At 61.7% G+C, this 113,868-nt stretch carries 104 protein-coding genes and 1 riboswitch (2 of these 105 running past the window's edge); of the genes, 59 read left to right on the top strand and 45 right to left on the bottom strand.

The window, feature by feature from the left end:
• The 11 genes from ACJ8QI_RS22160 to ACJ8QI_RS22110 all read left to right on the top strand — a co-directional run.
• Nucleotides 1-188, top strand: the final stretch of a protein-coding gene (locus ACJ8QI_RS22160) for an NAD+ synthase (protein WP_197757956.1). Its footprint begins 1,435 nt before the window's first position; 188 of the gene's 1,623 nt are visible here — the last part of the coding sequence; its start codon lies beyond the left edge, outside the window; the stop codon is at nt 186-188.
• 11 nt (nt 189-199) lie between these two features.
• Nucleotides 200-538, top strand: a complete 339-nt coding sequence (gene glnB / locus ACJ8QI_RS22155; RefSeq protein ID WP_004847623.1) for a nitrogen regulatory protein P-II — start codon at nt 200-202, stop codon at nt 536-538.
• Nucleotides 539-875: 337 nt separating this feature from the next.
• On the top strand, nt 876-1,799 hold the full coding sequence (locus ACJ8QI_RS22150) for a LysR substrate-binding domain-containing protein (protein WP_038874511.1): 924 nt from the start codon (nt 876-878) through the stop codon (nt 1,797-1,799).
• Between the two features lie 115 nt (nt 1,800-1,914).
• Nucleotides 1,915-3,378: a gamma-aminobutyraldehyde dehydrogenase gene (locus tag ACJ8QI_RS22145; RefSeq protein WP_047730064.1), complete on the top strand. Its 1,464-nt coding sequence runs from the start codon at nt 1,915-1,917 to the stop codon at nt 3,376-3,378.
• A 73-nt stretch (nt 3,379-3,451) separates the two neighbouring features.
• Nucleotides 3,452-4,606 (top strand): putative ABC transporter substrate-binding protein YdcS, encoded by a 1,155-nt coding sequence (gene ydcS, locus ACJ8QI_RS22140; protein ID WP_033635611.1) that lies wholly within the window; start codon nt 3,452-3,454, stop codon nt 4,604-4,606.
• Nucleotides 4,607-4,659: 53 nt separating this feature from the next.
• Complete coding sequence (locus ACJ8QI_RS22135) at nt 4,660-5,688, top strand: ABC transporter ATP-binding protein (protein ID WP_033651579.1); 1,029 nt, start codon at nt 4,660-4,662, stop codon at nt 5,686-5,688.
• Nucleotide 5,689: 1 nt separating this feature from the next.
• Complete coding sequence (locus ACJ8QI_RS22130; RefSeq protein ID WP_442533099.1) at nt 5,690-6,634, top strand: ABC transporter permease; 945 nt, start codon at nt 5,690-5,692, stop codon at nt 6,632-6,634.
• Nucleotides 6,624-7,430, top strand: a complete 807-nt coding sequence (locus ACJ8QI_RS22125; protein ID WP_038874514.1) for an ABC transporter permease — start codon at nt 6,624-6,626, stop codon at nt 7,428-7,430. Before ACJ8QI_RS22130 ends, ACJ8QI_RS22125 begins: the two co-directional genes overlap by 11 nt.
• A 35-nt stretch (nt 7,431-7,465) precedes the next feature.
• Nucleotides 7,466-8,890 (top strand): aminobutyraldehyde dehydrogenase, encoded by a 1,425-nt coding sequence (gene patD / locus ACJ8QI_RS22120; protein WP_442533098.1) that lies wholly within the window; start codon nt 7,466-7,468, stop codon nt 8,888-8,890.
• An 85-nt stretch (nt 8,891-8,975) separates the two neighbouring features.
• Entirely contained in the window at nt 8,976-10,886 is a 1,911-nt protein-coding gene (locus ACJ8QI_RS22115) for an NAD(P)-binding protein (RefSeq protein ID WP_442533097.1), read from the top strand.
• A complete protein-coding gene (locus ACJ8QI_RS22110; protein ID WP_442533095.1) occupies nt 10,883-12,067 on the top strand; it encodes a c-type cytochrome in 1,185 nt (394 codons plus the stop codon). The genes ACJ8QI_RS22115 and ACJ8QI_RS22110 overlap by 4 nt, the downstream gene beginning before the upstream one ends.
• Before the next feature lie 37 nt (nt 12,068-12,104).
• On the opposite strand, the gene hmpA is transcribed toward ACJ8QI_RS22110, so the two are convergent.
• Entirely contained in the window at nt 12,105-13,295 is a 1,191-nt protein-coding gene (gene hmpA, locus ACJ8QI_RS22105; RefSeq protein ID WP_149571717.1) for an NO-inducible flavohemoprotein, read from the bottom strand.
• A gap of 357 nt (nt 13,296-13,652) precedes the next feature.
• Here hmpA and glyA point away from each other — a divergent pair, with 357 nt between their 5' ends.
• Both glyA and ACJ8QI_RS22095 read left to right on the top strand, forming a co-directional pair.
• Nucleotides 13,653-14,906: a serine hydroxymethyltransferase gene (gene glyA, locus ACJ8QI_RS22100; protein WP_025303922.1), complete on the top strand. Its 1,254-nt coding sequence runs from the start codon at nt 13,653-13,655 to the stop codon at nt 14,904-14,906.
• 156 nt (nt 14,907-15,062) lie between these two features.
• Nucleotides 15,063-16,208, top strand: coding sequence for a 3-phenylpropionate MFS transporter (locus ACJ8QI_RS22095; RefSeq protein WP_038874523.1), 1,146 nt, complete (start codon nt 15,063-15,065; stop codon nt 16,206-16,208).
• Here ACJ8QI_RS22095 and csiE read toward each other — a convergent pair whose 3' ends face one another.
• Entirely contained in the window at nt 16,209-17,474 is a 1,266-nt protein-coding gene (gene csiE / locus ACJ8QI_RS22090) for a stationary phase inducible protein CsiE (protein ID WP_442533093.1), read from the bottom strand. It abuts the gene before it with no gap.
• 182 nt (nt 17,475-17,656) lie between these two features.
• Between csiE and ACJ8QI_RS22085 the strand changes: the two genes are divergently transcribed.
• Nucleotides 17,657-18,292, top strand: coding sequence for a DUF1007 family protein (locus ACJ8QI_RS22085; protein ID WP_033651572.1), 636 nt, complete (start codon nt 17,657-17,659; stop codon nt 18,290-18,292).
• Nucleotides 18,283-19,305 carry a nickel/cobalt transporter gene (locus tag ACJ8QI_RS22080; RefSeq protein WP_060441124.1) on the top strand — a complete coding sequence of 341 codons (1,023 nt, stop codon included), beginning with the start codon at nt 18,283-18,285 and terminating at the stop codon, nt 19,303-19,305. The genes ACJ8QI_RS22085 and ACJ8QI_RS22080 overlap by 10 nt, the downstream gene beginning before the upstream one ends.
• Nucleotides 19,306-19,362: 57 nt before the next feature.
• On the opposite strand, the gene suhB is transcribed toward ACJ8QI_RS22080, so the two are convergent.
• Nucleotides 19,363-20,166: an inositol-1-monophosphatase gene (suhB, locus tag ACJ8QI_RS22075; RefSeq protein WP_004941400.1), complete on the bottom strand. Its 804-nt coding sequence runs from the start codon at nt 20,164-20,166 to the stop codon at nt 19,363-19,365.
• Between the two features lie 119 nt (nt 20,167-20,285).
• On the opposite strand from suhB, the gene trmJ reads away from it, so the two are divergent.
• The 22 genes from trmJ to ACJ8QI_RS21965 all read left to right on the top strand — a co-directional run bounded on the left by trmJ (nt 20,286) and on the right by ACJ8QI_RS21965 (nt 40,259).
• Nucleotides 20,286-21,020 (top strand): tRNA (cytosine(32)/uridine(32)-2'-O)-methyltransferase TrmJ, encoded by a 735-nt coding sequence (trmJ, locus tag ACJ8QI_RS22070; protein WP_025303916.1) that lies wholly within the window; start codon nt 20,286-20,288, stop codon nt 21,018-21,020.
• Between the two features lie 193 nt (nt 21,021-21,213).
• Nucleotides 21,214-21,708: a Fe-S cluster assembly transcriptional regulator IscR gene (gene iscR / locus ACJ8QI_RS22065; protein ID WP_004941404.1), complete on the top strand. Its 495-nt coding sequence runs from the start codon at nt 21,214-21,216 to the stop codon at nt 21,706-21,708.
• Nucleotides 21,709-21,762: 54 nt separating this feature from the next.
• Nucleotides 21,763-22,977, top strand: a complete 1,215-nt coding sequence (gene iscS / locus ACJ8QI_RS22060; RefSeq protein ID WP_015378780.1) for a cysteine desulfurase — start codon at nt 21,763-21,765, stop codon at nt 22,975-22,977.
• Nucleotides 22,978-23,001: 24 nt separating this feature from the next.
• Entirely contained in the window at nt 23,002-23,388 is a 387-nt protein-coding gene (gene iscU / locus ACJ8QI_RS22055) for a Fe-S cluster assembly scaffold IscU (protein WP_004941408.1), read from the top strand.
• 54 nt (nt 23,389-23,442) lie between these two features.
• Nucleotides 23,443-23,766, top strand: a complete 324-nt coding sequence (gene iscA / locus ACJ8QI_RS22050; protein ID WP_004941410.1) for an iron-sulfur cluster assembly protein IscA — start codon at nt 23,443-23,445, stop codon at nt 23,764-23,766.
• Nucleotides 23,767-23,828: 62 nt separating this feature from the next.
• A complete protein-coding gene (gene hscB, locus ACJ8QI_RS22045) occupies nt 23,829-24,350 on the top strand; it encodes a co-chaperone HscB (RefSeq protein WP_442533091.1) in 522 nt (173 codons plus the stop codon).
• Between the two features lie 32 nt (nt 24,351-24,382).
• On the top strand, nt 24,383-26,233 hold the full coding sequence (gene hscA / locus ACJ8QI_RS22040) for a Fe-S protein assembly chaperone HscA (RefSeq protein WP_149571713.1): 1,851 nt from the start codon (nt 24,383-24,385) through the stop codon (nt 26,231-26,233).
• A 2-nt stretch (nt 26,234-26,235) separates the two neighbouring features.
• Nucleotides 26,236-26,571, top strand: a complete 336-nt coding sequence (gene fdx, locus ACJ8QI_RS22035) for an ISC system 2Fe-2S type ferredoxin (RefSeq protein ID WP_004941417.1) — start codon at nt 26,236-26,238, stop codon at nt 26,569-26,571.
• Between the two features lie 32 nt (nt 26,572-26,603).
• Nucleotides 26,604-26,804 carry a Fe-S cluster assembly protein IscX gene (gene iscX / locus ACJ8QI_RS22030; protein ID WP_006327336.1) on the top strand — a complete coding sequence of 67 codons (201 nt, stop codon included), beginning with the start codon at nt 26,604-26,606 and terminating at the stop codon, nt 26,802-26,804.
• An 83-nt stretch (nt 26,805-26,887) separates the two neighbouring features.
• On the top strand, nt 26,888-28,183 hold the full coding sequence (gene pepB, locus ACJ8QI_RS22025) for an aminopeptidase PepB (protein WP_442533090.1): 1,296 nt from the start codon (nt 26,888-26,890) through the stop codon (nt 28,181-28,183).
• 89 nt (nt 28,184-28,272) lie between these two features.
• Nucleotides 28,273-29,103, top strand: coding sequence for an enhanced serine sensitivity protein SseB (gene sseB / locus ACJ8QI_RS22020; RefSeq protein WP_089186303.1), 831 nt, complete (start codon nt 28,273-28,275; stop codon nt 29,101-29,103).
• A gap of 162 nt (nt 29,104-29,265) precedes the next feature.
• Nucleotides 29,266-29,691, top strand: coding sequence for a nucleoside-diphosphate kinase (gene ndk / locus ACJ8QI_RS22015; RefSeq protein ID WP_004941424.1), 426 nt, complete (start codon nt 29,266-29,268; stop codon nt 29,689-29,691).
• A gap of 237 nt (nt 29,692-29,928) precedes the next feature.
• A complete protein-coding gene (locus tag ACJ8QI_RS22010; RefSeq protein WP_004941426.1) occupies nt 29,929-31,125 on the top strand; it encodes a bifunctional tRNA (adenosine(37)-C2)-methyltransferase TrmG/ribosomal RNA large subunit methyltransferase RlmN in 1,197 nt (398 codons plus the stop codon).
• Between the two features lie 98 nt (nt 31,126-31,223).
• Complete coding sequence (gene pilW, locus ACJ8QI_RS22005; RefSeq protein WP_060424943.1) at nt 31,224-31,973, top strand: type IV pilus biogenesis/stability protein PilW; 750 nt, start codon at nt 31,224-31,226, stop codon at nt 31,971-31,973.
• Nucleotides 31,963-32,937: a cytoskeleton protein RodZ gene (gene rodZ, locus ACJ8QI_RS22000; RefSeq protein WP_038874539.1), complete on the top strand. Its 975-nt coding sequence runs from the start codon at nt 31,963-31,965 to the stop codon at nt 32,935-32,937. The genes pilW and rodZ overlap by 11 nt, the downstream gene beginning before the upstream one ends.
• Nucleotides 32,938-32,984: 47 nt before the next feature.
• Nucleotides 32,985-34,106, top strand: a complete 1,122-nt coding sequence (gene ispG, locus ACJ8QI_RS21995) for a flavodoxin-dependent (E)-4-hydroxy-3-methylbut-2-enyl-diphosphate synthase (RefSeq protein ID WP_016929756.1) — start codon at nt 32,985-32,987, stop codon at nt 34,104-34,106.
• 139 nt (nt 34,107-34,245) lie between these two features.
• Nucleotides 34,246-35,520, top strand: a complete 1,275-nt coding sequence (gene hisS / locus ACJ8QI_RS21990; RefSeq protein ID WP_025159556.1) for a histidine--tRNA ligase — start codon at nt 34,246-34,248, stop codon at nt 35,518-35,520.
• A gap of 13 nt (nt 35,521-35,533) precedes the next feature.
• On the top strand, nt 35,534-36,154 hold the full coding sequence (locus tag ACJ8QI_RS21985; protein WP_033635592.1) for a YfgM family protein: 621 nt from the start codon (nt 35,534-35,536) through the stop codon (nt 36,152-36,154).
• 11 nt (nt 36,155-36,165) lie between these two features.
• The gene (gene bamB / locus ACJ8QI_RS21980) at nt 36,166-37,347 is read left to right on the top strand and encodes an outer membrane protein assembly factor BamB (RefSeq protein WP_336843928.1); all 1,182 of its coding nucleotides are present in this window, start codon (nt 36,166-36,168) and stop codon (nt 37,345-37,347) included.
• 131 nt (nt 37,348-37,478) lie between these two features.
• On the top strand, nt 37,479-38,969 hold the full coding sequence (gene der / locus ACJ8QI_RS21975; protein ID WP_019452357.1) for a ribosome biogenesis GTPase Der: 1,491 nt from the start codon (nt 37,479-37,481) through the stop codon (nt 38,967-38,969).
• Nucleotides 38,970-39,068: 99 nt separating this feature from the next.
• Nucleotides 39,069-40,025: an AEC family transporter gene (locus ACJ8QI_RS21970; protein WP_047570928.1), complete on the top strand. Its 957-nt coding sequence runs from the start codon at nt 39,069-39,071 to the stop codon at nt 40,023-40,025.
• A 12-nt stretch (nt 40,026-40,037) separates the two neighbouring features.
• Complete coding sequence (locus ACJ8QI_RS21965) at nt 40,038-40,259, top strand: zinc ribbon domain-containing protein (RefSeq protein WP_060424924.1); 222 nt, start codon at nt 40,038-40,040, stop codon at nt 40,257-40,259.
• 4 nt (nt 40,260-40,263) lie between these two features.
• On the opposite strand, the gene ACJ8QI_RS21960 is transcribed toward ACJ8QI_RS21965, so the two are convergent.
• The 3 genes from ACJ8QI_RS21960 to ACJ8QI_RS21950 form a co-directional block, all read right to left on the bottom strand.
• Entirely contained in the window at nt 40,264-40,605 is a 342-nt protein-coding gene (locus tag ACJ8QI_RS21960) for a protealysin inhibitor emfourin (protein ID WP_033635587.1), read from the bottom strand.
• Complete coding sequence (locus ACJ8QI_RS21955; protein WP_187322685.1) at nt 40,605-41,630, bottom strand: M4 family metallopeptidase; 1,026 nt, start codon at nt 41,628-41,630, stop codon at nt 40,605-40,607. Before ACJ8QI_RS21955 ends, ACJ8QI_RS21960 begins: the two co-directional genes overlap by 1 nt.
• 62 nt (nt 41,631-41,692) lie before the next feature.
• Entirely contained in the window at nt 41,693-42,775 is a 1,083-nt protein-coding gene (locus tag ACJ8QI_RS21950; RefSeq protein WP_060424920.1) for a LacI family DNA-binding transcriptional regulator, read from the bottom strand.
• Between the two features lie 359 nt (nt 42,776-43,134).
• Here ACJ8QI_RS21950 and ACJ8QI_RS21945 point away from each other — a divergent pair, with 359 nt between their 5' ends.
• Nucleotides 43,135-44,445, top strand: coding sequence for an MFS transporter (locus tag ACJ8QI_RS21945; RefSeq protein ID WP_033635583.1), 1,311 nt, complete (start codon nt 43,135-43,137; stop codon nt 44,443-44,445).
• 11 nt (nt 44,446-44,456) lie between these two features.
• The gene (locus ACJ8QI_RS21940; RefSeq protein ID WP_442533089.1) at nt 44,457-46,823 is read left to right on the top strand and encodes a TIM-barrel domain-containing protein; all 2,367 of its coding nucleotides are present in this window, start codon (nt 44,457-44,459) and stop codon (nt 46,821-46,823) included.
• Nucleotides 46,824-46,826: 3 nt separating this feature from the next.
• Here ACJ8QI_RS21940 and xseA read toward each other — a convergent pair whose 3' ends face one another.
• Entirely contained in the window at nt 46,827-48,203 is a 1,377-nt protein-coding gene (gene xseA, locus ACJ8QI_RS21935; RefSeq protein ID WP_055312720.1) for an exodeoxyribonuclease VII large subunit, read from the bottom strand.
• Between the two features lie 170 nt (nt 48,204-48,373).
• On the opposite strand from xseA, the gene guaB reads away from it, so the two are divergent.
• The 4 genes from guaB (at nt 48,374) to ACJ8QI_RS21915 (ending at nt 52,314) form a co-directional block, all read left to right on the top strand.
• Complete coding sequence (guaB, locus tag ACJ8QI_RS21930; protein WP_033635581.1) at nt 48,374-49,837, top strand: IMP dehydrogenase; 1,464 nt, start codon at nt 48,374-48,376, stop codon at nt 49,835-49,837.
• 102 nt (nt 49,838-49,939) lie between these two features.
• A complete protein-coding gene (gene guaA / locus ACJ8QI_RS21925; protein ID WP_019452367.1) occupies nt 49,940-51,517 on the top strand; it encodes a glutamine-hydrolyzing GMP synthase in 1,578 nt (525 codons plus the stop codon).
• A gap of 205 nt (nt 51,518-51,722) precedes the next feature.
• A complete protein-coding gene (locus ACJ8QI_RS21920) occupies nt 51,723-51,950 on the top strand; it encodes a type II toxin-antitoxin system Phd/YefM family antitoxin (protein WP_141959940.1) in 228 nt (75 codons plus the stop codon).
• Nucleotides 51,951-51,981: 31 nt separating this feature from the next.
• On the top strand, nt 51,982-52,314 hold the full coding sequence (locus ACJ8QI_RS21915) for a type II toxin-antitoxin system RelE/ParE family toxin (RefSeq protein WP_141959938.1): 333 nt from the start codon (nt 51,982-51,984) through the stop codon (nt 52,312-52,314).
• 58 nt (nt 52,315-52,372) lie between these two features.
• On the opposite strand, the gene ACJ8QI_RS21910 is transcribed toward ACJ8QI_RS21915, so the two are convergent.
• The gene (locus tag ACJ8QI_RS21910) at nt 52,373-52,735 is read right to left on the bottom strand and encodes a winged helix-turn-helix transcriptional regulator (RefSeq protein WP_442533087.1); all 363 of its coding nucleotides are present in this window, start codon (nt 52,733-52,735) and stop codon (nt 52,373-52,375) included.
• Nucleotides 52,736-52,857: 122 nt separating this feature from the next.
• Between ACJ8QI_RS21910 and ACJ8QI_RS21905 the strand changes: the two genes are divergently transcribed.
• Complete coding sequence (locus ACJ8QI_RS21905) at nt 52,858-53,691, top strand: enoyl-CoA hydratase-related protein (RefSeq protein WP_197779181.1); 834 nt, start codon at nt 52,858-52,860, stop codon at nt 53,689-53,691.
• Nucleotides 53,692-53,705: 14 nt separating this feature from the next.
• Here ACJ8QI_RS21905 and ACJ8QI_RS21900 read toward each other — a convergent pair whose 3' ends face one another.
• Complete coding sequence (locus ACJ8QI_RS21900; RefSeq protein WP_442533086.1) at nt 53,706-55,487, bottom strand: ATP-binding protein; 1,782 nt, start codon at nt 55,485-55,487, stop codon at nt 53,706-53,708.
• Complete coding sequence (locus tag ACJ8QI_RS21895; protein ID WP_442533085.1) at nt 55,484-56,116, bottom strand: LuxR C-terminal-related transcriptional regulator; 633 nt, start codon at nt 56,114-56,116, stop codon at nt 55,484-55,486. The genes ACJ8QI_RS21900 and ACJ8QI_RS21895 overlap by 4 nt, the downstream gene beginning before the upstream one ends.
• A gap of 175 nt (nt 56,117-56,291) precedes the next feature.
• Here ACJ8QI_RS21895 and ACJ8QI_RS21890 point away from each other — a divergent pair, with 175 nt between their 5' ends.
• The gene (locus tag ACJ8QI_RS21890) at nt 56,292-56,606 is read left to right on the top strand and encodes a hypothetical protein (RefSeq protein ID WP_442533084.1); all 315 of its coding nucleotides are present in this window, start codon (nt 56,292-56,294) and stop codon (nt 56,604-56,606) included.
• Nucleotides 56,607-56,801: 195 nt separating this feature from the next.
• Complete coding sequence (locus ACJ8QI_RS21885) at nt 56,802-59,864, top strand: autotransporter outer membrane beta-barrel domain-containing protein (RefSeq protein ID WP_442533083.1); 3,063 nt, start codon at nt 56,802-56,804, stop codon at nt 59,862-59,864.
• 141 nt (nt 59,865-60,005) lie between these two features.
• On the opposite strand, the gene rluF is transcribed toward ACJ8QI_RS21885, so the two are convergent.
• Nucleotides 60,006-60,875: a 23S rRNA pseudouridine(2604) synthase RluF gene (gene rluF / locus ACJ8QI_RS21880; protein ID WP_021504493.1), complete on the bottom strand. Its 870-nt coding sequence runs from the start codon at nt 60,873-60,875 to the stop codon at nt 60,006-60,008.
• Between the two features lie 274 nt (nt 60,876-61,149).
• Between rluF and ACJ8QI_RS21875 the strand changes: the two genes are divergently transcribed.
• The 3 genes from ACJ8QI_RS21875 to ACJ8QI_RS21865 are packed head-to-tail and all read left to right on the top strand — an operon-like array spanning nt 61,150 to nt 62,388.
• Complete coding sequence (locus tag ACJ8QI_RS21875) at nt 61,150-61,683, top strand: type IV secretion protein Rhs (RefSeq protein WP_442533082.1); 534 nt, start codon at nt 61,150-61,152, stop codon at nt 61,681-61,683.
• 8 nt (nt 61,684-61,691) lie between these two features.
• Complete coding sequence (locus ACJ8QI_RS21870; RefSeq protein WP_049204878.1) at nt 61,692-62,072, top strand: putative T6SS immunity periplasmic lipoprotein; 381 nt, start codon at nt 61,692-61,694, stop codon at nt 62,070-62,072.
• A gap of 55 nt (nt 62,073-62,127) precedes the next feature.
• Nucleotides 62,128-62,388 carry a DUF1158 family protein gene (locus tag ACJ8QI_RS21865; protein WP_442533081.1) on the top strand — a complete coding sequence of 87 codons (261 nt, stop codon included), beginning with the start codon at nt 62,128-62,130 and terminating at the stop codon, nt 62,386-62,388.
• Nucleotides 62,389-62,394: 6 nt separating this feature from the next.
• Here ACJ8QI_RS21865 and ACJ8QI_RS21860 read toward each other — a convergent pair whose 3' ends face one another.
• On the bottom strand, nt 62,395-62,844 hold the full coding sequence (locus tag ACJ8QI_RS21860) for a winged helix-turn-helix transcriptional regulator (RefSeq protein WP_072627200.1): 450 nt from the start codon (nt 62,842-62,844) through the stop codon (nt 62,395-62,397).
• Nucleotides 62,845-62,939: 95 nt separating this feature from the next.
• On the opposite strand from ACJ8QI_RS21860, the gene ACJ8QI_RS21855 reads away from it, so the two are divergent.
• A complete protein-coding gene (locus ACJ8QI_RS21855; protein ID WP_442533080.1) occupies nt 62,940-64,169 on the top strand; it encodes an MFS transporter in 1,230 nt (409 codons plus the stop codon).
• Here ACJ8QI_RS21855 and ACJ8QI_RS21850 read toward each other — a convergent pair.
• Together ACJ8QI_RS21850 and ACJ8QI_RS21845 are read right to left on the bottom strand one after the other, a co-directional pair.
• On the bottom strand, nt 64,146-64,826 hold the full coding sequence (locus ACJ8QI_RS21850; RefSeq protein WP_070913875.1) for a methyltransferase: 681 nt from the start codon (nt 64,824-64,826) through the stop codon (nt 64,146-64,148). The two genes, ACJ8QI_RS21855 and ACJ8QI_RS21850, sit on opposite strands and share 24 nt — an antisense overlap.
• 101 nt (nt 64,827-64,927) lie before the next feature.
• Nucleotides 64,928-65,353, bottom strand: a complete 426-nt coding sequence (locus ACJ8QI_RS21845) for a GNAT family N-acetyltransferase (protein ID WP_442533078.1) — start codon at nt 65,351-65,353, stop codon at nt 64,928-64,930.
• Nucleotides 65,354-65,495: 142 nt separating this feature from the next.
• Nucleotides 65,496-65,592: riboswitch (TPP riboswitch) on the top strand.
• A gap of 35 nt (nt 65,593-65,627) precedes the next feature.
• On the opposite strand from ACJ8QI_RS21845, the gene thiM reads away from it, so the two are divergent.
• The 3 genes from thiM (at nt 65,628) to ACJ8QI_RS21830 (ending at nt 67,762) form a co-directional block, all read left to right on the top strand.
• Complete coding sequence (thiM, locus tag ACJ8QI_RS21840) at nt 65,628-66,419, top strand: hydroxyethylthiazole kinase (RefSeq protein WP_442533077.1); 792 nt, start codon at nt 65,628-65,630, stop codon at nt 66,417-66,419.
• Nucleotides 66,419-67,219, top strand: coding sequence for a bifunctional hydroxymethylpyrimidine kinase/phosphomethylpyrimidine kinase (gene thiD, locus ACJ8QI_RS21835; protein WP_033648851.1), 801 nt, complete (start codon nt 66,419-66,421; stop codon nt 67,217-67,219). The genes thiM and thiD overlap by 1 nt, the downstream gene beginning before the upstream one ends.
• 84 nt (nt 67,220-67,303) lie before the next feature.
• Nucleotides 67,304-67,762 (top strand): inhibitor of vertebrate lysozyme family protein, encoded by a 459-nt coding sequence (locus ACJ8QI_RS21830; protein WP_060434395.1) that lies wholly within the window; start codon nt 67,304-67,306, stop codon nt 67,760-67,762.
• A gap of 39 nt (nt 67,763-67,801) precedes the next feature.
• Here ACJ8QI_RS21830 and gutQ read toward each other — a convergent pair whose 3' ends face one another.
• From gutQ to ACJ8QI_RS21745, 17 genes are all read right to left on the bottom strand, one after another.
• Nucleotides 67,802-68,773 (bottom strand): arabinose-5-phosphate isomerase GutQ, encoded by a 972-nt coding sequence (gene gutQ, locus ACJ8QI_RS21825; RefSeq protein ID WP_080491409.1) that lies wholly within the window; start codon nt 68,771-68,773, stop codon nt 67,802-67,804.
• Nucleotides 68,766-69,539, bottom strand: coding sequence for a glucitol operon DNA-binding transcriptional repressor SrlR (srlR, locus tag ACJ8QI_RS21820; protein ID WP_015378752.1), 774 nt, complete (start codon nt 69,537-69,539; stop codon nt 68,766-68,768). The genes gutQ and srlR overlap by 8 nt, the downstream gene beginning before the upstream one ends.
• 83 nt (nt 69,540-69,622) lie before the next feature.
• Complete coding sequence (gene gutM, locus ACJ8QI_RS21815; RefSeq protein ID WP_442533075.1) at nt 69,623-69,979, bottom strand: transcriptional regulator GutM; 357 nt, start codon at nt 69,977-69,979, stop codon at nt 69,623-69,625.
• Nucleotides 69,980-70,025: 46 nt separating this feature from the next.
• Nucleotides 70,026-70,805 (bottom strand): sorbitol-6-phosphate dehydrogenase, encoded by a 780-nt coding sequence (srlD, locus tag ACJ8QI_RS21810; RefSeq protein WP_197757167.1) that lies wholly within the window; start codon nt 70,803-70,805, stop codon nt 70,026-70,028.
• Nucleotides 70,806-70,815: 10 nt separating this feature from the next.
• Entirely contained in the window at nt 70,816-71,178 is a 363-nt protein-coding gene (gene srlB, locus ACJ8QI_RS21805) for a PTS glucitol/sorbitol transporter subunit IIA (protein ID WP_004941520.1), read from the bottom strand.
• Between the two features lie 22 nt (nt 71,179-71,200).
• Nucleotides 71,201-72,181, bottom strand: coding sequence for a PTS glucitol/sorbitol transporter subunit IIB (srlE, locus tag ACJ8QI_RS21800; protein WP_025303875.1), 981 nt, complete (start codon nt 72,179-72,181; stop codon nt 71,201-71,203).
• A gap of 15 nt (nt 72,182-72,196) precedes the next feature.
• A complete protein-coding gene (srlA, locus tag ACJ8QI_RS21795; protein WP_004941528.1) occupies nt 72,197-72,745 on the bottom strand; it encodes a PTS glucitol/sorbitol transporter subunit IIC in 549 nt (182 codons plus the stop codon).
• A gap of 235 nt (nt 72,746-72,980) precedes the next feature.
• Nucleotides 72,981-74,030 (bottom strand): class I fructose-bisphosphate aldolase, encoded by a 1,050-nt coding sequence (gene fbaB, locus ACJ8QI_RS21790; protein WP_442533074.1) that lies wholly within the window; start codon nt 74,028-74,030, stop codon nt 72,981-72,983.
• Between the two features lie 206 nt (nt 74,031-74,236).
• A complete protein-coding gene (locus ACJ8QI_RS21785) occupies nt 74,237-74,923 on the bottom strand; it encodes a GntR family transcriptional regulator (protein ID WP_060441145.1) in 687 nt (228 codons plus the stop codon).
• Between the two features lie 98 nt (nt 74,924-75,021).
• Nucleotides 75,022-76,353, bottom strand: a complete 1,332-nt coding sequence (locus ACJ8QI_RS21780; RefSeq protein ID WP_442533073.1) for an MFS transporter — start codon at nt 76,351-76,353, stop codon at nt 75,022-75,024.
• Complete coding sequence (locus ACJ8QI_RS21775) at nt 76,334-77,839, bottom strand: mannitol dehydrogenase family protein (protein WP_442533072.1); 1,506 nt, start codon at nt 77,837-77,839, stop codon at nt 76,334-76,336. The genes ACJ8QI_RS21780 and ACJ8QI_RS21775 overlap by 20 nt, the downstream gene beginning before the upstream one ends.
• A gap of 52 nt (nt 77,840-77,891) precedes the next feature.
• Nucleotides 77,892-79,181 carry an MFS transporter gene (locus tag ACJ8QI_RS21770; protein ID WP_197757161.1) on the bottom strand — a complete coding sequence of 430 codons (1,290 nt, stop codon included), beginning with the start codon at nt 79,179-79,181 and terminating at the stop codon, nt 77,892-77,894.
• Between the two features lie 91 nt (nt 79,182-79,272).
• Nucleotides 79,273-80,289, bottom strand: a complete 1,017-nt coding sequence (locus tag ACJ8QI_RS21765; RefSeq protein ID WP_442533118.1) for a Zn-dependent oxidoreductase — start codon at nt 80,287-80,289, stop codon at nt 79,273-79,275.
• Between the two features lie 5 nt (nt 80,290-80,294).
• Nucleotides 80,295-81,509: a D-mannonate dehydratase ManD gene (gene manD, locus ACJ8QI_RS21760; RefSeq protein WP_049213350.1), complete on the bottom strand. Its 1,215-nt coding sequence runs from the start codon at nt 81,507-81,509 to the stop codon at nt 80,295-80,297.
• Nucleotides 81,510-81,678: 169 nt separating this feature from the next.
• Complete coding sequence (yegS, locus tag ACJ8QI_RS21755; protein WP_442533071.1) at nt 81,679-82,584, bottom strand: lipid kinase YegS; 906 nt, start codon at nt 82,582-82,584, stop codon at nt 81,679-81,681.
• A gap of 466 nt (nt 82,585-83,050) precedes the next feature.
• On the bottom strand, nt 83,051-84,403 hold the full coding sequence (gene trhP, locus ACJ8QI_RS21750; protein ID WP_063990505.1) for a prephenate-dependent tRNA uridine(34) hydroxylase TrhP: 1,353 nt from the start codon (nt 84,401-84,403) through the stop codon (nt 83,051-83,053).
• Nucleotides 84,404-84,704: 301 nt separating this feature from the next.
• Nucleotides 84,705-85,043: a YegP family protein gene (locus ACJ8QI_RS21745; protein WP_038873760.1), complete on the bottom strand. Its 339-nt coding sequence runs from the start codon at nt 85,041-85,043 to the stop codon at nt 84,705-84,707.
• 338 nt (nt 85,044-85,381) lie between these two features.
• On the opposite strand from ACJ8QI_RS21745, the gene ACJ8QI_RS21740 reads away from it, so the two are divergent.
• Both ACJ8QI_RS21740 and ACJ8QI_RS21735 read left to right on the top strand, forming a co-directional pair.
• Nucleotides 85,382-85,645 carry an antitoxin gene (locus ACJ8QI_RS21740; protein ID WP_049204860.1) on the top strand — a complete coding sequence of 88 codons (264 nt, stop codon included), beginning with the start codon at nt 85,382-85,384 and terminating at the stop codon, nt 85,643-85,645.
• A gap of 3 nt (nt 85,646-85,648) precedes the next feature.
• Nucleotides 85,649-86,038, top strand: a complete 390-nt coding sequence (locus ACJ8QI_RS21735; RefSeq protein ID WP_060424876.1) for a type II toxin-antitoxin system VapC family toxin — start codon at nt 85,649-85,651, stop codon at nt 86,036-86,038.
• 4 nt (nt 86,039-86,042) lie between these two features.
• Here ACJ8QI_RS21735 and baeR read toward each other — a convergent pair whose 3' ends face one another.
• From baeR to ACJ8QI_RS21705, 6 genes are read right to left on the bottom strand one after another with little or no spacing between them, the layout of a single operon-like run.
• Nucleotides 86,043-86,759, bottom strand: coding sequence for a two-component system response regulator BaeR (gene baeR, locus ACJ8QI_RS21730; protein ID WP_060441150.1), 717 nt, complete (start codon nt 86,757-86,759; stop codon nt 86,043-86,045).
• The gene (gene baeS, locus ACJ8QI_RS21725; RefSeq protein ID WP_049202687.1) at nt 86,759-88,141 is read right to left on the bottom strand and encodes a two-component system sensor histidine kinase BaeS; all 1,383 of its coding nucleotides are present in this window, start codon (nt 88,139-88,141) and stop codon (nt 86,759-86,761) included. The genes baeR and baeS overlap by 1 nt, the downstream gene beginning before the upstream one ends.
• Nucleotides 88,138-89,568, bottom strand: coding sequence for an MFS transporter (locus ACJ8QI_RS21720; protein ID WP_060424869.1), 1,431 nt, complete (start codon nt 89,566-89,568; stop codon nt 88,138-88,140). Before ACJ8QI_RS21720 ends, baeS begins: the two co-directional genes overlap by 4 nt.
• 10 nt (nt 89,569-89,578) lie before the next feature.
• Nucleotides 89,579-92,659, bottom strand: a complete 3,081-nt coding sequence (gene mdtC / locus ACJ8QI_RS21715) for a multidrug efflux RND transporter permease subunit MdtC (protein ID WP_442533070.1) — start codon at nt 92,657-92,659, stop codon at nt 89,579-89,581.
• Nucleotides 92,656-95,775, bottom strand: coding sequence for an MdtB/MuxB family multidrug efflux RND transporter permease subunit (locus ACJ8QI_RS21710; RefSeq protein WP_100396700.1), 3,120 nt, complete (start codon nt 95,773-95,775; stop codon nt 92,656-92,658). Before ACJ8QI_RS21710 ends, mdtC begins: the two co-directional genes overlap by 4 nt.
• On the bottom strand, nt 95,775-97,016 hold the full coding sequence (locus ACJ8QI_RS21705; protein WP_442533069.1) for an MdtA/MuxA family multidrug efflux RND transporter periplasmic adaptor subunit: 1,242 nt from the start codon (nt 97,014-97,016) through the stop codon (nt 95,775-95,777). The genes ACJ8QI_RS21710 and ACJ8QI_RS21705 overlap by 1 nt, the downstream gene beginning before the upstream one ends.
• Before the next feature lie 273 nt (nt 97,017-97,289).
• On the opposite strand from ACJ8QI_RS21705, the gene ACJ8QI_RS21700 reads away from it, so the two are divergent.
• Together ACJ8QI_RS21700 and ACJ8QI_RS21695 are read left to right on the top strand one after the other, a co-directional pair.
• Nucleotides 97,290-98,243, top strand: a complete 954-nt coding sequence (locus ACJ8QI_RS21700; RefSeq protein ID WP_060441154.1) for an aldo/keto reductase — start codon at nt 97,290-97,292, stop codon at nt 98,241-98,243.
• 68 nt (nt 98,244-98,311) lie between these two features.
• Entirely contained in the window at nt 98,312-98,929 is a 618-nt protein-coding gene (locus ACJ8QI_RS21695) for a pyridoxamine 5'-phosphate oxidase family protein (RefSeq protein ID WP_060424858.1), read from the top strand.
• On the opposite strand, the gene ACJ8QI_RS21690 is transcribed toward ACJ8QI_RS21695, so the two are convergent.
• Nucleotides 98,926-99,492: a GNAT family N-acetyltransferase gene (locus ACJ8QI_RS21690; RefSeq protein ID WP_442533067.1), complete on the bottom strand. Its 567-nt coding sequence runs from the start codon at nt 99,490-99,492 to the stop codon at nt 98,926-98,928. The genes ACJ8QI_RS21695 and ACJ8QI_RS21690 overlap by 4 nt on opposite strands.
• Nucleotides 99,493-99,543: 51 nt before the next feature.
• Entirely contained in the window at nt 99,544-100,896 is a 1,353-nt protein-coding gene (gene yegD, locus ACJ8QI_RS21685) for a molecular chaperone (RefSeq protein WP_442533066.1), read from the bottom strand.
• Nucleotides 100,897-101,060: 164 nt separating this feature from the next.
• Between yegD and alkA the strand changes: the two genes are divergently transcribed.
• Nucleotides 101,061-102,551 (top strand): DNA-3-methyladenine glycosylase 2, encoded by a 1,491-nt coding sequence (gene alkA, locus ACJ8QI_RS21680; RefSeq protein WP_100396705.1) that lies wholly within the window; start codon nt 101,061-101,063, stop codon nt 102,549-102,551.
• A 12-nt stretch (nt 102,552-102,563) separates the two neighbouring features.
• On the opposite strand, the gene ACJ8QI_RS21675 is transcribed toward alkA, so the two are convergent.
• From ACJ8QI_RS21675 to ppk1, 6 genes are all read right to left on the bottom strand, one after another.
• Nucleotides 102,564-102,917 (bottom strand): DNA-binding protein, encoded by a 354-nt coding sequence (locus ACJ8QI_RS21675; RefSeq protein WP_049200678.1) that lies wholly within the window; start codon nt 102,915-102,917, stop codon nt 102,564-102,566.
• Between the two features lie 192 nt (nt 102,918-103,109).
• Nucleotides 103,110-106,436 (bottom strand): diguanylate cyclase, encoded by a 3,327-nt coding sequence (locus tag ACJ8QI_RS21670; protein WP_442533064.1) that lies wholly within the window; start codon nt 106,434-106,436, stop codon nt 103,110-103,112.
• A 185-nt stretch (nt 106,437-106,621) separates the two neighbouring features.
• Entirely contained in the window at nt 106,622-108,055 is a 1,434-nt protein-coding gene (gene mgtE, locus ACJ8QI_RS21665) for a magnesium transporter (protein ID WP_442533063.1), read from the bottom strand.
• 103 nt (nt 108,056-108,158) lie between these two features.
• On the bottom strand, nt 108,159-108,341 hold the full coding sequence (locus ACJ8QI_RS21660) for a YfgG family protein (RefSeq protein ID WP_004941600.1): 183 nt from the start codon (nt 108,339-108,341) through the stop codon (nt 108,159-108,161).
• A 183-nt stretch (nt 108,342-108,524) separates the two neighbouring features.
• Entirely contained in the window at nt 108,525-110,075 is a 1,551-nt protein-coding gene (gene ppx / locus ACJ8QI_RS21655; RefSeq protein ID WP_049200673.1) for an exopolyphosphatase, read from the bottom strand.
• 10 nt (nt 110,076-110,085) lie between these two features.
• Nucleotides 110,086-112,149, bottom strand: coding sequence for a polyphosphate kinase 1 (gene ppk1 / locus ACJ8QI_RS21650; RefSeq protein ID WP_033648827.1), 2,064 nt, complete (start codon nt 112,147-112,149; stop codon nt 110,086-110,088).
• Nucleotides 112,150-112,545: 396 nt separating this feature from the next.
• On the opposite strand from ppk1, the gene ACJ8QI_RS21645 reads away from it, so the two are divergent.
• Nucleotides 112,546-113,868: the 5' portion of an ABC transporter permease subunit gene (locus tag ACJ8QI_RS21645; protein WP_442533062.1), read on the top strand. 849 nt of this gene lie beyond the right edge of the window; the window shows 1,323 of its 2,172 coding nt (coding positions 1-1,323); the start codon lies at nt 112,546-112,548; its stop codon lies off the right edge, out of view.

The raw sequence follows: 113,868 nt of genomic DNA, 5'->3' as shown, positions 1-113,868 counted from the left end.
ACAAGTCGGTTGCCGATCTGGTGGCCGAAGGGTTCGACGAAGCGATCGTGCGCAAGGTGATCCGCCTGGTGGATATCAACGAATACAAGCGGCGTCAGGCCGCCGTCGGGCCGCGCATCACCGCCCGTAACTTCGGCAAAGACCGCCGCTACCCCATCACATCCGGTTTTGGCCGCAAAAATTGGTAAAAGGAAAGAAGATGAAAAAGATCGACGCGATTATCAAGCCGTTCAAACTGGATGACGTCCGCGAAGCGCTGGCCGAAGTGGGCATCACCGGTATGACGGTCACCGAAGTGAAAGGCTTCGGCCGCCAGAAGGGCCACACCGAGCTGTACCGCGGTGCCGAGTACATGGTCGACTTTCTGCCTAAGGTGAAGATCGAGATCGTGGTTGCCGACGACATCGTCGACACCTGCGTGGAAACCATCATGCAGACCGCGCAGACCGGCAAGATCGGCGACGGCAAAATCTTCGTCTTCGACGTGGCGCGCGTGGTGCGTATCCGTACCGGCGAGCAGGACGAAGAAGCGATCTGATCCTCCGCAGGATCATCGGCCATCAGGGCGCAGCGTGCTGCGCCCTTGTCATTTCTGCCCCCCCCCCCCCGCGCATCATGCTTCTTCGCCTCGCCGTTCCCCTCTTTTTGCTCGTCGGCATTCTAAAAAAGCGAACGCTATCGCGTTTTTGATACTTTTTCCGATCGCTTTTCTCGCGGGATCTACAATCAATCTAACTATCTTGATTGAGGTGATCCCCAATGAATTTCAAGTTGCGGCTAGGCGGCAAGGGCGTGCATCCCCAGGAGCTTACTCAAGTAAGTGACTGGGGTAAGCGCACGCAGACAACAACGCAGCGGCTTGAAAGGCGATGGGGATGATGACGTTACGCCAAATCCGCCACTTCATCGCGGTGGCGGAAACCGGGTCGATCTCCGCCGGCGCCCAGGCGGTGTTTGTCTCCCAGTCTTCGCTGACGCTGGCGATCCAGCAGTTGGAAACCGAGATTGGCGTGCGGCTGTTCGATCGCCACGCCAAGGGCATGACGCTGACCCATCAGGGGCATCAGTTCCTGCGCCAGTCGTATCTGATCCTGGCGACGGTGGACAACGCCAAGCGCAGCCTGCAGATCGGCACCGAAAGCCTGACCGGCAAGCTGACCGTCGGCGTCACCAGCCTGGTGGCCGGCTACTTCCTGGTGGAGCTGCTCACGCGCTTTAAATCGGCCTATCCCAACGTCACCGTGCAGGTGGTTGAAGACGAGCGCCCGTATATCGAGCATCTGCTGGTCAGCGGCGAGATCGACATCGGCGTGCTGATCCTGTCGAACATCGAAGACCGCGACGCGCTGCAGACCGAGGTGCTGATGCACTCGCCGTATCGCCTGTGGCTGCCGCCGCTGCACCCGCTGCTGGAGCACGAGAGCATCAGCCTGGCGGACGTGGCCAAACAGCCGCTGATCCAGCTCAACGCCGATGAAATGGACGTGCATGCGCGGCGCATCTGGTCGCGCGCCGGGCTGAAGCCGGAGATCGCCATGAAGACCGCCTCTACCGAGGCGGTGCGCAGCCTGGTGGCGGCGGGGATGGGGGTCTCCATCCAGCCGGATATGGCGTACCGCGCCTGGTCGCTCGAGGGCAACATGATCGAAGCGCGCAAGCTGGACGATCTGCTGGAGCCGCTGGATATCGGGCTGGCGTGGCGGCGCGGCAGCGCGCGGCCGGAGCTGGTGACGCCGTTCCTTACCATCGCGCGCGAGAACGGCAGCAAACATGCCGCCGGGCTTAAGCATTCGATTTAATCGAACGCGTCGTTCAGTATTTAGAATTTGTTGCCCGCCAGAGGCTCGCTTAGGCTGATTAAAACTAACTTATTCACATTTGGTTAACGTTTTTGTCACTTAGGGGCGTCAGGCGATGGCAGATGTGCAGGTTCTCTCAGGTTTGTCCTGTCAGCAGTTCATTAACGGTCAGTTGGTCGACGGCGAAGGCCAGCAGGAGTGCATCGTCAATCCGGCCAACGGCGAGACGCTAATCGCCCTGACCGAAGCCTCTTCGGCGCAGGTCGGCGGCGCGGTGAAAGCCGCGCAGCAGGCGTTTGGCCACTGGTCGCGCACCACGCCGGCCCAGCGCGCCGCTCTGTTGCTGCGCATCGCCGACGCCATCGAGCGGCAGGCGCCGCAGCTGGCGCAGCTGGAAGCCCTCAACTGCGGTAAACCGCTGCATCAGGCGCTCAATGACGATCTGCCGGCGGCGGTCGACGTGTTCCGCTTCTTCGCCGGCGCGGTGCGCACGCAGCAAGGGCAGCTGGCCGGCGAGTATGTGCCGGGCCACACCTCGATGATCCGCCGCGATCCGATCGGCGTGGTGGCCTCGATCGCCCCCTGGAACTATCCGCTGATGATGGCGGCGTGGAAGATTGCGCCAGCGTTGGCGGCGGGCAATACCGTGGTGTTTAAACCCTCCGAACATACGCCGCTGACCATTCTGGCGCTGGTGCCGGCGCTGCAGGAGATCCTGCCGCCGGGCGTGCTGAATATCGTCTACGGCGGCGGGGAAGGGGTCGGCAGCCAGCTGGTGGGGCACCCGCAGGTGCGGCTGGTGTCGGTCACCGGCGATATCGTCACCGGGCAAAAAATTCTTCAGGCGGCGGCCAAAAGCGTCAAGCGCACCCACCTGGAACTGGGGGGCAAGGCGCCGGTGATCGTCTGCGACGATGCCGATCTCGACGAGGTGGTCAACGGCATCCGCACCTACGGCTATTACAACGCCGGCCAGGACTGCACCGCCGCCTGCCGCATCTACGCGCAGGCGGGCATCTATCCCAAGCTGGTGGACGCGCTGGGCGAGGCGGTTGCCAGCCTGCGCTTTGCCCGCAAGCGCGATCAGGACAACGAGATCGGCCCGTTGATAAGTAGCCGCCAGCGCGATCGCGTCGCCAGCTTCGTCGAGCGAGCGCTCAGCCAACCGCATATCGAATTGATCACCGGCGCCGCGGCCCACTCCGGGCCGGGGTTCTACTACCAGCCGACCCTGCTGGCGGGCTGCCTGCAAAGCGACGAAATCGTGCAGCGCGAGGTATTTGGCCCGGTGGTCAGCATCACGCGCTTCGAACACCTGGAGCAGGCGGTCGAGTGGGCCAACGACTCGGAATACGGGCTGGCTTCGTCGGTGTGGACGCAAAATATCGATCGGGCGCTGCACATCGCCGCCCATCTGCAGTACGGCAGCACCTGGATCAACACCCATTTCACCTTGGCGAGCGAGATGCCGCACGGCGGCCTGAAACGCTCCGGGTACGGCAAGGATCTGTCCAGCGATTCACTGCAGGATTACAGCGTTGTCAGGCACGTAATGGCGAAGTTCAAAGCCAGCTTCTAGCGGTTCTATAAAGCAAAATCAGGCGGCAGCCGTTCCCTGCCGCACACAGATACGCAACACAGGGGTAATTACGATGAGAAAAACTACCGCAGTCACCACCACCGTCTCCGCGCTCTGTCTCACCGTGCTGTGCGGCCTGGCCCAGGCGGCCGATCTGCCGCAGTCGCTGGGCAAAGGCGAAGGCCGGCTGGATATCATCGCCTGGCCCGGCTACATCGAACGCGGCCAGTCCGACAAAAACTACGACTGGGTCACCCAGTTTGAAAAGCAAACCGGCTGCGCGGTGAACGTGAAGACTGCCGCCACCTCCGATGAAATGGTCAGCCTGATGGCCAAGGGCGGCTACGATCTGGTGACCGCCTCCGGCGACGCCTCGCTGCGCCTGATCTTCGGCAAGCGGGTGCAGCCGATCAACACCGCGCTGATCCCTAACTGGAAGAACATCGATCCGCGCCTGCTGAACGGCGCCTGGTACACCGTGGACGGAAAAACCTACGGCACGCCGTACCAGTGGGGGCCGAACCTGCTGATGTACAACACCAAAACCTTCCCGACGCCGCCGGACAGCTGGGCGGTGATCTTCCAGCAGCAGAACCTGCCGGACGGCAAGAGCAACCAAGGGCGGGTGCAGGCTTACGACGGCCCGATCTACATCGCCGACGCGGCGCTGTTCCTGAAGGCCACCCAGCCGCAGCTCGGCATCAGCGATCCTTATCAGCTCAACGAAGAGCAGTATCAGGCGGCGCTGAAGCTGCTGCGCAGCCAGCACGCGCTGATCCACCGCTACTGGCACGACACCTCGGTGCAGATGAGCGACTTTAAAAACGAAGGTGTGGTGGCCTCCAGCGCCTGGCCGTATCAGGCCAACGCCCTGAAGGGCGAGGGGCAGCCGATCGCCACCGTGTTCCCGAAAGAGGGCGTGACCGGCTGGGCGGACACCACCATGCTGCATGCCGATGCCAAGCACCCGAGCTGCGCCTACCAGTGGATGAACTGGTCGCTGGAGCCGAAGGTGCAGGGCGACGTGGCGGCCTGGTTCGGATCGGTGCCGGCTTCACCGGCGGGCTGCAAGGCCAGCGCGCTGTTGGGTGAGAAGGGCTGCGAAACCAACGGCTTCAACCAGTTCGACAAAATCGCCTTCTGGAAAACGCCGCAGGCGCAGGGCGGCAAGTTCGTGCCGTACAGCCGCTGGACCCAGGATTACATCGCCATCATGGGCGGCCGCTAAGCCGCGGGGCGCAGCCCGCTGCGCCCGAACTACATCAGTATGGAGCACAGAAAATGACCATTGCCGTGCAATTCATCGATGTTTCGCGGACTTTCGGCGATGTTCGCGCCGTGGATCGGGTATCCATCGACATTCAGGACGGAGAATTCTTCTCCATGCTCGGGCCGTCCGGCTCGGGCAAAACCACCTGCCTGCGCCTGATCGCCGGCTTTGAACAGCTCACTTCCGGCTCGATTCGCATTCACGGCCAGGAAGCCGCCAACCTGCCGCCGTATCAGCGCGACGTGAATACGGTGTTTCAGGATTACGCGCTGTTCCCGCACATGTCGGTGCTGGAAAATGTCGCCTACGGCCTGATGGTGAAGGGCGTCGCCAAACGTGAGCGGCTGGCGCGGGCGCAAGAGGCGCTGGAGAGCGTGGCGCTCGGTTTCGTTGCCGAACGCAAGCCTGCGCACCTGTCGGGCGGCCAGCGGCAGCGCGTGGCGTTGGCGCGCGCGCTGGTCAATCGGCCGCGGGTGCTGCTGCTGGACGAACCGCTCGGCGCGCTGGATCTCAAGCTGCGCGAGCAGATGCAGGGCGAGCTGAAGAAGCTGCAGCGCCAGCTGGGCATCACCTTTATCTTCGTCACCCACGATCAAAGCGAAGCGCTGTCGATGTCCGATCGGGTGGCGGTGTTCAATAACGGCCGCATCGAACAGGTGGATACGCCGCGCGAGCTTTACATGCGGCCGAAGACGCCGTTCGTCGCCGAGTTCGTCGGCACCTCCAACGTGGTGCGCAGCGAGCTGGCGCAGCGCCTGCTCGGCGAAAGCCGGACGTTCTCGATCCGGCCGGAACACATCCGCCTGCTGGAGCACGGCGGCGCGGCGCAGGACGAGATCCAGGTGCAGGGCACGCTGCAGGAAATCCATTACCAGGGTGCGGCCACGCGGTATGAAATCGCGCTGAACGGCGGCGAAAAGCTGCTGGTCAGCCAGGCCAATCCGCAGTGGATCGCCGAAGGGCAACAGCGGCAGATCGGCCAGCCGATCGTCGCCTGCTGGCCGCGCGCGGCGATGGTACCGCTGCTGGAGGAGAGGTGAGATGGACATGAGCATCGATTCCCCCTCGGCGCGCGGCGGTACCGTGCGCGCGCTGTCGACCTGGCTTTATCGCCGGCCGACGCTGTATCTGCTTTTGCTGCTGGTGCCGCCGCTGCTGTGGTTCGGCGCGGTGTACCTCGGTTCGCTGCTGACGCTGCTGTGGCAAGGGTTTTACACCTTCGACGATTTCACCATGGCGGTGACGCCGGATCTGACCTTCGCCAACCTGGCGGCGCTGTTCAACCCGGCCAACTACGACATCATTCTGCGGACGCTGACCATGGCGGTGCTGGTGTCGCTGGCCAGCGCGGCGCTGGCGTTCCCGATCGCCTATTACATGGCGCGTTACACCAGCGGCCGCGTCAAGGCGTTCTTTTACATCGCGGTGATGATGCCGATGTGGGCCAGCTATATCGTTAAAGCCTATGCCTGGACCCTGCTGCTGGCGAAGGACGGCGTGGCGCAGTGGTTCCTGCAGCACCTGGGGCTGGAGCCGCTGTTGGCTTCGCTGCTGACGGTGCCCGGCGTCGGCGGCAACACGCTGTCGACCTCGGGGCTGGGGCGTTTTTTGGTATTCGTCTATATCTGGCTGCCGTTCATGATCCTGCCGATCCAGGCGGCGCTGGAGCGCCTGCCGCCTTCGCTGCTGCACGCCTCGGCGGATCTGGGCGCGCGACCGGCGCAGACCCTCCGCCACGTCATTTTGCCGCTGGCGGTGCCGGGCATCGCCGCCGGGTCGATTTTCACCTTCTCGCTGACGCTGGGCGACTTTATCGTGCCGCAGCTGGTGGGGCCGCCGGGCTATTTCATCGGCAGCATGGTGTACGCCCAGCAGGGTGCGATCGGCAATATGCCGATGGCCGCGGCCTTTACGCTGGTGCCGATCGTCCTGATCGCCATTTACCTTTCCATCGTCAAACGTCTGGGGGCTTTCGATGCACTCTGAACGCGCGCCCTTAGGGCTGAAGCTGGCCGCCTGGGGCGGACTGATCTTCCTGCATTTCCCGTTGGCGATCATCGCCATCTACGCCTTCAACACCGAGGATGCCGCCTTCAGCTTCCCGCCGAAGGGCTTCACGCTGCACTGGTTCAACGTTGCCGCCGGGCGGCAGGACATCATCGATGCGGTGCTGCTGTCGGCGCAGATCGCCTGCCTGGCGACCGCCATCGCGCTGGTGCTCGGCACGCTGGCGGCGGCGGCGCTGTATCGGCGCGATTTCTTCGGCAAGGACAGCATTTCGCTGCTGTTGCTGCTGCCGATCGCGCTGCCGGGGATCGTCACCGGTCTGGCGCTGCTGGCGGCGTTCAAGGCGCTGAATATCGAGCCGGGTATCCTGACTATCGTCGTCGGCCATGCGACGTTCTGCGTGGTGATCGTGTTCAACAACGTCATCGCCCGGTTCCGCCGCACCTCGTACAGCCTGATCGAAGCGTCGATGGATCTCGGCGCCGACGGCTGGCAAACCTTCCGTTACGTGATCTTGCCAAACCTCGGCTCGGCGCTGCTGGCCGGGGGCATGCTGGCGTTCGCGCTGTCGTTCGATGAAATCATCGTGACCACCTTTACCGCCGGCCACGAGCGCACGCTGCCGCTGTGGCTGCTGAACCAGCTCGGTCGCCCGCGCGACGTGCCGATCACCAACGTGGTGGCACTGTCGGTAATGCTGTTGACCATGCTGCCGATCCTCGGCGCTTACTACCTGACCAAAGGTGGGGAAAGCGTCGCCGGCAGCGGCAAATAATTTCCTTACCCGACCTCTGATAAAAGGATAACCCTATGCAAAGCCAACTGTTGATTGACGGCCACCTGGTGAATGGCCAGGGCGCGACCCAGCCGGTGTATAACCCGGCGACCGGCGAAGTGATTGCGCAGGTGGCGGAGGCCAGCCCGGAGCAGGTCGATCGCGCGGTGCTGGCGGCGGACGCCGCGTTCGCCGCCTGGGGGCAAACCACGCCGAAGGCGCGCGCCGAGCATCTGCTCAAGCTGGCGGATCTGATCGACGAGCATGCCGAGACTTTCGCCAGGCTGGAGTCGCTCAACTGTGGCAAACCTTATCACTGCGTGTTGAACGACGAGCTGCCGGCGGTGGCCGACGTGTTTCGCTTCTTCGCCGGGGCCAGCCGCTGCCTGACCGGCATGGCGGCCGGCGAGTATCTGGCCGGGCATACCTCGATGATCCGCCGCGATCCGCTCGGCGTGGTGGCCTCGATCGCGCCGTGGAACTACCCGCTGATGATGGCGGCCTGGAAACTGGCGCCGGCGTTGGCGGCGGGCAACTGCGTGGTGATCAAGCCGTCGGAGCAGACGCCGCTGACCACTTTCAAACTGGCCGAACTGGCCGCCGGGCTGTTCCCGCCGGGCGTGCTCAACGTGCTGTTCGGCCGCGGCGCAAGCGTCGGCGATCGGCTGACCGGGCATGACAACGTGCGCATGGTGTCGCTGACCGGCTCGATCGCCACCGGCGAGCACATCATCGCCCACACCGCCGCCGGCATTAAGCGCACCCATATGGAGCTGGGCGGCAAGGCGCCGGTGCTGGTGTTTGCCGACGCCGATCTGCAGCAGGTGGTGGACGGCATTCGCGGCTTCGGTTTCTACAACGCCGGGCAGGATTGCACCGCCGCCTGCCGCATCTACGCGCAGAAAAGCATTTATCCCGAGCTGGTGAAGCGGCTGGGCGAGGCGGTGGCCAGCCTGAAGATCGGCGCGCCGGACGACGAGAGCACCGAGCTGGGGCCATTGATCACCGCCCAGCATCTGGAGCGGGTCGCCGGTTTTGTCGAGCGCGCCAAAGCGTTGCCGCACGTGCAGGTGGTGACCGGCGGCGAGAAGGTGAAAGGGCCGGGTTACTACTTCCAGCCGACGCTGCTGGCCGGCGCGCGCCAGGAGGATGAGATCGTGCAGCGCGAGGTGTTCGGCCCGGTGGTGACGGTGACGCCGTTCGACGACGAAGAGCAGGTGCTGGCCTGGGCGAACGAATCCAACTACGGGCTGGCGTCTTCCGTGTGGACCCGCGACGTGGGCCGCGCGCATCGCTTAAGCGCCCGCCTGCAATACGGCTGCACCTGGGTGAACACCCACTTCATGTTGGTGAGCGAAATGCCGCACGGTGGCCAGAAACTGTCCGGCTACGGCAAGGACATGTCGATGTACGGGTTGGAGGATTACACCGCCATTCGTCATGTGATGTTCAAACATTGATTTTACAATAATTATCCGCACAATAGCGCGGCCTTCGGGCCGGCCCCGGCCGGCCGATGATAATAAAAATTGAAAGGAAGCCTATATGGGTATCACCCGACGCGATTTTCTCAACGGGGTGGCGATCACCATCGCCGCCGGGTTGACGCCGCTGCAAATCTTGCGCGCGTCGCCGCAAACCGCCAATCAAACCCTGTACTACCCGCCGGCGCTGACCGGGCTGCGGGGTAACCATCCGGGCTCGTTCGAGCATGCGCACCAGCTGGGGCGCGACGGTAAAACCTTTGATTTCGGCAGCGTACCCGCCGTTGAAGAGTTCGATCTGGTGGTGGTCGGCGCCGGCATCAGCGGGCTGGCGGCCGCCTGCTTCTGGCAGCAGCTGAAAGGCGAGCAGCAACGCATTTTGCTGATCGACAACCATGACGACTTCGGCGGCCACGCCAAGCGCAACGAATTCAACAGCGACGACGGCATGCTGCTCGGCTACGGCGGCAGCGAATCGCTGCAGTCGCCGCGCTCCAACTTCAGCCCGGTGGCGATGGGGCTGCTGCGCAAGCTCGGCGTCGATATCGACCAACTGGAGCAGGCGTTTGACACCACCTTCTACCCGGATCTGAACCTGAGCCGCGGGGTTTACTTCGATCGCAAGAACTTCGGCGTCGACAAGGTGGTGAGCGGCGATCCGGGCCGCACGGTGGCGGACGACATTCCGCGCGCTCGCCTCAACGGCCGCTCTTATGAAGCGTTCATCGGTGATTTCCCGCTGCCGGAAAGCGATCGCCAGGCGCTGATCGCACTGCATACGGTGGAGAAAGATTATCTGCCGGAGATGGCGCTGGAGCAGAAGGTCGAGTGGCTCGATACCCACAGCTACACCCAGTTCCTGCGTGAAAAAGTGGGCCTGAGCGAGCTGGCGATCCGTTATTTCCAGCAGACCACCAACGACTTCCAGGCGGTGGGCATCGACGGCACGTCGTGCAGCGATGCGCGCATCTGCGATCTGCCGGGCCTCGGCGGCATGAATTTGCCGCCGCTGGACGAAGAGTCGCAGGCGGATCTCGACGATCCTTACGTGTTCCACTTCCCGGACGGCAACGCCACGCTGACGCGCCTGATGGTGCGCAAGCTGATCCCGGCGGTGGCGCCGGCCGGCAAAGACATGAACGACGTGGTGCTGGCCAAATTTGACTACAGCCAGCTCGATCGGCCGGAGTCGCCGGTGAAGCTGCGTTTGAACAGCACCGGGCTGCACGCGGCCAACGTCGGCGACAAGGTGGAAGTCACCTACATGACCGGCGAGAAGATGACCAAGGTGCGCGCCGGGCAGGTGGTGATGGCCGGCTACAACATGATGATTCCGTACCTGGTGCCGGAGATGTCGCACGAGCAGCAGGAGGCGCTCAAGCAGAACGTCAAGGCGCCGTTGGTGTACAGCAAAGTGGTGATCCGCAACTGGCAGCCGTTCATCAAGCTGGGCGTGCACGAAATTTATTCGCCGGCCGCGCCGTACAGCCGCGTGAAGCTGGACTACCCGGTGAGCATGGGCGGGTATCAGCACCCGCGCGATCCGGATCGGCCAATCGGTCTGCATATGGTGTACGTGCCGACGCTGCCGGGCAGCGGCCTCAGTCCGCGCGAGCAGTCGCGCAAAGGGCGCGCGCTGCTGCTGGGCACGCCGTTCGAGGTGCATGAGCAGATGATCCGCGAACAGCTGCAGGGCATGCTGGGCGAGGCGGGTTTCGACCACCAGCGCGATATTCAGGCGATCACCGTCAACCGCTGGTCGCACGGTTATTCCTACTTCCTCAACGGGCTGTTTGACGATGAAGAAGAAGCCAAGAAAATCATCGAAACGGCGCGGCAGCCGATCGGCAAGATCGTTATCGCCAACTCCGATTCCGACTGGAGCCCGTACGCCAACTCGGCGATCGATCAGGCGTGGCGCGCGGTGAACGAACTGGCCTACGGCAAGGTTGCCGCCAAGGAGGGAGCATGAGTCTGCGTTCGCTGTACCTGTTGGGCCTGCTGGCGGCCGGCGGCTCGGCCCAGGCGATGTCGGCCGGGGAATATGTGGCCAAGGCCGGCGACTGCACCGCCTGCCACACCGCGCCGGGCGGCGCTGAACTGGCGGGAGGCATGAAGTTCCCGACGCCGCTCGGGGCTATCTACGCCACCAACATCACGCCGGACAAGCTGCACGGCATCGGTGCCTATTCGTTCGAAGAGTTCGATCGCGCCATGCGCCAGGGGGTGGCCAAAGACGGTCACCGGCTTTACCCGGCGATGCCGTATACCTCGTACGCCAAAATGAGCGCGGAAGACATGCGCGCGCTGTATGACTATCTGATGAATGAAGTGCCGCCGCAGAACGTCGCCAACCGGGATAGCGACATCAGCTGGCCGCTGTCGATGCGTTGGCCGCTGGCGGTGTGGAACCAGCTGTTCCACGACGACCAGCCGTATCAGGCAGATCCGCAGCAAAGCGCCGAGTGGAACCGCGGCGCCTACCTGGTGCAGGGCGCGGGCCATTGCGGCAGCTGCCACACGCCGCGCGGCTGGGCGATGCAAGAGAAGGGGCTGGACGGTAAGGAGCCGGTGTTCCTGAGCGGCGCCGAGCTGGACGGCTGGTACGCCTCCAATCTGCGCGGTCTGCCGCCGGAAGAGGTGACGGCGCTGCTGAAAACCGGCCGCAGCCGCCATGCGGCGGTCGCCGGGCCGATGAGCGAGGTGGTGACCCACAGTACGCAGTATCTCAGCGACGGCGATTTGAACGCCATCGCGGTGTACCTGCGCAGCCTGGCGCCGGAAACCGCCACCAAAGCCGCTGCGCCTGCCGTGCAGGCGAATAATTCGGGCGGCAAGGCGACCTACGCGATGTACTGCTCGACCTGCCACGGCAACAAGGGCGAGGGCACCGATTTTGCCATTCCGGCGCTGGCGGGCAATGCCACTGTAACGGCGGACAATCCGCTGACCGCGCTGCGGGTGGTGCTGGAGGGGGCGCATACGCCGATCACGCAGCAGGCGATGGCGTTTGACATGCCGGCTTATGGCTGGGCGTTGAACGATCGGCAGGCGGCGGATCTGATGAGCTATCTGCGGGGAAGCTGGGGCAACCAGGCGGCGCCAGTGACGGTGCAGCAGGTGCAGGACGCGCGCCAGCTGCAGGCGAAATGAGGGGGGAGCGCGGTCTGACGGCCGCGCTCCGCACGCATTACAGCACCTTATGCGGGCCGAAACATTCGTAGTGGATGCGTTCGGCCTCTACGCCCATCTCCAGCAGTTGTTTGCCCACGAACTGCATGAAGGCCACCGGGCCGCAGAAGTAATAGTGCATCTGCGGATCGGCCAGGCTGCCTTGCAGCGCGCTCAAATCCATCAATCCGCGGCTGTGGTAGTCGCGGCCTTCCACGTCATCGGCAGCCGGCTCGCGGTACCACACATGGCGGCTCAGATTCGGCATACGCCCGGCAATATCCGCTACCTCATCGGCAAAGGCGTGCACGCTGCCGTTTTCCGCCGCGTGCAGCCAGTGGACCTGCGCCTGATGCTGGTTGTCGTGCAGGGTGTTGAGCATGCCGAGCATCGGGGTTTGGCCGACGCCGGCGGAGATCAGCGCCACCGGCGTGGTCGGCGCCACGTCGAGGAAGAAGTCGCCGTGCGGCGGGGCGATGTAGATCACGTCGCCTTCCTGCGCCTGCTGGTGCAGGTAGTTGGACACTTTCCCCTGATCTTCGCGCTTCACCGCGATGCGGTAGAACTCGCCGTTCGGCGAGGTGGTCAGCGAGTACTGGCGAATTTCCTGATGCTCCAGGCTGTCGTGCTTGATGTAGACCGCCAGGTATTGCCCCGGTTTGAAGTCCGCCACCCGGCCGCCGTCCACCGGCGCCAGCACGAAGCTGCAGATCACGTCGCTCTGCGGCTGTTTCTTCAGGATGCGGAATGCGCGCAGATCGCGCCAGCCGCCGTTGTCGGTTTCGCTCTGCTGATAAATCTGCTCTTCACGCTGGATAAATACGTTGGCCAGCACGCCGTAGGCTTTGCCCCAGGCGTCCAGGACTTCCTGACCCGGGCTGAACATTTCGTCCAGCGTCGCCAGCAGGTGACCGCCGACGATGTTGTACTGCTCCGGCTGGATATTGAAGCTGGTGTGCTTCTGCGCGATGCGCTCCACCGCCGGCAGCAGCGCCGCCAGGTTCTCGATGTTGGCGGCATAGGCGCAGATGGCGTCGAACAGCGCCTGACGCTGATCGCCGTTGCGCTGGTTGCTCATGTTGAAAATGTCTTTCAATTCCGGGTTGTGCGCGAACATGCGATCGTAAAAGTGGGCGGTCAGCTTCGGCCCGGTCGCAGCCAGCAGGGGAATGGTGGATTTCACGGTGGCGATGGTTTGGCTATCCAGCATGGAAGCGCTCCTTGGGTTGGGATCTTGACGGGAATTTTAATGATGTATTTTAAATGCATCTTATTGGGTTCCGCGTCGCTTGTAAATACCCTTGTTTTCGTTGCGGTGTTCTTCGGGCGTCGATCGCGCTCACAGAACATGAAAAAAGCGCATCGTTCGCATGAGGAAATGTCCGTTGATAAACGGCGGCATTTAGCGGATCAAAGCCTTGCGCCACCTTATGCCAATCGTTTGCGTAAAAACCTCTGTCAAGACCTATCTTCGGTAGGGCGAAACGGTTTACACTGTGGCCCAGAACCCAAACGGGTAGTTATTTGGTGATTTTTTAGTTAGCTGATTTAAGTCAGGAGATGCCGGATGTTAAAGCGTGAAATGAACATTGCCGATTACGATGCGGAACTGTGGCGTGCCATGGAGCAGGAAGTGGTGCGTCAGGAAGAGCACATCGAGCTGATCGCGTCTGAGAACTACACCAGCCCGCGCGTGATGCAGGCTCAGGGTTCCCAGCTGACCAACAAATACGCTGAAGGCTATCCGGGCAAGCGTTACTACGGCGGCTGCGAATACGTGGATATCGTTGAGCAGCTGGCTATCGATCGCGCCAAAGAATTGTTCGGCGCCGATTACGCCAACGTGCAGCCGCACTCCGGCTCCCAGGCTAACTTCGCCGTGTACACCGCGCTGCTGCAGCCGGGCGACACCATTCTGGGCATGAACCTGGCGCACGGCGGCCACCTGACCCACGGTTCCCCGGTCAACCTGTCCGGCAAACTGTATAACGTGGTGCCTTACGGCATCGACGACAAAGGTCAAATCGACTATGACGATCTGGCCAAGCAGGCGCAAACCCACAAGCCGAAAATGATCATCGGCGGCTTCTCCGCTTACTCCGGCGTGGTTGACTGGGCCAAAATGCGCGAAATCGCCGACAGCATCGGCGCTTACCTGTTCGTCGACATGGCGCACGTAGCGGGCCTGATCGCCGCCGGCGTGTACCCGAACCCGGTACCGCACGCGCACATCGTCACCACCACCACCCACAAAACCCTTGCGGGCCCGCGCGGCGGCCTGATCCTGGCGAAGGGCGGCGACGAAGAGCTGTACAAGAAGCTGAACTCCGCCGTGTTCCCTGGCGGCCAGGGCGGCCCGCTGATGCACGTGATCGCCGGCAAGGCGGTGGCGCTGAAAGAAGCGATGGAGCCTGAGTTCAAGGTTTACCAGCAGCAAGTGGCGGTCAACGCCAAGGCGATGGTGGACGTGTTCCTACAGCGCGGCTACAAAGTGGTCTCCGGCGGCACCCATAACCACCTGTTCCTGCTGGATCTGGTCGACAAAAACCTGACCGGTAAAGAAGCGGACGCTGCCCTGGGCCGCGCCAACATCACCGTCAACAAAAACAGCGTGCCGAACGATCCGAAGAGCCCGTTCGTTACCTCCGGCGTGCGTATCGGCACCCCGGCCGTGACCCGTCGCGGCTTCAAAGAGGCCGACGTGCGCGAACTGGCCGGTTGGATCTGCGATGTGCTGGACAACATCAACGATGAAGCCACCATCGAACGCACCAAGAAGAAAGTGCTGGATATCTGCGCCCGCCTGCCGGTTTACGCATAATCCCGCTTTTGCCCGACAAAACCCGCTGCGGCGGGTTTTTTTGTGGCCGCTCGAGGTAAACTGTGAGCTGTCTGGCACTCTAACGCATTGAAGTGGAATGACGATTGCGGGGCAGTGTGAGCTCTGTCAAAGTATTGCCCTCACTCCGGAGGGATCATGGTTCTGCAATCAACGCGTTGGCTCGCTCTCAGTTATTTCACCTACTTCTTTTCCTATGGCATTTTCTTACCGTTCTGGGGCGTGTGGCTGAAAGGCGAGGGCATCGCACCCGAAACCATCGGCATGTTGCTCGGCGCCGGCTTGGTGGCCCGCTTCCTCGGCAGTTTACTGATTGCACCCCGCGTTAAAGATCCCTCTCATTTAGTCTCCGCCCTGCGCCTGCTGGCGCTGCTGACCCTGGCTTTCGCGGTTGGCTTCTGTTTCGGCAACGGTTGGGGCTGGCTGATGCTGGTGATAGCGGGGTTCAACCTGTTCTTCTCGCCGCTGGTGCCGCTGACCGATGCGCTGGCCGGCACCTGGCAAAAGCAGATCCGTATGGACTACGGCCGGGTAAGGCTGTGGGGCTCGCTGGCGTTCGTCATCGGCTCGGCTCTGACTGGGCAGCTGGTGGCGGTGTGGGGCCATAACGCTATTCTCTACAGCCTGATCTTCAGCGTGCTGGCGATGCTGCTGGGCATGTTGCTGAAGCCGAGTGTCATGCCGCAGGGCGAAGCGCGCACGCACAGCGGAGCCGAGCGCTCGCTGTGGGCACTGCTGAAAGAAGGGCCGGTCTGGCGCTTCCTGCTGTGCGTCACGCTGCTGCAGGGGGCGCATGCCGGCTACTACAGCTTCGGTTCCATTTACTGGCAGGAGGCCGGCTATTCGGCCTCGACCATCGGTTATCTGTGGTCGCTCGGCGTGGTGGCGGAGGTGATTATCTTCGCCAGCAGCAACGTGCTGTTCCGCCGCTGGAATGCGCGCAACCTGCTGTTGCTCTCTGCCTGCTGCGGCGTGCTGCGCTGGAGCCTGATGGCCTACAGCACCGAGCTGGGCTGGCTGCTGCTGATCCAGATCCTGCACTGCGGCACCTTCACCGTCTGCCATCTGGCGGCGATGCGCTTTATCGCCGCGCGCCAGGGGCAAGAGGTGATCCGGCTGCAGGCGGTGTATTCGGCGCTGGCGATGGGCGGCGGCATCGCCGTCATGACGGTCATTGCCGGGTTCCTGTTCGAACATTGGCAGGGCGGGGTATTCTGGGTGATGGCGGCGGTCGCGGTGCCGGCCTTGTTCATCCGGCCGCCGGCGGTCAGCGTCAGCCGCTGATTAAGGGGCTTCCAGCAGCGCGCGGATCGCCTGGCGCTGTCGGGTTTCCAGCGGCAGTTCGGTATAGATCAGCGGCGGGTGCGGATCGCTGTGCACCGCCGCATAAGGGGTGATCACCAGCATGACGCCCTGTGGCGCACCGCCGCGCAGATAGTCGCTCAGCGGCAGATACTTGATGTTCAGCGGCAGCAGCGTGAGCTCGCGGATCTGGTATTCCACTTCTTCTTCCAACTGCGGGTTGTCCAGCGTCAGCAGCAGCACCTGTTTTTCCTGCAGCGCGTTGTCCTGCATCAGCCAGGCGCCGAAGCTGATGGCCACCAGGCCCGCCTCCTCGTTGGAAAAATGCACGCCGTACTCCTGCTCCAGCGGTTTCAGCGCTTCCTGCGTGGTGCGCATCAGCCGCGGGTATTTGCGCACCACTTCTTCCAGCAGCATATTGTCGATGCCGATGGCGAAACGGCAGCGCTCCAGCGCCGGCGCCAGGTGGGCGAACAGCTGGCTGACCAACTCCGCCTTGCTGCTGAAGGCCATGCCGGAAAGCTGCTGGAAGCGCTCGACCATGCTGTCGATGGCCGTCATCAGCCGCTGTTCCTGCGCGGAGTCGTTGCTGTGGTAGCTGTGATTTTTCAACATGGTAAACGTCAGCGCCAAAAAATCGCGCTCGTCTGCCTGCGGCGGCTGGTTAAACAGCCGGTTGCAGGCCTGATGCAGCCAGGCGGCGGCCTGCTGCTCCGGTTTTTGCCGCAGCCAGTCGCGCTGAACGGCATCGAAACGCGGATGCTGCCGCAGGCGATTTTGCCAGGCGCAGTAGAGCAGATAATGCTGCAGGAATTGGCGGTCGCGTGCATCGAAGCGGCGGTTGAGCAGCGGCTCGCAGGCATCGATCGCCTCTGCCAGCGCAGACGCCGGGGCGGCATCGGCCGCCAGCGCGTGCCGCAGGCGCGGGGCGAAATCGCCTTCAACGAATTGCGGGCTGCAGCGCAGGGCCCGCCGCAGCCAATGGATCAGGCACAGGCGCTGGTCGAGCGTGCTGCCCCGCAGTTGGTAACCACGATCGTGATCGACGGCGATCTCCAGGTGGTGGAAACGCTGGATTTCACTGGCCACCTCGGCTATATCTTGCCGGGTTATCGGGGGGGCGACGCCGTTGATTCGGCTCAGGGTCTCCAGCTGTAACTCGGGCTCCGGCGTGTACAGCATCAGCAGCAGATGGCAGCGCCGTTGTTGTCTGGAGAGCTCGGGCACGGGAGAGGTGTCCAGGCTCATTATCACCTTCCGGCATAAAAGGTTGCGATTATGCCTAAGCATAGCAAAAGGCTTTGTAATGGCAGGGTTACCGCGCGGCTTTTACTTCGGCTTACAACTTTCGTCACAAATATTGCCGGGAGAGGCGGGCCGTTCGGTATTTATTTGTGTTACGTTATAACAAATGCAGGTAAGACAGGATAATGATGAAGTTACGTCGTCTTTTGGCTGCCTTCGGCGCCGTGTTCAGCGCCGGTGCGATCGCGCATCCGCACAGCTTTATCGACATGAATACCACCTTCGTCGCCAAAGACCAGCGGCTGGTCGGCCTGAAAATGGTGTGGGTGATGGATGAAATCACCTCGGCGGATCTGCTCTACGATGCGAAAAACGCCAAGAGCGATTCTGAAGTGTGGAAAAAGCTGGCGGCGGAAGTGATGGCCAACGTGCTGGGGCAGCACTATTTCACCGATCTTTACCGCGACGGCAAGCCGGTGAAATATCTGAACTTGCCCAGCGAATATCACCTGTCGCGCCAGGGCAATCAGGCGGTGCTGGAGTTCGTGCTGCCGTTGGCCGAGCCACAGCCGCTGGCGGGCAAGCCGTTCGAACTTTCTACTTACGATCCGACTTATTTCGTGGATATGACCTATAAAGACCAAAATGCGCTGCATCTGCCGCCGGAGATGGCGCAGCTGTGTAGCTATAAGCTGATGACGCCGAAGCCGAATGCGTCGCTGCAGGCCTATGCGCTGTCGCTCGACAAGAACGACTCGCCCGGTGAAGACCTGGCGCTGGGGCAGCAGTTCGCCCAGCGGGTGACGCTGCAATGTCGTTAAATTTCTCACCTCCGACGACGAGCCGACGCCACTGGGCCTTTGGCCTGTGGCCGCTGCTGCCGTTCACGCTGGTGCTGGCGGCCGCCGCGCTGCTGGCGTGGCACTATTGGCCGCAGCTGCTGATGCAGAGCGTGGTATGGCAAAAAGCGCTGCACCAGCAGATGGCGGGGCTGTTGCAGCAGGTGAAGGCCGCGCCGCAGCAGGCCGGGCTGGCGCTGATGCTGTTCAGCCTCGGCTATGGCGTCTTGCATGCGCTCGGCCCCGGCCACGGCAAAGTGGTGATCGCCACCTACCTGGCTACCCATCCGGCGCGGCTGAAAAGCAGCCTGAAGCTGACCTTCGCCGCCTCGCTGGTGCAGGGTGGGGTAGCGATCGCGCTGGTCACGCTGATGCTGGTGGTATTGCAGCTCTCTTCGCGCCAGCTGCACCAAAGCAGCTTCTGGCTGGAAAAGGGCAGTTTTATTCTGGTGATGCTGCTTGGCGTGCTGCTGAGTTGGCGCGCGCTGAAACGCCTGTTTGCGGCGATCAAGGCGATGCGCCCGGCGCCGGCGCTGCGAATCAACAGCCTGGCGCCGCTGGCGGCGGATCATGTGCACAGCGCCCACTGCGGCTGCGGCCACCGGCATCTGCCGAGCGACAGCGAGCTGCAGGCGGGAAGCGACTGGCGCACTCAGGCCGCCATCGTGCTGGCGATGGGCATGCGCCCCTGTTCAGGGGCGATTTTGGTGCTGCTGTTCTCCAAGGTGATCGGCGTGTTCGGCTGGGGAGTGATCTCCGCGCTGGCGATGGCGTTCGGCACCTCGTTGACCATCTCGATGCTGGCGCTGCTGGTGCATTACAGCCGCCGGCTGGCGGTGCGTCTCAGCCGTTCGCGCGCGCCCGCCGCCTGGAGCGCGGTGGCCTGGGGGGCATTGGCGCTGGCCGGCGGCCTGATCCTGTTGGCTGCGGGGCTGTTGCTGTACGTCAGCGCGCAGCCGGAATTCGGCGGCGGCATCCGGCCCTTCTCCCGCTAACGGGCATAAAAAAAGCGCTGCATCGGCAGCGCTTTTTTTTCGATTCGCTTCTGGCGATTAACGCTTCAGCGCTTCGCTCAGTTCTTCACGCATGGTGGCCAGCATGGCTTTCACTACGCGCGGGTTGCCTGCAACCACGTTGCCGGAGCTGAAGTGGTTGTGGCCACCGACGAAGTCGGTCACCAGGCCGCCGGCTTCACGCACCAGCAGTTCGCCCGCGGCGAAATCCCACGGCTTCAGGCCGATTTCGAAGAACCCGTCTACGCGGCCGGCGGCCACATAGGCCAGATCCAGCGCGGCGGAACCGGTGCGGCGGAAGTCTGCGCACTGGGTGAACAGTTTGCCGACGATGTTGATGTAAGGCGTTGCGTGCTGCTTGACCTTGAACGGGAAGCCGGTCGCCAGGATGGTGCCATCCAGATCTTTGGCGTTGGTGCCGCGCAGGCGGTAACCGTTGAGCTGTGCGCCCTGGCCGCGAGTGGCGGTGAACAGTTCGTTGCGCATCGGATCGTAGACCACGGCCACTTCAGTACGGCCTTTGATGCGTACGGCGATGGAAACGGAGAAATGAGGGAAACGTTTGATGAAGTTTGCAGTGCCATCCAGTGGATCGATCACCCATTGCACATCGCGATCTTCGCCGATCAGCTCACCGCGTTCTTCGCTCACGATACTGTGTTGCGGATAAGACTTGCGGATGACGTCGATGATCAGATGCTCTGCATCGCGATCGACGTTGGTGACGAAGTCATTGGTCCCTTTCTGGCTCGCTTCTACAGCGTCCGGGGTTTCGTAGTTTTTGGCAATCAGGTTACCGGCCTTGCGCGCAGCGCGCACGGCGATAGTCAGCATCGGATGCATGGGTATCTTCCAACTAGGATGTTAAAGAACAGGAAACGGCGCGAAGTATAGCAGCTGTTCGGCAAATTGCCTATGGCTGTGTTAAGATGCTGCGATTTTCCGCCACGCTCAGAGTTTGTATGCTGCACAATATCCGCATTGTTCTGGTAGAGACTTCACATACCGGCAACATGGGCTCGACCGCCAGAGCCATGAAAACCATGGGTTTAACCAACCTTTATCTGGTTAATCCGCTGATCAAACCCGATTCTCAGGCCATCGCCCTGGCCGCCGGTGCCAGCGATGTGATCGGCAACGCCACTATCGTCGATACCCTCGATGACGCCATCGCCGGCTGTAGCCTGGTGGTGGGCACCAGCGCACGTTCTCGCACCTTGCCGTGGCCGATGCTGGAGCCGCGTGAATGCGGCGTGCGCGCGGTGCACGAGGGCGAACACGCGCCGGTGGCGCTGGTGTTCGGCCGCGAACGCGTCGGGTTGACCAACGATGAACTGCAGAAGTGCCACTACCACGTCGCCATTCCGGCCAACCCGGACTACAGCTCGCTGAACCTGGCGATGGCGGTGCAGATACTGGCGTATGAAGTGCGCGTGGCTTACCTCGATCGCCAACAGGCGGGCGCGCCGCAGCTGGAAGAGACGCCGTATCCGCTGGTGGATGACCTCGAGCGTTTCTATCAGCATCTGGAGCAGACGCTGCAGCGCACCGGCTTTATTCGCCCGTCCCATCCGGGGCAGGTGATGAGCCGCCTGCGTCGGCTGTTCACCCGCGCGCGCCCGGAAGGGCAGGAGCTGAATATCCTGCGCGGCATGCTGACGTCGATCGAGAAACAGGATAAACATCAAGGTAATTAATTGATGTGGCATAACGGTGGGCGACAATAGTATTAGTTATCCAAAGGTTATAACATGTATTTTATATACCTTTGTTCTTGCTAAGTTCAAAACGTGCTAATACTTGAGTCAATTACTAGGTTAAATAGTTGACTGTTTTACTCAGGAATGTCAGACTTTCGGCCATATTTGACCAACAGGTAACCATTGAGCTATGAGACTGACATCCAAAGGCCGTTATGCCGTAACCGCTATGCTTGACGTAGCGCTGCATTCCCAGGAAGGGCCGGTACCACTGGCGGACATTTCCGAACGCCAGGGTATTTCGCTCTCTTATCTGGAACAATTATTCTCCCGTCTGCGCAAGAACGGCCTGGTGGCCAGCGTGCGTGGTCCGGGCGGTGGTTATCTGCTGGGTAAAGACGCGGGTGAGATCGCCGTTGGCGCTGTCATCACTGCCGTCGATGAATCGGTAGATGCAACCCGTTGCCAGGGCAAAGAAGGCTGTCAGGGCGGCGATCGCTGCTTGACCCACGCCCTGTGGCGCGATCTGAGCGAGCGCATCAGCGGGTTCCTGAACAACATTACGCTGGCAGAACTGGTCAATAACCAGGAAGTGCTGGTGGTGGCGGATCGTCAAAACAACGATACGCGCCGCACGGCCAACGGTCGTCCGCAAGAAACTATCAACGTTAATCTGCGCGCATAAGCAGCTGGCGAAATTATTTTAGTTTTTGGAAGTGATGTACGGAGCACAAGAGCAATGAAATTACCGATTTATCTGGATTACTCAGCAACGACGCCGGTTGACCCGCGCGTTGCTGAGAAGATGATGCAGTTTTTGACCCTGGACGGCACTTTTGGCAACCCGGCTTCCCGTTCCCACCGTTTCGGTTGGCAGGCGGAAGAGGCGGTAGACATCGCCCGTAACCAAATCGCCGAACTGGTGGGCGCCGACCCACGCGAAATCGTCTTCACCTCCGGGGCGACCGAATCCGACAACCTGGCGATCAAAGGCGCTGCCAATTTCTACCAGAAAAAAGGCAAGCACATCATCACCAGCAAAACCGAACACAAAGCCGTGCTGGACACCTGCCGTCAGTTGGAGCGCGAAGGGTTTGAAGTGACCTACCTGGCGCCGCAGAGCAACGGCATCATCAGCCTGCAGGATCTCGAAGCGGCGATGCGCGATGACACCATTCTGGTCTCCATCATGCACGTCAATAACGAAATCGGCGTGGTGCAGGATATCGAAGCGATCGGCGAAATGTGCCGCGCGCGCGGTATCATCTACCACGTTGACGCCACCCAGAGCGTGGGCAAACTGCCTATCGATCTGAGCAAGCTGAAAGTCGACCTGATGTCGTTCTCTGGCCACAAAATCTATGGCCCGAAAGGCATCGGCGCGCTGTACGTGCGCCGCAAGCCGCGCATCCGCATCGAAGCGCAGGTACACGGCGGCGGTCACGAGCGCGGCATGCGTTCCGGCACCCTGCCTGTTCACCAGATCGTCGGCATGGGCGAAGCTTACCGCATCGCCAAAGAAGAGATGACCGAAGAGATGGCGCGTCTGCGCACCCTGCGCGATCGTCTGTGGAACGGCGTGAAAGATATGGAAGAAGTGTATCTGAACGGCGATCTGGAGCACGGCGCACCGAACATCCTGAACGTCAGCTTCAACTACGTTGAAGGCGAGTCGCTGATCATGGCGCTGAAAGACCTGGCCGTTTCTTCCGGTTCAGCCTGTACCTCCGCCAGCCTCGAGCCGTCCTACGTGCTGCGCGCGCTGGGCATGAGCGATGAATTGGCGCACAGCTCGATCCGTTTCTCCCTGGGGCGTTTCACCACGGAAGAAGAGATCGACTACACCATTCAACTGGTGCGTAAATCCATCGGCCGTCTGCGCGATCTGTCCCCACTGTGGGAGATGTTCAAGCAGGGCGTGGACATCAACAGCATCGAATGGGCGCATCATTAATTCTCAGGTTTCAGGAGCAAGGTCATGGCTTACAGCGAAAAAGTAATCGATCATTATGAAAACCCGCGCAACGTGGGTTCTTTCGACAACGAAGATCCTACCGTCGGCAGCGGCATGGTAGGGGCGCCGGCTTGCGGCGACGTGATGAAGCTGCAGATCAAGGTTAACGATGAAGGCATCATCGAAGACGCGCGCTTTAAAACTTACGGCTGCGGTTCCGCCATCGCCTCCAGCTCGCTGGTGACCGAATGGATGAAAGGCAAGTCGCTCGATCAGGCTGAAGCGATCAAAAACACCCAGATCGCCGAAGAGCTGGAATTGCCGCCGGTCAAAATTCACTGCTCGATCCTGGCTGAAGACGCCATCAAAGCAGCGATTGCCGACTATAAGAGCAAGCACAGCGCCAAGTAATTTGTCTGAGTCGGCCCGGCCGCGCCGGGCTTTGATGTGAAGTGTGAGGTTGTGATGTCTATTACCATGAGCGACAGCGCTGCGCAGCGTGTTCAGGCGTTTTTGACGAACCGCGGCAAAGGTCTCGGCCTGCGTCTGGGAGTGCGAACTTCCGGCTGCTCCGGGATGGCGTACGTGCTGGAATTTGTTGACGAAGCCAACGATGACGACATCGTGTTTGAAGACAAAGGCATCAAGGTGATCATCGACGGCAAGAGCCTGGTCTACCTTGACGGCACCGAGCTTGATTTCGTTAAGGAAGGCCTGAACGAAGGCTTCAAGTTCAACAACCCGAACGTCTCAAGCGAATGCGGCTGCGGCGAGAGTTTCAACGTCTGACAGTCCATCGTGCTCCCCCGTTTCGGCGGGGGAACTTCATCCGCTAACGCCCAGAGCACGCTATGGATTACTTTACTTTATTCGGGCTGCCAGTTCGCTACACCGTGGACGGCAGCCTGCTTGCGTCCCGCTTCCAGGATCTGCAGCGCCAATTCCACCCCGATCGTTTCGCCAATCAGCCGGAGCGCGAACGCCTGATGGCGTTGCAGCAGGCGGCGACCATCAACGAAGCCTACCAGGCGCTGAAGCACCCGTTAAAACGCGCGGAGTATATGCTATCTTTGCACGGCTTCGATCTGGGCAACGAACAGCATACGATGCGCGACACCGCGTTCCTGATGGAACAGCTGGAGCTGCGCGAAGAGCTCGACGCCATTGAGTGCAAGCCGGAGGCGGAAAGCCTGCTGGCCGATTTCGGCGCGCGGCTGGCCGTCTCCATCAAGCAGCGCAGCGCGCTGATGCTGCAGCAGTTGGACAGTGAACAGTGGGCGGATGCCGCCGACACCGTGCGCAAGCTGCGCTTTTTGGACAAACTCCAGCAACAGGTTGAACAACTCGAAGAAAAACTGCTGGGTTTTGAGTAACACCTTCTGATTCTGATTGTGGAAGCTTCAACATGGCCTTATTACAAATTAGTGAGCCTGGCCTCAGCGCCGCGCCGCACCAGCGACGTCTGGCCGCCGGCATCGACTTAGGCACCACCAACTCGCTGGTCGCCACGGTGCGCAGTGGGCAAGCGGAAACGCTGGCCGACGAACAGGGCCGCCATTTGCTGCCTTCGGTGGTGCATTATCAGGCGGACGCGCAGCGCGTCGGCTGGGAGGCGCGCCAACAGGCGGCGCAGGATCCGGCCAATACCGTCAGCTCCATCAAACGCATGATGGGCCGCTCGTTGGCGGACGTGCAGCAACGTTACCCGAACCTGCCTTATCAATTCCAGGCCAGCGACAACGGCCTGCCGCTGATCGTCACCGCCGCCGGCCCGGTTAACCCGGTCGGCGTCTCCGCCGATATCCTGCGGGCTCTGTCCGCGCGCGCGCAAGCGGCGCTGGAAGGCGAGCTGGATGGCGTGGTGATCACCGTTCCCGCCTACTTCGACGACGCGCAGCGCCAGGGCACCAAAGACGCGGCGCGTCTGGCCGGCCTGCACGTCCTGCGCCTGCTGAATGAACCGACCGCGGCGGCGATCGCCTACGGGCTGGATTCCGGCCAGGAAGGGGTGATCGCGGTTTACGATCTGGGCGGCGGCACCTTTGATATCTCCATTCTGCGCCTCAGCCGCGGCGTGTTCGAAGTGCTGGCCACCGGCGGCGATTCCGCGCTGGGCGGCGACGACTTCGATCACCTGCTGGCCGACTGGCTGCGCGAGCAGGCCGGCGTGGCCGATCGCAGCGACCACGGCGTGCAGCGCCAGCTGCTGGATGCCGCTATCGCCGCCAAAATCGCGTTGAGCGATGCCGACAGCGTGCGCGTTGAGGTAGCCGGCTGGCAGGGCGAGGTGACCCGCGCCCAGTTCGAAGCGCTGATCGCTCCGCTGGTGAAACGTACGCTGATGGCTTGCCGCCGCGCGCTGAAAGACGCCGGCGTCGCCGCCGACGAGGTGCTGGAAGCGGTGATGGTCGGCGGTTCCACCCGCGTGCCGCTGGTGCGTGAGCAGGTGGGGGCCTTCTTCGGCCGCACGCCGCTGACGTCGATCGATCCGGATAAAGTGGTCGCCATCGGCGCCGCGATCCAGGCCGACATCCTGGTGGGCAACAAGCCGGACAGCGACATGCTGCTGCTGGACGTGATCCCGCTGTCGCTGGGCCTCGAAACCATGGGCGGCCTGGTGGAGAAAGTGATCCCGCGCAACACCACCATTCCGGTGGCGCGCGCGCAGGAGTTCACCACCTTTAAAGATGGCCAGAGCGCGATGATGATCCACGTGCTGCAGGGCGAGCGCGAGCTGGTGCAGGATTGCCGTTCGCTGGCGCGCTTCACGCTGCGCGGCCTGCCGCCGCTGCCTGCCGGGGGGGCGCACATTCGCGTTACCTTCCAGGTGGATGCCGACGGTCTGCTGAGCGTCACCGCGATGGAGAAATCCACCGGCGTTGAGGCCTCGATCCAGGTCAAGCCGTCGTACGGCCTGTCGGACGGCGAAATCGCCGGCATGATCAAAGATTCGATGGCCAACGCGCAAAGCGACGTGGGCGCGCGCAAGCTGGCGGAGCAACGCGTGGAAGCCGCACGGGTGCTGGAAAGCCTGCAGGGCGCGCTGGCCACCGACGCCGCGCTGTTGAGCGAGGCGGAAAGCCAGGCGATCGCCGCCGCGACCCAGGCGTTGCAGCAGGCGGCGCAGGGGGAAGATCCCGCCGCTATCGAAGACGCCATCAAAACATTAGATGCACAAACGCAAGATTTTGCCGCGCGCCGCATGGACGCTTCCATTCGCCGCGCGCTGGCTGGCCATTCTGTGGATGAGGTTTAACCATGCCTAAAATTGTTTTCCTGCCCCATCAAGATCTTTGCCCGGAAGGGGCGGTTCTGGAAGCCGAAAAAGGGGAGTCGATCCTCAACGTTGCGCTGCGCAACGGCATTGAAATCGAGCACGCCTGCGAGAAATCCTGCGCCTGCACCACCTGCCACTGCATCGTGCGTGAAGGCTTCGATTCGCTGGAAGAGAGCAGCGAGCTGGAAGATGACATGCTGGACAAAGCGTGGGGGCTGGAGCCGGAAAGCCGTCTGAGCTGCCAGGCGCTGGTCGCCGACGAAGATCTGGTGGTCGAAATGCCGCGCTACACCGTCAACCACGCGCGTGAGCATTAATTGTTAGCCGCAGCGCCAACCCGGAGATCATAATGGGACTGAAGTGGACCGACAGCCGAGAAATCGGCGAAGCCCTGTACGACCAATACCCGGACACCGATCCGAAAACCGTGCGTTTTACCGACATGCATCAGTGGATCTGCGATCTGGAAGAGTTCGACGACGATCCGCAGGCTTCCAACGAAAAAATACTGGAAGCGATCCTGCTGGTCTGGTTAGATGAAGCGGAGTAAATAGCGTAACGGGCTGCCATGGGCGGCCCGTTTATTTTGTATCCGACAAGATTAATAAAAGAATAATCCGGAGTAAGAAGGCTATGACAACAGAATTCATGCAGGTCACGCTGTCGCAACAACCTGCCGACGCCCGTTGGGGCGAAAAAGCGCTGCTCAGCACCAACGGCGAAGGGATGACCATCCACCTGACCGGCGCCGACAAACTGGGTGCGATCCAGCGTGCGGGCCGCAAAGTTGACGGTCAGGGCATCAAAAACGTCAAGCTGGCCGGCGACGGTTGGGACTTGGAAAACAGCTGGGCGTTTTGGCAGGGCTACCGCGGGCCGAAAGGGCAGCGCAACGTCGAATGGGCCGAGCTGCCGGAAGCCGCGCGTCAGGAGCTGGATAAGCGCCTGAAGATCGTAGACTGGGTGCGCGACACCATCAATATGCCGGCGGAAGAGCTGGGGCCGGAGCAGCTGGCGACCCGCGCCGTCGATCTGATGTGCGACGTCGGCTGCGATGCCGTCAGCTACCGCATCACCAAGGGCGAAGATCTGCGCGAGCAGAACTATGCCGGCATCCACACCGTCGGCCGCGGCTCCGAGCGCCCACCGGTGCTGCTGGCGCTAGACTTCAACCCGACCGGTAACCCGGACGCGCCGGTGTTCGCCTGCCTGGTCGGCAAGGGCATCACCTTCGATACCGGCGGTTATAGCCTGAAACAGAGCGCCTTTATGGACTCGATGAAGGCTGACATGGGCGGCGCGGCCACCATCACCGGCGCCCTGGCGCTGGCGGCGGCGCGCGGCCTGAAGCAGCGCGTGAAGCTGTACCTGTGCTGCGCCGACAACATGGTCAGCGGCAACGCTTTCAAACTGGGTGACATCATTCGCTACCGCAACGGCAAAACCGTCGAGGTGATGAACACCGATGCGGAAGGGCGCCTGGTGCTGGCCGATGGCCTGATCGACGCTTCTGAGCAGAACCCGCAGCTGATTATCGACTGCGCCACCCTGACCGGCGCGGCCAAAACCGCGGTCGGCAACGATTACCATGCGCTGTTCAGCTTCGACGACGCGCTGGCGCAGGAGCTGCTGAGCAGCGCCGCCGCCGAGCAAGAGCCGTTCTGGCGTCTGCCGCTGGCCGAGTTCCACCGCAGCCAGCTGCCGTCCAACTTCGCCGAGCTGAACAACGTGGCCGGCCCGGCCTACACCGCCGGCGCCAGCACCGCGGCGGCCTTCCTGTCGCACTTCGTCAAGAATTACCAGCAAGGCTGGCTGCACATCGACTGTTCCGCCACCTACCGCAAAGGCGCGGTGGAGCAGTGGTCGGCCGGCGCGACCGGTTTGGGTGTGCGTACCCTGGCCAATCTGCTGCTGAGCAAAGCCAAATAATTGAACGCCCGCCGTGTCGGGCGCTAGAATGCGCATTATCTTCGGGGCCCAGCATGCTGGGCCTCGCTATTTGATCCCTGGAGTTTGCCATGAGTGCCCATCATCACGATGCCGCCCCGAGCGAGAACGAACTTGAACGCCTGCTGAAGCTGGCGGTGACGGAGCCGGCCCACCGCCCGGCGTTCTTCCGTGAATTGCTCGACGCCACGGTGCTGATCCTCGGCGACAGCGAGCAGGTGCAGCAGGGCGGCGACATCGCGCTGAACGCGGATACGCCGGTCAATATCCAGCATTGGGAGAAGCAGGACGGCGGCAGCATCATTCCGTTCTTCACCTCGCTGGAAGCGCTGCAGAAGGCCGTTGAGGACGAACAGCCATTTATCGCCATGCCGGCGCGGGTGCTGTTCGAAATCACCCAGGGTGCGGATCTGTTCCTCAACCCGAAGGCGGAGTACGGCAAGGAGTTCTATCCGGAAGAGGTGGCGATGCTGCTGGCGACCGGCGGCGTCGTCAAACCGGTGGAGCATTACGTCGACAAAGAGACCCAAATCCTGCTGGGGCAGCCCGAAGAGTACCCGTCGGCGATGGTGGACGCGTTGACCACGCTGTTCAGCCAGCGCAAGCCGGTGCGCCGCGCGTTTCTGGCGCTGATGCACGACCAGGCGGCGGACGAGAAGCCGAATTTGCTGATCGGGCTGGAAGTGGACGCCGAGCCGGCGGAGATCGAGGCGTTGATCAACGAGGCCGGCAGCGTCGCCAGCGAAACGGCGCCGAACGACGAACCGGTGGATTTCTGCCTGGTGTCGGAGAAAGAGCGCGGCATCAGCCACTATCTGATCTCCCATACGCAGCCGTTTTATCAGCGCCGCTGGGGCAGCTGGCTGCGCAATTTGATCCCGTCTACCGACAAGACCCAGTAGCGCCGCCGCGTGGTCGAAAATGGCCCATGAAGATCATATTTTTTTAATGAAATGTTGATTTTCCCGTAGGCAAGCGTTAACGGCGCACATATAATCTGCGCCACTTGAGAAGGCCGGCAACATTGCAGACCGGCCTGTTTTGGAAGTCATACAGAGGCCATCATGACCGTAGAACGTACCTTTTCCATCGTTAAACCAAACGCTGTAGCCAACAACGACATCGGCGCTATCTATGCGCGTTTCGAGCGCGCCGGTTTCAAAATCATCGCCGCTAAAATGCTGCGTCTGACTCGCGAGCAAGCTGAAGGCTTCTACGCTGAGCACAAAGGCCGCCCATTCTTCGACGGTCTGGTTGAGTTCATGACCTCCGGCCCAATCATGGTGCAGGTTCTGGAATCTGAAAACGCCGTGCAGCGCAACCGCGACATCATGGGCGCAACCAACCCGGACAACGCGCTGGCCGGTACCCTGCGTGCCGACTACGCGGACAGCTTCACCGCTAACGCCGTGCACGGTTCCGACTCCGTTGAATCTGCACAGCGCGAAATCGCTTACTTCTTCAACGAAAGCGAAATCTGCGCACGTTAATCGTGCCGTTTCTTGGCTGATAACCAGGCATTCACCGGCTGAAACAATAAAAATGCCCTGAATGCCTTTCAGCCGTAGCCACCCGCTACTAAAATTTGTACAATGCCGCGCCCCTGATAAGACGACTTGTCAGGGGCGTGTTTTTAGTGCCGCCACCCGAATCATGCGGGCTGAAATGCACAACTTACTGTCCATTCTTTAGCGCCATAACGTGTAATAACGAGGCCAGAGATCATTATGTTAGAACCCATCACGTCCGAGCACACCGTGTCTGAAAATAATTCGCTGACTACCCCCTCCGTTAACGTGGAGCAACCGGCTGCGGCCAAAATCAACCTGCTGGACCTGAACCGCCAGCAAATGCGCGAGTTCTTCGCCGAAATGGGCGAGAAACCGTTCCGCGCCGATCAGGTGATGAAGTGGATTTACCACTACTGCTGCGACGATTTCGAGCAGATGACCGATATCAACAAAGTCCTGCGTGGCAAGCTGCAGCGCGTGGCGGAGATCCGCGCGCCGGAAGTGGCGGAAGAACAGCGTTCGGCCGACGGCACCATCAAGTGGGCGATTAAAGTCGGCGATCAGCAGGTCGAAACCGTGTATATCCCGGAAGCCGACCGCGCGACGCTGTGCGTCTCCTCGCAGGTAGGCTGCGCGTTGGAGTGTAAATTCTGTTCAACGGCGCAGCAGGGCTTCAACCGCAACCTGCGCGTGTCGGAAATCATTGGCCAGGTGTGGCGCGCGGCGAAGATCATCGGCGCGCTGAAGGTGACCGGCCAACGCCCGATCACCAACGTGGTGATGATGGGGATGGGCGAGCCGCTGCTCAACCTGAACAACGTGGTGCCGGCGATGGAAATCATGCTGGACGACTTCGGCTTTGGCCTGTCCAAACGCCGCGTGACCCTGTCTACCTCCGGCGTGGTGCCGGCGCTGGACAAGCTGGGCGACATGATCGACGTGGCGCTGGCGATCTCGCTGCATGCGCCGAACGACACCATCCGCGATGAGATCGTGCCGATCAACCGCAAGTACAACATCGAGACCTTCCTGTCCGCGGTGCGTCGCTATCTGGAAAAATCCAACGCCAATCAGGGCCGCGTGACCGTCGAGTACGTGATGCTGGATCATATTAACGACAGCACCGACGATGCGCATCAACTGGCGGAAGTGCTGAAAGACACGCCGTGCAAGATCAACCTGATCCCGTGGAACCCGTTCCCGGGCGCCCCCTACGGCCGCAGCTCCAACAGCCGAGTGGATCGTTTCTCCAAGGTGTTGATGGAATACGGCTTTACGACTATTGTTCGTAAAACCCGTGGTGACGATATCGACGCCGCCTGCGGGCAACTGGCGGGTGAAGTGATCGACCGTACCAAGCGTACCCTGAAGAAGAAAATGGCCGGGGAACCTATCAACGTACGGGCGGTCTGAATCCTATAGCACCATTTTTTGTTATCTAACAGCCTGTTATGCGCAAGCGTGTCGCTGGCGGGCGTTAGCTGACGGCCGATAAGGAAATGAATGCGGGCATGAAGCTGAAACTGTGGGGTGTGTGGCTGGCGGCCGGGTTGTTGGCCGGGTGTTCCGGTTCAGCGCCGGAAAAGGATGCACAAGTCTCTGAGGCGGGCCAGACGCGGCTGCAGCTGGGCCTGGAGTACCTGCAGCAAGGCGACATGGACGCCGCGCGCCAGAACCTGGAAAAGGCGCTGGACGCGGCCCCACAGGATTACCGCACGCAGTTGGGCATGGCGCTCTATGAGCAGCGGATCGGTGAAAATGCCGCGGCCGAACAGCGTTATCGGCAAGCGCTCAAACTTGCGCCAGGCAATGGCACCGTATTGAATAATTACGGTGCGTTTCTTTGCGGTTTAGGGCAGTATGTACCGGCGCAACAGCAGTTTAGCGCTGCGGCGCTGGCGCCCGATTATGGCCAGGTCGCCGACAGCCTGGAAAACGCAGGTTACTGTTTTCTCAAGGCCGGACAAAACGATGAGGCGCGCACGCTGTTGAGCCGCGCGCTGAAGGTCGATCCGGACAAAGGCACTCCGCTGTTGGCGGAGGCCGAAAAGCAATTTGGAGAAGGGAAGCGCGCCCAGTCGCAACTTTTATTGGATGTTTATCAGCATGTTCTGCCGGCCAGCGCCAGCAGCTTATGGTTACAGATTCGTTTCGCCGCGTTAGCCGGCCGTCAGGATAGCGTTCAACGCTATGGCAAGCAGCTAGCGCGAAGTTTTCCACAATCCAAACAGTACCAGCAGTTCTTAGCTAATGAATACTGAAGCCTCCCAAGATAAAACCGTATCCATGACGACGGGCCAGCGCCTGCGTCAGGCCCGTGAGCAACTCGGGCTGAGCCAACAGACCGTTGCAGAACGCCTGTGTCTCAAAATGTCCACCGTGCGCGATATTGAGGAAGACAGCGTGTCTGCTGACCTCGCGTCCACCTTCGTGCGCGGTTACATCCGTTCCTACGCCAAGCTGGTGCATTTGCCGGAAGACGAACTGCTGCCGATGCTGGCCAAGCAGGCGCCGTTGAAGATGGCGAAAGTGGCGCCGATGCAAAGCTTCTCGCTGGGCAAGCGCCGCAAGAAACGCGACGGCTGGCTGATGAGCTTCACCTGGCTTATCGTGTTTGTGGTGATCGGCCTGACCGGCGCCTGGTGGTGGCAAAACCACAAGGCCCAGCAGGAAGAGATCGCCACCATGGCCGATCAGTCCTCCGCGCAGCTTTCACAGAATAACGAAGGGCAGTCCGTGCCGCTGACCGACGGCAACGCCGACGCCGGCACCAACGTGCCGTTGACCGACAACAGCGCTGCGCCGGCCGATGCCGGCGCAGCGGCTCAGGCACCGGCGGCTACCGCTCAGGTGCCGGGCACGGCTCAGCAGCAGCCTGCCGTGGTGTCGCCAAGCCAGACTACCCTGCCGGAAACCACCCCGGCGGCACAAGCGCCGCTGCCGACCGCCGATGCGGGCGTGGCTGCGCCGGCAGCCGATCCGAACGCGCTGGTAATGGACTTCTCCGCCGACTGCTGGCTGCAGGTGAGCGACGCGAGCGGTAAAACGCTTTTCAGCGGCACCCAGAAGAAGGGCGGCAAGCTGAACCTGGCCGGCACTGCGCCGTATAAGTTGACCATCGGCGCGCCGGCGGCAGTACAGATCCAGTATCAGGGTAAACCGGTTGATTTAAGCCGGTTCGTTAAGTCAAACCGTGTTGCTCGCCTGACCGTCGCCGCGCAGTAATCGCGCGGCCCCGGTCGTGATGTCAGAGCAGCAATGGAGAGTAAGTAATGCATAACCAAGCGCCCATCAACCGTCGAAAATCTACACGCATTTACGTCGGCAAGGTGCCTATTGGTGATGGCGCGCCGATTGCCGTGCAGTCGATGACCAACACCCGTACCACCGATGTTGAAGCAACGGTTAATCAGATCAAAGCGCTGGAGCGCGTGGGCGTCGACATCGTCCGCGTTTCGGTTCCTACCATGGACGCCGCCGAGGCGTTCAAGCTGATCAAGCAGCAGGTCAACGTGCCGCTGGTCGCCGATATCCATTTCGATTATCGCATCGCGCTGCAGGTTGCCGAATACGGCGTAGACTGCCTGCGCATCAACCCGGGCAACATCGGTAACGAATCGCGCATTCGCTCGGTGGTGGACTGCGCCCGCGACAAGAACATCCCGATTCGCATCGGCGTCAACGGCGGCTCGCTGGAGAAAGATCTGCAGGAAAAGTACGGTGAACCGACGCCGGAAGCGCTGCTGGAATCTGCCATGCGCCACGTGGACATCCTCGATCGCCTCAACTTCGACCAGTTCAAGGTCAGCGTCAAGGCGTCGGACGTGTTCCTGGCGGTGCAATCTTACCGCCTGCTGGCCTCGCGCATCGATCAGCCGCTGCATCTGGGCATCACCGAAGCCGGCGGCGCACGCAGCGGGTCGGTCAAATCGGCCATCGGCCTGGGCATGCTGCTGTCTGAAGGCATCGGCGACACCCTGCGCATCTCGCTGGCGGCGGATCCGGTCGAAGAAGTGAAGGTCGGTTTCGATATCCTGAAGTCGCTGCGCATCCGCGCGCGCGGCATCAACTTCATCGCCTGCCCGACCTGTTCGCGTCAGGAGTTCGACGTGATCGGCACGGTGAACGCGCTGGAACAGCGCCTGGAAGACATCATCACGCCGATGGACGTTTCGATCATCGGCTGCGTGGTGAACGGCCCGGGCGAAGCGCTGGTGTCCACCATGGGCGTGACCGGCGGCCACAAGAAGAGCGGCTTCTATGAAGACGGCGTGCGCCAGAAAGAGCGTTTCGACAACGAACAGATGATCGACCAGCTGGAAGCGAAAATTCGCGCCAAGGCCGCGATGATGGACGAAAGCAACCGCATCACGGTCAACCTGCTGGAAAAATAAGCGTTATCGCTACACGGCGGGCCTGTTGGCCCGCTTGTTTATGAACCTGAAGGGCAGAAAACCGCATCCGCGTTGAATACCGGGCGGCAAAGTCCCTATAATCGGGTTCATTTTTACAGACAACGGACAGAGAACTCACGTGGCAAAGAACATTCAAGCCATTCGCGGCATGAACGACTACCTGCCGGAAGAAACGGCATTATGGCAGCGTATTGAAGGCACCCTCAAGCAGGTGCTGGGCAGCTACGGTTACAGCGAAATCCGGTTGCCGATTGTAGAGCAGACCCCGTTATTCAAACGCGCGATCGGCGAAGTGACCGACGTCGTGGAAAAAGAGATGTATACCTTCGAAGACCGCAACGGCGAAAGCCTGACGCTGCGTCCGGAAGGGACGGCTGGCTGCGTGCGCGCCGGCATCGAACATGGTCTGCTGTACAATCAGGAACAGCGTCTGTGGTACATCGGCCCGATGTTCCGCTACGAGCGCCCGCAGAAGGGCCGCTACCGTCAGTTCCATCAGCTGGGCGCGGAAGTGTTCGGCCTGCAAGGCCCGGACATCGACGCCGAGCTGATCCTGCTGACGGCCCGCTGGTGGAAAGCGCTGGGCATCGCCGAGCACGTCAAGCTGGAGCTGAACTCCATCGGTTCTCTGGAGGCGCGCGCCAACTACCGCGACGCGCTGGTGGCGTTCCTGGAGCAGCACGTCGAGGTGCTGGACGAAGACTGCAAACGCCGCATGTACAGCAACCCGCTGCGCGTGCTGGATTCCAAAAATCCTGAGGTGCAGGCGCTGTTGAACGACGCGCCGCGCCTGTCCGAGTACCTGGACGAAGAATCCCGTGCTCACTTCGCCGGTCTGTGTGAACTTTTGGCGCAGGCAGGTATCCCATATACCGTTAACGAGCGCCTGGTGCGCGGTCTGGATTACTACAACCGCACAGTGTTTGAGTGGGTAACCACCAGCCTGGGCGCGCAGGGCACCGTCTGCGCGGGCGGCCGTTACGACGGCCTGGTCGAGCAATTGGGCGGCCGTGCCACCCCGGCGGTCGGTTTCGCCATGGGCCTCGAGCGCCTGGTGTTGCTGGTGCAGGCGGTTAACCCGGAATTCAAGGCGCCGTCGGCTATCGACGTGTACGTCATCTCTTCCGGCGCGGGCACCCAAAGCGCGGCGATGCAGCTGGCTGAACAGGTGCGCGACGCGGCGCCGCAGCTGAAGCTGATGACCAATTACGGCGGCGGCAACTTCAAGAAGCAGATCACCCGTGCGGACAAATGGGGCGCGCGCATCGCGCTGATCCTGGGTGAGAGCGAAGTGGCGGCGCAGCAGGTGGTGGTGAAAGACCTGCGCAGTGGTGAACAAGAAACGCTGGCGCAAAGCGAAGTCGCTGCGCGTCTGGCTTTGATGTTAGGTTAAGGAGAAGGACACCGTGGAAGTCTATACCACTGAAAACGAACAAGTCGACGCACTGCGTCGGTTCTTTGCCGAGAACGGCAAAGCGCTGGCGGTGGGCGTGGTGCTCGGAATTGGTGCCCTGGTTGGCTGGCGTTACTGGCAGAGCCATGAAAACTCCAACATGATGGCTGCGTCGCAATCCTATCAGGAAGCCAGCGATCGTCTGGCGGCCGGCAAGCCGGATGACGTGGCTGCCGCGGAGAAATTTGTCCAGGCTAATGGCAACAGCTACGGCGTATTGGCCGCGCTGCAGTTGGCCAAGCACTTTGTCGAACAGAATGATTTCGCCAAGGCGGAACAACAACTGGCGCTGGCGCAGGGCCAGACCAAAGACGACAACCTGTTGGCGATGATCGATCTGCGTCTGGCGCGCGTCCAGCTGCAGGAGAAAAAGCTGGATGAAGCGCTGAAAACGCTAGATGGCGTGAAAGGCGAAGGCTGGGCGGCGATGATGCAGGATGTGCGCGGCGATGTGCTGCTGGCCAAGGGCGACGCCAAGGGCGCACGCGAAGCTTACAGCAAAGGCATTGAGTCCAACGCTTCTCAGGCGCTGCAGGTTCTGCTGCGCATGAAATTGAATAACTTGTCCAGCTAAGGGGAATTCCCATGCAATTGCGTAAAACACTCTTGGTCGGACTGGTTTCCGCTGCCTTGCTGAGTGGTTGCTCGCTGTTTAACAGCGAAGAAGACGTGGTTACCATGTCGCCGTTGCCGAAAGTTGAAAATCAGTTTACGCCGAACAAGGCGTGGAGCACCTCTGTGGGCGACGGTATCGGTGAGTATTACTCCCACCTGCGTCCGGCCTATCAGGACAGCACCATTTACGCCGCCGATCGCTTCGGCATCGTGAAAGCGTTGGACGCCGACAGCGGCAACGAGAAGTGGAAGGTTAATCTCTCCGAGAAGACCGGTTTCTTCTCCAGCAACCTGTCTGCGCTGCTGTCGGGCGGCCTGACGGTCGCGGGTGACAAGGTTTACGTCGGCAGCGAAAAAGCGGTGGTTTACGCATTGAACACCGCCGACGGCGCCATCGCCTGGCAGACCAAAGTGGCCGGCGAAGCGATCTCCCGTCCGGTTGTCAGCGACGGCATGGTGTTGGTACACACCTCCAACGGCATGCTGCAGGCGCTGAACGAAGCCGACGGCGCGGTGAAATGGACGGTTAACCTGGACATGCCTTCGCTGTCGCTGCGCGGTGAATCCGCGCCGGCCGTCGCTTTTGGCGCCGCCATCGTCGGCGGTGACAACGGCCGCGTCAGCGCCGTGCTGATGCAGCAGGGTCAACTGATCTGGCAACAGCGCATTTCTCAGCCGAGCGGCGCGACCGAAATCGATCGCCTGAACGACGTGGACACCACGCCGGTGATCGTTGACGGCGTGGTCTACGCGCTGGGCTACAACGGCAACCTGACGGCGCTGGATCTGCGTTCCGGTCAGATCATCTGGAAACGCGAGCTGGGTTCGGTGAACGATTTCATCGTCGACGCGGGCCGCATCTACCTGATCGACCAGAACGATCGCGTCGTCGCGCTCAGCACTGAAGGCGGCGTGACCGTGTGGACGCAGAGCGATCTGCTGCACCGCAACCTGACGCCGCCGGTGATGTATAATGGTTATCTGGTGACCGGTGACGCCGAAGGCTATCTGCACTGGATCAACACCACCGATGGCCGTTTTGTCGCCCAGCAGGAAGTGGACAGCTCCGGCTTCCTGTCTGCGCCGATGGTGGCCGGCGACAAGCTGGTCATCCAGGCTCGCGGCGGGAAAGTTTACGCTTTCACCCGCTAACGCCGCTCGTCGCAAGGCTTGAAAACGGCTCCTGAATGTTCAGGGGCCGTTTCGTATTTTTATAAGCTGCACCGCTGGTGTCTATCCACAGTGCAGTAACGCATTGATTATTAAGTAATGAGGCTTCAACAATGATACCTGTCGTCGCGCTGGTCGGGCGCCCGAATGTGGGTAAATCCACCTTGTTCAACCGTTTAACCCATACGCGCGATGCGCTGGTGGCGGATTTCCCGGGGCTGACGCGTGACCGCAAGTATGGTCGTGCTGAAATCGAAGGCAATGAATTCATCATCGTCGATACCGGCGGTATCGACGGCACCGAAGACGGCGTCGAAACGCGCATGGCCGGTCAGTCGCTGCTGGCGATCGAAGAGGCGGACATCGTGCTGTTCATGGTCGACGCCCGCGCCGGCCTGATGCCGGCGGATCAGGGCATCGCTCAGCACCTGCGCAGCCGCCAGAAGGCGACCTTCTTGGTGGCCAACAAGACCGACGGCCTGGATCCGGACACCGCTACCGCCGATTTCTACTCGCTCGGCCTGGGTGAAGTGTTCGCTATCGCCGCTTCCCACGGCCGTGGCGTGACCCAGCTGATCGAACACGTGCTGGTGCCGTTCGTGCCGGAAAAACCGGAAGACGTCGAGCTGACCGAGGAAGAGGCCAACGCCGCTTACTGGGCCGAGCAAAACGGCGAAACGCTGGAAGGCGAAGAAGACGAAGAGCCGGAAGAAGAGTTCAACCCGCAGGATCTGCCGATCAAACTGGCGATCGTCGGTCGTCCGAACGTTGGTAAGTCTACGCTCACTAACCGCATCCTCGGCGAGGAGCGCGTGGTGGTGTATGACATGCCGGGCACCACCCGCGACAGCATCTACATTCCGATGGTGCGCGACGAACGCGAATATGTGCTGATCGACACCGCCGGGGTGCGTAAACGCGGCAAGGTGACCGAAACCGTCGAGAAGTTCTCGGTGATCAAAACCCTGCAGGCGATTGAAGACGCCAACGTCGTGCTGCTGGTGATCGACGCGCGTGAAGGCATCTCCGATCAGGATCTCTCGCTGCTCGGCTTTATCCTCAATAGTGGGCGCTCACTGGTGATTGCGGTCAACAAGTGGGACGGCATGAGCGAAGAAGATCGCGAGCACGTGAAAGAGATGCTCGACCTGCGTCTGGGCTTCGTCGACTTCGCGCGCGTGCACTTCATTTCCGCGCTGCACGGCAGCGGCGTCGGCAACCTGTTCGAATCGGTACAGGAAGCCTACGAGTGCGCAACCCGCCGCGTAAACACCTCGATGCTGACCAAAATCATGCAGATGGCGGTTGACGATCACCAGCCGCCGTTGGTGCGCGGCCGCCGCGTGAAGCTGAAATATGCCCACGCCGGCGGTTACAACCCGCCGATCGTGGTGATCCACGGCAACCAGGTCAGCGATCTGGCCGATTCGTACAAGCGCTACCTGATGAACTACTTCCGCCGTTCGCTGAACGTGATGGGGACGCCGATCCGCATCCAGTTCAAAGAGGGGGACAACCCGTTCGCCGGCAAACGCAACCTGCTGACGCCGACCCAGATGCGCAAGCGCAAGCGCCTGATGAGCCACCTGAAAAAGAGCAAGTAATCGCTCATGAGGGGCGCGGCAGTGATGCCGCGCCCCTTTTTTATTGGCCCGAAATCGTTTTATTATCTGAAGATTACCTCGCCTGCCTGAAGGAACACCATGTCCTGGGAAACCTGGAGTTTTGCGTTCAACGTCACCGTGCCGAATCTGTTGATGATGCTGCTGGGGATCCTGCTGCGCCATTGGCGCCTGATGGATGACCGCTTTGTCGACGGCGCGACCCGCCTGGTGTTCAATCTGGCGCTGCCGTGCCTGCTGTTTTTCAGCATCGCCACCAACCACCCGCAGCTGCTCGGCAACCTGCCGCTGGTGCTGTTTGGCGCGGTCGGCACGCTGGCGACCTTCCTGCTCTTGGAGCTGGCCGCCAAGTGGCTGGTGAAAGAGCCGCGTGAGCGTGGGGTGTTCGTGCAGGGCGGTTTCCGCGCCAATACCGCCATCGTCGGCCTGGCCTACGCCATGACCGCCTACGGCAGCGAAGGGATTGCGCTCGCCTCGCTGTATCTGACGGTGACGGTGATCCTGTTCAACGTGCTGTCGGTGATTACTCTGACGCGCAGCCTGCAGGGCGGGCAGGGCAAGAAAATCAGCCACCTGTCTTTGCTGCGCAGCATCGTTACCAATCCGCTGATCATTGGCCTGGTGTGCGGGCTGCTGTATGCGCAAACCGGGCTGGGCATCCCGGCCGTGATCCGCCAGACCGGCAGCTATATTTCCGCGCTGTCGCTGCCGCTGGCGCTGCTGTGCACCGGCGCCAGCCTGGATTTTCGCGCCATGTTCCGCTCGTCCAACGTGGCGGCGCTGTCGTCGGCGGCCAAGCTGTTTCTGGTGCCGTGCCTGATGACGCTGGCCGGCTGGCTGTGCGGGTTTCAGGGGGCGGCGCTGGGCATTATCTTCCTGTTTTCCGCCACGCCGACCGCTTCGGGCAGCTATGTGATGACGCGCGCCATGGGCGGCAACGCCACGCTGGCGGCCAACATTATCGCCATCACCACCGTCGGTTCGTTCTTCACCACCGCGTTGGGGATCTATTTCTTGCGCTCATGGGGCGCGATTTAACCTGGAGTCGTTATGGAAGCGCACTGTCCGCACTGCCGTCAGACCATGAAGTGGGTAGCGGGTCACTACCATTGTGAAACCTGCCAGAGCGATTATCGGCAGCTGGCGAGCTGCCCGGAGTGCGGGCAGCCGCTGCAAGAATTGAAAGCCTGCGGGGCGGTGGATTACCTGTGCCAGAACGGGCACGGGCTGATCTCCAAAAAACGGGTGAATTTCAGCTATCAGCCGCTGTAAGCCCTCACTCATCCACCTGGCCGGTTTTCCACAGATCCACCAGCGCCTGCGGCGCGCTGCTTTCCGGGATTAACAGCACGATCTCAGTGCTCAGGGTGGGGCTGGTGTAGTTGATTTGCACGCGGTAGTAGCGCTGGTCGCCGCAGCCGGGGGAGGTGGGCTGGCCTTCTTCCTGCGCATAGGGCAGCGTCTGGTTCAGCAACTGATTCAGGCGCTGCCGCTGCTCCGGCGTGATATCGGCCAGCGCGATGCGGCGCTGGCCCGCCAGTTTGGGAATGTAGGCGAAGCCCCCCTCGCGCGCCAGCTCAATGACCGTATCCTGATTGAGCGTCGGCAGCGGTTTCATTATTCCACCCCCACCTGATGCCAGGCTTGCTGCACCTTGTCCGCCACGCTCTGGTCGAAACGCGCTAGCGCATGTTTCACCGTGGCGCGGGCGAAGGTGGCGAAGTCGGCGTTTTGCGGCAGCGCTTTGTCGCACACCGTGTCATACCAGACGTAGCCGGCTTTCTCCCAGGCGAAGCCGCCCAGCGCCGTCGCCGCCAGGTAGAAGGCGCGGTTGGGGATACCGGAGTTGAGGTGCACACCGCCGTTGTCTTCCTTGGTCTGGATATAATCTTTCATGCTGGCGGGCTGCGGGTCTTTGCCCAGCAGCGGATCGTCGTAGGCGGTGCCGGGTGCCGACATCGAGCGCAGCCCTTTGCCTTTGATGCCCTTGGCGAGCAGCCCGGCGCCGATCAGCCAGTCGGCTTTATCGGCGGTTTGCTGCAGGTGGAACTGCTTGACCAACGAGCCGAATACGTCGGACAACGACTCGTTGAGCGCCCCGGACTGCTGGTAGTAGATCAGCCCGGCTTCGCTCTCGGTCACGCCGTGCGCCAGCTCGTGGCCGACCACGTCGATGGCGATGGTGAAGCGGTTGAAGATCTCGCCGTCGCCGTCGCCGAACACCATCTGCTGGCCGTTCCAGAAGGCGTTCTGGTACTCCTTGCCGTAGTGCACGCTGCCAACCAGCGGCAGCCCCTGGTTATCCAGTGAATTGCGGCGGTAGGCCTGCCAGAAGAAATCGTAGGTGACGCCGAGATAGTCGTAGGCCTCGTCCACCGCCACGTCGTGGTTGCTGGGCTGGCCCTCTTTGCGCACCTGTTTGCCGGGCAGCTGGGTGCCGTTCTTGGCGTCGTAGATATCGCGGAGCGCTTCGCCGGCTCGGGCGTTTTTCTCGGTCGGCGAACGCAGCGGCTTGTTGCCGAGCAGGCTTTGCACGTGGTTCAGCGTGTGCAGCGCGCAGTCGCGCTGCGGGGCGTTGCCGTGTTCAATGATGCGGCGCAGCATGTAGGGAGGAATGACGGAACGCATGCGCTGGGCTGGCATAGTGGCTCTCCTTAGGCAAAAATTTTACCTCATCGAATGAATGCACTGTGCCTAAGTGTAGCCTACTCGTCATAAAGCCTGTGGTCATGCGTGCTCACCGCCGGCGCGGTCTTGTGCGGGCTGATGCGCCGCACCGAGGCGCGCACCGCCAGCCGGCCGTGCAGCAGCAGATTGCACGGCGGCGCGTCGGCGCGCAGCATGCGCCGCTGCAGCAGTTGGATCGCCTCGTAGCCCAGCTCATCGCGCGGAACCTGCACCGAGGTCAGCGGCACATCGTGGATTTCCGCCAGGTTGAAGCCGTCGGTGCTCATCACCGAGACGTCGCCCGGCACGCTCAGCCCCCGCTTGTTGAGCGCCTTGACCGCTCCGACCGCCATGTAGTCGCCGCCGGCCAGGATCGCCGTCGGCAGCGGGGAGTGGCCGAGGAGGCCGTCGAGATAGGTGGTCAGCGCCTGCTCGGCCTCTTCGCCGCCGAAGCCCGAGGTGGTGACCAGATGGCGGCCGTCGTCGAACGGCAAATGATGCCGGGCGTAGGCCTGCCGGATGCCCGCCAGCCGCAGCTCCATGGTGTGGCGGCGCAGACACTGCAGATTGAGGATATGGCTGTGCCCCTGCTGAAACAGGTAGCTGGCGGAATAGTCGCCGATCAACTGATGATCCGGCGAGACGCTGTCCAGCCGCATCTGCCGATCGCTGCAGTTGATCAGCACGCAGGGCTTGTGCAGATCGGCGGCCAGAGTGTGGATATGCTCGTCATCGATGCCGATGATCAGCGCCGCTTCGGTGTGCGGGTCGCTCATCTTTTCCAGAAACAGCGCGCCGTCGCTGTGTTGCTCTTCCAGCCCACAGTAGCGGATGCGCACCTCGTGCTCCATCAGCGCGGCGGCGATACCCTGAATGACCTTGTAGTAGAAGATGTCGGTGCGTACGTCGAACGCGCGCTGCGGCGCGAACACCATCACGTTGTTCAGCATCAGCCGGCCGCTGGAAATACCCTGCAGAATGCCGTTTTGCTGCGCACAGTCCAGCACCTTGCGGCGCGCTTCGGCGCTGGTGTTGGCCTTGCCCGCCAGCACGCGGGAAACGGTGCTGATCGACAACCCGGTTTGGCGAGCGATCTCCTGAATTTTCAGCTTTCCGTTCATTCTGTGATCTCCTTCAAATTCGTCCATGAGAATATTTTCACCGCGGATTTTCAGCGTCTTGACCGGCTTTTATGCCCATTATGACTATTTTTTCACCCGCCTGTGAAAATCTTTGCAAAAAACCCCGTTTCGCTACGCGCTCTCGCTGAGTAGTCTGCATTGGTACACCAATTTTAGCGACCTGTCAGTCCAATTTTAACGGTGTGCGAAAAAGAAAACCAAAAATAAATCATGGGGTTGTGATTGTCTGTCGGCCAATGATACGGCGCCGACCCGTTTTCACCGTCCCGTGTTTGATAGCACAACGTACCCTACTAAAACGCGCGTTGCCGTCGCCGGCGGCCGCGGGGAGAGAACCGATGAGTGTGGAGATCAATCAGGCGGTCGCGCAGAGCGGCCGGCGCAAGTTCAAATCGCTGCGCTGGTGGATGCTGGCGCTGTTCTTGCTGGGCGTCACGGTCAACTACATCACCCGTAACTCGCTGGGCATTTTGGCGCCGGAGCTGAAAACCAGCCTGAACATGAGCACCGAGCAATATGCCTGGGTGGTGGCGTCGTTCCAGCTGGCTTACACGGTGTTTCAGCCGATCTGCGGCTGGCTGATCGACGTTATCGGCCTGAAGATGGGCTTTCTGATCTGCGCCGGCATTTGGGCGGTGGTATGCATGCTGCACGCCGGCGCCGGCAGCTGGCTGCAACTGGCCATTCTGCGCTTCTTCATGGGGGGCGCGGAGGCGGCGGCCACCCCGGCCAACGCCAAGGCGATCTCCGACTGGTTCCCGAAGAAGGAGCGGCCGATCGCCGCCGGCTGGGCGGGCGTCGGTTTCTCCATCGGTGCCATGCTGGCGCCGCCGATCATCGTCATCGCTCACGTCTCCTTCGGCTGGCAGGGCGCCTTCCTGTTCTCCGGCGGGCTGGCGCTGATTTGGGTGGTGCTGTGGTGGCTGTTCTACCACTCGCCGCAGCAGCACCCGAACCTCAGCCAGCAAGAGCTGGATCTGATCCGCGAAGACAACGAGCCGGTGCTGCCGAAGCTGCCGTTCCTCACCTCGCTGGCCAGCCTGTGCAAGAACAAGAAGTTCTACGGCATCGCCATCCCGGCCTTTCTCGCTGAACCGGCCTGGGCGGTCTTCAGCTTCTGGGTGCCGCTGTACCTGGCCACCGAACGCGGCATGGATCTGAAACAGATCGCGATGTTCGCCTGGCTGCCGTTCCTGGCGGCGGATATCGGCAGCGTCGCCAGCGGCTATCTCACCACCCTGTACCGCAAATGGTTCGGCTGCAGCCGCGTCAACTCGGTGGTCGCCAGCTCGGTGACCGGCGCTTTCCTGATGGTGTCGCTGGCGTTCGTGGCGATCACCCAAGATCCCTATGTGGCGATCGCGCTGATCTCGATCGGCGGCTTCGGCCACCAGGTGATCTCCTGCATGCTCAGTGCGCTGGTGGTGGAGTCGTTCGATAAAAACCAGATGGCGACGGTCAATGGTATGCGCGGCTCCAGTGCCTGGATCGCCAGCTTCCTGTTCACGCTGCTGATCGGCGCGGTATCCGACACCATCGGCTTCAACCCGCTGTTCATCGCCATGGGTTTCTTCGACCTGATCGGCGCCCTGTTCCTGATTGCCCTGATCGCCGAACGCGGCGGTAAGAAAACCCCTTCACACAGCTAAGTGGAATGCTTATGAAAACCTTGAAAAACTGGACGTTGGCGGCGCAGCATGCCGACCACGTTGAGCTGCTGGTCGATGAACGCCACCGTTTCTGCCTGTACGTGCTGGAAAACGATCTGTTCCGCGTGTTGATCAAACGTGAGGGCGAGCTGGCGCTGGATCGCACCTGGAGCATCGCGCCGCAGGAGGATGTGCCCTGGGAGGGGCGCGATCGGCTCAGCGTCGCCGGCTTCAGCCTGCCGGGCTATCAGCTGCGCCAGGAGGGCGATCGGCTGGTGGTCAGCACGCCGCGTCTGCGCGTAACGGTGCATCAGCCGCTGTGGCTGGAATGGGCGTACTGCAACGCCGCCGGCGAGTGGCGGCCGCTGGCGGCGGACCGGCCGACCAGCGCCTACCTGCTCAATGCGCACGGCGACGGCGTGGCGCACTACCAGCGCCGTTTCGCCGATGAGCGCTATTACGGCCTGGGGGAAAAAGCCGGCGATCTGGAACGCACCGGCCGCCGCTTCGAGATGCGCAATCTGGACGCGATGGGCTACAACGCCGCCAGCACCGACCCGCTGTACAAACACATTCCGTTTACCATCACCCGCGGGCCGGAGGCGAGCTTCGGCCTGTTCTACGACAACCTGAGCAGCTGCTGGCTGGATCTGGGCAACGAGATCGACAACTACCACGCGGCCTATCGCCGCTATCAGGCCGAAGCGGGCGATCTGGATTACTACCTGTTCCTCGGGCCGAAGGTAGTGGACGTCACCAAGGCCTTCGTGCGCCTGACCGGCCGCACCCACTTCGGGCCGAAGTGGAGCCTGGGCTACAGCGGCTCGACCATGCACTACACCGACGCGCCGGATGCCCAGCAGCAGCTGCAGCAGTTCATCGCGCTGTGCCGTCAACACGCCATTCCCTGCGACTCCTTCCAGCTGTCGTCGGGCTACACCTCGATCAACAACAAGCGCTACGTGTTCAACTGGAATTACGACAAGGTGCCGCAGCCCAAGCAATTGAGCCAGGCGTTTCACGACGCCGGTCTCAGGCTGGCGGCTAACATCAAGCCGTGCCTGCTGCAGGATCACCCGCAGTATCAGGCGGTGGCGGCGCAGGGGCTGTTTATCCGCGATTCGCAAAGCGACGCGCCCGAGCGCTCCAGCTTCTGGGACGACGAGGGATCGCACCTCGACTTCACCAACCCGGCGGCGGTGCGCTGGTGGCAGCAGGGTGTCACGCAGCAGCTGCTGGAGATGGGCATCGACTCGACCTGGAACGACAACAACGAATACGAAGTGTGGGACGGCGAAGCGCGCTGCCACGGCTTCGGGCGGCCGATTGCCATCAAGCACATCCGCCCGGTGATGCCGCTGCTGATGATGCGCGCCTCGATGGAGGCCCAGCAGCGCTTCGCGCCGCAGAAGCGGCCGTACCTGATCTCACGCTCCGGCTGCGCCGGCATGCAGCGCTACGTGCAGACCTGGAGCGGCGACAACCGCACCAGCTGGCAGACGCTGCGCTACAACATCCGCATGGGGCTGGGCATGAGCCTGTCCGGACTGTATAACCTCGGCCACGATGTCGGCGGCTTCTCCGGCGACAAGCCGGATGCGGAGCTGCTGGTGCGCTGGGTGCAAAACGGCGTGATGCATCCGCGTTTCACCATTCATTCCTGGAACGACGACGCCACGGTCAACGAGCCCTGGATGTACCCGGCCGCCACCCCGGCGGTGCGCGAGGCGATCAACTTGCGTTACCGGCTGCTGCCGTATTTCTACACCCTGTTCTGGCAGGCCTGCGCGGACGACGAGCCGATGCTGCGCCCGACCTTTCTCGATCATGAACAGGATGCGCGCACCTTCGACGAGAACGACGATTTTCTGATCGGCCGCGATCTGCTGGTGGCCAGCGTAGTGGAACCGGGGCAGCGCCGGCGTTCGGTGTATCTGCCGGACAACGGCGAAGGCTGGTACTGCTTCTACAGCGGCCAGTGGTTCGGCGGCGGCCAGACGGTGACGCTGGCGGCGCCGCTGGAGCGTCTGCCGCTGCTGGTGCGCGCCGGGGCGGCGCTGCCGCTGTCGCAGCGGTTGGCGCATGTGGACGTGGCCGCCGACGATCGGCGCGAGCTGCGGCTGTTTCCGCTCAAGGGCTGCGGCGTAAGCAGCGGGCTGCTGTTTGAGGACGACGGTGAAAGCGAAGGCTGGCGGCAGGGCGATGCGCTGTGGCTGCGCTGGGAAATGCGCTGCGACAATCAGCGCATCATGCTGGATATCACGACGGAAGGGCGTTTCCGCCCGGCCTGGCGCACGTTGGCGCTCAGCCTGCCGGAAGGCGAGACGCGCGCGCTGTGGGTAAACGGCGAACCGGGCGAGCGTTTTACGCTGGAGTAGGGGTTACTCGGCCGCGCGTTTCTTGCGCGGCTTCTTGGCGACGGTGATGGTTTTCACCTCGCTTTCCACCCAGCCGTCCTGCAGGCGGGTTTTCAGCAGTTCGCCGACCTGCGCCTGTTTGGTGGTTTTCAGCAGCTCGCCGCGCGGGGTTTGCGTCACGCTGTAGCCGCGCGCCAGCGTCGCCAGCGGGCTGACGGTTTCCAGTTGGCTGCAGGCCACGCCGAAGCGCTGGCGGTAGGCGTTGAGCTGCCGCTCCATCGCCTGCTGCAGGCGGTATTCCTGCTGCTGTACGCGCTGTTGGTAGCGGTGAATGCGGCCCTGCGGCTGCACCTGCGCCAGCCGCTGCTGGGCGCGTTCGCTGCGGCGGGCGGCCAGGCGCAGCTGTTGCTGCATGCCGTCTTCCATCCGGCGCTGCAGCTTGAACAGCAGCGTCTGCTGGCGTGCCAGGCGCAGATGCGGATGCTGCTGCTGTAAACGGTGGTGAATGCGGGTGAACTGCTGCTGGCGCTGCGCCAGGTAGTAATCCATCGCCATCTCCAGCCGCTGCTGCTGCGACTGCAGCTGGCGCAACAGCTCAAGCTGATTGCGGCTGACCAGTTCGGCGGCGGCGGAAGGGGTTGGCGCGCGCAGATCGGCGACGAAGTCGGCGATGGTGACGTCGGTTTCATGGCCGACGGCGCTGACGATCGGAATGCGGCTGGCGAAGATCGCCCGCGCCACGCGTTCGTCGTTGAAGCTCCACAAATCCTCCAGCGAACCGCCGCCGCGGCCGACGATCAGCACGTCGCATTCGTCGCGGCGGTTGGCGGTCTCGATGGCGCGCACGATCTGCATCGGCGCTTCCGCGCCCTGCACCGAGGTGGGATAGATGACGATCGGCAGTGACGGATCGCGCCGCTGCAATACCTGCAGAATATCGTGCAGTGCCGCGCCGCTGGCGGAGGTGATCACCCCGACGCGTTTGGCCGGGGCGGGCAGCGGCTGCTTGAATTGCTGATCGAACAGCCCTTCGGCGCTCAGGCGCTGTTTCAGCTGCTCGAACTGTTGCTGCAGCAGGCCGTCGCCGGCGGGCTGCATGCTCTCGGCGATCAGCTGGTAGTCGCCGCGCGGTTCATACAGCGTGATGCTGGCGCGCACCAGGACCTGCTGGCCGTTTTGCGGCCGGAAGGTGACGCGGCGGTTGCTGTTGCGGAACATCGCGCAGCGCACCTGGGCGCGGTCGTCTTTCAGCGTAAAATACCAGTGGCCGGAGGCGGGCTGGGAGAGGTTGGAGATCTCGGCGGAGAGCCAAATCTGCCCCATTTCCATTTCCAGCAGTTGGCGAACCGTCTGATTGAGGCGGCTTACGGTAAAAATGGAAGGCGAAACAGGTAGCGACATGTGACCCAGATCAAATTTCAAAACAATCACTTAATTGGTCGATACTACATGGCTGAAAAAGGTAATCAAGACTTTTTGCAAGAAAGTGCTGGAGGCAACCGATTCCGCTCTGTATAATGCCGCGGCAATATTTTATCTTTTTCACAGCCCACCCTGGTGAGATATTGCCCATGCTACGTATCGCTAAAGAAGCTCTGACGTTTGACGACGTCCTCCTGGTTCCAGCCCACTCCACGGTTCTGCCTAACACCGCAGAGCTCGGCACTCAACTGACCAAAACCATCCGCCTGAACATCCCTATGCTGTCCGCAGCCATGGATACCGTTACCGAATCCGGCCTGGCCATCGCGCTGGCGCAGGAAGGCGGCCTGGGCTTCATCCACAAAAACATGTCTATCGAGCGCCAGGCTGAAGAAGTCAGCCGCGTGAAGAAGCATGAAAGCGGCGTAGTTACCGACCCGCAGACCGTTACCCCGTCCACCACGCTGCAGGAAGTGAAAGAGCTGACCGCGCGCAACGGCTTCGCCGGTTACCCGGTCGTCACCGAAGACAACGAACTGGTCGGCATCATCACCGGCCGCGACGTGCGCTTCGTGACCGATCTGACCCAGCCGGTCACCGCGGTCATGACGCCGAAAGATCGCCTGGTCACCGTGAAAGAAGGTGAAGCACGCGACGTGGTGCTGCAGAAGATGCACGAAAAGCGCGTAGAAAAAGCGCTGGTGGTGGACGACAGCTTCCACCTGCTGGGCATGATCACCGTTAAAGACTTCCAGAAAGCGGAACGTAAGCCGAACGCCTGTAAAGACGAGCACGGCCGTCTGCGCGTGGGCGCGGCGGTCGGCGCCGGCGCCGGCAACGAAGAGCGCGTTGACGCGCTGGTGGCGGCAGGCGTTGACGTCCTGCTGATCGACTCCTCGCACGGCCACTCCGAAGGCGTGCTGCAGCGCATCCGCGAAACCCGTGCCAAATACCCGGATCTGCAGATCGTCGGCGGCAACGTCGCGACCGCAGCGGGCGCCAAAGCGCTGGCTGAAGCCGGCGTGAGCGCGGTGAAAGTGGGTATCGGCCCTGGCTCTATCTGCACCACCCGCATCGTGACCGGCGTGGGCGTACCGCAGATCACCGCCATCGCCGACGCGGTGGAAGCGCTGGAAGGCACCGGCATCCCGGTTATCGCCGACGGCGGCATCCGCTTCTCCGGCGACATCGCCAAAGCGATCGCCGCGGGCGCATCCTGCGTGATGGTCGGCTCCATGCTGGCGGGCACCGAAGAATCCCCGGGCGAAATCGAGCTGTATCAGGGCCGTTCGTTCAAATCTTACCGCGGCATGGGCTCGCTGGGCGCGATGTCCAAAGGTTCTTCCGACCGTTACTTCCAGACCGATAACGCCGCCGACAAACTGGTGCCGGAAGGTATCGAAGGCCGCGTGGCCTATAAAGGCATGCTGAAAGCCATCGTGCACCAGCAGATGGGCGGCCTGCGCTCCTGCATGGGCCTGACCGGCTGCGCCACCATCGACGATCTGCGCACCAAGGCGGAGTTCGTGCGCATCAGCGGCGCCGGCATTCAGGAAAGCCACGTGCACGACGTGACCATCACCAAAGAGTCGCCGAACTACCGCATGGGCTGATGCCTTAACCTCTCCTGAGTGAGAGGCCGGGGTGGGGCGTTAAGCCCCATCCCGAAACACACATTTTCGCTCTTTTTCTCTTGTTGCTGGAATTCGCCTCACATGACACAAAATATCCATAAGCATCGCATCCTGATACTGGACTTCGGTTCGCAATACACCCAACTGGTCGCCCGCCGCGTGCGCGAAATCGGCGTTTACTGCGAACTGTGGGCCTGGGACGTTAGCGAAGAGCAGATCCGCGAATTCAACCCAAGCGGCATTATCCTGTCCGGCGGCCCGGAAAGCACCACCGAAGCCGGCAGCCCGCGCGCCCCGGACTATGTGTTCAACGCCGGCGTGCCGGTGCTGGGCGTGTGCTACGGCATGCAGACCATGGCGATGCAACTGGGTGGCCATGTGCAGGGTTCCAACGAACGCGAGTTCGGCTACGCCCAGGTGGAAATCGTCAAAGAGAGCGCGCTGCTGCGCGACATCGAAGACGCCATCAGCCCGGCCGGCAAACCGCTGCTGGACGTGTGGATGAGCCACGGCGACAAAGTGACCGCAATCCCGTCCGACTTCGTAACCATCGCCAGCACCGACACCTGCCCGTTCGCCATTATGGCCAACGAAGAAAAACGCTTCTACGGCGTGCAGTTCCACCCGGAAGTGACCCACACCCGTCAGGGCCAGCGCATGCTGGAGCGTTTCGTACTGGACATCTGCCAGTGTGAAGCCCTGTGGACCCCGGCCACCATCATCGAAGATGCGGTCGAGCGCATCCGCGAGCAGGTGGGGGAAGACCACGTGATCCTCGGCCTGTCCGGCGGCGTCGACTCCTCCGTGACTGCGATGCTGCTGCACCGCGCCATCGGCAAACGCCTGACCTGCGTGTTCGTCGACAACGGCCTGCTGCGCCTGAACGAAGCCAAGCAGGTGATGGAAATGTTCGGCGACCACTTCGGCCTGAACATCGTGCACGTCGAGGCGGAAAATCGCTTCCTGACCGCGCTGGCGGGCGTGGACGAGCCGGAAGCCAAGCGTAAAATCATCGGCCGCGTGTTCGTTGAAGTGTTCGACGAAGAAGCCTGCAAGCAAGAGCAGGTGAAATGGCTGGCACAGGGCACCATCTACCCGGACGTGATCGAATCCGCCGCTTCCGCCACCGGCAAAGCGCACGTGATCAAGTCGCACCACAACGTGGGCGGCCTGCCGAAAGAGATGAAGCTGGGCCTGGTCGAGCCGCTGAAAGAGCTGTTCAAAGACGAAGTGCGCAAGATCGGCCTGGAGCTGGGCCTGCCGTACGACATGCTGTTCCGTCACCCGTTCCCGGGCCCGGGTCTGGGCGTGCGCGTGCTGGGCGAAGTGAAGAAAGAGTACTGCGATCTGCTGCGCCGCGCCGACGCCATCTTCATCGAAGAGCTGCACAAGGCCGACCTGTACAACAAAGTCAGCCAGGCGTTCACCGTGTTCCTGCCGGTGCGTTCGGTCGGCGTGATGGGCGACGGCCGCAAATACGACTGGGTGGTCTCCCTGCGTGCGGTAGAAACCATCGACTTCATGACCGCGCACTGGGCGCACCTGCCGTATGACTTCCTCGGCCGCGTGTCCAACCGCATCATCAACGAAGTGAACGGCATCTCCCGCGTGGTGTACGACATCAGCGGCAAGCCGCCGGCGACGATCGAGTGGGAGTGATTGGACACTTCCCGCAGCCTGTTCGTAACTAGGCCGTAGTGACTGAAACCCTCTGTTTTTACAGAGGGTTTTTCTTTATATGGCCATATCTTTTCTGCCTGTTGTCAGCCATGAGGTAAGTTATGGGTAAAGCCGAACATTGTTTGTGGTCTAAATATGGCCTATATTCAAACCTTGGTATGATTGATAGCGCTTGGGGGCACAGATGAAAGTAGAGACCATCAGCTACGTTAAAAAAAACGCGGCCACGCTCGATCTCTCTGAACCTATCCTGGTCACGCAAAATGGGGTTCCCGCCTACGTTATAGAATCCTATGAGCAGCAACAGGAGCGGGAGAACGCCATTGCTCTGCTGAAATTGCTGACGCTGTCAGAGAAGGATGAAGCGGAAGGGCGCGTGTTCTCGAAGGAACAGCTGCTGGATGGGCTTTAAGCATTACAGTGCTCAACATTAAGGGATTGCGATGGAACAGCAGGTGACCTTTGAGTACACGCTTACGGTAAAGCACTGCATCGACACAATAGTGAACCATCTCCGTCGCGTTGATGTCGAACCGCGCCCGGTGATTGCGGATATACTCACTCAGTTTGAGAGCATCGTTGGCCAATTCCCGCAGGGATGCCAGATTTGCCCCGAGCTGCTCAAAATTGGCTGTGCAAAGTACCGGGAGTTTAATCACGCTGAAGGTTACCGGGTTTTGTATTCCGTAGACGGAAGGTTGGTAACAGCACATGCGATTTTGTCACATCGGCAGGATATCCAGCAGTTGTTGTTTAAGCGTCTCATCATGCCCTGATAGCCCGAGGGCTGCCTAACCCTCGTTTACCTGCAAGTGAAAGACTTTGGGGATCGCATCACCCGTCCTGCTCATCATACTTGCGCTGGCACTCCTGAATCGCCTCAATATTTCCTAACGTCCAGTCGAACAGTACCGAGAACGGCCCCTGCAGGGATTTGCCGAGCGGCGTCAGCGAATACTCGACGCCAAGCACCCGCCCGTCCAACACTTTGCGATGCACCATGCCGTTGCGTTCCAGCTTGCGTAGTGTCTGGGTCAGCACGCGTTGCGTGACGCCATCCAAACGGCGCTTGATGGCGTTGAAACGCTGCGGCTCGCGCAGCACTTCCAGCACCATCATGGACCATTTATCGGCAATCTGATCGAGCACGATGCGGCTTGGGCAGTCGGCGCGGTAAACAAGGTCGGTCGTATCCATCGGTATCCTCCTGCATCCCTGGGATGCTTAAGATGCGTAATTGACGCCTGGTATGCAAAGTATACCATTCGAAACAGGGCACGAATAACCCGCACTTGTACCCCAGGTAAAAGGACATTGAGATGACAGATACAGATTTCAGCAAACTCAGGCTGTCTCATGCGCACGGCGTGATGACGATCGCTATCGATAACCCACCGGTAAACGTGCTTGATGTGGCGCTGATGTCGGAAATCAGCCGTTTATTGCTCGCGGTGCGTGACGATCCGGATACGCGGGTGTTGGTGTTCCAGAGCGCGAACCCAGCGTTCTTTATTGCTCATGTCGATATGACCTTGATCGATGAGCCGCACGCTTTCGATGAACTGGCTAGCAACGCGCCGGAGGGGCTTAATCCGTTCCAGGCGTTTGGCGAACTGCTGCGCAGCCAGCCGCAGGTCACTCTCGTTAAGCTGGCTGGGCTGGCGCGCGGCGGCGGCGCCGAGTTTGTGGCGGCGGCCGATATGGCTTTCGCGGCACGGGAAACGGCGGGACTGGCCCAGTGCGAGGCCTTGATGGGCATTACGCCCGGCGGTGGCGCGACGCAGTATCTGATGAGCCGAATGACGCGCGGCCGCGCTCTGGAAGTGATCCTGGGCGCCGACCTTATCGATGCCGCTACCGCAGAACGTTATGGCTGGATTAACCGCGCCTTGCCTGCTGCCGAGCTGGATGATTTCGTCGATCGGTTAGCGCGCAATATCGCGGCATTGCCTGCGGGGGTGATTGCGGCGGCCAAGCAGGCGATGCCTGCACCGGATCTGCAGGCCGGTTTTTATCGCGAGCACGACGCCTGGGCGGGATTGTTCGCACGCCCGGCCGCGGAGCGGTTGATTCGCGGCGGGCTGAAGGCCGGTGCGCAAACCCCGGAGGGGGAGCGCAACCTTGAAGGCCTGCTGCGGCATCTTGCCCGCTAAGGCACCGCCTCGCGCTAGCCGGCCCCCCACTGCGTCAGCAGCGCATGCAGCCTGGCCGGCTCCAGCGGTTTACGCAGCACCAGATAGCCTTCCTGCTCGGCCTCTTGCAATATCTGCGAGTTGAACTCGCCGCTGACCATCGCGCCGCTCACGTCCGGCAGGCGTTCGAACAGCGCTTTCAGGATGTCGAAACCGCTCTCGCCGGAGCGCAGGCGCTGGTCGCACAGCACGGCGAACGGCGTAAAACCGTCCTCGACAATGGCGAAGGCTTCCTCGGCGGAGGCCGCGCAGCGCACGGTGATGCCCCAGGTGCTCATCAGGCTCTCCCAGGCGGAGGTCACCAAGGGATCGTCGTCCACCACCAGGCAGGCGCCGCGCAGCGGCGCATAGCGGATGGGCGTGGCGGTGTTGTCGTAGGCAGCCGCGGTTTCCGGCGCTTTATCTTCGCCGATGTATTGCGTGAAGCGCATCCAGAAGCGCGAACCTTTGCCTTCGACGGAGTGCATGCCGTACTTCACCTTCATCAGCTTGGCGCAGCGCGCCACCACCGCCAGCCCCAGCCCGTGGCCGGCGCTGTCGATTTTCCACGCCAGTTCGGGGCGGTAGTAAGGGGAGAAGATTTTGCTTTTCTCTTCGTCGGCGATGCCCACGCCGGTGTCCCACACTTCCACCAGGCACTCGGCGCCGCGCGGGCGGATGGCGATCAGCACGCCGCCCTGTTGCGTGTAGCGCAGGGCGTTTTGGATCAGGTTAATCAACGATTGCCGCACCAGCAGCGGATCGCCCATCACGCTGATGCGCCGTTTGGGCCGCCAGGTGCGCAGCGCCAGGGCGCGGCTGTTGGCCTCTTCGCGGAACAGGGTGATCACCGAGTCGAGCAGGGCGCCGATATCCACATGGGTGGCGGCGGTGCGTACGTTGCCGGATTCGATCTTGCTGAGATCGAGCAATGAATTGAACATCAAATGCACCGAACGCACGCTCTGCTGCAGATCCAGCAGCTGCGGCGTCAGGCTGTCGTCGCGGTTTTTGTGGATGATGGCTTCGATCAGAAAGCCCATGGCGTGCACCGGCTGGCGCAGATCGTGGCTGGCGGTGGTCAGGAACTGGTTCTTGTCCAGCAGCGCCTGTTCCGCCTCCTCTTTAGCCTGGCGGAACTGCTCCGCCAGGCGCGAGCTTTGTTCTTCGAGCAACGCCTGCTGGATAAAGAACGCATGCGAGGTTAACGCGTGGCGGTAAATGGCGAAGCCGTACAGCAAGTTCAGCATCAGCACGATGAACATCACGTCTTCCAGCCGGCAGATGATGCCGAGGTTCAGCAGCCCCCAGGAGGCGAAGAAAAAGCGGGTAAAGGTGCTGATAACCGGCGTCAGATGCGTTGCGTTGGCGGCGACGATCGCGGCGATGCTGATATTGAGCAGCAGAAAAAAGTCAAAGTTATGGGTCTGCGGCGTAATTAAATAGAGTGATGAGATCCCCAGCCCGTGAATAAAGGCCACCTTATTAATGCGCGGCAGCCAGCGGCGCAGCACGGCGTCTTCATCATTTTCCTTGGCCTCATGCAGGTAGCGACGGTGCCATATTCGGATCGCCACGGCGCATAGCAGGTAAACGATGATCCAGGTAATGGTGGGGCCGAGTTCATCACCCAGCAAATAAATCCAGATGGCGAACGGGATGCCGACGAAAGGCACGGCGGTGAAACTGAATACCAGCCGCATGAAGGTGTTGTCCAGCAGGCGGATCTGCGCGCGTGGGGAGATACCATCATTTTGTAAATTCTGGAAAAACCTCATGACGACGGATCCCGTTTGCCGTGCAACAGCGTGATGGCTTCTACCCGGCTGTTGACGCCGATCTTTTTCAATATATTGCTGATATGTTCTTTGACGGTAGGTTCGGAAATAGAGAGCTGCGTCGCGATTCTTTTATTTGGCAGGCCGCGCAACATCATGGTTAATACGTCGATTTGTCTCGGCGTTAAATTGAATTTATTTAAATGTTCGTGGCTGCTTTTAATAGCAAGTTCATTTCCCTTCGGGAACCACTCCTGATTATTATTTAGCGCAAAGACTGCCCTGGCGAATAATTCAGGTGGCTCGTTTTTTAATACGAATCCGTGCCCGCCGGCATTGTGCACTTTCTGCCAGATATCGTTATTCTCGTCGCCGCTGATCACTAAAATCCGTACCTGCGGATAACGTTGTTTTACTTCTTTGAGTAATTTCAACGCTGTACCGGAAGAGAGCCAAAAATCAATTACCAGTAAACGCGGCGGGCCATTTTCCCTAATATGACGGTAGCAATTCTCTTCATTGGTCACCACATGCGCCTGTTTGAATCGGCAATGCGTGCTGAGAAAATTAGCGATGCCGCTTGCTACCAATGGATGGTCATCAACGACCAACGCATAATCCTGCCCCAAAGGATTCTCCTTTCGCCTTCACAGTTCAGATAAGTCTGATGAATTATTATCAACCCTCCCTACTTTAGGAGGGTTTTTTCGTTTAGGAAAGGGAAATATATTATTCGAGGATTTGGATAAGAGAAAACATAAAGCCAATCGATAATTTTAACTGATTGGTTATAAAGGATAATTTATGAATAAACCACTTATCGCTTTAACCATGACGATGATGATAGCCGGTTGTTCCACCCTGAAAACCGATCAGGCCATTCCACTGCTGCAGGCGGAAACCGCCAAAATGCTGGGCCTGGGCTCATCGGACGAAATTACCGTGACCAACGTCAATGGCGCGCAGCCGGATGCGCTGGGCGGCCAAAAACTTTCATATCGCGCCACCACGGAAAAGGGCCGTATTTTCGATTGCTCGTCGCTGATGATGCCGGGAATTTTAGGTTCGTCGCCGTCGCTGAGCGCGCCGACCTGTACGCCGGTGGTCACGCATAAATAATTCGCTTTGGGGGCGGTATTTCCGCTTCCTGGTTTTCCATCGTCGAAGCGTCAGCGCCGGGGGGCAATAAGCTTTTGCTTCGACGATCACTAAACCGGCGTGCGCGAAATAACGCCTCACACTTCCTCTAGCGCAGTGAGTTTACCCATAACAATAAATTTCGCGCCATCACGCCAACGAGTACGGAGATAGCCCGTGAATGACAAGACATCGCACCCTTTAGCGGTTAAAACACCGCTTTCCAAACTTTACCTCGCTCTATTTTCCGCGCCGCTGTTGATGCTGGCGCCCGCCGATATCGCTCGCGCAGACGATGCTATTTTTGACGGCGACTCAAAAATTACCGAATCATTGGCCTACACCGGGGACGTTTACGTCGGCCGCAATCAAAGCGGCAACCTGCTGATCGAGAATGGCAAGATCAGCGCCTATAACATCAATATCGGCCGGATGTTCAACGGCCAAATTCATGACAGCCTGGTCACGGTTCGCGGGCCGAACGCTGAGCTGAACGCGGTGAACGATCAGTTCGTGCTGCGCGGCGGCCTGAATCTGGGGCGGGGCACCCTGCGGGTTGAAGACGGCGCGCTGGCCAGCGCGAAAGAGATCGTGGTCGGCACCACGCGTGGCTACGACAGCCACCTGATCGCCACCGGCGCCGGTTCCCGCGTCACCAGCAATTTTCTCAGCGTCGGCACCGACTTAGGGGCGCGATCCACGCTGGCGATTGAAGACGGCGCGGTGTTGAATACCGCCTTTGACGCGCGCATCGGTAATGGCAGCGGGCCGGGCGAGACCGATACGCTGAGCCCGAAGGCCACGGTCACGGGGGCCAATTCCCAGTGGAACGTCGGCCGCGCGCTCACGCTCAACGGCGATCTGGACGTGCTGAACGGCGCTGCGGTCAACGTCGGTAATATTCAGGTGGCGGGCGTCTCGGGCGCGCGTAAAACCGCCGAGCTGACGATCGCCGGGAACGGCTCACGGTTTACCAGCGGCAGCAGCGTCAACGTCGGCGATTACGGCAATGGCGTGTTGGCGGTCATGGACGGCGGGACATTCTCCGCCGGCGGCAACGAAGTGGTGCTGGGCAAGACCGGTTCCGGCTCGAACCGCGGCGCGCTGATTATCGGTAGCCGCGGCAATATGGATACCGGCACCGGGTTGACCGAACCGACGCTCGGCGCGGCGGGCGCCGCTGGCGCTATCGATGCCCAGACGGCGATCGCCCTGCGGGGTGGATTGTTCCGCAGCTATGTGTACTTTAACCATACCGACGGCAATTACGTTTTCAGCAACAAGATGAGCGGCGAAGGCGAGGTGATCAACACCGCCGGGCACACGACGCTAAACGGCGATCTCACTGGGCTGCAGGCCAACGTCACCGCGCGCGGCGGTAAGCTCATCATCGCCAGCGACATCAATACCCAGAAAGAAGACGATATCTTCGAGATCCAAACCCTCAGCGCCGAAAACGGCGGCACGCTGATCCTCAACGCGACGGCGGGTTCCGACGTCAATAACGGGCAGGGCTACAGCAGCGCCGCGTCGATCAAGGCCGGCGGCACGCTGGGTGGCAACGGCACGCTGGGCCAGACCGAGATCCAGTCCGGCGGCCATATCTCGCCCGGCGACGGCAATATCGGCACGCTGACGCTGAAACGCTACCTGAATTTTATCGGCGAATCCTTCTATGACGTCGATATCGCCGGTGACGGCCGCAGCGACCAGTTGCTGGTGGCGGGCAAAACCACCATTAGCGATCGGGCCAAGGTGCAGGTCACGGCGCTGGATCCGCAAACCAGCTATAAAACCGGCCAAAGCTACCGCATTCTGACCTCGGACGGCGGCATTGACGGCCAATTCGCGGCGGCGGTCTCCAAGTCTGCCTTCCTCGATGTGGCGTTGAACCACAGCCCCAACGCCGTGGATCTGACCATCGCGCAGAAAGACACGGGCGGTGAAAACCCTGGCGGCGAGAATCCGGGTGGAGAAAACCCAGGCGGTGAGAATCCAGGGGGCGAGAATCCGGGCGGTGAAAACCCAGGTGGTGAAAATCCGGGGGGCGAGAATCCGGGCGGGGAAAACCCAGGCGGTGAAAATCCGGGGGGCGAGAATCCAGGCAGCGGCAAGCCGGGCATTTTCCAAACGGTGGCCGAGAGCGGCAACCAGTGGAATACCGCCGGTGCGCTCTCGACGTTGGTGCAGAACGGCCCTTCGCTGGCGCTGTACAACTCGCTGCTGCTGCTGAGCGCGCCGGAAGCGCGCGAGGCGTTCAATCAGCTGTCCGGCGAAGTCTATCCGTCGATGCAGTCTAACCTGATCGCCGGCAGCACCCAGCTGTTCAACGTGCTGAACCAGCGCATGCTGCGCCTGTTCGACAACGACAGCCTGCCGATACCGCCGTTGGCGATGTCGCTGGTGCAACCGGCGCAGGCGCAAAACAGCGGCGTCTGGGGGCAGACCTTCAGTTCCTGGGGCAAAAACAGCGGCAACGGCAACGTGGGCAAGCTGGATGGCAACACCACCGGCTTCCTGTTGGGGGCGGATCGCAAGCTGGCGGACCATAACGTGCGCATCGGCGGCTACTTCGGTTACAGCCGCGGCGACTACGACGTCGACAGCCGCCGTTCCAAGGCTGATACCGACAACTACCACCTCGGCCTGTATGCGGCGGGGCAGCAGGATGCGTTCTCGCTGCGCGGCGCGCTGGGTTACACCTGGCACAAGATCGAAGGCAAGCGCAACGTCGATTTCAGCGGCTTCTCGGATCGGCTGAAGTCGGACTACGATGCCAACTCATTGCTGGCGTTCACCGAAGCGGGTTACCGTTTCGGCCAGCCGGAGATGAACGTCGAACCGTTCATTAACTTGAGCTACATCCGCCTGCATACCGACAGCTTCCAGGAGTCGGGTGGCGCGGCGGCGCTGAGCGTGCGCAATGAAACGATGAACACCTTCTACTCCACGCTCGGGGTGCGCGGCGTGACCGAGCTGCCGAAGAACGTCAGCCTCTATGGCTCGCTCGGTTGGCAGCACGCCTACGGCGATAAGAACACTTCATCGCGCATGGCGTTTGCCGGCAGTGACGCGTTCGTCACTCAGGGCCAGGCTGTGGATGACAACGTGATGGTGGGTGATATCGGCGTGAGCGTGAAACTTTCGCGCGCCGCGACGCTGGATGTCGGCTATCAGGGGCAATTCGGCGCCGATACCCGCGTGAATTCGGTCAACGCCAACCTGCGCTGGTCGTTCTGATTTTTCCTCTAGACTTCTCTGGTACTTGCAGGCCCGCTTGATGCGGGCCTTTTTTATGGTGAGGGCTCAGTGGCGGCCTGTGGCTGACTTTTATGATGAAAAAGCCCGCGCAACGGCGGGCTTGGCGCGGGTAAAAGGGGGTTAACGCCCTTTTTTCTTGCGCCCTGGCTGGGTAAAGCGCTTACGGCCGGCCGGCGCAGCGGCTTTGTCGGCGCTTTTGGGGCCGCCGGCGCTCGGTTTTTTCGCCGCGGCGGATTTGGCCGGGGCCTTCTTCGCCGGCTTGGCCTCGGACGAGGAGCCTTCAATCAGTTTGAACAGCTCGATCAGCTCGTCATCGGTCAGATCGCGCCATTCGCCCAGCGGCAAACCTTTCAGGCTGACGTTCATGATGCGCGTGCGTTCCAGCTTGGTGACCTCGTAGCCGAAGTGTTCGCACATGCGGCGGATCTGGCGATTCAGCCCCTGCACCAGCGTGATGCGGAACACGAACGGCGCCTCTTTTTTCACCTTGCACTTTTTGGTCACCGTGCCCAGCATCGGCACGCCGGCGCCCATGCCGCGAATAAACTCGTCGGTCACCGGCTTGTTGACCGTCACCAGATACTCTTTCTCGTGATTGTTGCCGGCGCGCAGGATCTTGTTGACCAGGTCACCGTGGTTGGTCAGAAAGATCAGCCCCTGCGAATCCTTGTCCAAACGGCCGATCGGGAAGATGCGTTTGCTGTGGTTGACGAAGTCGGCGATGTTGTCGCGCTCGCCGTCTTCAGTGGTGGTGACGATGCCGACCGGCTTATTCAGCGCGATCAGCACCAGATCTTCTTCATTGCGCGGTTCGATCAGCTGACCGTTAACCTTCACGACATCGCCGGCAAATACCTGAGCGCCGACGGTGGCGCGTTTACCGTTGATGAAAACGTTGCCCTGTTCGATGTATCGATCGGCGTCGCGGCGTGAGCAGATACCGCTCTCGCTAATGTATTTGTTCAGACGAATGGATGAGTTAGTCAGCATGGGATCTCCGTAAAACGCGGACTATACATTACCCGGATGACGCTGCGAAGCGAATCATGCAGGGGGGGCTGGATAAGGGTATCCTGACCGCAGCTACTACAAAGGTATTTGCAATATGTTTTTTTCGTTTAATTAATTATAGAAAATCGATGAGGATTTTTCTGCAAATTATTCAAGTTATAAATGGATTGTGCCAAATCAAACCATTTAAGCGTTCATGTATAGATTAATTTTAGAAAAGCATTAGGATATTGATAAATTCAAGGAGGGATAAATGAACGCATTAGCCGAGGAAGGGGCGTTACGACGTATGACCATGGGAGAAATTAAATTGGCTCACCATATATATGGAAGCTCAATTATATATGGTCGTGTATGGATACACTGTGATAGCTATTTCCCGTTTGGCTTACAAAACAGAAGTTATGCCATGGCACCTAATGGTGAGTTATGGTTACGGAGGGAGCTCTATAAAGACGATTTTTCTGATAATAGGGTTCTGATAGAAGATAAACATCTTTTCATCCATGAATTGGGGCATGTATGGCAACATCAGCATGGACAATGGGTAAGAATGCGTGGGTTGTTTAGTTGGGCGGCTGAGTACAACTATCGTCTTGATAGAAATAAAATTACTGATTACTCGCTGGAGCAACAAGCTTCGATTTTTGCTGATTACTGGCTGCTGTTGGTTTATGGTATTGAAACGTGGCGTTATTATCAACGTCCTGGACGAGTGGGTAGGTACAGGGGAACCGATAGTTTGCGTGACATTCATGCACTTTATCAAAAAATTATTAGGGGATGAGAGGGAGCATGAAAAAATATGTGGTTCTATTCACGGCCTGCTTCCTGGTCGGCTGTCCGGGGCCTGGCGATAAGCTGACTCCGCGCTTCCCCGCCGTCGTCACTGCCAAAGATAACCATGTCTGCATTCTTTCTTCTATGAAGGCGGGGGATAATATTCGCTTCGTTCAGATTTATAGCGAATCAGGCGATAAGCTCATTAAAGCTATTGATAATGACGTTTTCTTCGTTGAGCCGGGGAGGTGCATGCCGGTATTCGATTATGCTTTTCGGCCAGGGAAGCGTTATTCCGTCGCCTACGATATACAGACACCCGAAGGTTCGCATTTGATTACCGCCGCATTCATGGTTGTCTCCGACGAACGGGGCAACCTGAGGGTTAACCATTAACGCATGTTCTTAGGTTTAGTTTGTTGGACTGCGTTAGGTTGTAGAATGAAAGGCTATGAAAAAACGTGCCCTGTTGCTCGCTAACGTATTGGCTGTCGTTGGGCTGGCTGTGCTGACAATAAAGCTTTTTCCTGTACCCAGGCTAAACCAGAATCAAACCGCTTGGCTGATTGACGCCAGCGAGTTTTTCCATTTTAACGATACGGAATGGTTTGGTGCGCTCGTTTTGGGCGCGGTTTATCTGCTGGCCGGGTGTCTGGAATGGCTCTTTATCCGCCAGGTTTTTCAGCGGGTGAGCTGCGGGCAGCGCCACTAACTCTCATCACCGTTCCCCCACCTTCACCACCCGGGTATTCAGCGGGGTGAGCGTCTGCCCGGCGCTGCCGGTCGGCGTCAGGCGCGGGACGGGGCGGCCGCTGTCGCTTTCCACCAGCGTTGAGTGCGCTTCTCCCTCGGCGAACAGATGATCTTCCCCCCACTGGCGCAGGCCGACGATCACCGGAAACAGCGCGCGGCCTTTCTCGGTCAGCACATATTCCTGATACGCGCTGCCATCTGCGGCGGGCACGATCTCCAGCACGCCGTGCGTCACCAGGGCGCGTAGGCGGGTGGCAAGGATATTCTTCGCCATCCCCAGCCCTTTTTGAAATTCGCTGAAGCGGGTGACGCCGTCGAAGGCGTCGCGCACGATCAGCAGCGACCACCAGTCGCCAATCACATCCAGCGTGCGCGCCACCGGGCACGGCGCGTCTTCCAGACTTTTACGTTTCACGACGGTTATCTCCAGCTGCATATTCTGGTTGCATTATAAAACCTCCACGCCTAAAGTTCATTGGGTTTAATAATGAAACCAGATTGAGGTGTGCAATGAGCGACAAACTGCTGGATCCCCCCTGTGCGATGCTGGGGCGCCTGCCGGCCCCCCTGGTGCTGCTGTTGGCCGCCGCCAGCGCCTTCAGCGTGGCCAACGTTTACTATGCGCAGCCGCTACTGGACGCCATCGCCCATGATTTTTCCATCAGCCTGGCGGCGGTCGGCATGGTGATCAGCGTGACTCAGTTGGGCTGCGCGCTGGCGCTGCTGTTGGTGGTGCCGCTGGGGGATCGGTTGAACCGGCATCGGTTGCTGGCGGGGCAACAGCTGGGGCTGATCGGCGCGCTGCTATTGGTGGGCTGGGCGCACAGCGCGCCCTGGCTGCTGGTAGGGATGTTGCTGGTAGGCTTATTGGGCACCGCCATGACGCAGGGGCTGATCGCTTACGCCGCAGCCCTGGCGGCGCCGCAGGAGCGCGGGCGGGTGGTTGGTGCGGCGCAGGGCGGAGTGGTGCTGGGATTGCTGCTGGCGCGCACCCTGTCCGGCGCGCTGGCGGACGTCGGCGGCTGGCGCACGGTGTATTTCTTCTCTGCCGGGGTGACGCTGGTATTGCTGCCGATCTTGTCGCGCCTGCTGCCTGCGCCGCGCACCGCTCCCAGTACGCTGAGCTATCCCGCGCTGCTGCGTTCGATGCTGAGCCTGTTGCTGCATGACCGCACGCTGCAAATTCGCGGCATGTTGGCGCTGCTGATGTTCGGCGCTTTCAGCCTCTTTTGGAGTTCGCTGGTGTTGCCGCTGAGCCAGGCACCGTTCAACTTCAGCCATGCCGCGGTGGGGGCGTTCGGCCTGGTCGGCGCGGTGGGCGCACTGGCGGCGGTGCGCGCCGGGCATCTGGCGGATCGCGGGCTGGGGCAGGCGGCCAGCGGCGTGTGTCTGCTGCTGTTGACGCTGGCCTGGCTGCCGCTCGGTTTGCTCGGCAGCGGCCTGGTTTGGCTGGTGGCGGGCATCGTATTGCTGGATCTGGCGGGCCAGGCGATCCACGTGCTGAACCAGAGCATGATCTTCAGCGCGCACCCGCAGTCGCACAGCAGGCTGGTGGGCTGCTACATGCTGTTTTACGCCGTCGGCAGCGGGCTGGGCGCCTTTGCCGGCACCCATATGTACGCCTGGGCGGGCTGGAGCGGCGTCTGCTGGCTGGGGGCGGGCGTCAGCCTGAGCGCGCTGCTGTTTTGGCGGCTGACGCTGCGCGGGATGCCGCCCTCAACGACGGCGGTGGAGCAGTGAAAGCTGGAAGCCCAGCGCACCGCACAACTGCTGAGGCGCGGTGAAGCCGCTTTCCGCCAAGAGGAGACGGCTGCGCGCCGCCGCCATCGGGTGCCAGTTGCGGCGGGTGCGTTCGATCACCTCCTGCGCCTGCGCCGCCGAGTGCCCGGCGCTTTGCAGCCAGTGTTGGTAGTGGCTGACGGGCAGACCCTCCGGCTGATAGTCGAACAGCAGCAGCGGTGCTGCGGGGGAGAGGCGCTGCGCCAACTGCTGCAGGAAATCCAGTTTGGCGCCATCGTCGGCGATAAAGTGCAGCACCAATGAGCACACCGCCGCGTCGTGGCGGGTTTGCGGCGCTTGTTGCAGCAAGGTGGGCTGGAAGCTCACCCGTTGTGCGTAACCCGCGGCTTCGGCCTTGGCGCGCGCAGCCGCCAGCATGCCGGCGGAGGGTTCCACGGCGCTGAAACGCCAGCTGGCGTTGGCGGCGGCCAGCGCCTCCAGTTCACTGCCGGTGCCGCAGCCGGCCAGCAACAGCGTGGCGTCATTCGGCAGCGTCTGTGCGAGCGTCGCCGTCAGCAGCGCCTGGGCAAACTGATAGCCGGGCACCAGGGTCAGAATACGGCGATCGTAGTCCGCCGCTGCGGCATCGGGGAAGCGTGTATCCGTTTGGTGTTGCATAACCTTCCTTGCCAAGTTCATTGAGAGAGACAAGGAAGGTTATGCTTAAATGATAATGAAATCCATTATCATTAATGAGTTCTGTGACGGGAAAGGCGGCGTTAGCGGACCGGCGAATGCATCAGGTAATAATCTTCTTCGCCGTCGTTGCCGGTAGAGATGATGCGCCAGCCGTGTTTGCGGTAGAACGCCAGCGCCTTTTCATTCTTCACCAGGCATTTCAGCGAGCCGGTGGCGGTGAAGGTAGCTTCCGCCGCCTGCAGCAGCGCACTGCCGACGCCGCGCGGCGGCTGATGGGGATCGACATACAGGTTATGAATGAAGTTGTCTTCGCGGTAGACGGAGACGAATCCCAGCAGCGTGCCGCCGTCTTCCGCCACCCAAATCGCTTCGCCCAGCGTCGCGCCGTCGAAATCTTCCAACTGATAGTTTGAGGTATCGCGCCAGCCGAACGCCGCCTTGCGCGACGCCAGGTACAGCGTGCGCAGGAAGGGGCGATCGGTCTCTTGGTAGGGTCTTATCTGCATGGCATCTCCCGGTGGTTTGTGCTCACTATAGCGCATTGCGCGGCGTATGCCTGCCGAGCCAATTTATTCGCTTGTTTGTCCGCGCCGCCGCTGGCATGATCCCCTGCAGGGATTAACGCAACGTTGATCACAACCTATTGATTTTCATGACTCGGGGTGCCCTTCTACGTGAAGGCTGAGAAATACCCGTATTACCTGATCTGGATAATGCCAGCGTAGGGAAGTCACGGCCGCCCAGCCGGCGCCGCCTTCTTGAACGCCGGTTGGGAGGAATATGATCGCTCGACCTGATGCACTACCCGGCGCGCCCCCCGCGGCCTGTCTGACCCAATTCCAACAGCGGCCTCCGCTGATCCACTGCCTGACCAACGAAGTGGTGCAATCGCTGACTGCCAACGTGCTATTGGCGCTCGGCGCCTCCCCGGCGATGGTGGTGGAGCCGCAAGAGGCGGCGCAGTTCAGCGCGCTGGCCGACGGCCTGCTGATCAACGTCGGTACCCTCAATGCGCTGCGCGCCGAATCGATGCGGGCGGCGGTGGCCGCCGCCAATCGGGCCGGCAAGCCCTGGACGCTGGATCCGGTGGCGGTCGGCGCGCTCTCCTACCGCACCGCCTTTGCTAAACAGCTGCTGGACGAGAAACCGGCGGCGATACGCGGCAACGCCTCGGAAATCATGGCGCTCAGCGGGTTGCTGGCCAGCGGCCGCGGGGTTGACAGCGGCGACGATTCGCTGGCGGCCTTGCCCGCCGCGCGTGAGCTGGCGCAGCGCAGCGGCGCGGTGGTGGCGGTCACCGGCGCGGTGGATTACGTCACCGACGGCCAACGCGATTGGGCGATCGAAGGCGGTTCCCCGCTGATGACGCGGGTGGTGGGCACCGGCTGCGCGCTGTCGGCGGTCGTGGCGGCGTTTTGCGCTCTGCCGGGCGATCGCCTGGACAACGTGGCGACCGCCTGCCGGGTGATGTCCCACTGCGGCGGCCTCGCGGCCAGGCAGGCCGGCGGGCCGGGCAGCTTTACGCCGGCGTTCCTCGATGCCCTGTATCAACTGCGCGGGGAGGATCTGTGATGAAACGCATTAACGCGCTGACCATCGCCGGCACCGATCCCAGCGGCGGCGCCGGCATTCAGGCCGATTTGAAGGCTTTCTCGGCGCTTGGCGCCTACGGCACCTCGGTGATCACCGCGCTGGTGGCGCAGAATACCCGCGGCGTGCAGTCGGTGTATTACATCGATCCGGCGTTCGTCGCCGCGCAGTTGGACTCGGTGTTCAGCGACGTGCGTATCGACAGCGTCAAGATCGGCATGCTGGCCAACGCCGACATTGTGCAGGCGGTGGCCGAACGGCTGCGCCATTACCGGCCGGAGTTCGTGGTGCTGGACACCGTGATGCTGGCGAAAAGCGGCGATCCGTTGCTGGCACCGGAGGCGGTGGCGTCTATTCGGCGCGAGCTGTTGCCGCTGGTGTCGATCATTACGCCGAACCTGCCGGAAGCGGCGGCGCTGCTGGCGTGCGCGCCGGCGGAAGATGAAGCGCAGATGCGCGAGCAGGGGCGGGCGCTGTTGGCGATGGGCTGCCGGGCAGTACTGATGAAGGGCGGCCATCTGAGCGAAAGTGAGAGCCCGGACTGGCTGTTTACCGCAGAAGGCGAGCAGCGCTTTACCGCGCCGCGCGTCGCCACCCGCCACACCCACGGCACCGGTTGCACGCTCTCGGCCGCGCTGGCGGCGCTGCGCCCGCGCCATGCCGACTGGGCGGCGACGGTGGCCGCCGCCAAGGACTACCTGCAACAAGCGCTGCAACAGGCGGACACGCTGGAGGTGGGGCACGGCATCGGGCCGGTGCATCATTTCCACGCCTGGTGGTGAGTCAACTTTTTGCCGCAACCGTGGTCTGACTAGTTCAGGCCCGGTTTTATGGGCGAAACCTGATTTAACCTAGGGAGAAGGACTATGACGGGACACCAGGCGCTGCGTTGCGCCCTCTTCGGCGCACTGCTCAGCTTCAGCGCGGGCAGCTTTGCCCAGCAGATCGTCACCACGTCGGATTTGATTCAGCAGCCGGGGTATCAGGCCAGCTGGCAAAACATGGTGAAAGGCCAGGCGCGGATGCCGGGCTGGGCGCGCAAGGGCGTCGGCACCTCTACGCCGGCGCAGAATCTGAGCTGGAAGGGCAAAGAGTATCTGGTCGGCAACCTGTGCAAGCCGCACGACTGCGGCAACAACTTTTTGATCGTGGCGTTCAGCGCGGACAAATCCCAGGCCTGGGGCGTGCGGGTGGCAGTGGAAGATCGGCCGGAAGCCGTCGATCATCCGAAGAAGTATGCCAAGTACCAGTGGCTCGGCAAGCCGAATGACGATATGAAGGCGCTGCTGAAGCAGCAGTTCGAGAACAATCCTGATTGGAAATGATCTGACTGGGGGCGCCGGTGATGGCGCCCCCGGCGTTGATCAGCCGATGCCGGCCTGATGCAGATCGTGCAGGTTGAGCGCCCCCACCAGCACGCCGTCCATATCGACCACCGGGGCCGCGCTGATGTGCTGTTCGTGCAGCGCTTCCAGCGCCTCGCCGGCGCGCCACTGCTCCGGCAGCCGATAGCCGGGGCGGGTGATCGCCGGGCTGAGCGGATCCTGCAGGCTGTTGCCCTTCACCAGCCAGCGGCGCAGGTCGCCGTCGGTAAACACGCCCACCACCCGCTGCTGCGCGTCGCAGACCGCCACTAACCCGAGCCCGGTGCGGCTCAGCTCCAGCATCGCTTCCATCACGTTGGCGCTTTCGCTCACGCGCGGCAGGCGATCGCCGGTGCGCATCAGGTGATGCACGCGGTTCAACAGGCGAGCCCCCAGGCTGCCGCCCGGGTGCGAGCGGGCGAAATCTTCCGCGTTGAAACCGCGCTGGCGCATCAGCGCCATCGCCAGGGCATCGCCCATCATCAGCGTGTTGACCGCGCTGGAGGTCGGCGCCAGCCCCATCGGGCAGGCTTCGCGCTCGACGCCGATATCCAGCACGCAGGCGGCGGCCAGCGCCAGCGGCGACTCTTTGCCGCCGGTGATGGCGATCACCGGAATGCCGTTCTCCGCCAGCAGTGGCAGGATCAGATCCAGCTCTTTGGCGCGGCCGGAATAGGAGATGAACACCACCACGTCATCGGCGCCGATCATGCCGAGATCGCCGTGCAGCGCCTCCGCCGGATGCACGAAGAACGACGGCGTGCCGGTGCTGGCCAGCGACGCGGCGATCTTCTTGCCGATATGGCCGGACTTGCCGATGCCGGAAATCACCGCTTTGCCGCGGCAGTTCAGCAGCAGCTCGCAGGCGCAGACGAAGTTGTCATCCAGGCGCGCCAGCAGGCGCTGCGCTTCGGTCAGCTCGATCTCCAGCGTTTCGCGGGCAAAGGCGAGCAGGGCGTTGGCGTTACTCATCGGGGTCTCCTACCAGAAGGATATTGATGCCTTTCGCCTGCAGGGCGGCGAGATAATCGGGGTTGATGTCTCGGTCGGTGATCAGCGTGTCGACGGCGCTGAGCTCGCACACCACGTTCGGGCTCTTGCGGCCGAATTTCGAGGAGTCTACCAACAGAATAATGCGGCCGGCGGCTTCGCACATCGCCTTGCTGACGTTGTGCACTTCGTTGAAGGTGGTGACGCCGGCGTTGAGATCGACGCCGTCCGCGCCGATAAACAGCTTGTCGAAGCTGAATTGCTGAAACGCCGATTCCGCCAGGCTGCCGTGGAACGAGGCCGATTTTTTGCGGTAGGTGCCGCCGGGCATCAGGATGGTCTGATCGTTGTCCAGCTCCACCAGCGCGTTGACGATCGTCAGGCTGTTGGTCATCACCGTGATGTTGTTGAACTGTGCCAGGTGCGGCACCATCTGCAGCACCGTGCTGCCGGCGTCGAAGATCAGCGAGTCGCCGTCGGCGATCAGCGCCACGGCGGCGCTGGCGATCTGGCGTTTTTTCTCGGTGTTGATATGGGTTTTGCGGTCGATCGGCTGATCGCCGTCGTCGCGGCTGAGCACCACGCCGCCGTAGGTGCGGATCACCTCGCCTTCTTCTTCCAGCAGGGTGAGATCCTTGCGGATGGTGGTGCCGGTGGTGGAGAAATGCTCGGCCAGGGCGTCCACTGCCGTTTTGCCATGCCGCTGCAGATATTCAAGGATAGCGGCCTGCCGCTGCTTTGGTTTCATCGCGATTCCCGTTCACAAGAGTTGGGCATTTCCCCTCGCTGAATAATTCACTATGAAAGGTAATGTCTTTTAATGTGAAAATATCACGATTTGGGTTTAATCGCTAACGATAGTGCAGACTGGCATGCGCGATCCTCGGGGAAGATCACATCCGGGCGCAAATCCCACTGATGCAAACCGTGCAATCGAGGCAGCGGGCGGGGCCGGGCGAAAACGGTCAGGCCGCGCAGCAACAGGCTGCCGCACACCCGCCGATCGGCGTCGAAGGCCAGCGCCAGCACCACTCGCGGGCGGAAGCGGCCGCCGGAACGGCCGACGCCGACGGTGCCCAGCTGGCACAGGCCGTCGAAGGCGCGGTTGAAGAGTTGCAGTTGCCACCAGCCGAAGGCGATTTGCAGCAGCCAGGCCAGCAGCGCGAAGGCGATCAGAGCTTGAGTCATGGTGTTCTCCTTAGGCCCCCTTCCGCGGAAGGGGGCGTCGATGGCGTCAGAACATCACCTGGCCGCCGGTGATGTTGATCGATTGGCCGGTGCAGTAAGAGGCCTTGTCGCTGGCGTAGAACAGCAGGGTGTTCAGCACGTCCTGGTAGTCGCAGCCGCGCTTCAGCGGCACTTTGTCGATGTAGTACTGTTCCACCTGGTCCGGCGCGATGCCCAGTTTTTGCGCGTACTGCGGCAGCAGCGACTGGAACATCGGCGACTTCAGCAGGTTGCCGAGCATCAGCGAATGCACGGTAATGCCGTACTCCGCCAGATCGAGCGCCAGCGACTGCGTCAGCCCCACGCCGCCGAACTTGGCGGCGCTGTAGCCGGAGTTGTGCTTGCTGCCGACCTTGCCGGACTTGGAGTTGATCTGAATGATGCGCCCGGCGATGCCGTCGCGGATCATCAGGCGCGAGAACTCGCGGGCGCAGAGGAAATAACCCACCAGGTTCACCTGCAGCGAGCGATCGAAGTCGCCCAGCGGGAAATCGGTGATCGGCGCCGCCTTGGCGATGCCGGCGCTGTACACCAGCAGGTTGGCCTGGCCGAATGCCCGGTCAACCGCCGCCGCCAGCGCGATCACGCTCTGCTCGTCGGTGGCGTCGGCCTGAAAACCGCAGGCGCTGCCTGCGCCAAACGCTTCGTTGATCTGCTGTGCCACCTGATTGGCATTGTCGGCGTTCAGATCGGCCACCGCCACCCGATAGCCGGCTTGCGCCAGCCCGCGGGACAAAAAGGCGCCTAACGTTTGGCCGCCGCCAATCACTACAGCTACTTCAGACATGGTCTACTCCTTATGCGATAAATGACAGCGTGCTGCCCAACGGGATATCGGTCGGCGTCGGGCCGGATACGTGGATCGAGCCGGGGAATTCGGCTTCGGCTTCACCGTCGAAGCGCACGGTGATGTGGCCCAGCTCGCGCAGGTTCTGTGTGGCAACGCTGCCGACGGCGGTGATGGCGTAGCGCTGCTGCGCCAGCTCCATCACGCCGCCGACCTGCAGCTCACCGGCGGTCGCACCGTGGCGGTGGATGAAGCAGAACTCTTCGATATCCGCCGGCGCGCCTTCACGGAAGGTGATCAGCATGTTGTCCAGCAGCGCGTCGCGGGCGCAGCCACCGATCTGCGTGATGGTGGTGTGAAAAATAGTGTGCATAAACGTCTCCCTGGAAATCAGCTTATTGATAAATGAAGGCCGAGGCGGCCCAGGCGATCAACACCGTCGGCGCGCCGGTCAGGAAGCGGCCGACCAGCACCGAGGGCACGCCGACCCGCACGGTGTCCTGCTTGGCTTCCGCCAGCGACAGGCCGACCGGAATGAAGTCGCAGGCGGCCTGCGCGTTGATGGCGAACAGCGCGGGCAACGCCAGCTGCGGCGGAATATGGCCGAGGCCGATCTGCACCCCGACCAGCACGCCGATCACCTGGGCGATAACCGCGCCGGGGCCGAGGAACGGCGACAGCAGCGGGAATGAGCAGATCAGCGCCAGCGTCACCAGGCCGATCGGGCTGTTGGCGAGCGGCGTCAGGCCGTGAGCGATAAAGTCCCCGAGGCCGGAGGCCATGATGATGCCGATCAAGGCCGAGACGAACGCCATAAACGGCAGGATGGTCTTCAGCACGGTGTCGATGGTGTCGCGCCCGGCCTGGAAGAACACCGCCACCACCGATCCCATGCCCATGCCGACCTTCGCCAGCAGCCCGTCGCTTTGCTCGGTGATCTTCTTGCTGGTGTCGTAGTCGCGCGCCTTGGGCGGTGCTGCAACGGCGGCGGCGGGTTGGCTATCTGCCGCTTCGATTCGGCTGATATTGTGGTCGCGCACGCCGGAGACATAGATGTCTTCGAGGATAAACTGCGCCAGCGGGCCGGACTGGCCGGTGGCGTGGATGTTGACCGTCGGAATGCGGCGTTTCGGGTACAGGCCGCAGCGCAGGGTGCCACCGCAGTCGATCACCGCCACGCCGATCTCTTCCGCCGGCGGCTCGCCCTCTTTGAAACCGTCGACGGCCGGCCAGCCGGTCAATTCGCTGAGGCGATCGACGATCGAAGGCCGGGTGCCGGCGGTGATGTACACCACTTTCTTGCCGGGCTCTATCGGCAGCTCCAGGGGGCCACCCCAGCCGCTGGCGCCTTTTTCAATACGGATATAAGCACTCATGCTGCACTCCATGAATTAAAGTTGCACCTGGCGATCCAGACGGATGCCCATCTTGCGTTCGAACAGGCTGGTGGTCAGATCGGTGACCCAGCCGCGGAAGAAGTTGGTGAACAGCCCCACCAGGAAATAGCTCACCGCCAGCGGGCCGAGCGGCAGGCCGAGGGTGGTCAGGCCGCTGGCGATGCCGAGGTAAACGAACAGCTCGCCGGGGTTGATGTGTGGGAACAGGCCGTTCATCGAGTGGCAGCTGTAGGAGGCCGCCGCGTAGTAGCTCGGCTTGTATTTCTCCGGCATGAAGCGCCCCAGGCTGAGGGTCATCGGGTTGCAGAAGACAAAGGTGCCGATCAGCGGCAGCAGCAGATAACGCGAGACGGGGTTGCCCGCGCAGCGCTGCGCCAATCGTTCGATACGTTCCTGGCCAACAAATTTGATCAGCGCGTTCATGATAACCAACAGGCTGATCAACAAAGGTAAAATGCCGGTCACCATACCGACAAACACTTCACCGCCTTTCTGAAACAGGCCGATAAACCACTCGGCGCCGTGGGTGATTAGCTCAATCATTATGTTCTCCTGTAATGGACTGATATGGCCTGGAGCGAACGGCGGCTCTGTCGCCATGGGCCTTACAGTAGTCACTTTGTTGGGCTATTTGTTTTAAATAGATCACATTTTGAAAGATAAATATTTTATTTTGAAAGTTTAAAATGAAAGAAAAAGAAGGTCTGTGGCATGAGGGGGAGAAAGCGGGCACAAAAAAGCCCGGCTAGCCGGGCTTGAGGACAGGTGGTCCGTCGCATCAGGCGATGGTGACCTTCTTGTCCAGGTAGGCGTCTTGCACGGCGTTGATCAGCGCCACGCCGTCTTTCATCGATTTCTTGAACGCCTTGCGCCTCAGGATCAGGCCCATGCCGCCGGCGCGTTTGTGGATCACCGCGGTGCGCACCGACTCCTGCAGGGCGTTCTCACCGGCGGCGCCGCCGGAGTTGATCAGCCCGGCGCGGCCCATGTAGCAGTTGGCCAGCTGGTAGCGCACCAGATCGATCGGGTGATCGGTGGTCAGCTTGGTATAGACGCGATCGTCGGTATAGCCGAATTTCACCGCGCGGTAGCCGCCGTTGTTTTCCGCCATTTTCTGTTTGACGATGTCGGCGCCGATGGTGGCGGCGATGTGGTTGGCCTGGCCGGTCAGATCGGCGCTGGAGTGGTAGTCCACGCCATCCTTGTTGAACGCCGGGTTGCGCAGATAGGCCCACAACACGGTGACCATGCCCAGCTCATGCGCGCGCTCGAAGGCGATCGAGATCTCTTCGATCTGGCGGCGCGACTGCTCGGAGCCGAAGTAAATGGTGGCACCGACCGCCACCGCGCCCATGTTGAACGCCTGCTCGACGCTGGCGTACAGGGTCTGGTCGTACTGGGTCGGGTAGCTCAGCGTTTCGTTGTGGTTGAGTTTGACCAGGAACGGAATTTTATGCGCGTAGCGGCGCGATACCGACGCCAGCACGCCGTAAGTGGAGGCGACGCAGTTACAGCCGGCTTCAATCGCCAGCTCGACGATGTTCTTCGGATCGAAATACAGCGGGTTGGCGGCGAACGAGGCGGCGGCGGAGTGCTCGATGCCCTGATCGACCGGCAGGATCGACAGGTAGCCGGTGCCGGCCAGACGGCCGTGGTTGAACAGGTTTTGCATCGAACGCAGCACGCTGTTGGGACGGTTGTTATCGATCATTACGCGGTCGACGAAGTCGGCGCCCGGCAGGTAGAGATTCTCGGCGGGGATAGTGGTACAGCGGTGTTGCAGCAGATCTTCCGCTTCCTTTCCTAGCAACTGCACAATATCAGTCATGATTCACTCCCGATTAAGCTTCTTCATACACCGGCAATGCAAGGGTTTTTGACCACCGGCGAAGTAAAAAAGCGGTGATTGAAGCTGTAAAGCGATACTACCGAACTTGATCCGGCAAGGACAAACAATAGATGCGATTGAGAGGAAATGCCATTTGCGAGGCCAAATACGCGGGGACGATCGCCCCCGGCGCGCTAAGCGATTGATTATTCGATCTCGAACCACTCGGTGTTCTGCAGGGCGATCGGGGTGATGGAGTAGATCATCTCCTGCAGGTGATCGTGGATGGCGCGCTCCGCCGCCTCGGCATCGCGCGCTTTCAGCGCCTCGTAGATGCGGTAGTGCTGCTTGATCAGGCTCTCCGGCGGCGAGACTTCGCTCAGGCTGAGGAAACGCACCCGATCCATGGTGGCCTTGATGGTTTCGATGGTCTCCCATGCCAGCGGGCAGTCGGCGAACTGGGTCAGCAACTGGTGGAATTCGTCGTCCAGCGCCAGAAACTCGCGCGTCTGCCCGTTCTGCGCCGCCAGCGCCTGACGGTGCAGGTTATGCTCCAGCGTCATCAGCTGCGCCGCGGTGGCGCGCTCCGCTGCACGGCGCACGATGGCGCATTCCACCGCCTGACGAATAAAGCGCCCGTCGGCCACGCGCTTGGCGGAGATTTTCATCACGAAAGTGCCGCGCTGCGGCAGGATCTGCACCAGGCCGGCCTCCGCCAGCTTGATGAAGGCTTCGCGCACCGGCTGGCGCGAAACGCAAAAGCGCGTGGAAATCTCTTTCTCGGACAACAGGGTGCCGGGGGGGATGGTGCAGTCGACGATATCCTTGCGCAGGAAGCGATAGATCTGCTGGTTGACCGGGACGTTGTTGGTGAGACTGTACGTTTCAGACATGGCGACAATCAGGCATCTGGCTGGAATTCGAATGCCACCATACTAGCAGATTATTGGTTGAGGGCGGGGGGATAAATCCACCCGCCGGGTAGGGTAACTCAGTGATGCCAATCCTGATATTCCTGCTTGCGTCGCCCCGGCGCGGTTTCCGGCATCAGGCTCAGACCGATGGCCGACACCACGCCCAGCACCATCATGTAACTCGCCAGCCCGGAGTAGTGGCCGCCGGTCACCTGTAGGATCTTCACCGCCAGCAGCCCGAGAATGCCGCTGCCGATCAGCGATCCTATCTGCCAGATCAGCGCGATGCCGCTGCAGCGCACGCGGGTGGGGAACAGCTCCGGGAAGTAGGAGGCCTGCGGCGCGTAGCACATGCTGTGGCCGAAGGTCAGCACCACGATCATGGCGATCTGCGTTACCCAGAAATTATCGAGGTTGATAGCCATAAAGAACGGCACGATGCACACCACCTGCAGCAGCGCACCGGCGATGTATACCGGTTTGCGTCCCAACCGGTCGGAGAGGCGGCCCATCAGCGGAATGGCGAAAATCTCCAGCAGTACCGCCACGATCATCGCCTCGAGCAGAATGGTTTCGTTGAGGTGGTTGGCCTTGCCGTAGGCCAAGACGATCACGGTAAACATGGCGAAGGCACAGGCTTCGATCAGCTTGGCACACACCCCTTTGCCGATCAGGCCTGGATAGCTGCGGGCCACTTCTACCACCGGCCGACTTTCCACCGCTTTGGTGGCGCGGATCTGGGCAAACACCGGCGACTCGTCGATCTTCAGGCGAATAAACAGGCCGACCAGCACCAGCAGCAGGCTGAGCAGAAACGGAATGCGCCAACCCCAGTCCAGCATCTGCGCCGGCGACAGCAGGGCGGTCAGCAGCGCAAACAACCCGGATGGCAGCAGGAAGCCGGCGGGTGCGCCGATCTGCACCCAGCTGGCGTAGAAGCCGCGCCGCGGCGGCGGCGCGTATTCGGCGGTCATCAGCACTGCGCCGGCCTGTTCGCCGCCGACGCCGAAGCCCTGTAGGACGCGGATGAAAATCAGCGCGAGCGGCGCCCAGATGCCGATCTGTTCATAGGTGGGCAGCAGGCCGATGCAGAAGGTGCCGAGGCCGACGATCAGGATGGTGATCACCAGCGCCTTCTTGCGGCCGACCTTGTCGCCGATGTGGCCGAACACGATGCCGCCCAGCGGGCGCGCCAGGAAACCGACCGCGTAGGTGGCGAAGGCCGCCAGCGTGCTGATCAGCGGATCGGCGCTGGGGAAAAACAGCTGGCCGAAGAACAGCACCGCAGCGGTGCCGTAAGCGAAGAAATCATAATATTCGGCGGCGGTGCCGATGGCCGAAGCGCTGGCGACGCGCCGCAGCAGCGGTTGATTGCCGGTATTGACGGCGTTATGCGTGGTGACGGTCATCGGAAACCTCTCGGTCGGTAAGCGGCAGAGCGGCGACGGCGGCTTTGGCCCCCAGGCTCAGCAGTTGATGATAAGCGTGGCTGACGGCGCGGACGAAGTCAGGCGAGTCGGGCAGATCCTGGCCGAAGACGCTGTCGAGCTGCAGCAGCGCCAGGACGCGGGGCCGGCCTTCCTCGCTGCCGGCGACCAACGCGGCGATGGGGTCGCGCAGCGGATCGCTGATGTCGATCGGCGCGCCTTGCTCATCGCGGCCGCCGACGTAGCGCATCCAGCCGGCGACGCCCAGCGCCAGGCAGTCGAAGCGGCTGCCATGCGCCAGATGCCAGCGGATCGCATCCAGCAGCCGCTGCGGCAGCTTTTGCGTGCCGTCCATGGCGATCTGCGCGGTGCGGTGCTTCAGCGCGCGGTTGCGGAAACGCCGCAGCAGCGAGTCGGCATACTGCGCCAAATCGACGTTCGGCACCTGCAGGGTCGGTGCCTGTTCCGCCAGCATCAGGTGACGGGCGGCGCGGACAAAATCTGCGTCCTGCATGCAGTCGCCGACGTGCTGATAACCGGCCAGATAGCCGAGATAGGCGAGGAACGAATGGCTGCCGTTCAGCATGCGCAGCTTCATCTCCTCAAACGGCAGCACGTCGCTCACCAGTTCGGCGCCGACCTTTTCCCAGGCCGGTCGCCCCTGGGGAAAACGGTCCTCAATGACCCACTGGCTGAACGGCTCGCAGGCCACGCCGACCTCATCCTCGACGCCGCCCAGCCAGGCGTGCAACTGCCGGCGGGTCTCCGGCGTTACTGCCGGCACAATGCGATCCACCATGGTGGAAGGGAAGGCGACCTCTTGACGCACCCAGTCGGCCAGCGCCGGATCCTGCCGCTGCGCCAGGTCGAGCAGCACCTGGTGCGTGACCCGGCCGTTGGCCGGCATATTGTCGCAGGACATCACGGCGAACGGCGGCAGCCCGCGTTCACGGCGCAGGCGCAGCGCCGCCAGCAGCAGCCCCGGCGCCGACTGTGGCTGCGCCGGGTGAGCGATATCATGCGCGATCGCCGGGTGTTCCGTCATCAGCCGGCCGCTGGCAGGGTGGTGGCAATAGCCCTTTTCGCTGATGGTCAGCGAGACGATGGCGATCTCAGGCTGCGTCAGGGCCGCCAGCACCGCCGCCAGCCCGTCGGTTTGCAGGTGCAGCGCCTGGCGCACCACGCCGATGACCCTGCCCCGCCAGCCGTCGTCGTCCATCTCCGCCACCGAGAACAGCAGATCCTGTTGCCGTAGGTCGGCGATCTTTTGCCGGCCGTGCTGCATGCTGATTTCGCAGTAGCCCCAGTCGCTGCCGTGCTCGCTGGCCAGCCTGTCGGCGTACATCGCCTGGTGCGCGCGGTGAAACGCGCCGAAGCCGATATGCACCATGCGCGGTTTCACGCGCTCACGTGCGTAGCCGGGCCGAATAATGGCGGCCGGCAGCGCGCGGTGGTCGGAAAGTCTCATGTTCAATGTCCCTGGAGAGGTAAGCAAAGGGGCGAAGCCGCCCCGCCTGGCGTTATGGTTTTAAGATTTGCACGCCCGCCGTTGCGCGCGGCGCCTTGATCACCAGCAGCACCAGCAGCGCGCCCAGCGCGGCGACGCCGCCCGCCAGCATAAAGGCGCTGTCGAATTTGCCGGTGTTCTGCACGATGTAGCCGGTGACGATCGGCCCGATGATGCCGGAGACGCTGCCGATCAAATGAATGAACCCGCTGGCGCCGCCGACCCGGGATTTATGCACCACGTCCTGGATGATCGCCCAGTAGAGGGCGCCGGTGATGTAAAGGAAGAAGATCGACACCGACATCAGCATCACCGCCGGCACCACGCTGCTGACGGTGCCTGCCAACGCCACGCACACCGCCGCCGCCAGCAGGCTGGTGACCAGCACAATTTTGCGCGACAGCAGCAATTTGCCGGTGATGTTGAAGATTTTGTCGGAAATATAGCCGCCGAGCGCCAGCCCGACGAAGCCGACGATCCACGGGATCATCGTGGTCAGGCTCATCTCCTTGATGTTCAGGTTGTGCGCCTGCACCAGATACGAGGGGAACCAGCTCAGGAAGAAGAACAGAATGTAGTTGTAGCAGAAGAAGGCGAAGGCGGTGACCAGAATGATCGGCTGCTTCAGGTAGTAACCCAGCCCGTGCGCGGCGTCGCTCAGCGCGCTTTCCTCGCCGAGGTTTTCCTGTTTCAGCCGTGCGATCAGCACCCGTTCTTCGGCGCTGATGCGCTGGCTTTTCGCCGGGTTATCCGCCACCACGAAGAACCACACCAGCATCCAGACGATGCCGATGGCGCAGATGATCATAAACGCCGGCCGCCAGCCGAACGCCAGCGCCAGATAGCCGACGATCGGCCCGGCCACCGCGCCGCCCAACGGCGAACCGGCGCTGAGCAAGCCCATGGCGGTCGCCGCCTGTTTCTTCGGGAACCAGCCGTTGATCATCTTGTTGGCCGAGGCGCAGATCGGCCCTTCGGCCATGCCGAACAGGACGCGCAGGATCAGCATCGAGTAAAAACCGGTGGCGATCGCCGTCATGCCGCAGAAGAGGGACCACAGACCGACCGCCACGCCCAGCACCAGCGTCGGGCCGAAACGGTCGACCGCCAGCCCGCCGACGAAGTTGAAGATGGCGTAGCCGAAGAAGAAGCTGCCGAAGATCAGGCCGAACTGTTCGGCGTTCAGCATCAGATCCTGTTCGATCATCGGCACGGTGATCGACAGCGCCACGCGATCGAGGTAATTGATCATGTAGACCATGAACAGCAGGAACACGATGGTCCAACGCAGGTTTTTAAACATAAAGCACTCCACTGGGTGTCGTTTTAATCGTGATGCTTCGTTGTTTGCACGGGCGGCGGGTGCCGCCCAATGCCCCGATGCGGCCTTGGCGTTACTCGAACTGCAGCAGCACCTTGCAGCAGGTGCGCTGATCCCGCTCGAACATCCGCATCGCCCGTTCGACGTCGCCGGCGGGCACGCAGTGGGTGAGCAGCCGCTGCGGGTCTAGCTTGCCGTCCGCCATCCAGGCGATCACCTGCGGGAAGCGCGCGCTGTTCAGGCGCGAGGAGAAGATCGACAGCTCTTTGCTGGTGATGCTCTGCTGGGTCAGGGTGCAGGCGTCGCCGGAAAAGCCCATGATGCCGATGCGCGCCGCCGGCGAGGCCAGCGCGATCGCCTCCGGTAAAATAGAAGGGTGGCAGGCGGCATCAACGATCAGCGTCGGCTGAATGCCGCGCTGCTGCAGCGTCTGCGGCAATGCGGCCTCGGCGTTGTTGAACGTCTCGTCGGCGCCGTTGGCGCGCGCCATGTCCAGCCGCTCGGCGATGCGATCGACGACCCACACCTGCTTGACGCCGTACACGCCTTTCAGCGTCTGGATCACCGTGAGCCCCATCGGCCCGGCGCCGTAGATCAGCGCGATGTCGTCAGGGCGCGGTTGCAGGTGGGCGGTGATGTTGGCGGCGATGCTGAAGGGTTCGATCATCGCGGCGTGGCGATCGCTGATGGCCGGCGGAACCGGATAGGCGTTGCGCGCCGGTACGCAGGCGTAGTCGCTGAAGCCGCCGTCGCGATGCACGCCGATCACCTGCAGCGAGGTGCAGACGTTGGGGCGGCCGACCGAACAGGGATAGCAGTGGCCGCAGCTCACCACCGGATCTACCGAGACGCGTTCGCCGAGGCGCGCCGGATCGACGCCTTCGCCCAGCGCATCGATCAGGCCGAAGAACTCGTGGCCGATCACCCGCGGATAGCGGGCGAACGGGTTATGGCCGTGATAGATATGGACGTCGGAGCCGCAGATGCCGGCGAATTTCACCTTGACCCGCACCTCGCCGGCCGCCGGCTGCGGCAGCGCGCGCGTCTGCAGCGCCAGGCGCCCAGGCTGTTCGATCACGACGCTGCGCATGGTGTTTACCAGTTCCATAAGGTGCCATCCTCCAGACGCGCGACCGGCAGGTAGGCCGGTTCATACGGGTAACGGGCCGCCAGCTTCTCATCGAACTCGATGCCGATGCCCGGCTTGTCGCCCGGATGCATATAGCCGTCGTCGAACGTCCAGCTGTGCGGGAACACCTCGAGCATCTGCTCGGAATAGCCCATGTATTCCTGCACGCCGAAATTCGGTACCCACAGATCGAAATGCAGCGCCGCCGCCATGCAGATCGGCGACAGATCGGAAGGGCCGTGGGAGCCGGTGCGCACCTGATACAGCGAGGCGAAGTCGGCGATGCGCCGCATGCCGGTAATGCCGCCCGCGTGCGTCAGGGTGGTGCGGATGTAGTCGATCAGCTGCTCTTCAATCAGCTGTTTGCAGTCCCAGATGCTGTTGAACACCTCGCCGACGGCGATCGGCGTGACGGTATGCTGGCGAATCAGGCGGAAACAGGCCTGGTTTTCCGCCGGCGTCGGATCTTCCATCCAGAACAGGCGATACGGCTCGGCGCTTTTGCCGAAGCGCGCCGCTTCGATCGGCGTCAGGCGGTGGTGCATGTCGTGCAGCAGGTGCTCGTTGAAGCCGAACCTGTTGCGCACCGCATCGAACAGTTTGGGGGTGAAATCGAGGTATTTTTCCGTCGACCACAGCTGCTCTTCCGGCCAGTCACCCTTGGTGGCCGGCTCATAGGCCTGGCCTTTCCCCTTGGCCATGCCGTAGGTGGTTTTCATGCCCGGCACGCCGCATTGGACGCGGATCGCCTTGAAGCCTTGCTCTTTATGCTTGGCGTAGTCGTCGAGCACCTCGTCGATCGAGTGGCCGGTGGTGTGGCAATACACCATCACCCCCGAACGCGACGCGCCGCCCAACAACTGGTACAGCGGCATGTTGGCGGCCTTGGCCTTGATGTCCCACAGCGCCATGTCGACGGCGGAAATGGCCGACATGGTCACCGGGCCGCGCCGCCAGTAAGCGCCTTTGTAGAAGAATTGCCAGAGGTCTTCGATCCGCTGCGCGTCGCGGCCGATCAGCTGCGGGCAGAGGTGATCTTTCAGGTAAGAGGCCACCGACAGTTCACGCCCGTTCAGCGTGGCGTCACCGAGGCCGACGATGCCGTCATCGGTGGTGATCTTCAGCGTGACAAAGTTGCGCCCCGGGCAGGTGACGAACACCTCGGCGTTGACGATTTTCATAACCTTCACATCCTGTAGCTGCGGAGAGATAGCGCGAAAATACGCCATGAACTAACTACCATACAAGTATGAATTAATGAATTTGCCGGAGAGGATCACATTTGATCGCGAGCGGAAGCGGGTAAGCGGAGGGGGAAGAAGCGGGGCGCAGCGGCTGCGCCCGACAAGGTCAGCCCAGCAGGGCGCAGTTAGGCGGCAGGCGGCATTCGATGGCCTGCGGCAACACTTCGATGCGGAAATGACGGCCTTTGAGCGGCTCGCCGTCGAGGTTGAAAGTCATCTCATGCGGCGCGTCGATCTCGAGCCACGGCAGCGCTGCGCTGAGGATGCTGTTGCTCTCTTCGTCGTTGAACAGGGCGGCGACCAGCGCCGGCAGCAGTTCATCGGCGATCAGCAGGCGCAGCTGCAGCAGGCCGTCGTTGATCAGCGCGCTGGGGCACAGCTCCTGGCCGCCGCCGGCCTGTTTGCCGTTGCCGATGCCGATCACCAGCGCCTCGCCGGCCCAGCGGAAGTCCGGTCCGCGAATTTCACAGCGGTCGGCCTGCAGCGTATCCATGCGCAGCAAGCCGTGCACGAAGTAGGACACGCCGCCCAACGCTGCCTTCAGCTTCTCCGGCGTTTCGGTGGTGATGCGGGTGCCGAAGCCGCCGGTGGCCATGTTGATGAAGTAGCGCTCGCCGTTGACCTTGGCCAGATCGATCGGCACCGAGCGGCCCTTGATCGCCAGCTGCAGCGCCTGTTCCGGCGACGGGGGAATATTGCAGGCCATGGCGAAATCGTTGGCGGTGCCGAGCGGCAGGATGCCCAGCACCGGCCGGTTGTGCGCCGGCAGTTGCACCAGCGCGGCCGCCACTTCGTTGATGGTGCCGTCACCGCCGCCGGCGACGACGGTGCCGACGCCGAGCTGTGCGGCTTCCGCGACGTAGCGCGCGGCGTCGCCGTGCTCCCAGGTCACGCGCACGTGCAGCGTGATGCGTTCTGCGCGCAGGCGTTTGACCGCCTGACGCAGCTCTTCGTTACCGGCGCCTTTGCCGTTGAGAATAAGCAGGGCGGGCCCATGTGAGTGTTGAGGCATTGCCGATCTCCTCCGGCGGAAAACCAAGAATGCCTCAAGATAAACCAGCTGCCGCCACCAGGCCATCAGAATATTCAGCTAATTCTGGTTATTCCCCGGCGTTCAGTGAATATGAAGCAAGGCGAATTTATCTGAATTTTACGCGGAAATAATCCAGGTTTTAAAGACGAGAGGATTAATCGCTGTAGCGTTATTTATATATCGAAGCGGCGTGATTATTATTATTAAAACGGATAACGAGAATAAGTTATGGAAATAGGCGCAGCAAAAAAAATAGGCGGGCCCATAAAGAAAAAGCCAGCCCAAGGGAGATTGGGCCGGCTAAGGAGGTGGTTCCTAGTATTGCTATGCAAATATTTTCGTTGTTCGTTTTAAGCAGCGTGATAGTAACCAAGCTGCGCGCACATTGATGTGATCCAATTCTAATATTTGCTAAAAATCGCCGCCGAATGACGGCGATTCATTTTTATGCCCCGGCGCTATTTTCTTCCGCCAAATTGCGGATCAGCAACGCATAATTGAGATCGATATCCTGCGGGATCGGCAAATAAACGATATGGCCGTTGCCCGGCGCCACCTCAATCGGTTCGCCTTTCTTATTTTGCATGCTTTCGAGGGTGAAGACCACGTTGCCGCCCGGCGTCATCATCTCGACGCTGTCGCCGAGCGCGAACTTATTCTTCACGTCGACCTCTGCCCAGCCATCGCGGCGCACACCGGTGAATTCGCCGACGAACTGCTGGCGCTCGGAGAGCGAGGAGCCGTAGTCGTAATTCTGCTGCGCTTCGTGCACGTGGCGGCGCAGGAAGCCTTCGGTGTAGCCGCGGTGCGCCAGGCCTTCCAGCGTGGTAAGCAGGGTCGGATCGAAGGGTTTGCCGGCGGCCGCGTCGTCGATGGCGCGGCGGTAGACCTGGGCGGTGCGGGCGCAGTAGTAGAAGGACTTGGTGCGGCCTTCGATCTTCAGCGAGTGCACGCCGAGCTGCGTCAGACGCTCCACGTGCTGGATGGCGCGCAGATCCTTGGAGTTCATGATATAGGTGCCGTGCTCGTCTTCGAAGGCGCTCATATATTCGCCTGGTTTTTGCGCTTCAGACAGCATGAACACCTTGTCGGTCGGCGCGCCGATGCCCAGCGTCGGCTCGACGGTTTGCACCGGGATCGGCTCGTGCAGGTGCACGATATTGCCGGTGTCGTCCTCTTTGCCTTCTTCAGCCTTATACTGCCAGCGGCAGGCGTTGGTGCAGGTGCCCTGGTTGGGATCGCGCTTGTTGATATAGCCGGACAGCAGGCAGCGGCCGGAGTAGGCCATGCACAGCGCGCCGTGGACGAAGATCTCCAGCTCCATGTCCGGCACTTCGGCGCGGATCTCGGCGATCTCTTCCAGCGACAGCTCGCGCGAGAGGATCACGCGGGTCAGACCCATTTGCTTCCAGAACTTCACCGTCGCCCAGTTAACGGCGTTGGCCTGCACCGACAGGTGGATGTCCATCTGCGGGAAGGCTTCGCGCACCATCATGATAAGGCCGGGATCGGACATGATCAGCGCATCCGGGCCCATATCGATAACCGGCTTCAGATCGCGCAGGAAGGTTTTCAACTTGGCGTTGTGCGGGGCGATGTTCACCACCACGTAGAATTTTTTGCCCAGCGCATGGGCTTCATTGATGCCCTGCGCCAGATTCTCGTGGTTGAATTCGTTGTTGCGCACCCGCAGGCTGTAGCGCGGCTGGCCGGCGTAAACCGCATCGGCGCCATAGGCGAAGGCGTAACGCATGTTTTTCAGCGTTCCGGCCGGGGAGAGAAGTTCCGGTGTAAACATAGTGTGTCTCGGTCTGATTTCAGGTCAGTATACCTCTGTCTTTCGAACTGCAGCGTTGTTGGCTGCATTCGCTCACTCCAGTCACTTGGTTGAACAAGCTCCTGGAGACTCACGAACTTGCCGCCTAGCTGCCGTATGAAAGCCAGTGGGTATATCGCGCCCCAGATGGCGCAGCAAAAGCGGGGAATTGTAGCCGCAGCGCGGCAAGAAATCAGCAGTTAACCGGATTTATTCAAGGGAGATTGATCCCGGTCAAACGGAAAACGCGCGATGGCGGCCACCGCGCGGGCGACACGGGGGATCAGGCGCTCAAATCGCGGATATCGGTGGTCGGGCCGTTTTTCATCACCGACTGGATACCGTTTTTGGCCGCGCTTTCGGAGCTGTACATTTCGCTGACGCCGATCACCTGATGGTTCTTGGCCTTCAGCACAAAATAGGGCTGATTGCTGGTGCTGTGCTTCAGTTCAAACTGCGCTTCGTGCGGCGCATTGGTCTGCACCGAGGCGATGCCGTTCTCCGCCGACGCTTTGCTGGCGTACATCTCGCTGGCCAGAATGATCTCGCCGTTACTGGCTTTCAGGTTGAAGTGGTACTGTCCGTTCTTTGCTTTTTTCAGCTCGTAATGACCGATTGCCATGGTTCTTCTCCTGTAGGTTCCGATTCGTGATGTAAGTGTAGCCAATCGCTTGAAAATCGGCGGCTAAACCTCACAGCAGCTTAGTCTAAAAAATGCGCAGTTTTCTTGCGCCGGCGCGGAGTTTTCATCCGAGAATCCCGGCGCCGCACGGGAAGCTAAGGGAAGGCGTGGTGATTGCGCAGTGCGCCGCATAATGACAATTACGTGGTTTCATCGAGCAGCATTGCGCGTTACCGTTTGCCCGCTACGTAAAGGTGAGTAAAAAGTGAGCGATACATCTTGGCATCGACACGCTACAGGCATATGCTTTGGCCTATGCCTGCTGTGGAGGTGTCGAGATGGAAAGAATCGCAAAGCTGTTTAAAAACGGCAGAAATCAGGCGGTGAGGTTACCGGTGGAATTTGAATTTGATACGGATCGTGTGTATATCCGTCGCGATCGGGAGGGCAACGTGATTTTATCCAAATATCCGGCAAAGCCGGACAGCTGGGCACCGCTGCTGAGCATTATCGCCCAAACGCCGGTGCCGCAAGAGTTTCTTGGCGCGGAAGATCGTCAGCAAGGGGTTGCAGAGCGCGATCCTTTCTCAGAGGAAGAGTAGGCGATGTACATGTTTGATACCAACACCGTCGGCCACCTGTTTCGGCAGCATCCGCAGGTGCTAAGCATCATGGAAAAGCTTCCGCCTTCTGCCGTGTGCATTTCCAGCGTCACGGAGGCGGAACTGCTTTACGGTGTGGCTAAACGGCGGAACAAGGCGTTGCAAAGCATGGTCGAGGCCTTTCTTGCCGCGGTGACGGTCTATGCATGGGATAGCGAGGCCGCCCGCTGCTACGGTGAAATGCGCGCGAACATGGAGAGAAAGGGCAAAATCATGGGCGCGCTGGATCAACTGATCGCCGCTCACGCGCAGAGCCGTGGCGCGACGCTGGTGACCAACGATCGCGCATTTGCCATGGTGCCCGGGTTGGCGGTTGAAGACTGGACGCGCTGATCCCCTAAACCCCATTCACCAGCCGGCAGGGCTCGGCTTCCCAGCGGTAGCCCACGCCGTATACCGAGCGAATAAAGGATTTTTCCCCGTCGATCAGTTCCAGCTTGCGGCGCAGGTTTTTGATGTGGCTGTCGATGGTGCGATCGGTGACCACCCGATAGTCGTCATACAGGTTGTTCAGCAGCTGCTCGCGTGAAAACACGTTGCCCGGCTGGCTGGCCAGCGTTTTCAGCAGGCGGAATTCCGCCGGCGTCAGATCCAGCAACTGCCCCTGATAGCTGGCCTGGAAACGCGGCTCATCGATGTGCAGCAGGTCATCTTCCCGCGCGCTCTCCTGCGGCCGATAGCTGCGGCGCAGAATGGTTTTCACCCGCGCCACCACTTCGCGCGGGCTGTAGGGTTTGCAGATGTAATCGTCGGCGCCGATCTCCAGCCCCAGCAGGCGATCGATCTCTTCGATTTTCGCCGTCACCATCACGATAGGCACGTCGCTGAAGCGGCGCAGCTCGCGGCACACCGTCAGGCCGTCGGCACCCGGCAACATCAGGTCGAGCAAAATCAGCGCCGGCGGATGCTGGTGCACGGTCGGCACCACCTCGTTGCCGTTGGTCAGCCAGCGGGTGGCGTAACCCGCCGCCTGCAGATAGTCCACCAGCAGCTGGCCCAGCTTGGGCTCATCTTCAACAATCATGATCTGCACGGGGTGATTCTGAATGTCCATCAGGGCGCCTTATTTTTTATCGGGGTAGCAAATTCTACTGTAATGCGCACGCCGCCTAAAGGCGAATGCTCGGCGCGGATTTTCCCGTCGTGGGCTTCCACGATGTTGTGGCAGATCGCCAGCCCCAGCCCGGAACCGCCGCTGGCGCGGTTGCGTGAACCTTCCGCCCGGTAGAAACGTTCGAAAATGCGCGTCAGCTGCTGATCGCTGATGCCCGGCGCGCTGTCCTGCCAGTAGAGGAACAGCCGCCCCGGCTGCAGCTCGGCGCTGATTTCCAGCCGGCCGCCGGCGTCGGTGTAGCGCAGGCTGTTTTCCAGCAGGTTATTGAACAGCTGGTTCAAACGGTCGGGATCGCCGAACAGCGGCGCCTGGGCCGGCAGATGCGTAACGATCTCCAGCCCTTTGGCGCGGAAGCGTTCGCGAAAGGCGGCGACGGCGATCTGCAGCAGGTGCACGCAGTCCACCGACGATTTGCGATAGGCCAGCGCACCGAGATCGGAAAGCGACAGCTGGTGCAGATCGTCGACCAATTTAGTCAGGGTAGACACCTCGGCCTGCAGCGAACTGAGCGACGCCGGCGTCGGCTGGCGCACGCCGTCCTGCAGCGCCTCCAGCTCGCCCCGCAGCACTGCCAGCGGCGTGCGCAGCTCGTGCGAGACGTCGGCCATAAAAGCGCGGCGCATCTGTTCGTTTTTCTCCAGCGAGGTGGCCAACTGGTTGAAGTCGTGCGCTAGCCGGCCCAGTTCATCCTGGCTGCTGACCGCCACGCGGGTGGTGAAATCGCCCGCCGCCAGGCGATGGGTGCCCGCCACCAGGCGCTTGACCGGGGCCAGCATGCCGCGCGACAGCAGCCAGGTCACCGCCGCCGCCAGCAGGGTGGAGAGCGCGACGATGATCCAGCTGGTGCGCCGCTGCTGGCGATCGAAGTTGATGTCGGTGTTGCGCGTCAGGCGCTCGACCGGGGTGGTGATCACCCAGCCGACGATCTCGTTGTTGTAGCGGATCGGGTGGCGCGGGCCCTCTTTCGGGACCGGCCCGGAGTGGCCTACCAGGCGGTTGAACTGGCTGTCCACCACCCAAAACTGGGTGCGCCAGCCCTTGGGCGGCAGGTTGTGGCTGCTGTCGCTGTTCTGTTCGAACGAGCGCATGATCTGGTAGATCACCTGATCGTTGTTGCGCAGGAACACCCAGTTGCCGTGGTGGCTGTACTGTTCCTCCAGCGCTTCGCTCAGCATATTGATGCGCTGCTCGTTGCTGTGCTTGATGTAGTCGATAAAGCCGCGTTCAAAGCTGACGCGCACCCCCCAATGCATGGTGATCAGCACCAGCATGCAGGTGGCGAAAATGGCCAGGAACAGTTTCCCGGTAATGCCTATCTTCATTGCAACCTCGTTGAACCGGTACCCGGCTCTTTGGTCAGCGTGCGGTTGGGCGCGCTATCGGCCGGCACGCGCGCGAAGGCCAGTGCGGGCAGAGCGATAATCAACGCCATACAGCAGTAGCTGTAAATAAATGCGCTGTGGATGGCCGGGCTGTCGGCTACCACCTGGTGATGGGCGAAGCTGCCGATCAAGATGCCGGCAACGCTGACGCCAAGGCTCATCGACAGCTGCATGACCATCGACAACAGGCTATTGCCGCTGCTGGCCAGCCGATCCGGCAGGTCTTTCAGCGTCAGGGTGTTCATCGCCGAGAAGCGCAGCGAGTTGACCATCCCCTGGAAGAACAGCACCACCGGCAGCAGCCACAGCCAGCCGAGCATCGCCGCCAACAGGAAGCTCAGGCTGACCAGCGCCAGCAGCAGCGTGGCGGCCACCAGCACGTTGCGGTAGCCAAAGCGGTTGACCACCTGTACCACGATGCGTTTCATGCCCATGCTGCCGATGATCATCGGGATCATCATCAGCCCGGCGTGGAACGGCGTGAAACCCATGCCCACCTGCAGGAACAGCGGCGTCATGAACGGTAGCATGCCGCTGCCGATGCGCCCCAGCAGGCTGGCCAGCAGCCCGATCTTGTAAGTCGGGGTGCGCAGCAGCCGCAGCGAGAACAGGGCGCGGCTATTGCCGTAGGCATGCCAAACATACCCCAACAGCGTCGCAACGCCCAGCGCCACCAGGCCGGCGATGGCGCTGCCGGAGAGCCCCATGCCCTTGTGGCCGTCGAGCGCCAGCGTCAGCGACGCCATGCCGATCGCCAGCAGGATAAAGCCGCTGAGGTCGAAGCGTCGGGTCTGCATTTGGTAGTTGGGCATCAGCAGCAGCGTGGCGATGGCGCCTACGATGCCCACCGGAATATTGATCAGGAAAATCCAGTGCCAGCTGGCGTATTGCACCAGAAAGCCGCCCAGCGCCGGCCCCATCAGCGGGCCGATCTGGCCCGGCAGCGTCACGAAGGTCATCGCCGCCATGTACTGCTCGCGCGGCACGATCTTCATCACCGTCAGGCGGCCGACCGGCACCATCATCGCGCCGCCGATGCCCTGAATCACGCGCGAGGCGATCAGTTCGTTCAGGGTTTCCGAGCGGGCGCAGAGAATGGAGCCGAGGGTGAACAGCACGATGGCGCTGAAAAACACCCGCTGTACGCCGACCTTGTCCGCCAGCCAGCCGCTGGCCGGCAGCGTTACCGCCACCGTCAGTACATAGGAGACGATCACTGACTGCATGCGCAGCGGGTTCTCCCCCAGACTGGCGGCCATCGAGGGCAGGGCGGTGTTGACGATAGTGGTATCCAGCGTCTGCATAAAGAAGCCGAATGCCACTATCCAGAGTTGCCAGCGTACCGTGGCGGCGTGTTTCATCAGCATCGGTCGGCCATTAGTGTGGCAGCGGGGCCAGTTGCTTGTTGCGGCGGAACTTCGCCTGCAGCCGGTCGAAGTAAAGATAGACCACCGGCGTGGTGTACAGCGTCAGCAGCTGGCTCATCACCAGACCGCCGGCGATGGTGATGCCGAGCGGCTGGCGCAGCTCTGCGCCGTCGCCGCTGGCCAGCACCAGCGGCAGCGCGCCGAACAGCGCCGCCAGCGTGGTCATCATGATCGGCCGGAAACGCAGCAGGCTGGCCTGGAAAATCGCCTCGCGGGCGCTGATGCCGCCATTGCGCTGCGCCTCGAGCGCGAAGTCGACCATCATGATGGCGTTTTTCTTCACGATGCCGATCAGCAGCATGATGCCGATCAGCGCAATCAGGCTGAACGGCGCGCCGAACAGCTCGAGCGCCAGCAGCGCGCCCACGCCGGCGGAAGGCAGCGTGGAGAGGATGGTCAGCGGATGGATATAGCTCTCGTACAGCACGCCGAGCACGATGTACACCGTGGCGATCGCCGCCAGGATCAGGATCACCTGCGATTTCAGGGTCTCCTGGAACACTTGGGCGGTGCCGGCGAAGGCGCCGCGCACCGTAGGCGGTACGCCGAGCTGGGTCATGGCGCGGGTGACGGCGTCGGTGGCGTCGCCGAGGCTGGCCCCGAGCGGCAGGTTGAACGAGATAGTGGAGGCGGCGGACAGCCCCTGATGGTTGACCGCCAGCGGCGTATTGGCCGGCTGCCAATGCGCGAAATAGGAGAGCGGTATCGCCTTGCCTTCGCTGTTGATGATGAACATTTTGTCCAGCGAACTCACGTCCTGGGTGTAGGGCGGCGCCACTTCCATCACCACCTTGTATTGGTTGAGCGGCTGATAGATGGTCGAGATCTGCCGTTGGCCGAAGGCGTTGTTCAACAGGTTGTTGGCGTCGGACACCGAGATGCCGAGGCGCGACATGGTGTCGCGATCGTAAATCAGATCCATCTCCGAGCCTTTATCCTGCTGATCCGAGTTGACGTCCGCCAGCTCTGGCAGGGCGGCCAGCGCGGTGCGGATTTTCGGCTCCCAGGTACGCAGGGCGCTCAAATCGTCCGACAGCAGCGTGTACTGGTAGCTGGCGTTGGCCTGCCGGCCGCCGACGCGGATATCCTGCACCGCCATCAGGAACAGACTGGCGCCGGGTTCTTTTGCCAGCTTGGTGCGCAGGCGGGCGATCACCTGCTGCGCGCTCTCTTTGCGTTCGGACAGCGGTTTAAGCGCGATGAACATCGAACCGCTGTTGGTGCGCGAACCGCCGGTAAAGCCGGTGACGTTATCCACCGCCGGATCGTCGCGCACGATGGTCATGAAATCCTGCAGTTTCTGGCGCATGGCCTGGAACGAAATGCTCTGATCGGCCTGAATCGACCCCATCAGACGGCCGGTATCCTGTTCCGGGAAGAAGGTTTTCGGGATGCTGATATACAGCCAGACGTTCAGCGCCACCGTCGCCAGCAGGATCGCCAGCACCCATCGGGCATGGTCGAGCACCCAGTGCAGCGAGCGGCCGTAGCCCTGCTGCAGTTTCATCAACAGCTTGCCGAAGCCGCGCACGCGCTGCTGCGCGCGTTCCGTTTGCGGGCGCAGCAGGTAGGCGCACATCATCGGCGTGAGCGTCAGCGAGATGATCAGCGACAGCCCGATAGACACCGACAGGGTAACGGCGAACTCGCGGAACAGGCGCCCCGGCAGCCCCTCCATCAGCAGCAGCGGAATGAATACCGCCACCAGCGACATGCTCATCGAAAGCACGGTAAAGCCGACCTCGCGTATCCCTTGCAGCGCCGCCTGCAGCGGCTTGATACCGGCTTCCACGTGGCGGGAAATGTTTTCCAGCACCACGATGGCGTCGTCCACCACGAAGCCGGTGGCGATGGTCAGCGCCATCAGCGACAGGTTGTTGAGGCTGAAACCGCACAGATACATGGCGGCGAAGGTGCCGATCAACGACACCGGCACCGCGACGGCGGGGATCAGCGTGGCGCGGCCGGAGCGCAGGAAGGCGAACACCACCAGGATCACCAGCGCGATGGCGATGACCAGCGATTGCTCCACTTCCGCCAGCGAGGCGCGAATGGTCGGCGAGCGATCCTGCGCGATGTTCAGCTTGATCGAGGCCGGAATGCTGGCCTGCAGATCGGGCAGCTCGGCGCGGATGCGATCGACGGTGGCGATGATGTTGGCGTCCGGCGAGCGGCTGACCACCAGCAGGATCGCCGGTTGGGCGTTGGTCATCCCGGCGTTGCGCACGTCCTGCACCGAGTCGATGACGTTGGCGACGTCGCTCAGCCGGACGGCGGAGCCGTTGTTGTAATGCACAATCAGCGGCTTGTAGCCCTCGGCCTTCTTGATCTGGTCGTTGCTCTGGATCTGCCAGCGCTTGTCCTGGCTTTCGGTCGAGCCGAGCGGCGTGCGCAGGTTGGCGTTGCTGATGGCCTGGCGCACGCTGTCCAGCGATACGCCCTGGTTAAACAGCGCGGAAGGATTCAGCTCCACCCGCACCGCAGGCAGCGAGCTGCCGCCGACGGTGACGTCGCCGACGCCCTCGGTCTGGGCGATTTTCTGCGCCAGCTGGGTGGAGGCGAAGTCGTAAAGTTGCCCCTGGCTGTAGGTGTCGGAGGTGAGCGTCAGGATCATGATCGGTGCGTCCGACGGGTTCATCTGCCGATAGGTCGGGCGGCTCGGCATGCCGGAGGGCAGCAGGCTTTGCGCGGCGTTGATCGCCGCCTGCACGTCGCGCGCCGCGCCGTTGATGTCGCGGCTGAGATCGAACTGCAGGATCACGCGGGTGCTGCCGAGCGAGCTCATCGAGGTCATTTCGTTAACCCCGGCGATGCGGCTGAGCGCACGCTCCAGCGGGGTGGCGACCGAGGTCGCCATGGTTTCCGGATCGGCGCCCGGTAGGGAAGCGGAGACCGAAATCACCGGGTAGTCCACCTGCGGCAGCGGCGCGACGGGCAGCAGGCTGAAGCCCAGCGCGCCCGCCAGCGCGATAGCCAGCGTCAGCAGGGTGGTGGCCACCGGCCGGAAGATAAACAGCGAGAAGAATTTCACGGTGTCTCCCGTGCTTCTTCTTTGGCGTGGGTGTTGCGCGCCAGTTTATCGAACAGCAGGTAAATCACCGGGGTGGTGAACAGCGTCAGGATCTGGCTCATGATCAGGCCGCCGACCATGCAGATGCCGAGCGGCCGGCGCAGCTCCGCGCCGACGCCGGTGCTGAGCATCAGCGGCAGCGCGCCAAGCAGGGCGGCCAGCGTGGTCATCAGGATCGGCCTAAAACGCAGCAGGCAGGCCTGATAGATGGCGTCATAGGGCTTCATGCCCTGCTCGCGTTCGGCGGCCAGGGCGAAGTCGATCATCATGATGGCGTTTTTCTTCACGATGCCGATCAGCAGGATAATACCGATGATGGCGATCACGTCCAGCTCGCTGCCCGCCAGCATCAGCGCCAGCAGCGCGCCAACCCCGGCGGTCGGCAGGGTGGAGAGGATGGTGACCGGATGGATGAAGCTTTCATACAGCACGCCCAGCACGATATACATCGCCACCACCGCCGCCAGGATCAGCCACAGCGTGCTGCCGAGCGCCGCCTGGAAGGCCAGGGTCGCGCCCTGGAACTTGGTGGTGATGTCTTTCGGCATCGCCAGGGTCTTCTCGACCTGGGTAATGGCGTTGACCGCTTCTTCCAGCGAGTAGCCCTCCGCCACGTTGAAGGAGACGGTGGTCGCCGGGAACTGATCGAGGTGGTTGATCGCCAGCGGCCCGTTGCGCTGTTCGATTTTGGCGAGGGTATTCAGCGGCACCACGGCGCCGGTACTGCTGGTGAGGCGGATATCGTTCAGCGCCGCCAGCCCCGGCGTCGCCTGCACGTCATGCTCCAGCACCACGCGGTACTGGTTGGCCTGGGTGTAGATGGTGGAGATCAGGCGCTGGCCGAAGGCATTGTACAGCGCGCTGTCCACGTCGCTCATCTGGATGCCGAGGCGCGACGCCGAATCGCGATCGACGTTGATATAGGCCTCCAGCCCCTGATCCTGCCAGTCGCTGCTGACATCCTGCAGCTCGGGCGTCTGCCGCAGTTCGTCGATCAGCTGCGGCACCCATTGGCTGAGCTGCTCGAGGGACATCGCCTGCAGGGTGAACTGGTACTGCGTGCGGCTGACCTGGGTGTCGATGGTCAGATCCTGCACCGGTTGCAGATAGAGCTTCAGGCCGGGCAGCGCTGCCGCCTTCTCCTGCATCCGGTCGATGATGGTCTGCAGGCTGTCGCTGCGTTCGCTCAGCGGCTTCAGGTTGATCTGCAGCCGGCCGCTGTTGAGGGCGGCGTTGGTGCCGTCGACGCCGATAAACGAGGTCAGGCTCTCTACCGCCGGATCTTGCAGCACCTGCGCGGCGACCTGCTGTTGCAGCACCGCCATTTTGCTGAACGACACCGACTGCGGCGCTTCCAGCGTGCCCTGGATCAGGCCGTTGTCCTGAATCGGGAAGAAGCCTTTGGGGATGAACAGGTAAAGCAGCACGGTGACGGCCAGGGTGCTCAACGCCACGCACAGCGTCAGCCACTGGTGGGCGAGCACGACTTTCAGCCAGCGGCCGTAGCCGGCGATCACGCGTTCGAAGAAACGTTCCGAGGCAGCGGAGAAACGGTTCTGCTTGCGCAGCGACTCATGGCTCAACAGGCGGGCGCACATCATCGGCGTCAGCGTCAGCGACACCACGGCGGAGATCAGAATCGCCACCGCCAGCGTCACGGCGAACTCGCGGAACAGGCGGCCGACGATGTCGCCCATGAACAGCAGCGGGATCAGCACCGCCACCAGCGAGAAGGTCAGCGAGATGATGGTGAAGCCGATTTCGCCGGCCCCTTTCAGCGCGGCGTCGAGCGGTTTTTCGCCTTTCTCGATGTAGCGCGAGATGTTCTCGATCACCACGATGGCGTCGTCCACCACGAAGCCGGTGGCGATGGTCAGCGCCATCAGCGTCAGGTTGTTGATGGAGAAACCGAGGAAGTACATGGCGGCGAAGGTGCCGACCAGCGACAGCGGCACCGCCACGCTGGGGATAATGGTTGCCGGCACGTTGCGCAGGAACACGTAAATCACCATCACCACCAGCGCGATCGCCAGCAGCAGCTCGAACTGCACGTCGCTGACCGAGGCACGAATGGTGGTGGTGCGATCGGTCAGCACTTTGACGTCGACCGACTTGGGCAGGCTTTTAATCAGCGTCGGCAGCATTTCGCGAATGCTGTCGGCGGTGGTGATGACGTTGACGCCGGGCTGGCGCTGAATGTTCAGCACGATCGCCGGCTGCTTGTTGGCCCAGGCCGCCAGCCGGGTGTTCTCCGCACCCTGTTCGACGGTGGCGATGTCCTGCAGGCGGATCGGCGCGCCGTTTTTGTAGGCGACGATCAGCCGCCGGTACTCATCGGCGGACTTCATCTGATCGTTGGCGGACAGAGTGACCGAGCGGGTCGGGCCGTCCAGGCTGCCTTTGGCGGAGTTGACGTTGGCGGCCGTGATGGCGGTGCGCACGGTTTCGCTGTCGAGCCCGTTGGCCGCCATGGCCGGCGCGTTGAGCTTCACGCGTACCGCCGGGCGTTGGCCGCCGGAAAGGGTGACCAGACCGACGCCGGTCACCTGGGAAATTTTTTGCGCCACGCGGGTTTCCACCATGTCTTCCACCTGCGTCATCGGCATGGCGGTGGAGGTCACGGCCAGCGTCAGGATCGGCGGATCGGCGGGGTTAACCTTGCTGTAGATTGGCGGATAGGGCAGATCGGTCGGCAGCAGGTTGGTGGCGGAGTTGATCGCCGCCTGCACCTCCTGCTCGGCAATATCCAGCGACAGCGCCAGCTGGAACTGCAGGGTGATCACCGAGGCGCCGCCGGAGTTCTGCGACAGCATCTGCTTGAGGCCGGACATCTGGCCGAACTGGCGTTCCAGCGGCGCGGTGATGGCGGAGGTCACCACGTCCGGGCTGGCGCCGGGGTACAGCGTAACCACCTGAATGGTCGGATAGTCCACTTCCGGCAGGGCGGAAACCGGCAGCGCGCGGTAGCCGATGATCCCCGCCAGCAGGATCGCCACCATCAGCAGCGTGGTGGCGACCGGGCGCAGAATAAACAGGCGGGACGGGCCGCCGCCGGGGTTCGGCGTCATCACCTGCATCAGGCTTTCTCCCGCTTAGCGTGCGGCGTAGCGTTGCCGCCGGCCGCTTTGGTTTGCGGCGTCACCACCTCAACCTTCATGCCCTCCGTCAGTTGGTCGATGCCGTCGGTCACCACGCGTTGCCCGGCGTTCAGGCCGCTGGCGATGACCACGTTCTGGCTGTCTTCAATGCCGACGGTGACCAGGCGTTTGCTGACTTTATTCTCATCGTCCATCGTCCAGACGAAGTTGCCTTCGTTGCCCATCTGCACGGCGGCGGTCGGCACCACGATGGCGTTTTGCAACGTGGCGACTTTCAGCCGCGCATTGACGAACTGATTGGGGAACAGCGCGTCGTCCTGGTTGGCGTACTGCGCCTTCAGCTTGATGGTGCCGGTGGTGGTGTCTATCTGGTTATCCAGGCTGAGCAGATTGCCCTGCGCCAACAGGGTCTTGTTGGTGCGCCCCCAGGCTTCGACGCTGACCGGGCCGGCCTTTTGCGCCTTCATGATGTCGCTGATGGTGCTTTCCGGCAGCGTGAACACCACGTCGATCGGATGCGTTTGCGTGATCACCACGATGGCGGTGGAGCCGCTGGTGATGTAGTTGCCCATATCGACCTGTTTGAGGCCCACGCGGCCGGAGATCGGGGCGATGATTTTGCTGTAGGTCAGCTGCAGCTGAGCGCTGTCCACCGCGCCCTGATCGGCCTTGATGGACCCTTCGGTCTGCTGCACCAGCGAGGCCTGCGTGTCCAGCTCCTGGCGGGAAACCAGGTTGGTTTTCACCAGTTGCTGATAGCGCGCCAGATCGCGCCGGGCGTTGGCCAGCGTCGCCTGATCCTTCGCCAGCTGCCCCTGTGCCTGGGTCAACTGGACCTGGAATGGCCGGGGATCGATTTCCGCCAGCAGATCGCCGGCTTTCACCTGCTGCCCTTCGGTGAAGTGCAGGGCCATCAGTTGGCCGTCGACCCGGCTGGTGACGGTAACGGTATTGGCGGCGGTGACGGTGCCCAGCCCGATCAGATAGCTCGGCACGGATTGCTGCGTGGCCGTGGCCACCTGAACCGGCGACAGATTGCCGCGGCGTTTGCCACCGGCGGCCGCTCCTTTGGCACCGCCGGCAGGGCGGGCTGCCGCCGGTGTTTCAGCGGCCGGCGGCGCGGCGTTGAAATGACGCCAAATCAGCACGGCGACAATGGCCACGATGGCGGCAACCAGCAGGCGCAGCATCAGGGAACGACGTTGGGGTTTTGCATTCATGGCGGCGAAAATTCTCTCCAGAGGACAACCGTGCGGGCACGCATTGCCACAAAAGTGACACTCCTTACAGAATACTAGTTTAGCTAGCCAAAGCGGCATAAAAATGAAGGAAATAAGGAGGAACCGTCAGCATTTTCCGAATAAGTTAACGATTGTTGCCTGCTATGTTTATAAGCGTTGGCTTTTAACTTATAGCCAATGCGTTTTAACGACTTTCTGTACTTGGCGCTAATAATTAACGAGCGAATTATTTAACCCATGGAGCCTCTATCAATGAGCAAAAAACAACTGGGCCGTTCGGGCATTCAGGTGCCGGCGTTGACCTTCGGCGGCAACGTGTTCGGCTGGACGGCGGATCAAGCGACCTCTTTCAGCCTGTTGGATGCGCTGGTGGACAATCAGCTCAACTTTATCGACACCGCCGACGTTTATTCCAGCTGGGCGCCGGGCAATCGGGGAGGCGAATCGGAAACCGTCATCGGCGAATGGCTCAAGAAGAGCGGCAAGCGCGACCAGGTGATCATTGCCACCAAGGTGGGCAAACCGATGGGCGAAGGCAAACAGGGGCTGTCGCCGCGCTATATTCAGCAGGCGGTGGAAGACTCGCTGCGCCGCCTGCAAACCGATTATATCGATCTTTACCAATCGCACGACGATGACCGCGATACGCCGTTGGAAGAGACGCTGGCGGCGTTCGATGCGCTGATCAAAGCCGGCAAGGTGCGGGCGATTGGCGCCTCCAACTATCAGGCGGATCGCCTGGAAGAAGCGCTGCGGGTGAGTGAAAGCAACGGGCTGGCGCGCTACGAAACCCTGCAGCCGGAATACAATCTGTATGCGCGAGAAGGGTATGAAGCCGAGCTGGAAGGCGTGGCGCAGCGCCATGGTCTCGGGGTGATCAACTTCTTCGCGCTGGCCAGCGGCTTCCTGACCGGCAAATACCGCAGCAAAGCGGATGAAGGCAAAAGCCAGCGCGGCGATCGCATCGTCGAACGCTACCTTAACCCGCGCGGCTTCCGCATTCTGGCGGCGCTGGATCAGGTGGCCGGTAAGCACGGCACCTCCCCGGCGCAGGTCTCGCTGGCTTGGCTGATTGCGCGCCCGAGCATCACCGCGCCGATCGTCAGCGCCACCTCGTTGCCGCAGCTGGATGAGTTGGTCAGCGCCACCCACCTGACGCTGGATGCGGACGACATCCAGGCGCTGAACCACGCCAGTGCCGGGTAAGGCGCGTTACCCGGCGGCGATTTTGCTCTATGCTGAAGGGGTCAACATGGCCCATTCAGGAAACCGCAATGTCTGGTGATACCATCAACGACCTCGCGACGCTGGAACAGCTGTACGGCAAACCCGGCGCCCCCTCGGTTTTTAAAGAAGTCAGCTATATCCACCCGGCGTACCGCCCGTTTATCGAGGCGGCGCCGTTTGCCGCCCTCTCGACGGTCGGGCCGGACGGCATGGATGTCTCGCCGCGCGGCGATCCGGCCGGTTTTCTCCACATCGAAGACGAGAAAACCCTGCTGCTGCCGGATCGGCGCGGCAATAACCGCATCGATAGCCTGCGCAATATTCTGCACGACAACCGGGTGGCGCTGCTGCTGCTGATCCCCGGCATCGGCGAAACGCTGCGGATTAACGGGCGGGCGGAGATCGTGGTGGCGCCGGCGGTGCTGCAGCGCTTCGCCCACCGCAATCAGCTGCCGCGTTCGGTGTTGCGTATTCGGGTGGAGGCGGTGTTCTTCCAGTGCAGCCGGGCGATCTTGCGTTCGGGACTTTGGGAAGAGGGCAGCCGCCTCGAACGTTCGGCGCTGCCCAGCCCCGGCCATATTTTGGCCGCGGTGAGCCAAACGCGCTTCGACGGTGAGGAGTACGACCAGGCGCTGCCGCAGCGGCTGAAGGATACGCTGTATTAATCGCCGCGGCGTTCGCGCCACGTTTGCCGGTTCAGCCGGTACAAGACATGTTTTTGCAGCGGGTGCCCCGCCGGCAGGCGCGGGTGCAGGAAGGTTTCGCCGTCAAAGTGCATGCCGATGCGCGCCATCACCCGGCGCGACGGCTGGTTGTTTTCGGCGGTGAAGGACACCACTTCCGGCAAGTGCAGCGTGTCGAAGGCACACGCCAGCGCAGTGCGTGCCGCTTCAGCGGCGTAGCCGTTGCCCCAGTGGGCCGCCGCCAGCCGCCAACCGATCTCCACGCAGGGGGAGCAAGGCAGATCGTCGCCCGGCCGCGCCAGCCCGACAAAACCGATAAAGGGCGCGCCGCCTTTCACTTCCACCGCCCATAGCCCCCAGCCATGTTGCTGCATGATGGCGCGGATGCGTTCGGCCTGCGCGTGGCTTTCTTCGGCCGTCATCGTCGCCGGGAAATAGCGCATCACCTGCGGATCGGCGTTAAGCGCGGCGAAGGCCGGCAGATCGTCGTCGCGCCAGGGGCGCAGCCGCAGCCTGTCGCTGTCGAGGGTAAGGATGGTTGACATGATGCATAGCCTCCAATGAGCAAGGGCGCGGCGAGCCGCGCCCTTGGGCCGTCAACGGAACAGCGTTTGCGCCCAGCGCGCCAGCCCGGCGGTGACCGAGCCGAAGTCGTTGCCGCCGACGATCGGAATGCCCGGCAGCTGCTGTTGCAGCGCGGCGCGCAGCAGCGGCGAACGCGCGCTGCCGCCGGTCAGGTAGATCACCTGCGGCGCGGTCTGGCTGCTGGCCAACGCGGCGCTGACCTGCTCCTGGATGCGCATCAACGGCTGTGAGATGGCGTCGGCGAGCTGCTCCTGGCTGATGCTTTCCGCCAGATCGGCCTGGACGAAGCTGAGCGTCGCGCTGATGGCGGTTTGGCCTGACAGGGCTATCTTACTCTCTTCGGCCGCGCGCACCAGCCGGTAGCTCAGGCGCTGCTGGTACACTTTCAGCAGGCGTTTGACCTTTTCCGGCTCCGCCGCGTCGAGGATCAGATCGCGCAGCACGCGGCCATTGGCGGCGCTGTAGAAGTCGTTTTGCGCCGGTACGTCGTTGGTCGCCACCGCGTTCCAGTAAGGCAGCGCCGGCAGGGCGATGCCTTTCCCGGTTTCGCCGCCCAGGCCGAACAGCGGCATCAGCTGTTTGAAGGCCAACATGATGTCCAGATCGTTACCGCCGACCCGGCAGCCGCTGTGGCCCAGCAGGCTCTGCTGACGATCGGCGCGGTCGCGCCACTGCGGGCCCATCAGCAGCACCGAGCAGTCGGTGGTGCCGCCGCCGATGTCCACCACCAGCACGGTTTGCTCTTCGCTCAGCGTCGCCTCGAAGTCCAGCCCTGCCGCCACCGGCTCGAACTGGAATTCAATGGCTTTGAAACCGGCGCGTTCGGCGGCGCGCTGCAAAATGCCCTGCGCTTGCCGGTTGGCCTCTTCACCGCCGATGCCCTGGAAGTTGATCGGTCGGCCGATCACCGCTTGATCGATACCGGCCTGCAGCACGTTTTCCGCCTGGCGTTTGATGTGGAACATCATGGCGCAGACCAGGTCTTCGAACAGGGCGATCTGCTGCGGCTTCAGGCCGTTGGCGCCGAGGAAAGACTTCGGCGAGCGCACGAAGTACACCTCTTCCGGATCTTCCATGTAGTGCGCCAGCGCCTGCAGGCCGAACAGCACGCTGTCGCCGCCGACCGGAATGTCCTCTTCGCGGTTGTAACTGATGGCGCGGCGCAGCAGCTGCTGGTTTTCTTCGCTGCCGGTCGGTACCTGCCAGTGGCGGTGCAGGCACTCGCTCACCGCTTCGCGGGTCGGCGCGCACAGCATTGAAGGCAGATACGGCTCGTTGTTTTCCAGCGTCAGTAGCTCGGGGCCGTGGTCGCGCATCACCGCGACGGAACAGTTGGCTGTCCCATAGTCGAATCCAATAAACATCTCTTTTTTGTCCCCATGCCAATGAAGGGGGGCGACTTTACCCGAGACGGGGCCGGTGGGCAATGCGCTGATGCGCGAGTGTTGAAAAATTTAGCGGGCGCGGCATCGGCATGCTTAACTTAATGTCCGAATTCCGCACGTCAGCGCGCCAGCCGAGCCCCATAATGCAGAAAAAACCGAACCCGAGCGTTGCCATGAATACCCAACAGCAAGCGTTGTACGACGCGCTGCGCGCGCGTGACCGCAAATTCGACGGCCGCTTTTTCGTCGGCGTCTCTTCCACCGGCATTTATTGCCGCCCGGTGTGCAGCGCCCGCACGCCGAAGCTGGAAAATTGCACCTTCTATCCGAGCGCGGCGGCGGCCGAGCTGGCGGGCTTTCGCCCCTGTCTTAAATGCCGGCCGGAACTGGCGCCCGGCCTGGCGCTGATCGATCTGGGCAACCGCTATGCGCAGGTGGCGGTGCAGCTCATCGAGCAGGGCTATCTGTCCGAACACAGCTGCGAAGCGCTGGCGGCGCGGCTCGGCATTTCCGATCGCCACCTGCGGCGTATCTTCGCCGAGCAGTTTGGCGCTTCGCCGATCGATTACGCGCAGTCGCACCGGCTGCTGCAGGCCAAACGCCTGTTGGCGGATACCGATCTGCCGCTCAGCGAAGTGGCATTCGCCGCCGGTTTCGGCAGCCTGCGGCGTTTCAACGAGCTGTTCAAGGCGCGCTATCGCCTGATTCCGTCGGCGCTGCGCAGCGGCGGCGCGCGCGGTGAACGGGCCGCCGCCAGCGGCCTGGTGTTCCACCTGGGCTATCGGCCGCCCTATGACTGGGATCGCATGCTGAACTTCTTGCAGGCGCGCGCCGTGCAGGGCGTAGAGCGGGTCGAGGGCCGCCGCTATCTGCGTTCGATCTCAGTCAGCCAGGGCGGTACGGAGTATTGCGGCTGGCTCAGCGTGCAGCCGGAAGAAGCGCGCAACCGGGTCAGGGTAGAGATCGCGCCGGCGCTCAGTTTGGTGACGACGGAGGTGCTGCGCCGCGTACGCTTGCTGTTCGATTTGGACGCCGCGCCGGATCGCATCAATGAGGCGCTGGGTTCGCTGGCGGCCGATGCGCCGGGGCTGCGCTTGCCGGGCTGCGTAAACAGCTTCGAGCAGGCGGCGCGTGCGGTGCTGGGGCAATTGGTCAGCGTGAAAATGGCGGCAACCTTCGCCGGGCGGATGGCCGAACGTTGGGGAGAACCGCTGGCGGCGCCGCACGAGGGCATCACCCACGTTTTCCCTAGCGCCGAACGGGTGGCGCAGCTGCAGCCCGAAGCACTGCGCCCGCTCGGGGTACAGCTGAAGCGCGCGGCGGCGCTGATCGAGATCGCCCGCGCGCTGGGCGAAGGACGGCTGCAGCTCGATAACGTGCTGGATATCGAACAGGGCATCAAGGCGCTGACCGCGCTGCCGGGCATCGGCAGCTGGACCGCCAGCTATATCGCGATGCGCGCCTGGTCTTGGCCGGACGTGTTCCTGGCCGGCGATTACCTGATCAAACAGCGTTTCCCCGGCATGACGCCGCGCCAGATCGAACGCTATGCCGAACGTTGGCGCCCGTGGCGATCTTACGCCACGTTGCACCTGTGGCACAACGACGGTTGGGCGCCGGAAGGGGAGGAGTGAGGCGCATTCGGGCTAGCGGGGGGCGTCGATCAGCTGCAGCAGGCGGCTCATGCCTTCGCGCATCAGGAACGCCAGCAGCTTTTCCCGCTCGGCCGGCGTCAGATGGTAGTAATACTCGATCCAGACCCGAATAGGATCCTGGCGTTTGATGTCGTAGTCCGGATGGTCGGCCTCGCGTAAGGCCGACAGGCTGCGCGCGCCGAACGGCAGGCTGTCGATATGGTATTCCAGCGCTTTACCCTGCACGCCGCTGCGGCGGCGGCTGACCCAGCCTTCGCGTCGGGCCATCAGATTGACCCCTTGCGGGGTCGAGGGCAACCCCGCCTTCCCCATCAGTTCCCTGGCGGAAAACCATTTCTTTTCCATAGTCCCTTATCCCTGAGCTATCACATGTCGAGGAAAATCAACGGATACGTCGATGTCCGCATGGGAGCTTCATCTTACTTAATCGTTTAAGCTTCAGGTGTTATTTATATCACTAATCTCGTATTGGTTAACATAATGTGAAAGACGAGAGGTGCGGCGCCGCCCGTGAGACGGCGCCGGCGAGGGAAGGCGTTAGCGGATGCCGAAGTAGCCGTCGCTGAGCAGAACCGCCAACGGCTGCTCCAGCGCCACCTGGTCGCCGTCTGCCAGATCGACGCCGACATCGCGCAGCGCCTGCAGCGTCACCGGCTGGTGGGCCGGCCCGGCGAGCGTTTGCGCCTTGATCCGATGCGCCGCGCCGTTGAGCATCGAGACCATCAGCTCATCCATCTGGTTGCAGTGCAGGTTGGTGATAAAGCGTTCATCGATGCGAATGATGTCTATCTTCTGATCGCCCAGCTCATCGAAGGCATTGATGTTATGCCCAAAGCCGTTGACGATCAGTCGGCAGCCCAGCTGCTGCAGTTCGCGCAGACACGCTCGGCACTGCGCGGCGTGCTCCAGCACCACGGCTTCATCAACGCTGAACAGCAGTGCCCGCGGCGGCAGCGAGGAAGCGCGCACCGTTTCCGTCAGGAAGCGTTGGAAGTCGGTGTTCAGCAGGCTGTCGGTAGCCAGCGGCAACGCGAGCGACAGCCCCTTGCGCTTGATGTCGTCGGCGCACGATACCAGCAGCTGCGTCACCGCCCAGCGGTCGATGTCCGGCATCAGGCCGTACAGCTGCGCTGCGGCGATGAACGCCTCGTGTGGCAGCGGCCGATCGTCCGGTGCCATCATCTGCAGTTTCACCTGGTGAAACGCGGCCGACAGCGGCGTCGCCGGCGGCGCGACCGCGCGGGTCAGCAGCCGCAGTTGTCCCTCGCTGATGATCGTCTGTACCTCCTGTGGGTTCAGCAATTCATGCTGCCGTTCCAGCAGCTGTTTTTGCCGCGTTTCGTACAGATAAACCTGGCCGCGGCCGTGGTGCTTGGCGGTGTAGCAGGCGATGTCGGCCTGGGCCAGCAGTTCGCTGCTTTTGGCGTCGCCGCCGATGCGCGTGATGCCGGCGCTGGCGCCGACGCGATAAATTTTCCCTTCCCAGTAGAACGGATGCTGGCTGATTTGGTTGACTACCTGCTGCATCAGCGATTTCGCCTGCTCCAGCCGGCAGTCGAACAGGATCAAACCGAACTCGTCGCCGCCTAGCCGAGCCAGGCAGTCGCTGTTGCGCAGCTGATGCCGCATCAGCTGGGCGATGTCCCGCAGCAAGGCATCACCCGCCGCGTGACCGGCGGTGTCGTTTACCGCTTTGAACCGATCCAGATCGAGGAACACCAGCGAATGCGGCGACGACGGTTCCCCACCGGCGGCGATCGCCGCCTTCAGCTGCTTCTCGAAGCGGGTGCGGTTCGGCAGGCCGGTCAGCGCGTCGTGCGAGGCGCTGTAGCTGAGTTTTTTCATCAGTTCGCGCGAGGCGGTGACGTCCTGCAGCACCATCACCGCGCCCATGGTTTCGCCATCGAGGGTTTTCAGCGGTGAGACCGACTGCTGCACATCGAAATAACGTCCGTCGCGGCTGTGCAGCACCAGCGCGTAATCCGCCGGCCACTGCCGCGGGTATTGCGTGAGGTTTTCGATTTCCGGGCCGTCTTTACCGTTGGTCAGGCGTACCACGCCGGCGACCGGCATGCCGATCGCCAGCTCGAGCGGCCAGCCACACATCTGCTCGGCCACCGGGTTCATAAAGGTGATGCGCAGGTGGCTGTCGGTGGAGATCACCCCTTCGCCGATGGCGTCGAGGGTGATGTGCAGGCGCTCTTTTTCTTCGTGCAGCGCCTCGGCGAGGATCTTGAGCTCGGTCATGTCGATATTGGTGCCGATCATGCGCAGCGGCTGGCCCTGGTCGTCGAGGATCACGTTGCCCTGGCCGCGAATATGGCGCAATTTTCCGCCGCGCGTGGTAATGCGAAATTCCATAACGAAAGGCTTGGGATCGGCCAGCAGCGCGGCCAGCTCGCGATCGGTGCGCTCGCGATCTTCCGGCACCAGCAGGGTGCGCCACAGCGCCAGCGTCGGCGTTTGGTCGGGATTGAGATCGTAGAGTTCGAACATGCGCTGATCCCAGGTGAAGTTTTCCTGGTTCATCACCCATTCCCAAATGCCGACGCCGCCCACCTGGTTGGCCAGCGTAATGCGCTCCACCAGCCGGTTGTTCTCCGCCTCGCTGCGTTTGAGGCCGCTGATGTCCTCGACCTGAGAGATGAAGTACAGCGGTTGCCCTTCGGCGTCGCGCACCAGCGAGACGGCCAATAGCGCCCAAACGGTCTGGCCGTCGCTGCGGATATAGCGTTTCTCCATGGTGTAGCTGCTGATGTGGCCGTCGAGCAGATCGTGCAGCTGGCTGAGATCGGCGTTGAGGTCGTCCGGGTGGGTGATGGCCTGGAACGTCAGGCGGTGCAACCCTTCCGGCGTATAGCCGAGCAGTTTGCACAGTGCCTGATTGACCTGCAGCCATTTGCCCTCCGGCGACACCAGCGCCATGCCGATGGCGGAATACTCCAGCGCGCTGCGAAAGCGGCTTTCGCTCTCGACGATGTGCTGTTTCTCCACCCGGAAGGTGTGCATCACCATCGCCATCGCGTGTGCCGGGATCAGGATCAGCAGCATCGGCAAGTACAGGCCAAGCTCACCGAAGACGTGTGCAGAGGCCTGCAGGTGCAGCACGCCCAGCGAGATCAGCACCGTGATCAGCAGCAGGGTGCAGAAACAGACGGCGAAGGCTTCGAAGCGCGGCAGCGCGATGGCGGCCCACAGCAGCGGCAGGATGACGAAGGTGAACGGGAACGGCAGATAGGTCAGCGCCAGGTAGCTGAAGGCCAGGGAGCCCATCAGCGTGAGCAGCAGCGGGTAGGGGTTCAGCGCCGCCAAGGTGCGGCGGTGATAGGTGAGGCCGAGCGGCGCCAGCGACAGCACCCCTATCGCTTCGGAGATGAACCAGATGCCGAACGATTGCCAGAACGTTTGATCCGGCGTGGGCGAGAGCCCGGCGGCCAGCAGCGCGCTGAACAGCGGGGTGAAGATCACGGCGCACACCACAAAGCGCAGCCAGCAGCCCAGATCGCTCAGCGGATCGTTCGCCGGCAGCGTGCGGCGCAGCAGCAGGGCGCAAACCGCCGCTTCCAGCAGGTTGATGGCGGCCAGCTTGACGGGAGTGGCGCTGACGCCGAACAGCAAGAAGCTGGCGAGCACGATGCCGAGGCCGCTGGCCAGCAGCGGCAGGCCCCAGTGGCGTGGGGCGTGGCGGTACAGCACGGCGATCGCGGCGGCGGTCGGGAACCACAGCGGCGTGAAGTGGCGGGCTTCGCTGGACAGCGACAGGCTCAGCAAGGCGAGCAGAAACGTCGCCAACGCCACTAACAGGGAATGCGTCAGCATGACGCCTTTGTGGGTGCCGAACGTGTTCGGCGCGCTGATCTCCATAGACACCCTTACCGATGGCCTCTGTCAGTGATTGGATTCATGACGTGGATGAATTAAGACGATTTATTGGCAAAGGGTAGTACAGCGCGAGAGGAAAACCTACCGGGAAGGCCGACTTTGCTGCGTTAACGCAAGCCCGGCGGCAGAATGACGAAAAAGCCGGCGCGGGGCCGGCTTTTGGCGTATTACAGCAGGAACAGGGTGGCGAGGCCGAGGAAGATGAAAAAGCCGCCGGTGTCGGTCAGCGCGGTGATGAGCACGCTCGAGCCGACCGCCGGATCGCGGCCCAGTTTGAGCATGGTCATCGGGATCACCACGCCCATCAGCGCCGCCAGCAGCAGGTTGAGCAGCATCGCCAGCGTCATCACGCCGCCCATCGCCGCGTCGCCGTACAGCAGCCAGGTGATCACGCCCATGATGCCGCCCCACACCACGCCGTTGATGATGGCCACCCCCAGCTCTCTGAGCATCAGGCGTGAGATGTTGCCGACTTCGATCTGGTGCAGCGCCAGCGCGCGCACGATCATGGTGATGGTTTGGTTGCCGGTGTTGCCGCCGATGCCGGCGACGATCGGCATCAGCGCCGCCAGCGCCACCAGCTGGGAAATGGTGTGTTCGAACAGGCCGATCACGCGCGAGGCGACGAACGCGGTGCAGAGGTTGATCGCCAGCCAGGCCCAGCGGGTCTTGACCGCCTTGCTGACCGGGGCGAACACGTCTTCTTCCGGGCTTAAACCGCCCATGCGGCGCAGGTTGGTGTCGCTCTCTTCGTTGACGGCGTCGACGATCTCTTCGATGGTCAGGCGGCCCATCAGTTTGCCCTTGGCGTCAACCACCGGGGCGCTGATCAGGTCGTAACGCTCGAACGCGCCGGCCGCTTCATCGGCCTTGTCTTCGGGCTGAAAGGTGGCGGGATCGTTGTCCATCACTTCGCGCACCGGGATCTCCGGATCGTTCAGCAGCACCGCGGTCAGCGGCAGCTCGCCCAGCAGGGTGTTTTTGCGGTCGGTGACGAACAGTTTATCGGTGGCGTCGGGAATGGTTTTGCGCATGCGCAAAAAGCGGTGCACCGCGCCGAGCGTGACGTCCGGCCGCACCGTCACCAGTTCGAAATCCATCATCCAGCCGACGCTGTCTTTGGCGTACTGGCTCATCTCGCGCACCTGGGCGCGCTGCTCCGGCTCCAGCGAGGTCAGCAACCGGCCCATCAGGTTACGCGGCAGGTATTGCGCCAGGTAGGCCTGTTCGTCGACGTCCAGCGTTTTGATCGCTTTGAGCAGGTCTTTGTCGCTCATTTCCTCGATCAGGCTGTCCCAGACCGGCTCGGCGACCTCCACCAGCGTCTGGCCGCGCTTGCTGTTGCCCACCAGCCGCCACAGCGCCATACGTTCATCCTGCGGCAGCGCTTCCAGCAGGTCCGCCAGGTCGGCGGCGTGCATGTCGTCCAACAGGCCGGTGATTTCCGCCGTCTGGTTCAGCAGTTCGCTTTGGCTGAGGGCGTGCTCATCCCCTGGCCGGCCGAGAATGCCGTCGACCAATTCCTTATTGTTCAACAACAGAGTGAGAATGCGCTGGCGGTGTTCAGCGACTTTTTTGACGTTATGGGTTGCGGCTGACATGGTGTTCCTTAACGGGCGCTCGGCGTTCCTGACGCAGGCTCATTAAAAGATAGAGCATAGCGAGTGCCGGAGTCATTTTTATGAAACGGACGGGGCGCGGCGGTTATTCAGAGGAGGCGTCCTGTTGCGGCGCGCTGACTTCGGCGGCGTTTTGCGCAGCGGCCTGCTTTTTTTCCTGATGATGAGGCACCGCCACCACGGCGGCGTACAGCAGTCGGCCGACTAAAATGATAAAGCTGATAAACAACACTATCTTCGTCATCTGTCCGGTGGTTTTCTTGCGCATATATCACCCGGTATGCCGGTATCCTGTGTTATTCGCTCGAGAATTTGTAACCGGATTTTAGGCGCTGATGACAAAAGTTGTCCATTTTTTTCCGGCGTGCGGCACGGCGCATTAGGGTTTCGTTTAGGTTGTCGGGGCGAGGGCGGAAAGAAAAACCCCCTGTCTGGCAGGGGGCGGGGGGGATCAGGCGGAGCGCTGTTCGTCTTGCGAGCCTTCTTCGTCGATCAGCAGCTTCCAGCCGACGACGTCGTTCCAGTAGGCCTGCTCGCGTTCGAAATCGAGCTGCACCAGGTTGTTCTGCGCCAGGTAGCCGGCCGGGAAGCGCAGCGTCCAGTGGTTGTCGTCGGTGGTCAGGCGCAGCGTTTCCGGCGTGGTGGTCGACTGACGCTGGTTGTTGAGCAGGGTGCTCAGACGCAGCAGCTGGATCAGCGGCAGGTAGTGTTTCTTCTTGAACAGGTTGAGGCGCGGCAGCTCTTCCAGCTTGATCGCCTTGCGGTGGAAGCGCACCAGCGCCGCCAGCAGCAGCTGCTGTTCCTGGTTGAAGCCAGGCAGGTTGGAGTTTTGCAGAATGTAGGCCGAATGGCGATGCATGCCGCTGTGGTTGATGCTCAGCCCCACCTCGTGCAGCATGGCGGCCCATTTCAGCAGGGCCTCCAGCTGCGGGTGCGCCAGCTTGGTGTTTTGCGCCATCCACTGCGAGTAGAGCAGCTCGGTGGTTTCCAGCACCCGCTTGGCCTGTTCGCGGTCGATGTTGTAGTGATCGGCCAGGCTCTTGGCGGTGCGGCTGCGGATGTCCTGGTGGCGGAAACGGCCTTCCATTTCATACAGCACGCCTTCGCGCAGCGCGCCGTCGGACAGGCGCAGATCGCGGATCGCCAGCGCATCGAACACGCCGCACAGAATAGCCAGCCCCGGCACGAACACCGATTGGCGATCTTCCGACAGCCCCGGCAGGCTCAGCGAACTGAAGCTTTTGAACTGCAGCACCTGCTCGGCGAGCATTTCCAGGCGATCCAGGGTGATGAGGCCGTCTTTTTCCCCCATCGCCACCAGCACTTCGTGGGCGGCCTTGATGGTGCCCGAAGCGCCCAGCGCATACTGCCAGCCCTGAATGCGGTACTGCCAGGCCAGCGTTTCCAGCTTCTGCGCCGCCGCCAGCCGCGCGCGGCGGAAGTTGTTTTTGCTGATCTCGCCGCCCGGGAAGAACAGCTGGGCGAAGCTGACGCAGCCCATGCGGCGGCTTTCCGCCAGCAGCGGCTCGAAGTCTTCGCCGATCACTAGCTCGGTGGAGCCGCCGCCGATGTCGATCACCAGCTTGCGGCCTTTCTCCGGCTGAGTGTGCTCCACGCCCATGAAGATCAGGCGCGCTTCTTCCTGACCGGCGATGATTTCGATCGGGTAGGGGATCACTTTGGCGGCGCGCTTGAGGAACACTTCGGCGTTCACCGCCTGACGCAGGGTGTGCGTCCCGACGATGGTGACGTTATCCGCCGGGAAGCCCTGCAGCCGTTCGGCAAACAGGGCCAGGCAGGCCAGGCCGCGCTCTATCGCCTCTTCACTGAGTACGTTGTTGCTGTCCAATCCGTCGGCGAGATGCACCCGCTGTTTTAAACGGCCCAATACCTGTAAGGCGCCGTTGACGACGCGGGCGATCACCATGTGGAAACTGTTCGACCCGAGGTCGATGGCGGCGATTTCCTGCGGTTTGTTCGTTGCAGTGTTTTTTAGCGGCATAGTTGCTGGCCTACTGTCCTGGTTGTTCCAGAGCTTTTAAATACTCGTAAATAGCCACCTGGGCACGCACTTTGCGGCGGTTGCCGCGCGGCACGTACTGGTTGCTCAGTTCTTTATCCACATAACGGGCCTTGACCGTATCGCTGAACAGGATCTCCAGAATGTCCAGAACGCGCTGTTTCAGCGCCGGATCCAGCAGCGATACCGCCACTTCGATACGGTAATCTATGTTGCGGGTCATCCAGTCGGCGGAGGACAGATACACCCGTTTGTCACCTTTATTGTCGAAAACGTAAACCCGATCGTGTTCCAAAAAGCGATCGACGATGCTGATCACCTGAATATTGTCGCTGATCCCCGGCAGGTTGGGAATCAGGGAACACATGCCCCGCACCAGCAGGCGGATCTTCACGCCGGCGCCGGACGCGGTATATAACCGATCTACCAGCCCTTTATCCACCAGATTATTTATTTTCAACATAATGCCGGCCTGTTCCCCGGCCTGGGCGTTGGCGATTTCGTTGTCGATCAGCTCATACAGCTTCAGGCGCGAGTTCTGCGGCGACACCATCAGGTTGTCGAAGGTGACCGGCCGGTAGGGGTTCTCGATAAAGTTGAATACCCGGCGCACCTCGTTGGTGATGCGTGAGTCGGCGGTCAACAGCGAATAGTCGGTGTAGATGCGCGCGGTTTTTTCGTTAAAGTTGCCGGTACCGATATGAGCATAGCGCACAATTTCATCGCCTTCACGGCGCGAAATCAGGAACAGCTTAGCGTGGATTTTCAGGCCCGGCGCCGAGAAGATCACGTGCACGCCGGCTTCGGTCAGGCGCTTCGCCCAGTGAATGTTGGCCTCTTCGTCGAAGCGCGCCTGCAGCTCGACCACCACCGTGACCTTTTTGCCGTTGTGCGCGGCGTGGATCATCGATTCGATGATGCGCGAATCTTTGGCCACCCGGTAGATGTTGATCTTGATAGCCAACACGCTCGGATCGAACGACGCCTGGCGCAGCAGCTCCAGCACGTGCTCGAAGGTGTGGTACGGGTAGTAGAGCAGCACGTCTTTTTCGCGAATGGCGTCGAAGCCGTTGCGGAAACCGTCGAACCAGATGTGGCGCAGGCGCGGCAGCGGCTTGTTGACCAGGTTGGCCTTGCCGACGTTCGGGAAACTGATGAAATCTTTGAAATTGTGGTAGCGGCCGCCGGCGATCACCGAATCGTAGTTGGAGATGCCCAGCTTGCCGCGCAGCAGCTCCACCATTTCGTTCGGCATGTCGCGCTGATACACGAAGCGCACCGGCTCGGCGGTCAGGCGCTGTTTCAGGCTGGAGGACATCAGTTCCAGCAGGCTGGATTCCATTTCAGTGACCAGATCGTACTCCGCGTCGCGGGTCATTTTCATCGAGTAGGCGTTGAGCGCGTCGTAGTCGAAGAAGCCCTTGAAGATATCGTCCAGGCAGTAGCGCAGAATGTTGTCCAGCAGGATCATCGGTTTACGGCGGCGCGGCGCTTCCGGCGGCAGATTGACGAAGCGCGGCACCTTGTCGGACGGGATCTCCAGCAGCGCATAGTCGATGCGCGCGCCGCGAATGATCTCCACCGCCAGGTAGGTGTAATCGTCTTTCAGGAACTGCACCAGGTTGGTGTCGTGGTTGATCAGGATCGGCGTGATGTGCTGGCGCAGATGCTGTTTGAAATATTGCCGCAGCCAGATTTGCTGGTTCTCGGACACCTGGCGTTCGTTGATCAGGAAGATCTGATTGCGCGCCATTTCCAGCAGCAGATCGTTGTACAGGCCGTCGAACTCCTGATCGGTTTTCAGCACCTTGGCCTGGATCTTTTTCAGCAGGTGGCGCGAGGCGCCGGCGGAGCCTTGCTCTTCGCTGATCAGGATGCGCCGTTTGAGATCGGCGAAGCGGACTTTATAGAACTCGTCGAGGTTGTTGGAGTAAATGCCCAGAAAACGCATACGTTCAATCAGGGGATTGCTCTTATCTGCGGCTTCCTGCAACACGCGTTCATTAAAGGATAACCAGCTTAGTTCTTTTTCGATGTAGAGCTTTTCCTGACCCATTGCCACTCCAGTTCAAATTTAGAATAGGATCCGGGACGCAGCGCCCGGATGCCGCTCTAGTGTCCTTCATCATTATTGCGAGAGATTGACAGGAAAGTCCAACATATCCATTGCGTTGGCGCGCGGCGTTTTTCGGCGGCAATAAATTTTCGCCGATGCAGGGTGCAGGGGGGTGGAATGAGCAGCATGAAATGAAGGTTAGCAGGCTTATTCTTGGTGGTATTAGGCGTATTTACGTTCATTTTTCAGCAATATATCAACGCCATATTGTCTGTTTGCAGTGTAAAAAACCTGGAGTGTGGCGGGTAACTTTGTCATGCAAACGTCATAAAACTGACATAAGATGCCCGGTTATCTTACGGCGCAAGCCCGATTACATCAGCGACAGCGAGACACATGACACAGACGACGGCCAATCAACATCCCCGAGATCGCATGCGCGGGCGCATCGACCGCGGCGTGCAGGCGGCAGTAACCGCCAGCGGGCTGATGGTGCTGATGACGTTGATGCTGATCTTCGTCTATTTGCTGTTTGCCGTGCTGCCGCTGTTCAAACCGGCCTCGCTCGGCCAGGCGCAGCCGCTGCCGATCGCGGCGTCGGCCCCGGCGCTGGCGCTGGGCATGGACGTGCAGCAGCGCGTCGGTTACCGCATCGACGCGCAGGGCGCGGGGCAATTTTATCGCCTGACGCCGGCACCGAACGGCCAGCCCCAGGCGCCGCTGGCGCAGCAGACGCTGCTGGCCAAACCGGCGCTGCTTGCCCAGGCCGCCGGAGAGCGCGATCTGTTTGCGCTGGCGCAGGCCGACGGCCGGTTGGTGGTGGCGCGCGCGGATTTCGCGACGGCGGAAAACGGCCGGCCGCAGTGGCTGTTCCCGCTCGGGCAGCAGCCGTTGGCGCTGGATCCGCAGCGCAAGCCGCTGAAACGGCTGTCGCTGGCGGATGCCCATCGCGGGCAGTATCTGCTGGCTGGGGTGACCGACGATCGGCGGCTGGTGTTCGGCCGTTTCAGCCCTGACCGGCCGCCGCAGTTCAGCGAGCGGCCGCTGGAACAGGATGCAGAACAACTGGTGCTGACGCCGGATGGCCGCCAGCTTTACCTGCTGACCGGCAACCGGCTGGCGCGTTATCAGATCGACGGCGCGCAGCTGCAGCTGCGTGAAACGCGCACCCTTGGCGAACATGCCCCGTATCAGATGACGGCGCTGCCCGGCGGCAGCGCGCTGTTGATCAAGGGCGCCGACGGCAATCTGCGCGAGTGGTTCGAAGTAGAAAAAGAGCAGCGCTGGCGCCTGACGCCGGTGCAGCATTTCGACCATGGCGCCGACGGGCAGGAGCTGACGGTGGCTGAGCCCTATCGCCGGGTGTTCGCCACCCTGCGGCCCGATGGCGGCTTCTCGCTGTTCTCCACCATTCAACCGCAGCCGCTGCTGAATACCCGTTTGGGCGCCGAGGTGCAGCAGATGGCGTTCGCGCCGCGCGGCGATGGCCTGCTGCTGGAGAGCGCACAGGGCTGGCAGCGCTATGCGCTCGACAACCCGTATCCGGACGTTACCTGGCGTTCACTGTGGGGCAAGGTGTGGTATGAGAACTACCCGCAGCCGGCCTATGTTTGGCAGTCCACCTCCGGCGAAGACAGTTACCAACCCAAATTCAGCCTGATGCCGGTGATCTTCGGCACCTTCAAGGCGGCGGCTTACGCGATGCTGTTCGCCATTCCC

It is taken from the genome of Serratia sp. CY84636, assembly GCF_052166245.1.
GTDB classification, from domain to species: Bacteria; Pseudomonadota; Gammaproteobacteria; order Enterobacterales; family Enterobacteriaceae; genus Serratia; species Serratia nevei.
Note: the sequence above shows the minus strand (reverse complement) of the source record. Positions and strands in the feature narration are given on the sequence as shown.

Excerpts from the sequence above, each read along its gene's own strand:
- glnB (WP_004847623.1), top strand. The coding sequence starts at position 200 with ATGAAAAAGATCGACGCGATTATCAAGCCGTTCAAACTGGATGACGTC.
- ACJ8QI_RS22150 (WP_038874511.1), top strand. The coding sequence starts at position 876 with ATGATGACGTTACGCCAAATCCGCCACTTCATCGCGGTGGCGGAAACC.
- ACJ8QI_RS22145 (WP_047730064.1), top strand. The coding sequence starts at position 1,915 with ATGGCAGATGTGCAGGTTCTCTCAGGTTTGTCCTGTCAGCAGTTCATT.
- ydcS (WP_033635611.1), top strand. The coding sequence starts at position 3,452 with ATGAGAAAAACTACCGCAGTCACCACCACCGTCTCCGCGCTCTGTCTC.
- ACJ8QI_RS22135 (WP_033651579.1), top strand. The coding sequence starts at position 4,660 with ATGACCATTGCCGTGCAATTCATCGATGTTTCGCGGACTTTCGGCGAT.
- ACJ8QI_RS22130 (WP_442533099.1), top strand. The coding sequence starts at position 5,690 with ATGGACATGAGCATCGATTCCCCCTCGGCGCGCGGCGGTACCGTGCGC.
- ACJ8QI_RS22125 (WP_038874514.1), top strand. The coding sequence starts at position 6,624 with ATGCACTCTGAACGCGCGCCCTTAGGGCTGAAGCTGGCCGCCTGGGGC.
- patD (WP_442533098.1), top strand. The coding sequence starts at position 7,466 with ATGCAAAGCCAACTGTTGATTGACGGCCACCTGGTGAATGGCCAGGGC.
- ACJ8QI_RS22115 (WP_442533097.1), top strand. The coding sequence starts at position 8,976 with ATGGGTATCACCCGACGCGATTTTCTCAACGGGGTGGCGATCACCATC.
- ACJ8QI_RS22110 (WP_442533095.1), top strand. The coding sequence starts at position 10,883 with ATGAGTCTGCGTTCGCTGTACCTGTTGGGCCTGCTGGCGGCCGGCGGC.
- hmpA (WP_149571717.1), bottom strand. The coding sequence starts at position 13,295 with ATGCTGGATAGCCAAACCATCGCCACCGTGAAATCCACCATTCCCCTG.
- glyA (WP_025303922.1), top strand. The coding sequence starts at position 13,653 with ATGTTAAAGCGTGAAATGAACATTGCCGATTACGATGCGGAACTGTGG.
- ACJ8QI_RS22095 (WP_038874523.1), top strand. The coding sequence starts at position 15,063 with ATGGTTCTGCAATCAACGCGTTGGCTCGCTCTCAGTTATTTCACCTAC.
- csiE (WP_442533093.1), bottom strand. The coding sequence starts at position 17,474 with ATGAGCCTGGACACCTCTCCCGTGCCCGAGCTCTCCAGACAACAACGG.
- ACJ8QI_RS22085 (WP_033651572.1), top strand. The coding sequence starts at position 17,657 with ATGATGAAGTTACGTCGTCTTTTGGCTGCCTTCGGCGCCGTGTTCAGC.
- ACJ8QI_RS22080 (WP_060441124.1), top strand. The coding sequence starts at position 18,283 with ATGTCGTTAAATTTCTCACCTCCGACGACGAGCCGACGCCACTGGGCC.
- suhB (WP_004941400.1), bottom strand. The coding sequence starts at position 20,166 with ATGCATCCGATGCTGACTATCGCCGTGCGCGCTGCGCGCAAGGCCGGT.
- trmJ (WP_025303916.1), top strand. The coding sequence starts at position 20,286 with ATGCTGCACAATATCCGCATTGTTCTGGTAGAGACTTCACATACCGGC.
- iscR (WP_004941404.1), top strand. The coding sequence starts at position 21,214 with ATGAGACTGACATCCAAAGGCCGTTATGCCGTAACCGCTATGCTTGAC.
- iscS (WP_015378780.1), top strand. The coding sequence starts at position 21,763 with ATGAAATTACCGATTTATCTGGATTACTCAGCAACGACGCCGGTTGAC.
- iscU (WP_004941408.1), top strand. The coding sequence starts at position 23,002 with ATGGCTTACAGCGAAAAAGTAATCGATCATTATGAAAACCCGCGCAAC.
- iscA (WP_004941410.1), top strand. The coding sequence starts at position 23,443 with ATGTCTATTACCATGAGCGACAGCGCTGCGCAGCGTGTTCAGGCGTTT.
- hscB (WP_442533091.1), top strand. The coding sequence starts at position 23,829 with ATGGATTACTTTACTTTATTCGGGCTGCCAGTTCGCTACACCGTGGAC.
- hscA (WP_149571713.1), top strand. The coding sequence starts at position 24,383 with ATGGCCTTATTACAAATTAGTGAGCCTGGCCTCAGCGCCGCGCCGCAC.
- fdx (WP_004941417.1), top strand. The coding sequence starts at position 26,236 with ATGCCTAAAATTGTTTTCCTGCCCCATCAAGATCTTTGCCCGGAAGGG.
- iscX (WP_006327336.1), top strand. The coding sequence starts at position 26,604 with ATGGGACTGAAGTGGACCGACAGCCGAGAAATCGGCGAAGCCCTGTAC.
- pepB (WP_442533090.1), top strand. The coding sequence starts at position 26,888 with ATGACAACAGAATTCATGCAGGTCACGCTGTCGCAACAACCTGCCGAC.
- sseB (WP_089186303.1), top strand. The coding sequence starts at position 28,273 with ATGAGTGCCCATCATCACGATGCCGCCCCGAGCGAGAACGAACTTGAA.
- ndk (WP_004941424.1), top strand. The coding sequence starts at position 29,266 with ATGACCGTAGAACGTACCTTTTCCATCGTTAAACCAAACGCTGTAGCC.
- ACJ8QI_RS22010 (WP_004941426.1), top strand. The coding sequence starts at position 29,929 with ATGTTAGAACCCATCACGTCCGAGCACACCGTGTCTGAAAATAATTCG.
- pilW (WP_060424943.1), top strand. The coding sequence starts at position 31,224 with ATGAAGCTGAAACTGTGGGGTGTGTGGCTGGCGGCCGGGTTGTTGGCC.
- rodZ (WP_038874539.1), top strand. The coding sequence starts at position 31,963 with ATGAATACTGAAGCCTCCCAAGATAAAACCGTATCCATGACGACGGGC.
- ispG (WP_016929756.1), top strand. The coding sequence starts at position 32,985 with ATGCATAACCAAGCGCCCATCAACCGTCGAAAATCTACACGCATTTAC.
- bamB (WP_336843928.1), top strand. The coding sequence starts at position 36,166 with ATGCAATTGCGTAAAACACTCTTGGTCGGACTGGTTTCCGCTGCCTTG.
- der (WP_019452357.1), top strand. The coding sequence starts at position 37,479 with ATGATACCTGTCGTCGCGCTGGTCGGGCGCCCGAATGTGGGTAAATCC.
- ACJ8QI_RS21970 (WP_047570928.1), top strand. The coding sequence starts at position 39,069 with ATGTCCTGGGAAACCTGGAGTTTTGCGTTCAACGTCACCGTGCCGAAT.
- ACJ8QI_RS21965 (WP_060424924.1), top strand. The coding sequence starts at position 40,038 with ATGGAAGCGCACTGTCCGCACTGCCGTCAGACCATGAAGTGGGTAGCG.
- ACJ8QI_RS21960 (WP_033635587.1), bottom strand. The coding sequence starts at position 40,605 with ATGAAACCGCTGCCGACGCTCAATCAGGATACGGTCATTGAGCTGGCG.
- ACJ8QI_RS21955 (WP_187322685.1), bottom strand. The coding sequence starts at position 41,630 with ATGCCAGCCCAGCGCATGCGTTCCGTCATTCCTCCCTACATGCTGCGC.
- ACJ8QI_RS21950 (WP_060424920.1), bottom strand. The coding sequence starts at position 42,775 with ATGAACGGAAAGCTGAAAATTCAGGAGATCGCTCGCCAAACCGGGTTG.
- ACJ8QI_RS21945 (WP_033635583.1), top strand. The coding sequence starts at position 43,135 with ATGAGTGTGGAGATCAATCAGGCGGTCGCGCAGAGCGGCCGGCGCAAG.
- ACJ8QI_RS21940 (WP_442533089.1), top strand. The coding sequence starts at position 44,457 with ATGAAAACCTTGAAAAACTGGACGTTGGCGGCGCAGCATGCCGACCAC.
- xseA (WP_055312720.1), bottom strand. The coding sequence starts at position 48,203 with ATGTCGCTACCTGTTTCGCCTTCCATTTTTACCGTAAGCCGCCTCAAT.
- guaB (WP_033635581.1), top strand. The coding sequence starts at position 48,374 with ATGCTACGTATCGCTAAAGAAGCTCTGACGTTTGACGACGTCCTCCTG.
- guaA (WP_019452367.1), top strand. The coding sequence starts at position 49,940 with ATGACACAAAATATCCATAAGCATCGCATCCTGATACTGGACTTCGGT.
- ACJ8QI_RS21920 (WP_141959940.1), top strand. The coding sequence starts at position 51,723 with ATGAAAGTAGAGACCATCAGCTACGTTAAAAAAAACGCGGCCACGCTC.
- ACJ8QI_RS21915 (WP_141959938.1), top strand. The coding sequence starts at position 51,982 with ATGGAACAGCAGGTGACCTTTGAGTACACGCTTACGGTAAAGCACTGC.
- ACJ8QI_RS21910 (WP_442533087.1), bottom strand. The coding sequence starts at position 52,735 with ATGGATACGACCGACCTTGTTTACCGCGCCGACTGCCCAAGCCGCATC.
- ACJ8QI_RS21905 (WP_197779181.1), top strand. The coding sequence starts at position 52,858 with ATGACAGATACAGATTTCAGCAAACTCAGGCTGTCTCATGCGCACGGC.
- ACJ8QI_RS21900 (WP_442533086.1), bottom strand. The coding sequence starts at position 55,487 with ATGAGGTTTTTCCAGAATTTACAAAATGATGGTATCTCCCCACGCGCG.
- ACJ8QI_RS21890 (WP_442533084.1), top strand. The coding sequence starts at position 56,292 with ATGAATAAACCACTTATCGCTTTAACCATGACGATGATGATAGCCGGT.
- rluF (WP_021504493.1), bottom strand. The coding sequence starts at position 60,875 with ATGCTGACTAACTCATCCATTCGTCTGAACAAATACATTAGCGAGAGC.
- ACJ8QI_RS21875 (WP_442533082.1), top strand. The coding sequence starts at position 61,150 with ATGAACGCATTAGCCGAGGAAGGGGCGTTACGACGTATGACCATGGGA.
- ACJ8QI_RS21870 (WP_049204878.1), top strand. The coding sequence starts at position 61,692 with ATGAAAAAATATGTGGTTCTATTCACGGCCTGCTTCCTGGTCGGCTGT.
- ACJ8QI_RS21865 (WP_442533081.1), top strand. The coding sequence starts at position 62,128 with ATGAAAAAACGTGCCCTGTTGCTCGCTAACGTATTGGCTGTCGTTGGG.
- ACJ8QI_RS21855 (WP_442533080.1), top strand. The coding sequence starts at position 62,940 with ATGAGCGACAAACTGCTGGATCCCCCCTGTGCGATGCTGGGGCGCCTG.
- ACJ8QI_RS21850 (WP_070913875.1), bottom strand. The coding sequence starts at position 64,826 with ATGCAACACCAAACGGATACACGCTTCCCCGATGCCGCAGCGGCGGAC.
- ACJ8QI_RS21845 (WP_442533078.1), bottom strand. The coding sequence starts at position 65,353 with ATGCAGATAAGACCCTACCAAGAGACCGATCGCCCCTTCCTGCGCACG.
- thiM (WP_442533077.1), top strand. The coding sequence starts at position 65,628 with ATGATCGCTCGACCTGATGCACTACCCGGCGCGCCCCCCGCGGCCTGT.
- thiD (WP_033648851.1), top strand. The coding sequence starts at position 66,419 with ATGAAACGCATTAACGCGCTGACCATCGCCGGCACCGATCCCAGCGGC.
- ACJ8QI_RS21830 (WP_060434395.1), top strand. The coding sequence starts at position 67,304 with ATGACGGGACACCAGGCGCTGCGTTGCGCCCTCTTCGGCGCACTGCTC.
- gutQ (WP_080491409.1), bottom strand. The coding sequence starts at position 68,773 with ATGAGTAACGCCAACGCCCTGCTCGCCTTTGCCCGCGAAACGCTGGAG.
- srlR (WP_015378752.1), bottom strand. The coding sequence starts at position 69,539 with ATGAAACCAAAGCAGCGGCAGGCCGCTATCCTTGAATATCTGCAGCGG.
- gutM (WP_442533075.1), bottom strand. The coding sequence starts at position 69,979 with ATGACTCAAGCTCTGATCGCCTTCGCGCTGCTGGCCTGGCTGCTGCAA.
- srlD (WP_197757167.1), bottom strand. The coding sequence starts at position 70,805 with ATGTCTGAAGTAGCTGTAGTGATTGGCGGCGGCCAAACGTTAGGCGCC.
- srlB (WP_004941520.1), bottom strand. The coding sequence starts at position 71,178 with ATGCACACTATTTTTCACACCACCATCACGCAGATCGGTGGCTGCGCC.
- srlE (WP_025303875.1), bottom strand. The coding sequence starts at position 72,181 with ATGAGTGCTTATATCCGTATTGAAAAAGGCGCCAGCGGCTGGGGTGGC.
- srlA (WP_004941528.1), bottom strand. The coding sequence starts at position 72,745 with ATGATTGAGCTAATCACCCACGGCGCCGAGTGGTTTATCGGCCTGTTT.
- fbaB (WP_442533074.1), bottom strand. The coding sequence starts at position 74,030 with ATGACTGATATTGTGCAGTTGCTAGGAAAGGAAGCGGAAGATCTGCTG.
- ACJ8QI_RS21785 (WP_060441145.1), bottom strand. The coding sequence starts at position 74,923 with ATGTCTGAAACGTACAGTCTCACCAACAACGTCCCGGTCAACCAGCAG.
- ACJ8QI_RS21780 (WP_442533073.1), bottom strand. The coding sequence starts at position 76,353 with ATGACCGTCACCACGCATAACGCCGTCAATACCGGCAATCAACCGCTG.
- ACJ8QI_RS21775 (WP_442533072.1), bottom strand. The coding sequence starts at position 77,839 with ATGAGACTTTCCGACCACCGCGCGCTGCCGGCCGCCATTATTCGGCCC.
- ACJ8QI_RS21770 (WP_197757161.1), bottom strand. The coding sequence starts at position 79,181 with ATGTTTAAAAACCTGCGTTGGACCATCGTGTTCCTGCTGTTCATGGTC.
- ACJ8QI_RS21765 (WP_442533118.1), bottom strand. The coding sequence starts at position 80,289 with ATGCGCAGCGTCGTGATCGAACAGCCTGGGCGCCTGGCGCTGCAGACG.
- manD (WP_049213350.1), bottom strand. The coding sequence starts at position 81,509 with ATGAAAATCGTCAACGCCGAGGTGTTCGTCACCTGCCCGGGGCGCAAC.
- yegS (WP_442533071.1), bottom strand. The coding sequence starts at position 82,584 with ATGCCTCAACACTCACATGGGCCCGCCCTGCTTATTCTCAACGGCAAA.
- trhP (WP_063990505.1), bottom strand. The coding sequence starts at position 84,403 with ATGTTTACACCGGAACTTCTCTCCCCGGCCGGAACGCTGAAAAACATG.
- ACJ8QI_RS21745 (WP_038873760.1), bottom strand. The coding sequence starts at position 85,043 with ATGGCAATCGGTCATTACGAGCTGAAAAAAGCAAAGAACGGACAGTAC.
- ACJ8QI_RS21740 (WP_049204860.1), top strand. The coding sequence starts at position 85,382 with ATGGAAAGAATCGCAAAGCTGTTTAAAAACGGCAGAAATCAGGCGGTG.
- ACJ8QI_RS21735 (WP_060424876.1), top strand. The coding sequence starts at position 85,649 with ATGTACATGTTTGATACCAACACCGTCGGCCACCTGTTTCGGCAGCAT.
- baeR (WP_060441150.1), bottom strand. The coding sequence starts at position 86,759 with ATGGACATTCAGAATCACCCCGTGCAGATCATGATTGTTGAAGATGAG.
- baeS (WP_049202687.1), bottom strand. The coding sequence starts at position 88,141 with ATGAAGATAGGCATTACCGGGAAACTGTTCCTGGCCATTTTCGCCACC.
- ACJ8QI_RS21720 (WP_060424869.1), bottom strand. The coding sequence starts at position 89,568 with ATGCTGATGAAACACGCCGCCACGGTACGCTGGCAACTCTGGATAGTG.
- ACJ8QI_RS21710 (WP_100396700.1), bottom strand. The coding sequence starts at position 95,775 with ATGCAGGTGATGACGCCGAACCCCGGCGGCGGCCCGTCCCGCCTGTTT.
- ACJ8QI_RS21705 (WP_442533069.1), bottom strand. The coding sequence starts at position 97,016 with ATGAATGCAAAACCCCAACGTCGTTCCCTGATGCTGCGCCTGCTGGTT.
- ACJ8QI_RS21700 (WP_060441154.1), top strand. The coding sequence starts at position 97,290 with ATGAGCAAAAAACAACTGGGCCGTTCGGGCATTCAGGTGCCGGCGTTG.
- ACJ8QI_RS21695 (WP_060424858.1), top strand. The coding sequence starts at position 98,312 with ATGTCTGGTGATACCATCAACGACCTCGCGACGCTGGAACAGCTGTAC.
- ACJ8QI_RS21690 (WP_442533067.1), bottom strand. The coding sequence starts at position 99,492 with ATGTCAACCATCCTTACCCTCGACAGCGACAGGCTGCGGCTGCGCCCC.
- yegD (WP_442533066.1), bottom strand. The coding sequence starts at position 100,896 with ATGTTTATTGGATTCGACTATGGGACAGCCAACTGTTCCGTCGCGGTG.
- alkA (WP_100396705.1), top strand. The coding sequence starts at position 101,061 with ATGCAGAAAAAACCGAACCCGAGCGTTGCCATGAATACCCAACAGCAA.
- ACJ8QI_RS21675 (WP_049200678.1), bottom strand. The coding sequence starts at position 102,917 with ATGGAAAAGAAATGGTTTTCCGCCAGGGAACTGATGGGGAAGGCGGGG.
- ACJ8QI_RS21670 (WP_442533064.1), bottom strand. The coding sequence starts at position 106,436 with ATGGAGATCAGCGCGCCGAACACGTTCGGCACCCACAAAGGCGTCATG.
- mgtE (WP_442533063.1), bottom strand. The coding sequence starts at position 108,055 with ATGTCAGCCGCAACCCATAACGTCAAAAAAGTCGCTGAACACCGCCAG.
- ACJ8QI_RS21660 (WP_004941600.1), bottom strand. The coding sequence starts at position 108,341 with ATGCGCAAGAAAACCACCGGACAGATGACGAAGATAGTGTTGTTTATC.
- ppx (WP_049200673.1), bottom strand. The coding sequence starts at position 110,075 with ATGCCGCTAAAAAACACTGCAACGAACAAACCGCAGGAAATCGCCGCC.
- ppk1 (WP_033648827.1), bottom strand. The coding sequence starts at position 112,149 with ATGGGTCAGGAAAAGCTCTACATCGAAAAAGAACTAAGCTGGTTATCC.